This window comes from Achromobacter sp. MUI-25009338 (assembly GCF_057359325.1).
This window is the reverse complement of sequence record NZ_CM170627.1, coordinates 1-110,975: the sequence shown is the minus strand read 5'-3', so window position 1 is coordinate 110,975 and position 110,975 is coordinate 1. Positions and strand designations below refer to the sequence as shown.

The following is a 110,975-nucleotide window of genomic DNA, read 5'->3' as shown; positions in this document are numbered from 1 at the left end:
TCACGCACGACCAGACCGAGGCCATGAGCATGGCCGACCAGGTGGTGCTGCTGCGCGGCGGCCAGATCGAACAGCACGACACGCCCGACGGCCTGTACGCGCGCCCGGCCAGCGAATTCGCCGCGCGCTTCATCGGCACGCCGCCCATGAACCTGATCGGCCTGGCCGGCGGCAACGGCGCCACCGTCATCGCCGGCGCCGACGGCCCGGCCATCGCCAGCGCGCCGGCCGGCGCGGTCAAGCTGGGCGTGCGGCCCGAACACATCCGGATCGACGACGGCGGCATCCCCGCCACCGTCGAAAGCGTGGAGTACTTCGGCGCGGACTCCATCGTGGTGTGCCGCGTCGGCGACACCAGCGGCGTGGCCGTGCGCGTCAGCGGGCATCTGCGCGCGCGCGCCGGCGAAGCCCTGCGCCTGTCCTGGCCGCAGGCGCAGCAGCACTTCTTTGCCGCCGATTCGGCGGTCATCAACACCGTCGGGCACTAGATCAAGCCCGCACACAGCACAGGAAAGGAAAACCAACATGCGACGCACCGTACTGAAGACCCTGGCCGCCAGCCTGGCCGCCGCCTGCCTTTCGCTGCCTGCGCAGGCGCAGAACAAGCCCGTCGAGGTCGAGTTCTATTACCCGGTCGCCGTGGGCGGCCCCATCACCAAGATCGTCGACGACATGGTGGCGGACTTCCAGAAGGAAAATCCCAACATCCGGATCAAGCCGATCTACGCCGGCTCGTACCAGGACTCGATCGCCAAGGCGCTGACCGCGCTCAAGGGCGGCACCCCGCCGCAGCTGGCGGTGCTGCTGTCGACCGACATGTTCACGCTGATCGACGAGGACGCCATCGTCCCGATCGACAGCCTGGCCAAGAGCGAGGCCGACAAGAAGTGGCTGGGCGGCTTCTATGACGCCTTCATGCAGAACAGCCGCACCGGCGGCCACACCTGGGGCGTGCCCTTCCAGCGCTCGACCATCGTCATGTACTACAACAAGGACCTGTTCAAGGCCGCCGGGCTGGACCCCGAACGCGCGCCGGCCACCTGGGCCGAACTGGTCGAGTACGGCAAGAAGCTGACCAAGCAGGACGCCGCCGGCAACACCACGCAGTGGGGCATCGAGATCCCCTCGGGCGGCGCGTTCGCCTACTGGCTGTTCCAGGCGCTGACCACGCCGAACGACGCGATCCTGATGAACGAGGCCGGCAACGAGGTCTACCTGGACAAGCCGGCGGTGGTCGAGGCCGCGCAGTTCTGGCACGACCTGTCGGCCAAGCACAAGATCATGCCGGCCGGCACCATCGACTGGGGCACCACGCCCAAGGACTTCCTCGAAAAGAAGGCCGCCATCGTCTGGACCACCACCGGCAACCTGACCAACATCCGCAAGAACGCCGACTTCCCGTTCGGCGTCGCCATGATGCCCAAGCAGAAGCGCGGCGGCAGCCCGACCGGCGGCGGCAACTTCTACATCTTCAAGAGCGGCACGCCGGAGCAGCAGCAGGCCGCGCTCAAGTTCGCGCAGTGGGTCACCACGCCCGAACGCGCCGCCGACTGGAGCATCGCGACCGGCTACGTCGCGGTGACCCCGGCCGCCTGGGAAACCGAGAAGATGAAGAAGTACGCGCAGGAAGTGCCGGCCGCCACGGTCGCGCGCGACCAGCTGGAAGTCAGCGTGGCCGAGTTCTCCACGCATGAAAACCAGCGCGTCACCAAGACGCTCAACGATGCGCTGCAGGCCGCGCTGACGGGCTCCAAGACGCCCCAGCAGGCGCTGACCGACGCCCAGCGCGAGGCCGACCGCATACTGCGTTCCTACAAGTAAACCGACAAGCACGATGAGCCGCTCTTTGAATGCGCTTTATGGCTGGCTGCTTCTGCTGCCAGCCATCGTGCTGCTCGCCGCGTTCACGCACTACCCGGCGCTGGCGACGCTATGGCACAGCTTTTTCTCCACCCCCAAGGGCGCGCGTCCGGCGCGCTACGTGGGGCTGGAGAACTACGCGCTCATGCGCGACGATCCGGTGTTCTGGCAGTCCCTGTGGAACAACCTGTGGTTCGCGCTGGGCACCATTCCCACCTCCATCGGCATCGCGCTGATCATGGCGCTCTGGGTCAACCGCAACCTGCGCGGGCGCGGGTTCCTGCGCATGGCCTACTTCACGCCCACGGTGCTGCCGATGGTGGCGGTGGCCAATATCTGGCTGTTCTTCTACACCCCGCAGTACGGCCTGATCGCGCAGGTGATGCAGCTTTTCGGCACGCCCGGGCCGAACTGGCTGGGCTCGCGCGAAACCGCGCTGCCGGCGCTGATGCTGGTGACCGTGTGGAAGGAAGCGGGCTTTTTCATGATCTTCTACCTGGCCGCCTTGCAGACCGTCTCGCCGTCGCTGCGCGAAGCCGCCATGCTCGAAGGCGCCTCGCGCTGGCAGTACTTCCGCCGCATCCTCTGGCCGCTCTTGATGCCGACCACGCTGTTCGTGCTCATCAACGCGCTGATCAATGCCTTCCGGCTGGTGGACCACGTCGTGGTCATGACGCGCGGCGGGCCGGACAACGCCAGCACGCTGCTGCTGTACTACATCTACCAGGTGGGTTTCAGTTTCTGGGACACGGCTTACGCCGCCACGCTGACCGTCGTGTTGCTGGTGGTGCTGGCGCTGACCGCGCTGGTCAAGTTCCGCTGGCTGGACCGCAGGACGCACTATCAATGAAAGACAAGCTCGATACCCTGGGCGCCTGGGCGCTCGGCCTGCTGTGGATCCTGCCCCTGGCGTACGCCATGTGGGCGGCGTTCCACCCGCCCGCCTACGCCACCCGCTTCGACCTGTTCGCGCCGCTGACGCTGGACAACTTCGTGCGGGCCTGGCATGCCGCGCCGTTCCCGCGCTACTTCCTCAACACCTTCCTGCTCGTCACGATGGTGCTGGCCGCGCAGCTGGTGCTGTCCACCCTGGCGGGCTATGCGTTCGCGCGCCTGGAATTCCGCGGCCGCGACTTCGTCTTCATGCTGGTGCTGCTGCAGCTGATGATCATGCCCGACGTGCTGCTGGTGGAGAACTACCGCTCCATGAGCCAGCTCGGCATCCGCGACACGGTGTTCGCCATCGGCCTGCCGTACTTCGCCTCGGCCTTCGGCATCTTCCTGTTGCGCCAGACCTTCAAGACCGTGCCGCGCGAACTCGAAGAGGCCGCCCGCATGGAGGGCGCCAACGCGCTGCAGATCCTGTGGAAGGTGTACGTGCCGCTGGCCAAGCCGATCTACGTGGCCTACGGGCTGGTGTCGGTCAGCCACCACTGGAACAACTTCCTGTGGCCGCTGATCATCACCAACTCGGTGGAGTCGCGCCCGCTGACGGTGGGGCTGCAGGTGTTCTCGTCCACCGATCAGGGCATCGACTGGTCGGTCATCACCGCCGCCACGCTGATGTCGGCCGCGCCGCTGCTGATCGCGTTCCTGCTGTTCCAGCGCCAGTTCGTGCAGTCGTTCATGCGGGCGGGGATCAGGTAGCGGAGGCCGATGGGTGCAGCGCGACAACTGTCGGGACAAGGGCCCCGGCGCAGAACGCGCGAAACCCATCGGGGCGAACCCCTTTTAATACCCCACCGTCAGCCCCGGCAGGTCCACCGTGATGCGCGGCCGTTCCAGCGCCAGCGCCAGGTTCTCGGCGAATTCGCGGGCTTCTTTTTCGTCGGTGGACAGGGTGTCGTAGCCGAGCGCGTCCGCCACGCCCAGCACCTTGTCCAGCAGCAGCACCTTGCCGCTGGGACGCAGGGGCTCGCAGCCCAGCGTTTCCCAGGCGCCGTCGAACCAGTCTCGGGCCTGGTTCTGGCGCTCGGGAGACGGTTCGACGTCGGCCGCGAGGTCCACGGAACGGCGGGGATCGAAAACGATGGTGATGTCGCTGCGCATGGGGGTTCCTTCAAAAGGCGTCAGCCCAGAAGCGTAGGGAAAAAAGCGCCGCCAGATTGTCGGTCCGGCGACATTGGCCCGCGGGTTACCAGCCGCGCGACACTTCCCAGGTGACTTCCGCGCCGGCCGCCAGCGACTGGCGCATCATGTCCAGCAGCGGGAAGGCGCGCTCCTTCATGCCCACCATGCGGGCCATCGGGGACACCGGCGGCTTGTCTTCGTCCTCGTCCTCGGCGCCTTCGTGGGCGCGCTGGTAGTCCTCGATCGCGCGCTCGATGCCGTCGATGGCGGGCTGCAGCTGTTCCACGGTGAAAACGCCGCGCTCCGGAATCTTGTCTCCGAAGGACTTGCCGGCGGCGTGCAGCAGCGCGCCGGCATGGTCGGTCAGCATCAGGACCTCGGCCACGACCTTGGAGTGAAAGGTGATCAACATATTCCGGTCTCCACAATGATTACTTACATACACTACCGCAACGCCCGGGGGATGCCAACTAGGGTCCCGCCCCGCGGATACGCCCGCGGGCCATCCGTCCCCCGCAGACCCCGCGCGCGCCGGGCCGCCCGCCAAATCAAGCTATGATTCAGGGGATTCCCGTGACAGGAGGGCCTGCGCCGCCCCGAAACCGGGCATGCGCGCGGCCGCCGGCCCACCGGCAGGCAGAGCGCCCCATCCTGTCCGCTCCGCCCCGCGCGGGCGCGTCCGTCACCAACTCAGAACTCTCCAGACGCCCATGCTCCTCGAGCAACAGAAACAGCTTATCTCCCTGATCCAGGCCGCCGTCGCGCAAAGCCTGCCCGACGCCGCCGCCGATGCGGCCCGGGCCAACGTGCTGCTGGAGCGCCCCAAGGTCGCCGCCCACGGCGACGTCGCCACCAACGTGGCCATGCAGCTGGCCAAGCCGGCCCGCCGCAACCCGCGCGAACTGGCCCAGGCCATCGTGGACGCGCTGATGGCGCAGCCCGGCGCGGCCGGCCTGGTCGAAAGCGCCGAGGTCGCCGGCCCCGGCTTCATCAACCTGCGCGTCACCGCCGCGGCCCGCCAGGCCGTCATCGCCGCCGTGGCCGAACAGGGCGCCGACTTCGGCCGCGCGCCCCGCAGCGGCGAGAAGATCCTGGTCGAATTCGTGTCGGCCAACCCCACCGGCCCGCTGCACGTGGGCCATGCCCGCCAGGCCGCGCTGGGCGACGCCATCTGCCGCCTGTACGACGCCAGCGGCTGGGACGTGACCCGCGAGTTCTACTACAACGACGCCGGCAACCAGATCAACAACCTGGCCATCAGCGTGCAGGCGCGCGCCCGCGGCCTGAGCACCGATTCCCCCGAATGGCCGGCCGACGGCTACAAGGGCGACTACATCGCCGACATCGCGCGCGACTTCCAGGCCCGCGCCACCGTGCACTCCGACGGCGTGGACGTCACCGCCTCGGGCGACGTCGACAACCTGGACGATATCCGCGTCTTCGCCGTGGCCTACCTGCGCCGCGAGCAGGACCTGGACCTGCAGGCCTTCGGCCTGGCGTTCGACAATTACTACCTGGAAAGCTCGCTCTACACCTCCGGGCGGGTCGAGGCCACCGTGCAGGCGCTGATCGCCGGCGGCCACACCTACGAAGAAGGCGGCGCGCTGTGGCTGCGCACCACCGAGCTGGGCACGGGCGACGACAAAGACCGCGTCATGCGCAAGAGCGAGGGCGGCTACACCTACTTCGTGCCCGACGTGGCCTACCACAAGGCCAAATGGGAGCGCGGCTTCCACCGCGCCGTGAATATCCAGGGCAGCGACCACCACGGCACCGTGGCGCGCGTGCGCGCCGGCCTGCAGGCGCTGGAAGAGGGCATCCCCAAGGACTACCCGTCCTACGTGCTGCACAAGATGGTCAAGGTGATGCGCGGCGGCGAAGAGGTCAAGATCTCCAAGCGCGCCGGCAGCTACGTGACCATGCGCGACCTGATCGACTGGGTCGGCCGCGACGCGGTGCGCTACTTCCTGATCCAGCGCCGCGCCGATACCGAGTTCGTGTTCGACGTGGACCTGGCGCTGTCCAAGAGCGACGAGAACCCGGTCTACTACATCCAGTACGCGCACGCCCGCATCTGCTCGGTGATCGCCAACGCCGCCATGCCGGCCGCCGACGTGGCCCAGGCCGACGCCGCGCTGCTGACCGCCCCGACCGAATTCGCGCTGATGCAGCGCCTGGCCGAATTCCCCAACGTGATCGCGCTGGCCGCGCAGGAGCTGTCGCCGCACCACATCGCCTTCTGGCTGCGCGACTGCGCCTCGGACTTCCACGCCTGGTACAACGCCGAGCGCGTGCTGGTCGACGACACCGCGCTGAAGCTGGCGCGCCTGCGCCTGGCCTCGACCACGCGCCAGGTGCTGGCCAACGGGCTGGCGCTGTTGGGCGTCTCGGCGCCCGAGCGGATGTAACATCGGTTCATGGCAACCAAGCGCAAAACCTCCCGCCGTTCCTCCGGCGAAAGCGGCAGCACCCTGTACGGGGCGCTGGCCGGCCTGCTCCTCGGCCTGATCGTGGCCGCCGTCGTCGCCTTCTACGTCACCAAGGCGCCCGTGCCCTTCGTGGACCGGGCCAGCCGCCAGGGCGACACCGGCAAGCTGCCCGATCCCCGCCTGGCGCCCGACCCCAACGCCGGCCTGTACGGGCGCGACGGCGGCGCGGGCCCGGCCCCGACCGGCCCGACCGCGACGGCTCCCGCGCCGCTGCCCGGCGCAGGCACCGCCGCCCCCAAGACCGATGAGCCGCCCTCCAAGATGGACGACCTGGGCGCGCTGATCGCCACGCTGCCGTCCACCCGCCAGGCCGCCCCGGCCGCGCCCGCGCCCAGCGCCGCGCCGCCCACGCCGATCTCCAAGGCCCCGGCGCCGGCCGCCAAGCCGGCTCCCGCGGCCACCGGCACTTACTACCTGCAGGCCGGCGCATTCCGCGGCGAAAGCGATGCGGAGTCCCTCAAGGCCCGCATCATCCTGCTGGGCCTGCCGGTCGCGGTGCAGAAGGCCGAGGTCGGCGGCAAGCCCATCAACCGCGTCAGGGTGGGGCCGTTCGCCCGCCTGGACGACATGAACCGCGCCCGCGGCCGGCTGGGCGAGAACAAGATCGAAACCGCGGTGGTGCGCCAGTAAGCGGCCGTCCGCGGAGGCGGACGGAACTTATGCGGCCCCGCCCCTGTCTGTAACTTTTTTGCTCAGGAACCTCTCATCCATGCTGTCCCCCAAGATTATTCGCATCCTGGCCGCGGCCGCGTTGACCGCCACCACGTTCCTCAGCCCGGCGAGCCACGCCCAGGGCACGCAGCAATACGTGCCCATCAATCCGCCGCTGCCGTCGGACACCCCGGGCAAGGTGGAAGTGCTGGAGTTCTTCGCCTACACCTGCCCGCACTGCGCGGCGATCGAACCGCTGGTCGAGGACTGGGCCAAGACCAAGCCCGAGGATGTGGTGCTCAAGCAGGTTCCCATCGCCTTCAACGCCGGCATGAAGCCGCTGCAGCAGCTGTACTACACGCTGCTGGCCCTGGACCGCGCCGACCTGCATCCCAAGGTCTTCACCGCCATCCACGGCGAACACAAGCGCCTGTTCGACAAGAAGGCCATGGGCGAATGGGTCGCCGCGCAAGGTGTGGACCGCGCCAAGTTCGACTCGGTATTCGATTCGTTCAGCGTGCAGACGCAGGTGCAGCGCGCCACCCAGCTGGCCGAGGCCTACCGCATCGAAGGCACGCCGTCCTTCGCCGTCGGCGGCAAGTTCATGACCTCGCCCGTCATGGCCGGCAACAGCTACGAAGGCGCGCTCAAGGAAGTCGACCGCCTGATCCCGATGGCGCGCAACTGACGCGCCCGGACCCGGTCCGCAACGCCCCGAGCCTTCACTGGCCGGGGCGTTTTTTTGTGTCCGGGCCGCCGGCGGCCACGCTACACTTTTCCCACAATAAATCGCCGCGGCGGCGGCATATCAAGGGGAGAAAGACATGAAACAGCAAATCCTGCGCGGCCGTGCAGCCGGCCTGTGCCTGGCGCTGGCCGCGGGCCTGGCGCATGCCAGCGACGCCGACGGCGTGAAGATCGGCGTGCTCACCGACATGGCGGGCGTGACCGCCGACGCCACCGGCAAGGGCTCGGTCGAGGCGGCCCGGCTGGCCATCGAGGAAATCGGCGGCAGCGTGCTGGGCAAGCCCATCTCGCTGGTGTCGGGCGACCACCAGCACCGCCCCGACATCGGCAGCAGCATGGTGCGCAAGTGGTACGACACCGATGGCGTGGACGTGGTGGTGGACGTGCCCAACTCCTCGGTGGCGCTGGCGGTACAGGGCATCGCGCGCGAGAAGAAGAAACTGGTGCTGTTCTCCAGCCCCGGCACCACCGCGCTGTCGCAGGCGCAGTGCTCGCCCTACGGCGTGCAATGGACCTACACCACCTATGCGCTGTCGCGCGGCACGGCCACCGCGGTGGTCAATGAGGGCAACAAGCGCTGGTTCATCCTGGCGTCGGACTACGCCTTCGGCAAGCAGCTGGCGGCGGACACGGAAGCCGTGGTCAAGGCCAACGGCGGCGAGGTGGCCGGCACCGTCTACCACCCGCTGAATGCATCGGATTTCGCCTCCTTCCTGCTGCAGGCGCAGGCCTCCAAGGCGCAGATCATCGCCATCGCCAACGCGGGCGGCGACACCATATCGGCCATCAAGCAGGCGGCGGAATTCGGCATCGGCGGCGCGCAGCAGCTGGCCGCCATGCTGCTGCTGATTACCGACGTCCACAGCCTGGGGCTGCAGGCCGCGCAGAAAACCTACCTGACCGTGCCGTCCTACTGGGACATGAACGACGGCACGCGCGCCTTCGCCAAGAAATTCGAAGCCCGCGTGGGGCGTCCGCCCACCTTCCTGCAGGCCGGCGTCTACGGCTCGGTGCGCCATTACCTGCAGGCCGTGAAGGCCGCCGGCACGGTCGAGGCCGACGCCGTCATGGCGAAGATGAAATCGCTGCCCATCGACGATCCCTTCAGCCTGAACGCGCGCATCCGCGAAGACGGGCTGGTGGTGCGCGACATGATGCTGGCGCAGGTCAAGACGCCGGCGCAGTCCAAGGCGCCGTGGGACTACTACAACATCGTGCGCACCATCCCGGGCGCCACGCTGGCCTGGCCCCTGTCGGACAGCCAGTGCCCGCTGGTCAAGCCATGACACGGACGCTGGCGCTGGCCGATTTCGGCAGCTTCTACGCGGGCGGACGGCAGGTGCGCATCGACGGCCTGCCGCGACGCGACATCGCATTCACGCAAAGCGCCTCGCTGGCCTATGACCCCAATGGCCTCTACCACTTCGAGCAGGCCTACGTGCAGTATTTCATTCCGGCCGCGCTGGCGCATCCGCTGCCCATCGTGATGCTGCACGGCGGCGGCATGACCGGCGCGATGTGGGAGCAGACGCCGGACGGGCGGCCCGGCTGGATGCAGCATTTCCTGCGCCAGGGCCATGCGGTGTATGTGGTGGACAACGTCGAGCGCGGCCGCGCGGGCTGGGCGCCGTTCCAGGAAGTCTGGCCGGAGCCGCCCATCATCCGCAACGCCGAGGAAAGCTGGACGCTGTTTCGCTTCGGCCGCGCCGAGGACTACGCGGCGCGCCGGCCGTTCGCGGGACAGCGCTTTCCGGTGGCGGCGTTCGACGCCTTCATCCGCCACGCGGTGCCGCGCTGGCTGGGCAACAACGATGCGGCGCTGCGGGGATTCTGCGCGGTGCTGGAGCGCGTGGGGCCGTGCCTGGTGATGGCGCACAGCCACGGCGGCGAGGTGGCCTACCGCGCGCTGCATGCGCGCCCGGACCTGGTGCGCGGCGTCATCGGCATCGAGCCCTCGGGCTTCTCGCCGGAGGTGGCGGCCGCGGCCGTGGCGGACAAGCCCTTTCTGTTCGTCTATGGCGACTACCTGGACGCGACGCCGCTGTGGGAAAAGCTGTGCGCCGCCGGCCAGGCCTATGCCGGCGAACTGGCGCGGCAGGGCGCGCGCGTGCAGACCTGGCGCCTGGCCGACATGGGCGTGGCCGGCAATTCGCACATGCCCATGATGGACGACAACAGCGACGATATCGCCGCGCGCATCGGCGCCTGGATACGCGGCGCGGCCGCCTGAGCGCGCCGCGCCGCCTTACTCGCGCACGGCGGCGGCCTTTTCCAGCGCCTGGGTCAGGTCGGCGATGATGTCCTCGGGCGATTCCAGGCCGATGTGCAGGCGCACCAGCGCGTTGTCGCCGTCGCCCCAGTAGCGGTGCTTGGCCAGGTCCTTGCCCGACACCAGCTGCACCAGGCTTTCGTAGCCGCCCCAGGAAAAGCCGATGCCGAAGAGCGTCAGCGAATCGACGAACACGCGCGCCGCCGCCGGCGACAGGCGCAGCTCGACCGACAGCATGCCGTTGGAGCCGGTGCAGTCGCGCTGCCACAGCGCATGGCCCGGGTCCTGCGGCCAGGCCGGATGGAACAGGCGCACGGTCTCGGGGCGGCTTTTGAAGAACTCGCACACCTGCAGCGCGTGGCGCGCGTGCTGGGCCATGCGGATAGGCATGGTGCGCACGCCGCGCAGCGCCAGCCAGGCGTCGTCGGCGCTGATGGAATAGCCCATCGCGTACTGCGTGCGGTTGAGCTTGCGGGCGATCTGTTCGTCGTTGGTGACCACCGCGCCCAGCATCAGGTCGGAGTGCCCGCCCACGTACTTGGTGCCGGCGATGACCGAGACCTGCGCCCCCAGGGTCAGCGGACGGTAGATATAGCCCGAGCCCCAGGTGTTGTCGGTGGCCAGCACCAGGCCGTGGCGCTGCGCCACGGCGGCCAGCGCGCCCATGTCCAGCATCTCGAACAGCAGCGAGCCCGGCGACTCCACGTACAGCAGGCGGGTGTTGGGACGGACCAGTTCGTCCAGGTCTTCGCCGGCCGCGAAATAGGTGATGTCGATGTTCATGCGCTTGAGCACGGCATCGTCCAGTTCGCGCATCGGCCCGTACACGCAGTCCGAGATCAGGGCGTGGTCGCCGGCCGAGCACAGCGCCAGCATCACCAGCGTCATGGCCGACAGGCCCGAGGGCGCCAGGTAGCAGTGCGTGCCGCCTTCGAGCTGGGTGAAGACCTGTTCAAGCGCGGCGTGCGTGTCCATGCCCATGCGGCCGTAGGTGGCCGCGCGGCCGCCGGCGGCCTTGCTGCGCTGCGCCTGCTCCAGCGCCGCCATGTTCGCGAAGCGCACCGTGCTGGCCCGCATCGGCGGCAGCGGCACCGGCGCGTTGCCGGTTTCGGGGTTGAACGGGGCGGTGCCCGCATGCTGCAAGAGCGTATCGATGTGTTTGGTAGGCATGTTCGTAAGAACGGCTGGCGGGTGGACGGAGGAAAACGGATAGGGTGAACCTTATCAGGCGGCGCGCGGCCTGTCCCGGATCAGCCGACCCAGGTGACGGTTTCGGACTGCGGCGCGCGGCGGGTGCGGTAGCTGTTGGCGGGATGCGCGGTATCGGCGTAGCCGAACGAAATGCCGCACACCACGCGGCGGTCGGCGGGCAGGCCCAGCACCTCGCGCAGCACTTCCGGATACATGGCCAGCGAGGCCTGCGGCACGGTCGCCACGCCGTTGGCCTGGGCCGCCAGCAGGAAATTGGCCACATACCCGCCGCAGTCCATCGCGCCGTACTCGCCCAGCGCCTCGTCGGTGGTGACGATGGCCACGTGCGGCGCGTCGAACAGCTGGAAATTGCGCATTTCCTGGCGGCGGTAGGCCTCGCGGTCGCCGCGCGCCACGCCGACGGCCTCGTAGAGCTGGAAGCCGGCCTCGCGCCGCCGCGCCAGATAGGCGCCCTGGTACTCGCGCGGGAACGGAAAGTCCGGCGTGAAGCCGGCCTGCTGCGCGCGGCGCTGCAAGGCCTGGCGCAGGCGCTCGGTGCCCGCGCCCTCAGTGACCGCCACCTGCCAGGGCTGGCAGTTGCACCACGAAGCCGTGCGCTGCGCCAGCGCCAGGATGCGTTCGATGGTGGCGCGCTCCACCGCTTCGGGCAGGAACGCGCGGCAGCTGTGGCGGGCGTGCAGCCAGGCTTCGAGCGCGGCGTCGGGGCGCAGATCTTGGGCGTCTTGCGGGCGGGACGTGGCGGCGGCGGGCATGGGTCGGGGTCTCCTGGTTCGGGTCTGGTGGTTCGTCTTTGCCTTTATCATGCCATTTCCGGCCCGCCCCGTAGCGGCCCCTCGCTTGCGGACATCTCCATGCTGCCCCTAGACACCCTGATCGCATTCTTCGGCATCGCCGTCCTGCTGGCCCTGACCCCGGGGCCGGACAACCTGTTCGTGCTGATGCAATCGGCCATCTGGGGCCGCAAGGCGGGCATGCTGGTGGTGTTCGGGCTGTGCACCGGGCTGCTGGTCCATACGGCCGCCGTGGCCGTGGGGCTGGCCGCCGTGTTCGCGGCCTCGCCGGTGGCCTTCACCGTGCTCAAGCTGGCCGGCGCCGCCTACCTGGCCTATCTGGCGTGGCAGATCCTGCGCGCGCCGGTCGGCGGCGAGACGGGCGCCGCCCCGGCGCCCATGAAGCCGGGCGCGCTGTACCGCCGCGGCATCGTGATGAACCTGACCAACCCCAAGGTGCTGCTGTTCTTCTTCGCGTTCCTGCCGCAGTTCACCTCGCCGGCGCAGGGACCGGTGGGCGCGCAGACCATGCAGCTGGGCGCCGTGTTCATGCTGTCCACGCTGCTGGTGTTCGGCGCGATCGCGTTTTTCTCGGGCGCGTTCGGCGAACTGCTGCAGCGCTCGGTCCGCGCCAAGCGCTGGCTCAACCGCATCGCCGCGCTGGTGTTCGTGGGCCTGGCGCTGCGGCTGGCGACGGCGTCGCGCTGAGGCGCGCGACGCCTGCGCTCAGGCGGCCGAAAAGCGGACGATGCCGTCGGTTCCCAGTTCGCGCTTGAGCCTGCCCTCGAAGTACAGCGCATGCAGGTGCGCCAGCGCCTCGCCCATGGCGAAGGTCAGCTGGTGCAGGTCGAGCTTGCGCTTGAACAGCACGGGCACGATGTCCGAGGTGGACTGGGGCTGGCCGGCACAGGCCTCCAGCACTTCCGCCAGGCGGTCGCGATGGTGCTCGTGCTGCTGGGCGATGCGTTCGTGCAGGCCCTTGAAAGGGCGGCCGTGCGCCGGCAGCACCAGCGTGTCGCGCGGCAGGTCGGCGTAGCGGTCCAGCGAGCGCAGGTACAGCGGCAGCGGGTTGGCGTCGGGCTCGTAGTCGAACACGCTGACGTTGGTGGAAATGCGCGGCAGCACCATGTCGCCGGAAATCAGCACCGCCAGGTCCGGCGAGAACAGCGAGGCGTGTTCCGGCGCATGGCCGTAGCCGACGATCACGCGCCAGTCGCGCCCGCCAATGCGGACCTGGTCGCCGTGCATGAGGCGGGTGTAGCGCGCGGGCACCGATGGCACCAGGTTGGGGTAGTAATTGGCGCGCTGGCGGATCTGTTCCTGCGCGCCGGGATCGGTCAGTCCGTGGCGCGCGAAGTGATCGACCGCCGCCTGGCCGCCGGGGCCGGCGCCGGCGTCCGTGCGGCGCGAGGACCACAGCGAGGCCACCATGAAGTCGGTCATGGTCATCCACAGGCGCGCGTTCCAGCGCTCGCACAGCCAGTCGGCCAGGCCGACGTGGTCGGGGTGCATGTGGGTGACCAGCACCCGCAGCACGGGCAGGCCGTCGAGTTCGTTCTCGAAGACCTGCTCCCACAGGGTCTTGACCTCGTCGCGCGCGATGCCGCAATCGACGATGGTCCAGCCCTCGCGGCCGTCGATGTTGTCGCGCAACAGCCAGAGATTGATATGATCCAGCGCGAACGGCAAAGGCATGCGGATCCACTTGACGCCATCGGCCACCACATGCGCGCGGCCCGCTTCCGGCTGGAAGTCGGCCCAGGGGTACTGCAGTTTCTGCTCGTTGGGGTTCATCGCCTCTCTCGCTCCACGCTTGACGTTCGGGTCAAGTCATCATAATTTACGTTTACGTAAACTGCCACAGCTCGCATGTCCTCGTCAACCTGGACCATCTCCGAACTCGCACGCGAATTCGACGTCACGCCCCGCACGATCCGCTTCTATGAAGACCAGGGGATCGTCAGCCCGGCGCGCGAGGGGCGCAACCGCATCTTCGGCCCGCGCGACCGCACGCGGCTGAAGCTGGCCCTGCGCGGCAAGCGGCTGGGCCTGCAGCTGTCCGAGATCCTGACCCTGATCGACATGTACGACGGGCCCGGCGACACCGAGGTCCAGCTGCGCCAGTACCTCAGCGTACTCCAACAGCATCGCGCCACGCTGGAGCAGCAGCGCCGCGACATCGAGGACACCCTGCGGGAAATCGCGCAGCAGGAGCGGCAATGCCGCGAGCTGCTGGCGCAGAAACCCTGAGACGCCGCGGCCGCGCGATCACTGCGCCTTGATGCCGCCTGCCTCGATGACGCGGGCGTTGTTGGCGTATTCCTCCTGCACCTGTTTGGCGAAGGCCGCGCCGGCGGCGGTGCCCGGCTGCAGGTAGGACTTGGCCAGCAGGTCCTTGAATTCCGCGCTGGCCACGGCCCTGGCCAGCGCCGCCTGCAGCGGCTGCGCCACGGCGGGCGGCAGGTTCGCCGGGGCGAACACGCCGAAGTTGGAGTAGTACTGCGCCTGCGGCAGCTTGAGCTCGGCCATGGTCGGCACCTCGGGCCAGGCCGCCAGGCGCTGCGGCGCCATCACGGCCAGCGGCTTGAGCGCGCCGCTGGCGACGTGCGGCAGCACCACGTCGCTATTGACCACCAGCAGCTCCACCACGCCGCCCAGGCCGTCGGTCAGCGCCTGGCTGTTGCCGCGGTAGGGCACGTGCAGCATTCTGGCGCCGGTCCCGGCCGTGACCGCCGCCATGCCGATGTGGGCCACGGTGCCCTGGCCCGGCGTGCCGTAGCGCACGCCATCGGGGTGCGCCTTGGCGTATTCGACCAGGCCGGCGAAGTCCCGCACCGGCAGCGCCTTGGTCGCGACGATGGCCACGGGCGCGACCGCCACGCTGGCCAGCGGCGTCAGGTCCTTCATCGGGTCGTAGTTGGTCTTGGACAGGTGCGGATAGATGGTCAGCGGGCTGGTGGAGGCCAGCAGCAGCGTGGCGCCGTCGGGCTGCGCGCGCGCCACGAAGTCGGTGCCCAGCGACGCGCCGGCGCCCGGCTTGTTCTCGACGATGACGGTGGCGTTGGCCTCTTTGCGCAGCACTTCGCCCAGGCGGCGCCCGATCGCGTCGGCGCTGCCGCCGGCGGTGTAGGGCACCACCAGCGTCACCGGCCTGGCCGGCCAGTCCTGCGCCAGCGCGCCGCCGGCCATGATCGCCAGGGCCGCCCCCGCGGCCCCGATCAGCAGAGTCTTCTTTTTCATATCGTCCTGTCGTGGATGTTGCGTGGAAGGGATGCGCTCAGGCCAGGTAGCGCTGGGCCAGGCGGATCCAGTAGGAGGCGCCGGCCGGAATCAGGGCGTCGTTGAAGTCGTAGCTGGCGTTGTGCAGCATGCACGGGCCCAGGCCGTGGCCGGCCATGCGGTGCTCGCCGTCGCCGTTGCCCAGGAACACGTAGCAGCCGGGTTTCTCCTGCAGCAGGAAGGCGAAGTCCTCCGACGCCATGGCCGGCTCGATCACGCGCGCATGGTCCTCGCCCGCGACCTCGCGCATGACTTCCATGCAGAACTCAGTCTCGGCCGCCGTGTTGACCAGGGCCGGGTAGCGGCGCTCGAAGAACACCTCGGCCTCGCAGCCGTGGGCCGCCGCGATGCTGCCCGCGATCTCGTTCATGCGCCGCTCGATCAGGTCGACCACGCCGGTGCTGTAGGCGCGCACCGAGCCGCCCAGCCAGGCCGAATCCGGAATCACGTTGATGACGCTGCCGCCGGCCTGCACCTGCGTGATCGACAGCACCGCGGCGTCCAGCGGCCGCTTGCTGCGCGTCAGGATGGTCTGCAGCGACTGGCCGATGGCGAACAGCGCCGGCACCGGATCGCTGCAGTCCTGCGGCGCGGCGGCGTGGCCGCCCTTGCCGCGCACCGTGATCCTGAAGCCGTTGGCGGCCGCCATCATGGGGCCGGCGCAGACGCCGAAGGTGCCCGCCGGCAGGCCCGGCCAGTTGTGCATGCCGAACACCGCCTCGCAGGGGAAGCGCTCGAACAGGCCGTCCTGGATCATGGCGCGCCCGCCCGCGCCGCCTTCCTCGGCCGGCTGGAAGCACAGGTACACCGTGCCGTCGAAACCGCCTGCCGTCTGCAGGTGGCGCGCCGCGGCCAGCAGCATGGCGGTGTGGCCATCGTGGCCGCAGCCGTGCATCTTGCCGTCATGGCGCGAGCGGTGCTCGAACTGGTTTTCTTCCTGCATGGGCAGCGCGTCCATGTCGGCGCGCAGCATGATGGCGCGCGCCGACGCGCCGCGCCGGATCACGCCGACCACGCCGGTCTTGGCGATGCCGGTATGCACCTCGATGCCCCAGCCGCGCAGCGTGTCCGCCACCACCTGGGCCGTGCGGTGCTCTTCGTAACAGAGCTCCGGATGGGCATGCAGATCGCGCCGCAGCGCCACGATTTCGTCCAGATGGGATAGTTCCAGCACAGCAACTCCGTCACAGTCATTTAGGTTTGAAAGACCTCTGGAATGGTACAGAGGGGCGCCCGCCGGCAAGAATCCGTTTCCCTAGGGATAACCCGTATCCAATTTACGTTTACGTAAACGTAATATTTGCACTGCATCATTGCCTGGCGACGGCCGATCGGCGCATGATGAGCCTCTCGGACAATTCGGCGGCGCCACCGGAGCGCCCATATAAAAGTAAGCACCTACTATCACGGAGAACGCGATGAATCTTCCCGGCCTGAACTTCGACCTGGGCGAAGATCTGGACATGCTGCGCGACGCGGTGCGCACTTTCGCGCAGGCCGAGATCGCGCCGCGCGCTGCAGAAATCGACCGCAACGACCAGTTCCCCATGGACCTCTGGCGCAAGTTCGGCGATCTCGGCGTGCTGGGCATGACGGCCGACGAGGAATACGGCGGCGCCAACCTGGGCTACCTGGCCCACATGGTCGTGATGGAGGAGATTTCCCGCGCCAGCGCCTCGGTCGGCCTGTCCTACGGCGCGCACTCCAACCTGTGCGTCAACCAGATCAACCGCAACGGCACGCCGGCCCAGAAGGCCAAGTACCTGCCCAAGCTGATCTCCGGCGAACACGTGGGCGCGCTGGCCATGAGCGAGCCGGGCGCCGGCTCCGACGTGGTCAGCATGAAACTGCGCGCCGACAAGAAGGGCGACCGCTACGTGCTCAACGGCAGCAAGATGTGGATCACCAACGGCCCCGACGCCGACACCCTGGTGGTCTACGCCAAGACCGATCCCGAGGCGCACCAGCGCGGCATCACCGCCTTCCTGGTGGAAAAGGGTTTCAAGGGCTTTTCCGTGGCGCAGAAGCTGGACAAGCTGGGCATGCGCGGCAGCCACACCGGCGAACTGGTGTTCCAGGACTGCGAAATCCCCGAGGAAAACGTGCTGGGCCAGGTCAACGGCGGCGTCAAGGTGCTGATGAGCGGCCTGGACTACGAGCGCGCCGTCCTGTCCGGCGGCCCGCTGGGCATCATGCAGGCCGTGATGGACGTGGTCGTGCCCTACATCCACGACCGCAAGCAGTTCGGCCAGGCCATCGGCGAATTCCAGCTGATCCAGGGCAAGGTCGCCGATCTCTACACCACGCTGCAGGCCAGCCGCGCCTTCTGCTACCAGGTCGGCAAGAACCTGGACAAGCTGGGTTCGGAACACGTGCGCCAGGTGCGCAAGGACTGCGCCGCGCTGATCCTGTACACGGCCGAGAAAGCCACCTGGATGGCCGGCGAAGGCGTGCAGATCCTGGGCGGCAACGGCTACATCAATGAGTATCCGGTGGGACGCCTGTGGCGCGACGCCAAGCTGTACGAGATCGGCGCGGGCACCAGCGAGATCCGCCGCATGCTGATCGGCCGCGAGCTGTTCAACGAAACCGCCTGAGCGCCCCGCCATGATCCGCATGTCCGACGTCCAGCACATCGAGCAGGCTCCCGCGCCGGGGCCCTCGCCGCTGGAGGTCGCGCAGCTGATCCTGGCGGGCTTCGACCGCCATTACGCGCTGTTCCGCTACAGCGCCCAGCGCGCCAAGGCGCTGTTCGAATCCGGCGACTGGCACGGCATCCAGCACCTGTCGCGCGAGCGCATCGAGTACTACGACATGCGGGTGCGCGAATGCGCCGCGCAGCTCGAAGGCGCGCTGCGCGGCCGTCCGGGCGGCACCCATGCGTCCAATGGCGCCAATGGCGCCAACGGGGCGGACGCTCCCGCGCCGCTGGCGCCGGCGCAGACCGCGTTCTGGCAGCAGGTCAAGCACGAATACGTGAGCCTGCTGGGCGACCACCGCCAGCCCGAATGCGCCGAGACCTTCTTCAATTCGGTCTCGTGCCGCATCCTGCACCGCGACTATTTCCACAACGATTTCCTGTTCGTGCGCCCGGCCGTGGCCACCGACTACCTGGACAGCCGCAAGCCTTCGTACCGGGTGTACTACCCCGTGGCCGAAGGCCTGCAGGCCAGCCTGATCCGCATGGTGGCGGACTTCGGGCTGGCGCTGCCCTTCGAAGACCTGCCGCGCGACACGCGCCTGCTGGCGCGCGCGGCCGTCAGGCAGCTGCGCGCCCAGCTGCCGCGCCACGTGGGCCGGCGCATCGCCAGCGACTGCCAGGTCCATGCGCTGGGTTCGCTGTTCTTCCGCAACAAGGGCGCCTATATCGTCGGACGCCTGATCAACCAGTCCACGGTCTATCCGTTCGCCGTGGCGCTGATGCGCAATCCCGCCGGCCAGGTCCGGCTCGATGCGCTGCTGCTGGGCGCCGACGATCTCAGCACGCTATTCAGCTTCACCCGCGCCTACTTCCTGGTCGACATGGAAACGCCGGCCGCGGTGGTGGATTTCCTGTCCAGCCTGCTGCCGCGCAAGCCCAAGGCCGAGCTCTACACCATGATCGGCCTGCAGAAGCAGGGCAAGACGCTGTTCTACCGCGATTTCCTGCACCACCTGGCCCACTCGCACGATGCGTTCGACATCGCGCCCGGCATCAAGGGCATGGTGATGTGCGTGTTCACGCTGCCGTCCTATCCCTACGTGTTCAAGCTCATCAAGGACCGCATCGACAAGGACGGCATGGACCACGCCACCGTGCGGCGCAAGTACCAGATGGTCAAGCTGCACGACCGCGTGGGCCGCATGGCCGACACCTGGGAGTATTCGCAGGTGGCGCTGCCGCGCAGCCGCTTCGCCCCGGCGCTGCTGGAGGAACTGCGCCGGCTGGTTCCCAGCCTGATCGAGGAATCGGGCGACACCGTGGTCATCCGCCACGTCTACATCGAACGGCGGATGACGCCGCTGAATCTGTACCTGCAGCAGGCCGGCGACGCGCTGCTGGAACCGGCGGTGCGCGAGTACGGCGACGCGATCCGGCAGCTGGCCGCGGCCAACATCTTCCCCGGCGACATGCTGTACAAGAACTTCGGCGTCACGCGCCTGGGCCGCGTGGTCTTCTATGACTACGACGAAATCCAGCGCATGACCGAAATGAATTTCCGACGCATCCCGCCCGCGCCCAACGAAGAGGCGGAAATGGCGTCGGAACCCTGGTACGCCATCGGCCCGAACGACGTTTTTCCGGAAGAATTCGGACGCTTCCTGCTGGGCGATGCGCGCGTGCGCGGCGCGTTCATGCGTCACCATGCCGACCTGCTGGAACCGGAATGGTGGCAGGCCTGCCGGGCCCATGTCGCGCAGGGCCGGATTGAAGAATTTTTCCCTTACGATACGGACAGACGCCTGCGTCCCGCCCGCCCTCAGGGCGCCGACGCGGCCTCGTAACCCGAGCTGTCCCGACCCTCACAGGAGCTAGTCATGTCAGATCCCATCGTCATCGTTTCCGTCGCCCGCACCCCCATGGGCGGCATGCTGGGCGCCTTGTCCGGCCTGGCCGCGCACGAGCTGGGTTCGGTCGCCATCAAGGCCGCCGTCGAACGCGCGGGCATCAAGCCCGAACAGGTCGAAGAAGTCATCATGGGCAACGTGCTGCAGGCCGGCCAGGGCCAGGCGCCGGCGCGCCAGGCCGCGCTGGGCGCGGGCCTGCCCCTGGGCGTGTCTTGCACCACCATCCACAAGGTGTGCGGTTCGGGCCTGAAGGCCGCCATGTTCGGCCACGACCTGCTGGCCGCGGGCACCGCCAACGTGGTCGTCGCCGGCGGCCAGGAAAGCATGAGCAACGCGCCGTACCTGCTGCTCAAGGGCCGCCAGGGCTATCGCTACGGCCACAGCACCGTCTACGACCACATGGCCCTGGACGGCCTGGAAGACGCCTATGACAAGGGCAAGGCCATGGGCGTGTTCGCCGAAGACTGCGCGGCCAAGTATTCCTTCACCCGCGAGCAGCAGGACGCCTTCTCGCTGGAATCGCTGCGCCGCGCCCGCGCCGCGTCCGAGGACGGCAGCTTCAAGTGGGAAATCGCCCCCGTCACCGTCGCCGGCCGCAAGGGCGACACCGTCATCGACACCGACGAGGCGCCCGCCACGGCCATGCCGGAGAAAATCCCCACGCTCAAGCCCGCCTTCAAGAAGGACGGCACCGTCACCGCCGCCAACTCGTCCTCGATCTCCGACGGCGCGGCCGCCATGGTGCTGATGCGCGCCTCCACCGCCGAGAAGCTCGGCGTCAAGCCGCTGGCCCGCATCGTGGCCCACAGCCAGCACTCGCAGGAACCCAACTGGTTCACCACCGCCCCGGTCGGCGCGCTGAAGAACCTGTTCGCCAAGACCGGCTGGAAGGCCGAGGACGTGGACCTGTACGAGATCAACGAAGCCTTCGCCGTGGTGACCATGGCCGCCATGGCCGACTTCAAGCTGCCGCATGAAAAGGTCAACGTCCACGGCGGCGCGACCGCCCTGGGCCACCCCATCGGCGCCTCGGGCGCGCGCCTGATGGCCACGCTGATCGGCGCGCTGCGCAAGACCGGCGGCAAGCGCGGCGTGGCCACGCTGTGCATCGGCGGCGGCGAAGCCGTGGCCATGGCCATCGAGATGGTCTGAAGCACCGCTACGGTCCGGAGCGCGCCGCGCTTCGGACCGTACCCCTCATCCGCCAAACCAACCGGGTAGCCCCCCTCATGCCCATCATCGAATCCCGCATCAATACGCGGTCGCAGGAATACACCGATAATGCGCGCGCCATGCAGGCGCAGCTGGACGACCTGAACCAGAAACTCGCGCAGACCGCGCTGGGCGGCAGCGAAGCCGCGCGCGCCAAGCACGTGGCGCGCGGCAAGCTGTTGCCGCGCGAGCGCGTCGAGCACCTGATCGATCCGGGCGCTCCGTTCCTGGAACTGTCGCCGATGGCGGCCCACGGCATGTATGGCGGCGACGCGCCGGGCGCCGGCGTCATCACCGGCATCGGCCGCGTGGCGGGCACGGAATGCGTGATCGTGTGCAACGACGCCACGGTCAAGGGCGGCACCTACTACCCCATGACGGTCAAGAAGCACCTGCGGGCGCAGGAAATCGCCGCGCAGAACCACCTGCCCTGCGTCTACCTGGTGGATTCGGGCGGCGCCAACCTGCCGCAGCAGGACGAGGTCTTCCCCGACCGCGAGCACTTCGGCCGCATCTTCTACAACCAGGCGCAGATGTCCTCGCAAGGCATCGCGCAGATCGCCGTGGTGATGGGCTCGTGCACCGCCGGCGGCGCCTACGTGCCCGCCATGAGCGACGAGTCCATCATCGTCAAGAACCAGGGCACCATCTTCCTGGGCGGCCCGCCGCTGGTGAAGGCCGCCACCGGCGAGGAAGTCAGCGCCGAGGATCTGGGCGGCGGCGACGTGCATACGCGCCTGTCCGGCGTGGCCGACCACCTGGCCGCCAACGACATGCACGCGCTGCAGCTGGCGCGCAACGCCGTGGCGCGCCTGAACCGCAAGAAACCCCAGCCGCTGGCCACCGCGCCGGTGCGCGAGCCGCGCTACGACCCGAGCGAGCTCAACGGCATCATTCCGGCCGACACGCGCAAGCCCTACGACGTGCGCGAAGTCATCGCGCGTATCGTCGACGGCTCCGAATTCGACGAATTCAAGGCGCGCTTCGGCCCCACGCTGGTCACCGGCTTCGCCCACATCCACGGCATGCCGGTGGGCATCGTCGCCAACAACGGCATCCTGTTCTCGGAGTCCGCGCAGAAGGGCGCGCACTTCATCGAGCTGTGCGCGCAGCGCAAGATTCCGCTGGTGTTCCTGCAGAACATCACCGGCTTCATGGTGGGCCGCAAGTATGAGAACGAAGGCATCGCCCGCCACGGCGCCAAGATGGTGACCGCGGTGGCCACCGCCGCCGTGCCCAAGTTCACCGTGCTGATCGGCGGCTCTTTCGGCGCCGGCAACTACGGCATGTGCGGCCGCGCCTATTCGCCGCGCATGCTGTTCATGTGGCCCAACGCCCGCATCTCCGTCATGGGCGGCGAGCAGGCCGCCAGCGTGCTGGCCACGGTCAAGCGCGACGGCATCGAAGCCCGCGGCGGGCAATGGTCCGCCGAGGAAGAGGCCGCCTTCAAGGCCCCCATCCGCGAGCAATACGAGCATGAAGGGCATCCGTACTACGCCACCGCGCGCCTGTGGGACGACGGCATCATCGCGCCCGCCGACACCCGCCGCGTGCTGGGCCTGGCCTTGTCGGCGGCGCTGAACGCGCCCATCGAAGACACCCGGTTCGGCGTATTCCGCATGTAGGTCGGCGCTGCCGCACTCCAAGAACACTTCAGCCCGGATCACATCCATGTTCGATACTCTGCTGATTGCCAACCGCGGCGAAATCGCCTGCCGCGTGGCCGCCACCGCCCGCCGCATGGGCATCCGCACGGTCGCCGTTTATTCCGACGCCGACGCCAACGCGCGCCACGTCGCCGCCTGCGACCGGGCCGTGCATATCGGCGGCGCCGAGCCGCGCGCCAGCTACCTGCGCGCCGACGCCATCCTGCAGGCCGCGCGCGACACCGGCGCCCAGGCCATCCACCCCGGCTACGGCTTTCTCTCCGAAAACGAAGACTTCGCGCAGGCCGCCACCGCGGCCGGCATCGCCTTCGTCGGCCCGCCCGCCTCCGCCATCGCCGCCATGGGCAGCAAATCGGCCGCCAAGGCCCTGATGGAAAAGGCCGGCGTGCCGCTGGTGCCGGGCTACCACGGCGAGAACCAGGACCCGCAGTTCCTCAAGACGCAGGCCGACGCCATCGGCTATCCGGTGCTGATCAAGGCCAGCGCCGGCGGCGGCGGCAAGGGCATGCGCGTGGTCGAATCCTCCGGCGCCTTCCTCGACGCGCTCGCCTCGTGCCAGCGCGAAGCCGCCTCCAGCTTCGGCGACGACCGCGTGCTGATCGAGCGCTACCTGCAAAAGCCGCGCCACATCGAAATCCAGGTCTTCGCCGACACGCACGGCAACTGCGTCTACCTGTTCGAGCGCGACTGTTCCGTGCAGCGTCGCCACCAGAAAGTCATCGAGGAAGCCCCGGCGCCCGGCATGACCGAAGAACGCCGCCGCGCCATGGGCGACGCCGCCGTGGCCGCCGCGCGCGCCGTGGGCTACGTCGGCGCCGGCACGGTGGAATTCATCGCCGAACCGGACGGCCGCTTCTACTTCATGGAAATGAACACGCGCCTGCAGGTCGAGCACCCGGTCACCGAAATGATCACGGGCCACGACCTGGTGGAGTGGCAGCTGCGCGTGGCCGCCGGCCAGCCGCTGCCGGCGCGCCAGGAAGACCTGCGCATCGACGGCCACGCCATCGAGGCCCGCATCTACGCCGAGAACCCCGAGAAGGGCTTCCTGCCTTCCATCGGCACGCTGGCCTACCTGGGCCTGCCCGCCCACACCGCGTTCGCCAACGGCGACATCCGCGTCGACGGCGGCGTGCGCATGGGCGACACGATCACGCCTTACTACGACCCGATGATCGCCAAGCTCATCGTGCACGGCGCCGACCGCGACCAGGCCCGCGCCCGCATGCTGCAGGCCCTGGCGCAGACCCAGGCCGTGGGCGTGCAGACCAACGTGGCGTTCCTGTCGCGGCTGATGCAGGACAGCGCCTTCGCCGCCGCCGATCTGGACACCGGCCTCATCGAACGCCAGCGCGCCACGCTGCTGCCCGAACCGCAACCGGCCGGCCCGGCCGTGCTGGCCCTGGCCAGCGCCGCGCTGCTGGTGCGCCAGGGACTGGGCGCGCCGGCCAGGACCGCCACCGATCCCTGGGACGCGCGCGACGGCTGGCGACTGGGCGGGCGCTACCACCGCGAGCTGCAATGGGTGGACAACGGCGAAACGCGCAAGGCGCTCATCGCGCGCGACGGCGCGGCCTGGACGCTGGACTGCGGCGACGGCCCGCAGGCCTTCCAGTGGCGCGCCCACGCCAGCGCCAATCCCAACCTGGCCTATGGCCTGCGCATCACGCTGGGCGGCCATGAAAGCGCCGGCACCGTGGTGCTGCACGCCGACCGCGCCCACGTCTTCACCGACGCCGGCTCGCACGCGCTGGAACGCTACGATCCGCTGGCGCATTCGCAGGATACCCAGGGCGAACACGGCGGCGGCCTGACCGCGCCCATGCCGGGCAAGATCATCTCGATCTCGGTGCAGGCCGGCGACACCGTCGAAAAGGGCCAGCCCCTGCTGGTCATGGAAGCCATGAAGATGGAACACACCATCTCCGCCCCGGCCAATGGCAAGGTCGCGGAAGTGTTCTACGCGGTCGGCGACCAGGTGGCCGAAGGCGCGGAACTGGTGGCGATCGGGGAATAGTCCGGCGCCATCGCGGGAAATGGATCGGGGCGGCCCACGGGCCGCCCCGATCCGTTTACGCAACGGATGACGCCTCTGCTATTAGTTTCCCGTCAGCGACTTGTCCCTAGAATGCCTGTTTCCCCGTGCGCCCCGTCCGCTTCCCGATGCCCGCTCCCGACGCCCCCAGCCCCTTGTCCCGCCCCGCGTTCCTGCATTTCCTGTGCGCCCGCGTGGGCGCCTCGCTGGCCTTCCAGATCGTGTCCGTGGCGGTGGGCTGGCAGGTCTATGAACTGTCCGGCAGCGCGCTGGACCTGGGGCTGATCGGGCTGGCGCAGTTCCTGCCCATGGCCGCGCTGACGCTGGTGGTCGGCCACGTGGCCGACCGCTACGACCGGCGTAAGATCGTGGCGATCTGCATGGCGGTCGAGGCGCTGGCCACGCTGACCCTGGCCGCGGCCGCGCTGCACGGCCTGGGCGGGCGGCCGCTGATCTACGCGACCCTCATCGTCATGAGCTCGGCGCGCGCCTTCGAGGCGCCCACGCTCACCACGCTGATTCCCGCCATCGTGCCGCGCCAGTGGCTGCCGCGCGCCACCGCGCTGTCGTCCTCGGGCGGACAGATCGCGCAGATCGCCGGGCCGGCGCTGGGCGGCGTGGGCTACGGCCTGGGCGCGGGCTGGATCTATTGCGTGGCCGCCGCGCTGTACCTGGCGGCCTTCGCCTCCATCGCCAGCATGGCCGTGGACCGCGCGCCGCCGCGCAAGGAGCCGACCACCTGGCGCACCCTGTTCGCCGGCATCACCTTCATCTTCCAGCGCCGGCTGCTGCTGGGCACCTTGTCGCTGGACCTCTTCGCCGTGCTGCTGGGCGGGGCCACCGCGCTGCTTCCCATCTTCGCCAAGGACATCCTGCAGGCCGGTCCCTGGGCGCTGGGCGCGCTGCGCGCCGCGCCGGCCTGCGGCGCCATGCTCATGTCCCTGGCGCTGGCGCGGCTGAGCCTGGGCGAGCACGTGGGCCGCCTCCTGTTCGGCGCGCTCATCCTGTTCGGCCTGGCCACCACCGTCTTCGGGCTATCCACTTCGATCCCGCTGTCGGTGGGCGCGCTGGCGGTGCTGGGCGCGGCCGACGCCATCAGCGTGGTGGTGCGCTCCTCGCTGGTGCAGCTCAACACGCCCGACCACATGCTGGGCCGGGTCAGCGCGGTGAACACGCTGTTCGTCAGCGCCTCCAACCAGCTCGGCGAATTCGAGTCCGGCATGCTGGCCGCACTGGTCGGCGCCGTGCCGGCCGTGGTGATCGGCGGCGTCGGCACCGTGGCGGTGGCGGGGCTGTGGATGTGGTGGTTCCCGGAACTGCGCAAGCTGCGCTCACTGGCGCCGGCATGACGCCGCCGCCGGTTCAATCGCCGCCCGCCTGCGCCGGCGCCGCGGCGGGCGCGGGGGCCTGCGCGGTCAGGCGCGCGAACAGCGCGAAGCTGAGCGCCACCGCCGCCAGGTTGTAGAGCGTGGCCCAGGCCAGCGCATGGCCGTAGCGCTGCGCGCGCGCCGCCTCCGACAGGTCGGCCGCCCCCAGCGCGGCGTACAGCAGCACGCCGACCACCGCCACGCCCACGGTGGTACCGGTCAGCTGCATGGTCGACGAAATGCCCGAGCCCATGCCCGCGTCTTCCGTGCGCACCGTGCCCAGCACGGCGTTGAGCGCCAGCGGGATCACGATGCCCTGGCCGGCGCCGTTCAACACCAGCGCCGCCACGATCAGCCTCATGTTGGCCACGTCCAGGATCGCACCGGCCGCCGAAAGCGCGATGCCGGCGCCGAACACCAGCACGCCCAGCAACAGCGCGCGGCGGCCCAGCCAGCGCGCAAGCCGCGGGCCGCTGACCGAGGCAGCGAAGAACGCCATCGCCGACGGCGTGAACACCGCGCCCGCGGCCAGCGGGCTCAGTTCCAGCCCGAACTGCAGCAGCATGGTCAGCGACAGGAAGAACGAACTGATGGCGGAAAAGAACAGGAACACGGCGCTCACGCCGGCCACGAAGCGGCGGTTGGCGAACAGGGCCATCTCGATCAGCGGCACGCCGCCGCGGCCGGACAAGGCCAGCTCATGGCGCACGAAAACCGCCAGCACCGGCGCCGCGGCCGCCGGACCGGCGTAGGACCACCACGGCCAGCCGTGCTCGTGGCCCAGCATGATGGGCACCAGCAGCAGGAACAGGCCCAGCGCCGCCAGCAGCGCGCCGGCCACGTCCAGCCGGTTCGAGACGGGCGCGCGCGTCTCGCGGATGCAGAGGCGGGCGGCCAGCATCGCGGCCAGCCCGATGGGCAGATTAATGAGGAAGATGGTGCGCCAGCCCAGGCCGGCATAGTCCTGCTCGATCAGGAAGCCCCCCGCCAGTTGCGAGATGGTCGCCGCCACGCCCTGCACCGCGCCCATCGCGCCGAAGGCCCGTGCGCGGCTGGCGCCGTCGAACATGACGCGGATGGAAGCCAGCACCTGCGGCATCAGCAGGGCGGCCGCGGCGCCCTGGACCACGCGCGCGCCAATTAGAATCCCGGGACCGGGGGCCAGTCCGCAGATCAGCGACGAGGCCGTGAACAGGCCCATCCCCCACAGGAAAATGCGGCGCCGGCCGTACAGGTCGCCCAGCCGCGCGCCGATCACCAGCAGCACGGCCAGCGCGGCGTCGTACGCGACGATGACCAGATGCACCTGCGAGAAACTCGCGCCCAGCCGCGTCTGCAGGCTGGGCAGCGATACATTGACGATGAAGAGGTCGAGAATGATGAGGAAATTCGCCGAAAGCAGGGCGGCCAGGGCGAACCAGCGGTTCGCGCCGGGTGTCGGAGTATCGGTCATGTCGTTGGCCCGAAAAGGATGAAGTATTAATATACGTACGACCGTATATTAAATTGAAGCATCGCATGGTGACAAGCGAGGACGGACTCATGGTTGAAACGGATCGCCGCCGCATCCGGGGCGAAAAAGCGCGCGCCGGCGTGCTGGCCCATTCGGCGCGCATCGCCTCGGTCGAAGGGCTGGAAGGCCTGACTTTCGGCCGCCTGGCCACGGAGGCCGGCGTGGCCAAGGGCAACATCCAGGTGCTGTTCGGCGACAAGGAAGCGCTGCAGCTCGCCACGCTGGAAAGCGCGGTGGACCTGTACCGCGACGCCGTGGTGGCGCCGGCCATGGCGCTGGCCAGTCCCGGCGAACGGCTGCGCGCGCTGGTCACGGGCTGGTTCCAGTTCGTGCAGGACCGCAGCCTGCCCGGCGGCTGCTTTCTTACCGCGGCCAGCAGCGAATACCGCGGCCGGCCCGGCGCGATCCGCGACCGCGTGCGCCAGCACCGGGACGAGGCGCGGCAGCGCTTCGAGACCCTGGCGCGCGAAGCCGTCGCCGCGCAAGAACTGCCGGCCGCCACCGACCCCGCCAGGCTGGCGTTCGACCTGCTGGCCTACCAGGCCATCGCCAACGTCGCCGCGGCCATGGGCGACGACGCCCAGTTCGCGATGGCGCGCGCGCGTTCGCTGGAAAGCATCGCCGCCGCATGACGGCGGGCGCGGCAAGCGCCCGCCATCCGCCGCCCCGCATCGCGCAAAGTTGATACAATAGGAATCATTATCATTCCATTCAACTCATGGCGATGCGCCCGGACCGCCGGCCGCACGGCGGACGGGGACTCAGGGGCATCATGGGGGAGCGTTTCTTCGGCGTCATCGCCGAGGCGTACAAGGCCTGGAACGCGGAGCTGGTCGGTTTCCTGAACCGCCAGCTCAAGCGCTCGCCCGAAGCCGCCCAGGACCTGGCGCAGGAAACCTTCGCCAAATGGCTGGCCGCCGGCAACGGCGCCGAACCGCCGGCCCAGCCCCGCGCCTACCTGTACAAAATCGCCCGCAACCTGCTGCGCGACCACTGGCGCCGCGAGAACGTGCGCGGCGCGCACCTGGCGGCCAGCCTGGACGATCGCGAGTTCGAGCCCGGCGCGGACAGCCTCGCCGCCGATCCCGCCAGCCAACCCGAGGCGCGCGCCGACGTGAACCAGCGCCTGCGCCGCCTGCAGGCCGCCATCGACGCCATGCCCGCGCGCCAGCGCGAGGCCTTCCTGCTTTATCGGTATGATGAATTGCGTTGCGAGGAGATCGCCCGCCGCATGGGCATTTCGGTGCGGGCGGTGGAAAAGCACCTGCAACTGGCGTTGGCGCACTGCAAGCGCCACGTCCACGGCGAAGCATCATGATCCGGTCCCGTTCCCTATCCGCTGTCGAAGAGGCCGCGAGCGCATGGTTCATGCGCCGCCGCGAACGCGCGTCCGATCCGCAGGCCGAACAGTCGTTTCAGGCCTGGCTGGCCGAATCGCCGCAACACCGCCGCGAATACGACCGCCTGGCGCAGGTCTGGGAAGACATGGCGGCCTTGCCGCGCCCGGCCGCCGCGCGGGCCGGCATGTCGCGGCCGGCCCGCCGGCCCACGCTGCTGCGCTGGAGCGGGGCGCTGGCCGCCCTGCTGCTGGCGGCGGGCCTGGCCTACCAGTACCTGCCCGTGAACTATGAATCGGTGGCCAATGCGTCCACCCGGACCCGCAGCCTGGTGCTGGCCGACGGCACCCGCGTCCATACCAACGTGGGCACCCGCGTCAGCGTGCGCTACACGCTGGCGCAGCGCCGCATCGACATCGAGGCCGGCGAGGTCTACATCGACGCCGCGCCCGACCGCCGCCCGCTGGTGGTCCAGGCGGGCGGCGCCGAACTGCGCGACATCGGCACCGAATTCAACGTGCTGCTGCTGCCCGACATGCTGCAGGTGGGCGTGCGCAGCGGCCAGGTAATGCTGGCCGCCGAGGGCGCGGACGAGCACAGGCGGCACACGCTGCGGGCCGGCGACAGCGTGCTGCTGGCGCGCGCCGACGGCCGGCTGCTGGACCGCCAGCGCGTGGCCGCCGGCGAAATCGGCGCCTGGCAGAACGGCGTGGCGGTGGTGCATGACGCGACCCTGCAGCAGCTGGCCGGCTACCTGGCGCTGTACCGCGGCGCCCCGGTGCGCTTCGCCGACGAGCGCGCGCGCGGCCTGCGCCTGTCCGGCACGCTGGACCTGCGCCAGCCCGACGCCTTGCTGGACACGCTGCCCGGCCTGTTGCCCGTCACGCTCGACCGCCGGCCCGACGGCTCGGCGGTCATCGCCAGCCGCTGAAACCCGCGTCCGGATAATTGAGAATTATTTTTCTTCCGGCAGGTACGGGTTTCGACGGCTGGCGCGTCTTCCCCGGTGTAGATCCGCTACTGGATCGGCTTTTTTGACTTGGGGAAAGTCCATGGCGCAACGCCATCTCCGCCGGCTCGCCGCCGGCCGTTACGCGCTGCTGTGCGCGCTGTCCATGCATGCCGCGCTGGCGGTCCAGGCCTTCGCGCCGTCCGTCGCCCACGCGCAGAGCGCGCCGACGCACGCTTTCGACCTGCCCGCCGGCAGCCTGGCCGACGCGCTGGTGGCGCTGGGCCGCCAGGCGCAGGTGCAGGTGCTGTTCAGTCCCGACGCCGTCGCCGGCCTGCAGGCGCCCGCCGTCTCGGGCAACCTGAGCGCGCAGGCCGCGCTGAACCGCCTGCTGATGCGCAGCGGCCTGGTCGCCGTACCCACGGCCACGGGCTTCGTGGTGCGCACGCCGGCCGGGTCCCCGGACGCCGACGCCGCCACCATGGCGCCCGTCACCGTCACCGGCCACGATCCCGCCACCACCGAAGGCACGGGCTCCTACACGACGCCCGCCGTCGCCCTGGGCAAGAACGAACAAAGCCTGCGCCAGATCCCGCAATCGGTCTCCGTCGTCACGCGCCAGCTGCTGGACGACCAGAACCTGGTGAACCTGGACGACGCCATGCGCACGGTCACCGGCATCACCGTCGAGGCCGGCAGCATCGGCGGCAACCACGGCAATTTCTACTCGCGCGGCTACGCGCTCGACACCATCCAGGTCGACGGCGTCAACACCCCGGCGAGCACCGGCAACGACCTGAGCTCGGGCTTCGGCCTGGCCATCTACGACCACATCGAAGTGCTGCGCGGCCCGTCCGGCCTGTTCCAGGGCGCGGGCGACCCCGGCGGCACCGTCAACCTGGTGCGCAAGCGCGCGCAAAAGGAATTCGCCTTCGGCGGCCAGCTCATGACCGGCTCGTGGGACCGCTATTACGCCGAAGCCGACCTCACCGGCCCGCTCGACAGCGACGGCCGGCTGCGCGGCCGCGTGGTCGCCTCCTATGACGACCGGCGCTCCTTCGTCGACGGCGTCTACACCGAAAAGCCCCTGTTCTACGGCACGCTGAGCTTCGACCTCACGCCCGACACCGTGCTCAGCGCCGGCGCCACCTACCAGCAATACAAGGGCCGCCCGTTCTTCGGCCTGCCCGGCTACACCGACGGCAGCCTGCTCGACGTGCGCCGCTCGACCAACCTGGACCCCAGCTGGAACCACATCACCGAAGAAATCACCGAATACTTCGCCGACGTGGAACACCGCCTGTCCAATGGCGGACGCATCAAGGTCAGCGGCGTCTACCGCGAACAGGACGAACCCAGCCGCGAATTCGGCTGGTCCGACTGCGCGGTCGATCCGGTCACCGGCGACACCTGCCTGGTTTCGTGGAAGTACCGCAGCCACTGGAAGACCTACGGCCTGGACGCCTTCGTGGCCACGCCGTTCCAGGCCTTCGGCCGCGAACACGAACTGATCGTGGGCGCCGACTACCGCAACATCCACAAGAACTTCCGCTATGGCGGCGGCGACAACGCCGACATCAATCTCTACCACCCCGACAACGACATCCCCAAGCCGGACTACCAGTTCACCAACGGCAACGACGGCAAGACCGAGCAGTACGGCCTGTATGCGCGCACCAACCTGCGCGTGGCCGACGCTGCCACCCTCATCGCCGGCGGGCGCCTGACCTGGTGGCAGAACCGCACCCAGAACCGCAACGCCTACTTCAACCAGTTCACCAACACCAAGAGCGACATCGACGGCAAATTCACGCCCTACCTGGGGCTGGTCGTCGACCTCAACGAGCAGGTGTCGGCGTACGCCAGCTACACCAGCATCTTCACACCGCAGACCGTCACCGACGTCAACGGCCAGCTGCTGGACCCGCGCACCGGCAAACAGGTCGAGATCGGCCTCAAGGGCGAATTTCTGGACAAGCGCCTGAACGCGCATGCGGCGCTGTTTCGCATGGAAGACGAAAACCGCGCCATGACCGACCCCGACAACCCGCTGTTCTCGATGGCGGCCGGCAAAATGCGCAGCCAGGGCTTCGAAGCCGAAATCAGCGGCAGCCCCGCGCCGGGCTGGGACATCACCGCCGGCTACGCCTACACCGCCACCAAGACCTTGAAGGGCACCGAGGAACAGAAGTCGCAGCAATACGCCTTCATCACGCCGCGCCACACCTTCAACCTGTGGACCAAGTACACCTTCGCCACCGGCGCGCTCGAAGGCCTGTCGCTGGGCGCGGGCCTGCGCAGCGTCAGCAGCATGTACCGCATGAACGGCCCGGTGAAGTTCGAGCAGCGCCCGTACACCACCGTGTCCGCGCAAGCCGGCTACCGCTTCAACAAGCACCTCGACGCCACGCTGACCGTGAACAACCTGTTCGACAAGGTCTATTACCAGCGCGTGTGGGCGGCGTATGGGTCGAACTACTATGGCGAGCCGCGCAGCGTGATGCTGAATCTGCGGGCCAGGTATTGAGCCGTTGCGAGACAGGCCCTGCGCAGCATTTCGCCCATGCCGGACGCTAATCCGTCGTCACAACGCGGATCACGTTCGGCGCGGTCTTGGATTGCGGTTCGAAATACAGCGTGGGCGCCCGATAAACCAGATCGCGCAACGCCTCATCAAGCTTCGGCATACCAAAACTTTTCGCATCCGGCGCCTGGCGGAAATCCTCCAGGCTGGCTGGCAAGCGCGTCAAGACGATCGAGTCGACTGAGCACATGGGGCCATAGGACGTGTCCTCGCACGAGTCCGGCGTCATCTCCGGCTGATCCGCCGGCAACACGAAACCATCCGTCAGGACCGCCTCTCCCGCTTTGAGCGTGATGGACGCGACCGCCGAAAAAATCAGCTCCACGTCCACGGCTTCCGCCGGCGTCGCCTCGGCCTTGCCCTGCTTGAACGCGCGCGCGACGCCGAGCCGCCAGCGAAACTCCCGCGCCTCCTCATCGCAGCCGCCGCCATTCTTCAACATCACATCGCAGCCCTTGCCCAGGCCATCGTCGGCTTCTTGATCGGATAGCGGCGTGGTCAGCTTGAACTCGCGATCCATCGTGTGGTTCAGCGTCGCGATGCCAATTTTCTTCAGTCTGTCCTGGTAATCCCAGCTCGGCCCGGTTTCGGGCAGTTTCGTACGCGGTTGATGATAAGTAATCCGGTTGAGCCGGTACTCGCCGGGCAATACCGGTATCACCTGATAAAGCAGCCCGCCGCGCACCGTCTGGAATACCGGCCCGGTGTCGGTCAGCTCAGGCTTGTGCTCCCCCTGCCCGGCCGTGATCGCCAGGCCCTTCTCCGACTTGTGTCTCCAATGCACAAAGGTGCTGCGCTGACGCACGTAGCGGTCGCGCGTCGCCTGGTCGTTGAAGTCGCGGCGGGGCGCGGCGTCCAGATTGATGGTCGGGATCACCAGCAGCGCCGCCCCGTGCTCGCGCGTGGAACCGAATATGTCATCGGCGCGTGCGCGTTGACGTTCTACCGCAGCGTCATAGCGGGCTGCGAAGTCTTGATCGACGGAAGATTGCGCGAACGTCAGGGCCGGAGCGAAGAGAATGGCCAGGAGAATGCGGGCAAGCGCGGGCAACGACGGCATTGTGCTTTGGTTCTCGTGTTGGAAATGAAGCGGTGTGACGAAGACTGGGTTATGGCGCATTGCCTCGGCAAGAGAGGCGGGGTCATGATATCGCGTGGGGCGGCTCCCAGCGATTGGCGATGTTGCCGCGCAGCTAAACTGATCCGTGCCCACAAGCGGCCACAAGGGAGAAAATAGATGGAAACGCCCGTCACCGAGCTATTCACGCGATACGAGCGCTTTTTCAACCAATCCCTGCACGGAAATGCGGACATGGCGGAGATTGTGTCGCTGTATGCCTCGGCTTTCATCGCCGCTTCTCCTGCCGGGGTCATGGCCGGGCAGAACGACGACCGGCTCAAGGAAGTCATGGCGCAAGGGTATGCGTACTATCGAACCATAGGGACCAAAGGAATGCGCGTCCGCAATGTCCGAATCTCCCCGATAGACGAGCTGCATTGCGTGGCCCACGTCGCCTGGACGGCGACCTACGGCCGCAAGGGCCAGGCGGACACGACCATCGATTTCGATGTCCATTATCTGGTCCAGGTACTGGGCGGCGAAGCGAAGGTTTTCGGCTGGATCTCGGGCGATGAGCAGGCCGTGCTCAGGCAGCACGGCATCATCTGAAATAGTGCGCGGGCCTGGCGTTAAAACAGCCAATAATTCACTTTCGCAACCTTTTATTTCACCTCGCCACCTCCAGACAGCTATCTAAACAACTGCAAAGCGCCACAAAATCCGCAACAGTTATGCGCTAGGATGGTTTCGTGTTCCTCTCAAAGGAAACCCATCATGGCTACCAGCTCGCAAACGCCGCAAGCCTTCACGTCGGTCCGTCCCAACGTCATGGAGGTCGAATACGGCGCATTTCGGGGTTATGTGGACGTCATCGACCATGCTCGGCAGATACCCATGTGCAAGACGCACTTCTGCGGCACGGTCTGGCCATCGCGCGACATGGCCGAACATCAGGCGATGGAACTGGCGCGCAGCCTTCGCGCCGCGGCCGGCGCATCCCGGGCAATGCTGCTCACCGCCAGCCTGAGCGACGCCGCGGCGGGGCGCAAGCCGCTGGAGTTCGTGCCCGTCAGCCTGGTCAAACAGCAACCCACCGTTCCGGTCGTCAAGCGCCATCTGCGGCTGGTCGCCTGAGAACTATCCGAGCGGTTCCGCCGAGTCGACGTACACCAGGCCGGCCTCGCGCAGTTTGTCGCGCATGCCGTAGATGTCCAGTCCCAGTTCGCCGGCCGCCAGGCGCGCCCGCGTGAGGTTTTCCTTATGCAGGCGCGCCTCGCTCGCTTCGGCCACATCGGCGGCGCGCTCGCGTTCTACCACGACCACGCCGTCCTCGTCGGCCACGACGACGTCACCCGGACGCACCAGCGCGCCCGCGCACACCACCGGTATGTTGACGCTGCCTGGCGTGGCCTTGACCGTTCCCTTGGCGCAGATCGCGCGCGCCCAGACCGGGAAACGCATGGCCTCGAGCGCAAGCACGTCGCGGCAGCCCGCGTCGATGACCAGGCCGCGAACGCCGCGCGCGGCAAACGAGGTCGCGAGCAGTTCGCCGAACATGCCGTCATGGTTGTCGGTGGTGCAGGCCACGACCAGCACGTCGCCGGGCTGGCATAGCTCGGCCGCGACGTGCAGCATCCAGTTGTCCCCCGGCTGCGCCAGCACGGTGACCGCGCTGCCGGCGACGGCCGCGCCGCGCCAGACCGGACGCAGGCTGGGGCGCAGCAGGCCGCTGCGGCCCTGGGCCTCATGGACGGTGGCGACGCCCGCCGCCTGCAGGCGCGCGATGATCGAGGCGTCCGCGCGGGCGATGTTCCGGACGGCGATTGCCTGCGTGCTCATGCGAACGCTCCCGTGACCTGCGGGAAGATGCGCTGGTACCCCTCGGCATGCGTGATCTTCAGATCGGAATTGCGCGAGGCCTGCACGCCGCGCTGCAGCGCCACGCGGGTGTAGTACTCCCACAGGTGTTCCTGCGCCGCCATGGTTTCGAAGGCGCGGCGCTTGACGTCCCAGACTTCGGAGATGTCCAGCAGGACTTCCGGCTTCCATTCGCACTGTTCGGGCTGGTGCGGTTCGAACAGGAACACCGGCGGCGCGCCCAGCACGGGCTGGTCCGGCCGATGCCCGTGCGCCTGGGCGATGATGCGCGCCTCCTGCGCCACGTGGGTCGCCAGCGGATGGTCGAAGTTGTACGGGTCCTTGAGCGAATGCGTGAGCACGAAGGCCGGCCGCAATTCGCGATAGATGTCGGCCAACTGGAACAGGGCGTCGTCGCTCACCCGCAGCGGATAGTCGCCGCAATCCAGAAAGCGCACCGAGGCGCCGAGTATGCCGGCCGCGCGCGTGGCCTCGTCGCGGCGCGCCGCCTTGACGCGGTCCAGGGTCATGCCCGGCTCGCGCCAGAGTTTGGCGGATTCGCCGCGTTCGCCGAAAGACAGGCACACGACCGTCATGTTCCAGCCGCGCCGCGCATAGAGCGCGATGGCGCCGCCGGCGCGCCAGACGAAGTCGGCCGAATGGGCGCTGACGACCAGGCCGTGTTGCGTTGTGCTGCTCATGCTTTCATCCCAGGAAAAAGTAAACCGGCCTTGCCGCCGGGGTCCCGCCCATGCGGGCTCAATCCGCGCTGATGCCCGCCGCGCGGATCACCTTGCCCCACTTCACCGTTTCTTCGGCAACGAAGCGGCCGAAATCCTCGGCGCTGCCCGGCGTGATCTCGGCGCCCATCTCGCCCATGCGTTGCTTGATGGCGGGATCGGCCAGCGCGGCCTGCAGGGCCTGGTTCAAGCGCTGCACCACGGCCGGCGGCATGCCCACGGGGCCGACCAGTCCCCACCACACCGTGGCGTCGGCGCCCGGCAGCCCTTGGGCAGCCGCGGTCGGCACGTCGGGCAACAGTTTGGACGGATGCGGATTGAGCACGGCGAGCGCGCGCAACTTGTCGGACTTGATGTGCGAGACAACTTCGAGCGGATTGATCGACATGAACGACAGCCGTCCGCCGAGCAGATCCGTGACGGCGGGCGAGCCGCCCTTGTACGGAATGTGCAGCGCCTTGAAGCCGCCCTCGGCCTTCAGCAGTTCACTGCCCAGGTGGCCCGAACTCCCGTTCCCGGCCGAGCCATAGCTGAGCCTGTCGGGCTGCGCGCGGCCTTCGGCCACCAGATCCTTCAGGCTTTTGGCGGACGCGTCGCTGCGCACCACCACGACCAGCGGCGCGTAGCCGATGGCGCCGATCGGCGCGAAATCCTTGGCGGGATCGAAACTCAGCTTCGGGAACAGGGCGGCGTTGCTGGCCAGCGTGTTCGAGGCGGTCAGCAGGGTGTAGCCGTCGGGAGCAGAGCGCGCGACGTGCTCCATGCCGATATTGGTGGCCGCTCCCGGGCGGTTGTCGACGATGACCGGCTGCTTCAGTTCATCGGACATCTTTTGCGTGATCAACCGGGTCACGATGTCCACGCCGCCGCCGGCGGCATACGGCACCACGATGCGCACCGGCTTGTCCGGAAAGCCGTCGGCCGCGCGGACGCCGAAAGGCGCCACCATCGCGGCGGCCAGCCCCAGGACGGCGCCGAGCCGGCCCAGTTGTCGGGAATAGACCTGCATTGCTGTCTCCTGTGTCGTTGTTCTAGTGTCGACATGGTGCGCGGGTCAGACTAATATCGTCCAATACTTTTGCGATAGCCGATTTATTTGGTTTTCAAATAACCGTGGATTTCCGCCAACTGCGTTACTTCGTTGCCGTCGCCGAGGAACTGAGCTTCAGCGCCGCCGCCCGGCGCCTGCACGTCAGCCAGCCGCCGCTGAGTCTGCAGATCAAGGCCCTGGAGACGGAGCTTGGCGCGGTGCTGCTGGATCGCAACAAGCGCAACGTCGCACTGACCGAGGCGGGCGCCCTGTTTCTCGACCAGGCGCGGCGGGCCCTCGGCAATCTGGACCGGGCCGCCGAAGTCGTGCGCCTGGCGTCCAAGGGCGAAGCGGGCGAGATCCGGATCGCGTTCACGGCCTCGGTGCCCATGGCCGAGGCGTTCCCCCGCGTGGTGCGCTCGTTCCGCGACAATCATCCCGCGGCGCGCGCAGACCTGATTCACATGTCCACCGGACAGCAATTGCAGGCGCTGGCCGACAAGAGCGTCGACGTCGGCTTCCTGCGCCCGTCGCTGCTGTTCTGCCCGCCTCCCAATATCCAGACCCTGAATCTGTGGACCGACCGCCTGGTCGCGGTGCTGCCGGCCTGGCATGCGCTGGCGGCGCGGCCGGACCCCTTGCCGATGGCGGCGCTGGCCGACGAGGCCTTCATCCTGTTTCCCCGGGGGCTGGGCTGCGGCCTGTTCGAGCACGTGACGGTGCTGGCCAGCCGAGCGGGCTTCGCGCCGCGTCTGATGCAGGAAGCGCGCGAAGGCGCGACCATCGTCGGGCTGGTGGCGGCGGGCATGGGAATCTCCGTGCTGCCGGACACCTACGCGCGCACCGGCATTCCGGGCGTGGTGTACCGCGAGCTGGATACGCCCGACGCGACCAGCAGCCTGCTTCTGGCGTACCGACGCGATGACGCGTCGCCCCTGCTGCGGCGCTTCGTCGACGAGGTCAGGCCCACCGCCGGCGCCGCCGTATGAAGCTGCCGCTATCCTGACCGGCGCGCCGCGGCGGCGCCGTGCCTCATTCGTACGACTTCGCCAGCGCCAGCAACTCGGGCGTGCCGATGGTCTCGTTCAGGCCGTCGAAGTCCATCATGCGATCGCGCCATGGCGCGGTGCTGCCGTGCTCGCGCAAGCTGCCGTAGTAGCCCTTCAGCATGTGCGCGACCGCGCGCGAGGCGCCGCCAGGGAAGATCACGATGCGAAAACCGCGCCTGGCCAGCGCCTGGGCGCTTTCCACGGGCGTCTGGCCGCCCTCGACCATGTTCGCCAGCAGCGGCACGCGGTGCGCGAAACGCGCGCACGCGGCGTCGAGCTGCGCTTCGGTGCGCAGGGCCTCCACGAAGATGGCGTCGACCCCGCATTCGAGATAGCGTTCGGCGCGTTCGAGCGCGGCGTCCAGCCCTTCGACGGCGAGCGCGTCGGTGCGGGCGAGGATCAGCGTGCGGTCGCGGGCGTCCATGGCGGCGCGCAGCTTGCCGCACATCTCGGCCACGGGCACCACGCTCTTGCCGGCGAGGTGGCCGCAGCGCTTCGGAAAACTCTGGTCCTCGATCTGGATCATGGCCGCGCCGGCCCGTTCGAAGCCGCGCACCGTGCGCTGCACGTTGAGCGCGTTGCCGAAACCGGTATCGCCGTCCACGATCACCGGCGTGTCCACGCGTTCGGTAATGCGGGCAAGCGTGTCGGCCACCTCGGTATAGGTGGTGAGTCCGACGTCGGATCGTCCCAGCCGCGCATAGGCGATGGACGCGCCCGACAGGTAAAGCGCCTCGAAGCCGGCCTGCTCCGCGATCAGCGCCGTAAGCGCATCGTAGATTCCCGGCGCCAGCACGGCATGTCCGGCGTCGAGCCGGGACTTCAACACGGATACGGTCATCATGCCCTCAGGGGATGGCGCGCCAGGCTGCCATCGGCGAGCCGGCGCTTCAGTAGATTCATCAAGCCGCCGGCGCGCACCATGTCGAGCAGAAAGCCCGGCACTTCGGCGCACGGCAGCGCATCGCCGTTGGCGCGCAGCACGTGCCGGCCCGGCAGATCGAGCGTGACGGACTCGCCTTCTTGCAATTCGGCGGCGCGCTCGCAGGTCACGAGCATCAGGCCCACGTTGAACGCATTGCGGAAATACAGGCCATTGAAGTTCGGCGCGATCACCGCGGCCACGCCCAGATGCACGAGCGCGGCCGCCGCCTGCTCGCGCGAGGAGCCGATGCCGAAATGGCTGCCGGCCACCAGCACGTCGCCCGGCCTGACGCTCGATGCGAACTCGGGCCGCACGCCCTGCAGGCAGTGGCGCGCGATCTCCTCGATGCCGAATTTCATGTAGGCGCCGGGCGCGAGCTGGTCGGTGTCGACGTCGTCGCCCACGCGCCAGACGCGATGACGGGTAGCGGGCGTCGTCATGCCAGCACCTCCCTGGGATCGATGATGCGGCCGGCAAGCGCGGCGGCCGCCACGGAATAGGGCGAAGCGAGAAACACCCGGGCGGTTTCGGCGCCCATGCGCCCCTTGAAATTGCGCGCCGTGGTCGAGATGACGTTGACGCCTTCGGGTATCGACCCGCCATAGCCGGAGCAGGCGCCGCAGGAATTCGGCAGCACTTGCGCCCCCGCGTCCCGCAGCGCGTCCATGACGCCTTCTTCCTGCGCGCGCTGCTGGTCGCGCGCGCTGGCGGGCGCCACCATCAGCGTCACGCCGGCGGCCAGGCGGCGGCCGCGCAGCACCTCGGCGGCGGCGCGCAGGTCCTCGAGCTTGGCGCCGGTACAGGCGCCGATATAGGCCGCCTGTATCGGCGTGGGGGGATAATCGCCCGCCGGCGCGGCGTTGGCGGGGCTGTGCGGCGCCGCCACCTGCGGCGCCAGCGCATCGGCGTCGAACCGGTGCGTTTCCACTTCCGCGCCGGCGTCGGTGCGCCAGCGCGCCAAGTCGATGTCGTGCGCGCGCGGCACGCCGGCGGCGTGCAGATAATCCAGCGTGACCCGGTCGGGCGCGATCAGCCCCACCTGCGAGCCCAGCTCGGCCGACATGTTCGACAGCGTCATGCGCTCCTGCATCGACAGCGCGCGCACGGCCTCGCCGCAGAACTCGACCGCCTGGTAGCGTCCGCCGTTCATGCCGAAACGGCCGATCATGGCAAGCGCCATGTCCTTGGCCGTGACGCCCCTGGCGAGCCGCCCGTCCCATTGCATGGCGATCGTCTGCGGCACCTGCACCCAGATCTCGCCGCTGGCCACCACGCCCAGCATCTCGGTGCTGCCCACGCCGAACATGTATGCGCCGAACGCGCCGCCGGTGGGCGAGTGCGAGTCGCCTCCCACACAGAACATGCCGGGGCGGATGTGGCCGTGCTCGGGCACCACCACGTGGCAGATGCCGATGGAATCGTAGACGTGCGGCAGCGCCTGTTCGCGCGCCCAGTCGCGCGCGATGCGCACGATGCGGCGCGACTCGTCGTCCGACTCCGGCACGTAGTGATCCATCACCAGCACCACCTTGTCGCGGTCCCACAGCCCCGTGCCCAGCGATTCGAGCATGGGTTTGAGGCGGCGCGGACCGCTGGAATCATGGAACATCGCCAGGTCGACCCGGCAGGTGACGATTTCGCCCACCGCGACCGTGTCGCGGCCGCTGGCTGCCGCCAGCAGCTTCTGGGCCAGGGTTTGCTCAGGCATGATGGCTTCCTGGTGTCTGCGTCAGATCCGCGCCGTCCGCGCCCCGGCCTTGGACGCGCGCGGCCGCGCCGGCAGCGGCGCGGGGCCGGGCGCACCCACGCCGGCCGGCAGCCAGTTCGGCTCGCCCTTGGTCTCGTGCGCCTGCATGTCCATGCGGTATTCGTAGCGATCCGGGCGGTAGCGCGCCAGCAGCCATTCCACCGGCCGGCCGGCGTCGTCGCGCACCAGCCGGCGCAGCGTCAGCAGCGCCGAACCCACCGGCACTTCCAGCGCCGCGGCGATCTGCGGATTCGCCAGTTCGGCCGAAATGGATTGCTGCGCCCGCGCCACGCGCACGCCCAGCTCCCGGAATATCGCCAGCAGCGGCCGGCTGTTCAGATCGGCCTTGCGGATGCGCGCGCCGATGTCGCCGGGCACATAGCTCTCCAGATGCGAGAACGGCGCGTCCTCGTAGCTGCGCACGCGCACCGCGTGCTGCACGGCAGCGCCGGACGGGAGTTCCATGGCCGCCGCCACCGCCGCCGGCGCGGGCATGACGGCAAGCGACACGACCCGCACCTGTGTCTGCATGCCCATGTTCGACAAATGCCGCATCAGCGCTTCCATGCCCGCCCCGGCCTGCGGCGCGTCCACCCAGCCCTTGCTGTCGGCGGCGAAAGTGCCGCGGCCCTGGCGGCGCTCGATCAGTCCGTCGGCCTCCAGCGCCTCCAGCGAGCGCCGGATCGTCAGGCGCGAGACCCCGTATTCCTCGGCCAGGGCATTCTCGCCCGGCATCGGCGCGCCTCCCGCAAAACCGCCGCCCGCCAATCGTTGCTTGAGCAACAGATAGACCTGGTGATACAGAGGAAGCGGATTCTTGGACACGGACATGCTCCGGAAAAGGCGGACCAGGCGACGCTCAGTCGATGGTGGCGCCGGTGAATTTGACGATTTCAGCGTAACGCGCGATGTCCTCGCGCACGAAGGCGTCGAGCTCCTCGGGCGTGCTGCTCACGGCCGTGGCGGCTTCGCCCTCCAGCAGGCGCCGGAACTCCGGCGTATCCACTGCCTTGCGCGCGGCGGCGTTCAGCGACTTTACAACTTCGGGCGACAGCCCGGCCGGGCCGAACATCGCAAACCACGCATTGGATTCGAAGCCCTTGATCGTGTCGCCGATGGGCGGCACGTCGGGGAACTGCGGCAGCGGCTTGGGGCTGGTCACGCCCAGCGCCTTGAGCGCGCCGGACTTCATGTGCGGCAACGCGTTCAGCGAACTCGCGACCATCATGTCCACCTGGCCGCCGAGCAGGTCCGTGATGGCCGGCGCGGTGCCCTTGTACGGCACGTTCAGGATGTCCAGGCCCGACATCATCTTCATGCGTTCGCCGGCCATGTGCAGCGACGAACCGAGCGCGCCGATCGCCATCGTGTATTTGCCGGGATGCGCCTTCACTTCCTTGACGAACGCGGGCATGTCGTTGGCGGGAAAGTCCTTGCGCGTCACCAGCACGCTGGGCACGTTGGCCAGCATGCTGATGGCCTTGAAATCCTTGACCGGATCGAACGGCAGATTGCGATACAGGGAGGCGTTGATCGAGAAACTCGTGAACGTGACAAGCAGCGTGCTGCCGTCGGCCTTGGACTTGGCCACGTAGTCGGCCGCGATGTTGCCGCCGGCGCCGGGACGATTCTCGACCAGCACCGTCCGCTTCAGCTCCTGCGCCATGCGCTGCCCGATGTTGCGCGCGACGGTATCGGTCGTCCCGCCGGGCGGCGCGCCGACGATCAGGCGGATCGGGGCTTCCTGCGACATGGCGGGGAACGCGAAAACAGCTGCGAGCACGCAGCCGGATATGAAGCGGCGCATGGGTTGTCTCCTGGTATATTGTATTGATGTTAATACAAGTATACGTGGCTGGTTTTGCGGAGGCAAGCAAGCGTCATCCGTTCCCGCCTCGAAACCTTGTCATTCCTGATCACCACGGCGAAAATTCCCGCGCACGGACGATGCTCGATCCGGTCGCCGGGGGAATCGCAAGTGAAGGATGCTGGCCAGTACACGACGCACGCGGTGACCGTGCTGCAAACCAGTCCGCCATCGGACTGGCCTTATCGCTGCGCGATGAGCCTGCTTCGGCATCCCGTCGACGATGCGATTTCGGAACATCTGGCGTATATGGGCGAGTCTTCGGGCGCGGACCGGGCATGGATGATCGAATACCGTCCCGACCTGCTGCGGCTGCGCAATACGCATGAATGGTGCCGATGCCGGACGCAGCCGTATGTGGCCGAGCTGCAGGACGTGCCGACCACGCTGATCGCGTGGCTGCATCGGTTCATGGTGCAAGGCCAGGCCGTGGCCATCCATGACGTAAACGATATGCCGCGCACGGCGCGGACCATCCAGCTGGAATTCCAGCGCCAGGGGAACAAGAGCGTGCTCAGCGTGCCGGTTTTCCACGACGGGAAACTCCACGGGATCATCGGTTTCGATACGACGGTCAGGCACCGGACCTGGTCCGCGGCGGAAATCGGGGCGACGTTCCAGTGCGCCAACCTGATCGGACAAGCCAGATACTCGAACGCGCGCGCTTCCAAAGGGGCGGCGTTGCACGAGGGCGCCGCGCCGGTGGTGTATCTGCGCATGCGCGGCGTGGTGCGGGGCGTGCGGCCCGACGCGATCGTGGGAGTGCGGTCCGCGGGAAACTACAGCGAGATCTGGCTGGAGGACGGGTCGATGGTGCTCGATTCACGGGCGCTGGGCGTATGGTCCAGCCTGTTGCCGCAACAGCGGTTTTTCCGGGTCCACCGTACCGCCATTGCGAATGCGTTGCACGTCATGGACGTGGATCGCCGCAGCGTGGACAAGTGGCTGATCCGGATGCGCGCCGTGGGCGGCGCATGGCCGGTGTCGCGCGCCTACCGCAAGCAGCTGCGTGAGCGCATGGGGATCTGAACGCGGCGATTCGTGTCCGCACGTCTGCGTGTCCATGCGGTTCGTCATGCCGGCATGTTGGTTCGTCCTTGCGCCGGTGGTGGCTCGACGGATTCTTGGGATGATTTCTCAAGCGACGGCGCGTTCGCACGGTCAGGACGCGCGGCGTTTCCCGCATCGCCCATCCAGCGGAATCCCGATCCCGAGGACATCACCATGAACGGAAAAGCACTCATCGCCGCCGCATGCATGCTTGCGCTGGGCGGCGCCACGGCCGCATGGTCGCAGACGGTGGCCATCGACCGAGCGTCCAGCCCGCCGGCGGACGCCGTCGCCATCCCGGACGGCAGCAGGGAGCGCGCCGTCCGGGAGCTGCCGAAGATCGTTCAGGACATCATGACGCGCAGCCGCGTGCCGGGCATGGCGGTGGCCGTGGTGATCGACGGCGAGACGGTGTTCGCGCAAGGCTACGGCACGCGCGAGTCGGGCAGGAACGCGCCCGTGGACGCGCAGACGGTGTTCCAGATCGCCTCGATCTCGAAGTCCTTGTCGGCGACGGTGGCGGCGATCGAAGTCTCCAGGGGCACGGTCGCGTGGGACGATCCGGTCCTGCGGCATCTGCCGGACTTCCGCCTGAGCGACGCCTATGTGTCCGAGCACGCCACGATAGGCGATTTCTATGCGCACCGCTCCGGGCTGCCCGGCACGGCAGGCGACGACCTGGAAGACCTGGGATTCAAACGCAGCGAGGTCCTGGCCCGGCTGCGCCTGTTGCCGCTGGACGCCTTCCGTGCGTCCTATCACTACGCCAACTTCAGCACCACGATAGGCGCGCAGGCGGTGGCCAGGGCGGCGGGCCGCCCATGGGAAGCGCTGGCCGAGGACACGCTGTTCAAGCCCTTGGGCATGCATGCCACCAGCTACCGCTATGGCGATTTCCAAGCACGCGCCAATCGCGCCGTGCTGCACGCCTACCAGAAAGGCGTCTTCGTTCCAGCGGGCCAGCGCGACGCCGACCAGCAGGCGCCCGCCGGCGGCGTATCGTCCACGGTCGTCGATCTGGCGCAGTGGCTGAAACTGCTGCTGGCCGATGGCGTTTATCAGGGCAAGCCGATGATCGCCGCGGGCGCGCTGCTTCCCGCGCTGTCCGCCCAGGCAGTGAGCGCGCCCGCCCACGACCTGGATGCGCGATCGGGCTTTTATGGCTATGGCTTCAACGTCAATACCGAGCCGGGCGGGCGTCCTTCCATGGGGCATTCGGGCGCATTCCTGATGGGCACGGGAACCTCGTTCAGAATCGTGCCCTCGGCCGGGATCGGCATCGTGGTGTTGACCAATGGCGCGCCGGTGGGCGCGGCCGAGTCCGTCGCCGCCACATTCATCGATACAGCCTTGTACGGCCGGTCCACGCGCGACTGGTACGCGGCCTATCATGGCGCCATGCTCGGTTTTTTCGAGCCGCAGGCCGACCTGTCGAGGCAGGCCAGGCCCGTGCCGCCTGCGCCGCCCCAGCCGCTGCGCCAGTACACGGGCCGCTACGACAACGCCTACTACGGCCCCGCCGAGGTCCAGGAGGCCGATGGCGCCCTGACCCTGACGCTGGGACCAAAGGGCATGCGTTTCCCGCTGCGGCACTGGAACGGCGACACTTTCGCCTTCGCCCCCGCCGGCGAGGCCGAGCTGGTCGACTCGCTGGCGTCCATCGAGTTCAAGCCCGTTGCCGGCCAGGCCCCAGGCTTTCAGATCAAGTTCTACGACGACAACGGCTTCGGGCGCTGGACCCGCAAGTAGCCGGCCACGCCGTCCTGTCACCGCCATGCAACGCCCTGGTGCGCTAATACCGGCGCCACCTCCGCCAACCCGGCGCCGCGCGCCGGCGCCGCCTTACCCTGGGCATTGCTCGACATGGACCGTAGAAAATTCCTTAAATGGGGCAGCTTCCTGACCGTCTCCGCCGCCACCGCCGGCCTGGCCGGCTGCAACAGCGATGACGATGACGGCGACGACAGCAACGTAGACAACGGCAACGGCGGCGGCGGCGAGCCGCCGGCGCGGCGCTTCCAGTACCCGCAAGGCGTCGCCTCGGGCGATCCGCGGCCCGACAGCATCGTCCTGTGGACCCGCGTGATCGGCGATGACGGCGCGGCCGTCGCCGTGCGCGTGCAGCTGGCCCGCGACGAGACCTTCACCCAGCTGCTGGTCGATGCCGCCGTCAGCGCCGAGCCCGACTGGGACCACACCGTGCGCCACAAGGTCACGGGCCTGGACGCCGGCAGCAACTACTACTACCGCTTCGTGGCGGGCGCCAGCACCAGCCCCGTCGGCCGCACGCGCACCGCGCCGGCGGAAAACGCCGCGGTGGCTCAACTGAAGTTCGCCTTCATTTCGTGTCAGGACTGGAGCGTGAACCATTGGGCCGCCTTCGACGAGCTGGCCGCGCAAGACCTGGACTTCGTGGTGCACCTGGGCGACTACGTCTACGAAACCGTGAAGGCGGGCTTCCAGGCCGGCGGCGTGGAAAGCGCGCATGCGCCGCTGTCGCTGCCCGACGGCAAGGCGCGGGCCGATGGCGCGGTCTACGCGACGACGCTGGCCGACTATCGCAGCCTGTACCGCAGCTACCGTTCGGACCCGCGCCTGCAGGCCCTGCACGCGCGCTTTCCGGTCATCGCCATCTGGGACGATCACGAATTCTCGGATGACTGCTGGCAGGACCGCCAGACCTACGAAACCGTGGACGACGAAACGCCCGGCACCGCGCGCCGCCGCGGCGCCAGCCAGGCCTGGTTCGAGTTCATGCCGGCCGACGTGTCGCTGGACCCGGCCAATCCGTCGTTCCAGAACATCCAGATCTATCGCGCATTCCGCTTCGGCAGCCTGGCCACGCTGCTGATGACGGACGAACGCCTGTACCGCGCCGACCACGTGATCCCCGAGCAGCAGGCAGGCAGCGAGATCGGCAGCCGCTACTTCGTGCCCAAGCGCCTGCTGTCGCAGGTCGAGGCGATGAAGCTGGCGAGCGCCGGCGGCCAGCTGACGCCGGTGTCCATCCTGGGCGACACGCAGCGCAACTGGTGGAAGGCGCAGCTGGCCGCCAGCACCACGTCCTGGAATCTGTGGGGCAACGAAGTTTCGCTGCTGCGCATGCAGTTCAACGGCGCGCAGGCCGTGGCCGGCCTGCTGGCGCAGGGCCTGGCGGCGGCGCAACCGGCACTGGCGCCGCTGGCGCCGTTCATGGCGGCCGCGCTGGCGCAGGATTTGAAGGATGCCGACCACGCCAGCGGCAGCCCCGTCACCGCGTATCCCGCCTTGTCCGCGCTGCTGGACGCGCAGGCGGGCATCCCGCCCGCGGCCTTCGCCGCGCAGATCAAGCCCCTGCTGGACGCGCAGCTGCCGCCTTCGCTGCTGCTCGACGAATACCTGCTGAACGCGGACCAGTGGGATGGCTACAACGCCGAGCGCAAGGACCTGATGGCCTTCGTGCGCGACAAGGGCGTGCGCAACCTAGTGGCGCTGACGGGCGACATCCACGCCTTCTTCGCCGGCCCCGTCATGGACGACTACGACGCCGCGACGCCCAGGCCCGTGATGGTGGACCTGGTGACGGCCGGCATCTCCAGCAATTCCTTCTTCAGCTATTTCAAGAACGTGGTCGACACCGATCCCGCCTTCGCGCCGGCCAGGCCGCTGATCTACGGCGAGGCGGCGGGCGAAATCAGAAACACGTTCAACGACACCTTGAAGCAGTTCAACGCCGACTGGCTGCGCTACATCGACACCGACGCGCAAGGGTTCGCGGTGGTGACGCTGACCGAGACGGAACTGCGCTGCGTGTTCCACAAGCTCAAGCCGCTGGACGGCACGCAGGCGCCGGCCTTGCCCGCCGTCGCGTCGCAGACGGTGCTGACGGTGGCGTCGGGGACGACGGCTGTGACGGTGGCGGCGTAGGTTGGGGTTTATTCGAATCAGCTCAATTCCGCTCATTGCATGAGCCGATTGCCGCTAAATTGAGTCGATTCGATCCCCCTGGCTCACATCATGACCATCCGCGAAAATATTCTTCGAACCTCCAAGGAATACCGACGCGCATTCGTCGACGACTACGTACCGAACCGGAGTTCCCTGTTGCCGACATCGCTGGCCCAGGCCTTGGCCGACGAAGGGGGCATGCAAGGCCAGTTTCCGGCCGGCACTTACGCGCGCCGTGTCCTGGAGCCATTGTTGCTGGACCTGTCCTGGTCATCCTCGCGCCTGGAAGGCAACCGCTACTCCTTGTTGGCCACGCAGGAACTCTTCAGGCTCGGCGCGGCGGGAGCGGACCTGGACGCGGTAATGCTGCTCAACCACAAGGCCGCCATCGAGTTCATGATCGATGCTGTGCCCGCGCATGGCTTGACGTCGGCCGTGATCAGCAACCTGCATGCGATTCTGATGCAGGACCTGCTGGCCGACGCCCAGGGCCTGGGCCGTATCCGGCAGGCCGTGGTCAATATCGGGGGAAGCACCTACATGCCGGTGCAGGCGCCGTCGCTGCTACAGGAGATGTTCGACCACATCCTGGAGAAGGCGCGGCTTACCAAGAACCCGGTGGAAGCCGCTTTCTTCCTGTGGGTGAACCTGGCCTATCTGCAGCCTTTCGAAGATGGCAACAAACGCACCAGCCGTTTGTCGTCGAACATCCCGCTGATGCTTTACAACAACGCGCCGCTGTCCTTTCTTGACGTGGAGCCCCACGACTACGCCCACGCCATGATGGGCGTTTACGAACACTGCGACGTAACGCTGGCGGTGGAACTGTTCACCTGGGCTTATCGCCGCTCGATCCGCAAGTACGCAATACTGCTCGATGCGGCGGGCGTGCCCGATCCCGTGCGGCTGCGATTCCGGGAAAAGTTGAACGACGTGATCGGCCAGGTGGTGCGCGAACGGTGGACGGCGGATGCCGCGGTGGCCGCGCTGGCGCTGCCTGAAGAGGAGGTCCGGCTATTGCGCCCGATGCTGGCCCGGGAGCTGCGCATACTGGATCTGCACAACTGCGCGCGTTATCGGCTGCCGATGGCGCAGGTGCAGCGATGGATCGACGCGGGACGGCCGCAATAACGCCCATCGCGCAAAGCACGAGGGCCGCGATGATCGCGGCCCTTGCTGTTTACTGCCTGCAGGTTTGAATCACGCCTTGCGCACCTGCGCAATCAAGCCATCCAGCTGCTTGAGCATGGTGTCGATTTCTTCGGCCGTGACGTTCAGCGCGGGCATGAAGCGCAGCAGGTTGCCGCGCGGGGCGTTCAGCAGCAGGCCGTTGGGCGCCAGGTTGCGGGCGGCTTCGACGATGGCGGGGCCGTCGTCGCGGTCCATGACCAGGGCGCGCAAGAGGCCCAGGCCGCGCTCGCCCTTCATGCCGTACTTGGCCGACAGGGCCAGCAGGCCTTCGGACAGCTGCTTGGCGCGGGCATTGACGGATTCCATGAAGCCCGGGGCGGCCAGCGCGTCGAACACGGCCACGCCGACGGCGGCCATGAGGGGGTTGCCGTTGTAGGTGCCGCCCTGGTCGCCGTGGGCGAAGACGCAGACTTCCTGGCGCGCCAGCAGCGCGGCCAGCGGCACGCCGCCGCCGATGCCCTTGGCCAGCGTCATGATGTCGGGCACCACGTCGGATTGCTGGTAGGCGAACATCGTGCCGGTGCGGCCCATGCCGGTCTGGACTTCGTCGACGATGAAGAGCAGCTTGTGCTCGTCGGCGAGCTTGCGCAGGCCCTGCATGAATTCCTTGGTGGCCGGGATGACGCCGGCTTCGCCCTGGACCGGTTCGAGCATGATGGCGACGGTCTGGTCGTCGATCAGCTTGCGCACGGATTCCAGGTCGTTGATTTCGGCCTTGGGGAAGCCTTCGACCTGCGGGGCGAACATCTTGTCCCAGCCCGGCTTGCCCGACGCGGACATGGTCGCCAGCGTGCGGCCGTGGAAGCCGTGATTCATGGTGATGATCTTGTACGCGCCGTTCTTGTTGACCTGGCCCCACTTGCGCGCGAGCTTGATGGCGCCTTCATTGGCCTCGCCGCCGCTGTTGGCGAAGAACACGCGGTCGAACACCGAGGCGCCGGTCAGGCGCTGGGCCAGGGCGATGGACGGCTCGTTGTAGAAGGCCGGCGAGGGGTTCATCAGCAGCTTGGACTGGTCCAGCAGGGCCTTCTGCATTTCCGGGGCGCAGTGGCCCAGGGTGTTGACGGCCCAGCCCTGGACGAAGTCCAGGTATCGCTTGCCCGCGTGATCCTCCAGCCAGGACCCCTGGCCTCGCACGAACACGAGGTCCGGGCGGGCGGTGATCTCCATGAGGGTGTTGACGTTGAACTGGCTGAATTCCATGGCGGTTCCTGCGGAATGAGAGAACAGGGGTGGGGAAACAAGGGAAATGTAGCACCGGCGGGGGAATGCTATCGTGACGAACCCCTGCCGATCCGCCCCAGGGCCGCCTCAAGAGGGCCGCCAGCGCGGGCGCTCTATTTTATGCAACAGGCGCAGACCCCGCGCGCAGCCCTTTGTCGCTTTTTACTGACCAATCATGAAACGTACTCTTTCCAGTCTCGCGGCCTGTCTGATGCTGGCGGCGGCCGGCGCCCCGGCGCAGGCGCAGTATCCCGAACGCCCCATCCGCCTGATCGTGCCGTTCCCGCCGGGCCAGGCCACCGACATCTTCGCGCGCGCGCTGGCCGAAAAGCTGGGCGCGGCGGTCAAGCAGCCCATCGTGGTCGAGAACCGCGCCGGCGCCGGCAGCAATATCGGCATGGAGCAGGCGGCGCGCGCCGCGGCCGACGGCTACACGCTGGTGATCGCGGGCAGCGCCGCGGCCGTGAACCAGACGCTGTACAAGACCATCAACTACAGCCTGACCAAGGATTTCGCGCCGGTGTCGGGCGTGTTTTCGGTGCCGCTGATGTTCCTGGCCACGCCGGCCTCGGGCATCACCTCGCTCAAGCAGCTGGTCGAGCAGGCGCGCGCCAATCCGGGCGAGCTGGCCTACGCCAGCGCCGGCATCGGCGGCACGCAGCATCTGTCGGCCGAGATGTTCAAGGCGGCCGCCGATGTGGACATCCGCCACATTCCGTACAAGGGCAGCGGCCCGGCGCAGGCGGATTTCCTGGGCCATCAGGTGCCGCTGATGGTGGATTCCGTGACCGCCGGCCTGCCGCACGTGCAGAGCAAGAAAGCGGTGGCGCTGGCGGTGACCACCGCCAAGCGGCTGCCGCAGCTGCCCGACGTGCCGACGGTGGCGGAATCGGGTTATCCGGGCTTCGAAGCCATCGGCTGGGCCGCGGTGCTGGCGCCGCGCGACACGCCGCCGGCGGTGACGGGCTATCTGAGCCAGCAGATCGGCCAGGTGCTGAAGGCGCCGGAGATGCAGAAATTCTTCCGCGACCGCGGCGCCGAACCCATGCCGATGACGCCGCAGGACACCGGCGCGTTCATCGCCGGCGAAGTGCAGAAGTGGGGCAAGGCCGTCAAGCAGTCGGGCGCCCAGGTGGACTGAGCGCCCGCTGTGGGCCCGGCGGTCTGCGCCGGGCCGTCCTGCCTCAAAGCGGCTGGGTCACCACGGGCTTGGCCGGATCGCCGGGCTGTCCGGGGTCGCCGGGACGGCCGGGTACGGTGTCATCCTGTCCGGGCCGCGGCGTGGGGCGCTGACCCGGCGCCTGCTTGTCCGGCGCGTCGCCGGGCCGCTGGCCGGGAGGCTGGGTGGGATCGGACGGGTCATTGGGTTGCTGATGTGCTTGCATGGCTTTTCTCCTGAAAGGTTCAAGGCTGGCTGCACCGGGGGCAGCGCCGCAACGCGGGCCGCCCGTGCAAGTCCACGATAGGCGCGGCCATCCAGCCTGCACAGATCACGGTGAACGAATTCATCTAGTGTTTTTTCCCTAGCGCGCCGCAACGCGCCTGGGGGCCGCTCGGCAGGTGCAAAAACACTAGTCAACCTGGTGCGCTCACGTCTTACGCATGCGCCGCGCGATTCCTATAGTGGGTCCGTCCGCAGCCGAAGCCGGCCTCGCGCGGCTCCCGGGCCTGCGGTTCATGCAACCTGAAAAGGAGAGACGACATGGACAACGACCGCATCAAGGGCGCCGCCAAGGAAGTCAAGGGCGCCATCAAGGAAACCGCCGGCAAGGTGACCGGCAACCGCCAGACCGAAGCCGAGGGCAAGGCGGAGAAGACCGTCGGCAAGGTGCAGCGCAACGTGGGCGAGGCCAAGGATCAGGCACGCGACTTGCTGGACAAGAAATAGTCGCGGCCGTGTGCCGAAAGGAGAAAAACATGACGCATCGAATCTGGCTTGCGCTGGTGCTGGCAGCCGCCGCCGTCACGGCGGGCTGCAACACGATGGAAGGCGCCGGCAAGGATATTGAACGCGGCGGGGAAAAGATCCAGCAGAAGGCCCAATAGGGCCACGGACATCCCCGCATCAGGGCCGGCGCGTCGATGACGCGCCGGCTTTTTGGCGTGCCGCGCCCGGTCAGCGCGAGAATCCGCGCGCCGCGATTTCCCAGATGTCCTGCACCACACCGTCCTTCACCACCACCAGGCCGTCGTGCAGGTTGAAAGTGGGATCGACGTGCGAAGGCACCAGGCGCAGCACCGCGCCCAGCGCCGGCGCCTGCGCGCCCGGCGCCACGCGCACCACGCCGTGTTCGTCGTTGATGGCGGCGTAGCTCAGCCCCGGTTCGCCGTACAGCGCCGGCGGGCCGCATTCGGCGGTGGTGGACTTCAGGCCGGCGTCCAGGATGACGCGGTCGGGAGCCGGCGCGCTCATGACGGTGGACAGCACGAACAGACTGTTCTGGAAGGTGAGCGGACCGTTCCATTCGTTGGCGCCGTAGTCGCCGTCCATGAAGGCGTAGGAGCCGGCCTGCAGCTCGGTGTAGACGCCGCTGGCCGCGTCGAATTCCGCGCTGCCGGTGCCGCCGCCCGTGATAGTGTCGCAGGCGATGCCGCTTTCGCGCAGCAGCTGCGCGTACGAGGCGGCGATGCCCGCGGCCTGGCGGCAGACCGCGGCGCGCTCGTCGCGCGTGCGCAGATGCTGCACCGAGCCGTGGTAGGCCTGCAGCCCGGCGAAATTCAGGCCCGGCAGGGCGCGCGCCTGCTGCGCCAGCGCCAGCACCGCGGCATCGTCGGACGCGCCGCAGCGGCCCTGGCCCACGTCCACCTCCACCAGCACGTCGATTTCGGCGCCGGCCTGCGTCATGGCGGCCGACAGCTGCGCCAGGTTTTCCGCGTTGTCCACGCACACGCTGATCTTGGCGGCGCGCGCCAGCTGGCCCAGCAGCGCCAGCTTGGCCGGCCCGACCACCTCGTTGCTGATATGGATGTCGCGGATGCCGGCGGCCACGAAAGGCAGGGCTTCGCTGACTTTCTGGCAACAGATGCCGCGCGCGCCCAGGGCCAGCTGGCGCAGCGCGATCTCAGGGCATTTGTGCGCCTTGGCGTGCGGCCGCAGGGCCACCTGGTGGCGGTCGGCCCAGGCCTGCATGGCGCGCAGGTTGGCTTCGAAGGGCGCCAGGTCCAGCACCAGGCTGGGCGTATCGATACGGGCCAGGGGATCGCCCGGCTGGGCCGCGGGCGGCAGCGCTATGCCGCGTATGACTTCCAGGGACATCGGTGAACGCTCCGTTATCTGCACCCGCGTCGCAGGCAACCTCACACCATAACCAAATATGGGCCGGTCATAACCAAAATGCCATGCGACCCCCTGGTAAACGATAGCTCCGTAAGCATTGGCTACAAGGTGTCGGCATGACAGAATTTCATCATAAAGAACGCCCCCAGGGGAGGGCGCGTTTTTTGCCGCCGGGCGCAAGATCCGGCGGCACGAAACGACGATATTCAATCATCGCGAAATCACGGAGAAGCCCGCATGAAACTGAAGCACTGGATCACCACCCTGACCCTGGCCGTCGCCGCGGTCGGCGCCGTCGGCAGCGCGCAAGCGCAGCAATTCTTCCGCATCGGCACCGGCGGCACGGCCGGCACCTACTACCCGATCGGCGGCATCATCGCCAACGCGGTGTCGCAGCCCGGCAAGCTGATCGCCACGGCGGTCGCGTCCAACGGGTCGGTGGCCAACATCAACGGCATCCTGGGCGGTTCGTTCGAGGCCGGCTTCACGCAATCCGACGTGGCCTACTGGGCCTATAGCGGCACCGGCACGTTCGAAGGCAAGCCCAAGGCGCAGGATCTGCGCCTGATCGCCACGCTGTACCCGGAAAGCATCCACCTGGTCGCGCGCAAGGGCGCCGGCATCAAGAGCGTGGCCGACCTGAAGGGCAAGCGCGTCTCCATGGACGAGCCGGGCTCGGGCACGCTGGTCGACGTGCGCCTGATCCTGGGCGCCTACGGCATGACCGACAAGGACATCAAGGCCGAATACCTCAAGCCGAACCAGGCGGGCGACAAGCTCAAGGACGGCGGCCTGGACGCCTTCTTCTTCGTGGGCGGCGCCCCGGCCGGCGCCATCGCGGAACTGGCTTCCAGCGGCGCCGGCATCGAGATCGTGCCGCTGGTCGGCCCGGAAATCGACGCGCTGCGCGCCAAGCAGCAGTTCTTCACGCCCGACACCATCGCCGCCAACACCTACCAGAACGTGGGCGAGGTCAAGACCATCTCGGTCAACGCGCAGATGGTCTCCTCGGCCAAGCTGTCCGAGCAGGTGGTCTATGACGTCACCAAGGCGCTGTACAGCGACGCCACCCGCAAGACGCTGGACAACGGCCACGCCAAGGGCAAGCTGATCACGCGCGAAAACGCGGTCAAGGGCGCGGGCATTCCGTTCCACCCGGGCGCCGAGAAGTTCTACAAGGAAATCGGGCTGTTGAAGTGACCCCCCCCGGAGCGCCTGCGGCGCTTCCCCCCCAGGGGGGCGCCGCTGTGGACCGGCGGAGCCGGATCCACGCGGCCCCGATTGTGGGGCAGTAGTTTTATGCGGAGCGGGTGCTGCTTGGCGGCGCACGGTCGGGAAAGTATGTATTACCTGCGCGGGGCCGCCACGAGCGGCCCTGTTTGCTGAATCACCCTGAGAATCACGGCGATGGAAATAGACCACGAAAAAACCCAGCAGCTGGCGGAGAAGTACGACTCGGAAATCCGCTTCCGGCCGCTGGACAAGGCGGCCACATGGATCGTGTCCGGCCTGCTGGTTGCACTCTCGATCTTTCATTACTACACGGCCGGCTTCGGCCTGCTGCGCGAGGCCACGCACCGCGGCGTGCACCTGGCGTTCGTGCTGAGCCTCATCTTCCTGGTGTTCGGCTTTTCGAAGGCGCACTACACGCGCGAGCCGAAGTCCACCTGGTACGCGCCCGGCGGCATTCCGCTGTATGACTGGATCATCGCGATCGCGCTGGCCCTGTCGGTGCTGTATATCCCCTACATTTTCGAGGACCTGGCGTTCCGCGTCGGCAATCCGCTGCCGATCGACGTGTTCATGGGGTCCATCCTGCTGATCGGCCTGCTGGAGGCCACGCGCCGCGCCATGGGCTGGCCGCTGCCCATCATCGCGCTGGTGTTCATGGCCTACGCCATGTTCGGCCCGTATTTCCCCGGGCTGCTGCAGCACGCCGGCAATACCTGGTCCCAGGTCGTCAACCACATGTACCTGACCAGCCAGGGCGTGTACGGCGTGGCCGTGGGCGTGGTGGCCACCTATGTGTTCCACTTCGTGCTGTTCGGGGTGCTGGCCACCCGCATCGGCCTGGGCCAGCTGTTCCTGGACGTGGCCTCCACCGTCGCCGGCCGCTACGCCGGCGGGCCGGCCAAGGTGTCGGTGTTCGGCTCGGCCATGTTCGGCATGCTGTCGGGCTCCTCGGTGGCCAACGCGGTGACGGTGGGCTCGCTCACCATTCCCGCCATGATCCGCATCGGCTATCCGCGGCACTTCGCCGCGGGCGTCGAAGCCGCCAGCAGCACCGGCGGCCAGATCACGCCGCCCATCATGGGCGCGGCCGCGTTCCTGATGATCGAGTTCCTGGGCATTCCGTACCAGCAGATCGCGATCGCGGGGATTTTCCCGGCGTTCCTGTATTTCTTCGGCATGTTCATGCAGGTGCACTTCGAGGCCAAGCGCGAAGGGCTGCGCGGGCTGACCAACGAAGAAATGCCCAAGCTCAAGCAGTCGTTCAAGATGCGCTGGCCGACCCTGATTCCGCTGGCGCTGCTGATCGGCGTGCTGGCCAGCGGCCGCACGCCCTACCTGGCGGCATTCGCCGGGATCACGGGCTGCATCGTGGTGGGCCTGCTCAATCCGTTCCAGCGGCTGCGCCTGCGCGATCTGTACGAAGCCTTCGAAACCGGCGCCAAGTACGCGCTGGCGGTGGGCGCGGCGGCGGGCACGGTGGGCATCGTGATCGGCGTGGTCACGCTGACCGGCGTGGGCTTCAAGATCTCGTACATCGTGATCTCGGCGGCGCAGGCCATCGCCGGCGGCGCGGCCACGGTGATTCCGGAGGCCATCGCCAACACCCAGACGCTGACCCTGATCGCGGCGCTGGTCATGACCGGCATCGTCTGCATCCTGATGGGCTGCGGCATTCCGACCACGGCCAACTACCTGATCATGGTGGCGGTGGCCGCCCCCACGCTGGTGCAGCTGGGCGTGCAGCCGATCGCGGCGCACTTCTTCGTGTTCTATTTCGGCATCCTGGCCGACATCACGCCGCCGGTGGCGCTGGCCGCCTACGCGGCCGCGGGCATGGCGGGCAGCGACCCGTTCAAGACCGGCAACACGGCGTTCCGGCTGGGCATCACCAAGCTCATCGTGCCCTTCGTGTTCGTGTTCTCGCCGTCGCTGCTGATTTCGGTGCAGGGCTTCACCTGGTATGACTTCGCCGTGACGCTGGTCGGCTGCATGATCGGCCTGGTGCTGCTGTCGGCCGCGTTCTCGCGCTACATGCTGGTCGGCATGAAGAGCTGGGAGCGCTGGCTGTGCGTCGTGGGCGCCCTGCTGACGATCCTGCCGGGCCTGACCAGCGGCCTGATCGGGCTGGCGGTGTGCATTCCGGTGTTCATGCGCCAGCTGGCGCAGCTCAAGCTGGAGAACGCCCCCAGGACCACCTGAGGCGAAAAAGGGACGGAATAAAGGGGCGGCCTTTTCGGGGTCCGCCCCTTTTCGTCGAATCATGCAGTTTGGCAGTATTTGGCCGAAAAACGCCGCTTTTTGGGCCCGGGGTGACGGCATACAACACTCGCCATCGGGTTGGTTGCCCGGCCCTACAAATCGGCGTACAGTAAAATTCATGTTTGCTGGTCTGCCGATATGCGGGCCGACTGTGCAAACAGGCACAAGACTGCGCCATATGTTCGATATCCTGGTTTATCTGTACGAGAATTACTACACGCCGCAAGCCTGTCCTGCGGCTGACGTGCTGGCCAAGCGGCTTGCCGCCGCGGGGTTCGAGCACGAAGACATCGACGATGCGCTCGGATGGCTCTACGGCCTCGCCGAGACCACCGAACGGTGCGTCGATCTCGCCCAGGCGCCCACCACCGGCACCCGCATCTACACCGATAACGAGTATCAGCAGCTCGGCACCGAGTCCATCGGCTTTATCGCCTTCCTGGAATCGGCCGGCGTGCTGCCCGCGCCCCTGCGCGAAATCGTGATCGACCGCGGGCTGGCCGCGCCCGAATCCCCCGTGCCGCTGTCGAAGATCAAGATCATCGCCCTCATGGTCCTCTGGAGCCAGGAGGCCGAGATCGACAATCTGGTCCTGGAAGAGCTCCTCGACGACGACGGCGCGCGCCGCCTGCATTGAACGCGGCGCGCCGCCGCGGCACCTCCTTGTCTCCATCGTCCCGCGCGCACCGACGCGCGGGCTTCGTCCTGTGAACTACGTAGGCCGTTTCGCCCCCAGCCCCAGCGGCCCGCTGCACGCGGGCTCGCTCGTGGCCGCCCTGGCCAGCTGGCTGGACGCGCGCGCCCATGAAGGCCGCTGGCTGCTGCGCATCGAGGACGTGGACACGCCGCGCACCGTGCCCGGCGCGGCCGAGCGCATCATGGCGCAGCTGCAGGCGCTGGGCCTGGCCTGGGACGGCGACATCGTGTGGCAGTCGCAGCGCGGCGCGGCCTACCAGGCGGCTTTCGGCGCGCTGGCCGCGCGCGGCCTGATCTACGGCTGCGGCTGCACCCGCCGCGAAATCGCCGACTCGGCCCTGCGCGGCCAGACCCAGCCGGGCGCCGACGGCGAAAGGCCTTACCCCGGCACCTGCCGCAACGGCCTGCCGCCGGGCCGCCAGGCGCGCGCATGGCGCCTGCGGGTGCCGCCGGGCGTGGAACATTTCGAGGACCGCTGGCTGGGACCGCAGGAACAGGACGTGGCCCGCGCCGTGGGCGACATGGCGCTGCGCCGCGCCGACGGCCTGTGGGCCTATCAGCTGGCCGTGGTGGTCGACGATGCGGCGCAGGGCGTCACGGACGTGGTGCGCGGCGCCGACTTGCTGGGTTCCACGGCGCGCCAGCGCGTGCTGGGCCGCCTGCTGGGCCTGCCGGCGCTGCGCTATCTGCATGTGCCGCTGATCCTGGACCCCGCCAGCGGACTGAAGCTGTCCAAGCAGAATGGCGCCCCGCCCATCGATACCGACGCGCCGCTGGCGGCGCTGCGGGCCGCCTGGTCGGCGCTGGGCTTCGCCGATTTCCCGGCGCAGGACCGCGACGCATTCCTGCGCGAGGCCGCCGCGCGCTGGGCGCGGCGCTTTCCCTGAATATCCTAGAGCGGCTGCAGGTCCTCGCCCAGCATCCGCACCAATAGCGCCTCGCCGTTGTCGGCCACGCGCAGTTCGCCGTAGCGGGCGACCTCGTAGCGCTTGGCCTGGCCTTCGGGGAAGAAATAGGCGTTGGTCACGATGCGCACGCCGTTGTTGCGCACCCGGTAGCGCAGCGGCACCTCGGCGTCGGTATGCGGATGCACCTCGGGCTGGATGCGCAGCGGCTGCGACACGCCGCGCTCGTCGCGCGCCAACATCACGTAGCCGTCGGGCTCGTAGCCCAGCAGCGAATCGGGTTCGGGCCGGTTCTCGCCGCCCAGGCGCAGCCGCGTGACCTCGCGGCTGGCGGCGAAATTCAGCGCCATGTAGTCGCCCTGCATCAGCGAGCGCGGGTCCACCGGCGCCAGTTCCAGGATGACCACCTTGCCGGAAGCCAGCAGTTTTTCGCGCTGCCAGATGCCGCCGTTGGCCACCGCCAGCACCAGCGCCAGGCCGCCCAGGATGCCCAGCGTGCGCCAGCGCAGCGCGCCCGACACCGGCGGCAGCGGCCCGCGCGCGGACGGCGCCTGAGTGCGCATCAGGCGCGGCACCAGCCACACCAGGGCCCGCAGCATGAACAGCAGCACCGCCGCGCCGCCCAGCCACAGCGCCTTCTGCAGCAGCGGCACGTCGAGCTGGTAGTAATAGACGCCCAGATAGGCCAGCAGGCTGAGCACGCCGAAGATGGCCAGGCGCGGCTGGTTCAGGCCGAAGCCCAGCAGCAGCCAGGCCAGCGCGAAGCCCACGCCCGGGCTGGGCAGCCAGAACAGCGCCAGCACCAGCAGGGCCAGCGGCACGCCCCAGGTCACGCCCGCGGTCAGCACGCGGCGCCGCGGCCACAGCACCGCCAGGGCCGCCGCCGCCGGCAGCAGCGCGCCGGCCGTCACCAGCACCGCCGTGCGCGGATTGAGCTGCCACATCGCCGGCAGTTGCAGGGCCGATATGCCGCTGGCCAGCCACACCATGCCCTGAACCGACAGCAGGAAGGCCCAGGCCAGCGGCTGCAGCGCGTGGGCGCGCCGCCCGCCCAGGCGCCGGCCCAGGCTGAACAGCACCGCCGTGGCCCAGGCGCCGGTCACCGCGATGGGCAGCCACACGAAGGTGGCCTGCGCCACGTCGAAATCCAGCCAGGCCTCCAGCAGGTCTTCGCGCATCAGCTCCGGCACCAGGCCGCGCCAGATCAGCCCGGCCGAGGCCAGCGCGATCAGCAGGCCGCTCAGGAACCGCAGGATGGCGTCCGGCCCCAGCGCGTAGACGGCCGTGGCCATCAGCAGCACGAACAGGCAGGCGTTGGTGAACGAGGTGGAGCTGGACAGGCCGTAGATGATCAGGATCTGGCCGGTGAAGGCCATGGCCGTGCCGCATTGGCGCCAGAAGGGGCCGGCGTCGCTGCGCAGCACCGCCACGCCGGCGGCGCACAGCACCAGGCCGGTCACCAGCGCGCCTTCCTCGGTGGTGACTACGCCGGAGAAGGCCACGAACACCAGCAGCAGCAGCGTGCCCAGCCAGGCGCTCAGGCCCAGCAGGCATTGCACGTACCAGGGCGGATCGGCCTGGGCCGCGGCCGGCGCCAGCTGCGCCACCGGCGCGCCCGCGTCGGCCGGATCGACCGCATTGCCGGCCGAGGCGGCCGACGGCTCGGCGTCGGCCGCGGCGACCGGCGCGGCGGGTTCGGCGCCCAGCCGGCGCAGCCAGCGGGCAGCCCAGACGGCTTCGGCCATCAGCAGCGCGGCCAGCGGCAATGCGGCCCAGACGCCGGGTTCCAGGCGCAGCAGCCATTCGCCCACCACGCGCAGCGACACGCAGATCACGCCCGCGGCCAGCATGGCCAGTATGACCAGGTCGCGCCGGCCGCGCTGATAATAAAGGCCCAGGCCCAGCGTGACGGCCAGCCAGGCCACGCCGTTGGCGGTGCCCAGCCCGCGCAGGATGTAGTCGCCGAACATCAGCGACACCACCAGCGCGCTGATGGTCAGCGCGGCCAGGATGCGCGGCCCGAACAGCGTGCTGGCGCGCCAGCGGCGCGCGGCCATCTCCCAGGCGAACAGCAGCACCAGGTTCAGGCCCGCGATGATGAGGCTGGCGGCGCCGGGGCCGCCGAACACCATCCACCACTCGAAGGCGCGCTCGCCCAGCCATAGCGCGGTGGCAATGTTCAGCACCAGCACCCATAGCAGCCAGACCGCCTGGCTGGCCGCCGCCAGCGCCCACGGCAGCAGCAGCGCCGCCCACCAGGCGAACAGTTCCCAGGTGTCGGCCCCGGTCTGGTAAGTTTGACCCAGCAGGGCGAGCAGGGCGCCCAGCAGAATGCCGGCCAGCGCCAGCAGCGCGCCGGGTATGCTGCGGCGCACGCCGGGGCTGGCGCGCAGGCGCAGCCCGGCCCAAGCGGCGGCCAGCGCGCAGGCCGCCAGCAGCGCCTGCACGCCGGCGAAGCGCTGTATTTTGGTCATGTCCTGCCAGTTGGCGGCGACCCAGCAAACCGCGGCGCTGCCCAGCAGTAAAACGCCCAGCCAGAGGGTGCTGCGCGCCAGAAATTGGCGCCATGCGTGTAGTTCGGATCCCGCTTGTCTTTCAGTGCCGACTTGCATCTGGCGAATCTCCGATCTTATTATCCGCGCTACTAAGGCGGGACTGCCGCCACTGGATACACATGAATAAAACGCTGATTATTGCCGAGAAGCCCTCGGTAGCCCTCGATATATCACGCGCCTTGGGAGGCTTTGCGCGCGAGGGCGACTATTTTGAAAGCGAACGTTACGTCCTCGCTTCGAGCATAGGCCATTTGCTCAGCTTGGTCGCGCCCAACGATCCGGTCAAGGGGAAGTGGAGCTTCACGCACCTGCCCGTGATCCCGCCTGAATTCGAACTGGGGCCCACCGACAAGAAATCAGCGGAACGCCTGAAACTGCTGGTCCGCCTGGCCAAGCGCAAGGACGTGGACGCCATCATCAACGCCTGTGACGCCGGGCGCGAGGGCGAGCTGATCTTCCGCTACATCATTCAGTACGCGGGCGTGAAAAAGCCGATCCAGCGCCTCTGGCTGCAGTCGATGACCCAGGCCGCCATCCGCGAAGCCTTCGCCAACCTGCGCGACGACGTGCAGCTCAAGCCGCTGGAAGCGGCCGCCCGCTCGCGCGCCGAGGCCGACTGGCTGGTCGGCATCAACGGCACGCGCGCCATGACCGCCTTCAACAGCAAGGACGGCGGCTTCTTCAAGACGCCGGTCGGGCGGGTCCAGACGCCCACGCTGGCCATCGTGGCCGAGCGCGAGGAACGCATCCGCCGCTTCGTGCCGCGCGACTACTGGGAAGTGCGCGCGCAGTTCGTGGCGGCCGCCGGCCTGTACGAAGGCCGCTGGATCGACCCCGACTTCAAGAAAGACGAGCGCGACCCGGAAAAGCGCGAATCGCGCCTGTGGTCGCAGGCCGCCGCGCAAAGCGTGGTGGCCGCCTGCCGCGACCAGCCCGGCAGCGTCACCGAGGAATCCAAGCCGTCGACCCAGATGTCGCCGGCCCTGTACGACCTGACGTCGCTGCAGCGCGAGGCCAACGGCCGCTTCGGCTTTTCGGCCAAGACCACGCTGGCGCTGGCCCAGACCCTGTACGAACGCCACAAGGCCCTGACCTACCCGCGTACCGATTCGCGCTACCTGCCCGAGGACTACATCGGCACGGTGCAGGAAACCATGCGCGCGCTGGCCAAGGGCGGCTCCAACGCGGTCGGCAGCCTGTCGCGCCACGCCGAGACGGTGGTCGGCCAGCAATGGGTCAAGCCGAACCGCCGCATCTTCGACAACAAGAAGGTGTCGGACCACTTCGCCATCATTCCCACGCTGCAGATCCCGCACGACCTCAGCGAGGCCGAGGGCAAGCTGTACGACCTGGTGCTCAAGCGCTTCCTGGCGGTGTTCTTCCCCGCCGCGGAATACCGCGTCACCACGCGCATGACCGAAGTGCAGGGGCACCGCTTCCGCACCGACGGCAAGGTGCTGGTCAACCCGGGCTGGCTGACCGTCTACGGCAAGGAAGCGCAGGGCGAGGACGCCAACCTGGTGCCGGTGGCCGACGGCGAAACCGTGCGCACCGAGGACGTGGAAGCCGTGGGCCTGTCGACCAAGCCGCCGGCGCGCTTCAACGAAGCCACGCTGCTGTCGGCCATGGAAGGCGCCGGCAAGCTGGTCGATGACGAAGAACTGCGCGAAGCCATGTCCGAGCGCGGCCTGGGCACGCCGGCCACGCGCGCGGCCATCATCGAAGGCCTGCTCAACGAAGCCTACCTGCGCCGCGAGGGCCGCGACCTGGTGCCCACCGCCAAGGCGCGCCAGCTGATGACGCTGCTCTCGGGCCTGGACGTCTCCGAACTCACCTCGCCCGAACTGACCGGCGAATGGGAGCACAAGCTCAAGCAGATCGAGCAGGGCGGCCTGGACCGCGCCGCCTTCATGCGCGAGATCGCCCAGATGACGCAGGTCATCGTCAAGCGCGCCAAGGAATACGAGCGCGACACGGTGCCCGGCGACTACGCCACGCTGCAGACGCCCTGCCCCAAGTGCGGCGGCGTCGTGAAGGAAAACTACCGCCGCTACGCCTGCACCAACTGCGACTTCTCCATCGGCAAGCATCCCGGCGGGCGCACCTTCGAGCTGCCGGAAGTCGAAGAGCTGCTGGCCAAGCGCGAGATCGGGCCGCTGCAGGGCTTCATCAGCAAGATGGGCCGGCCGTTCGCCGCCATCCTGCGCATCAGCGACGAGTACAAGCTGGAATTCGACTTCGGCCAGAACGACGAGGACGACAACGAAGCGGTGGACTTCTCCGGCCACACGCCGGTGGGTGCCTGCCCCAAGTGCCATGCGCGCGTGTTCGAGCACGGCATGAGCTACGTCTGCGAGAAATCCGTCGGCCCCGCCAAGACCTGCGATTTCCGGTCCGGCAAGGTCATCCTGCAGCAGGAAATATCGCGCGCGCAGATGGAGAAGCTGCTGACCGACGGCCGCACCGACCTGCTCGACGGCTTCGTCTCCAGCCGCACCAACCGCAAGTTCAAGGCGTTCCTGGTGCGCCAGCCGGACGGCAAGATCGGCTTCGAGTTCGAGCCGCGTCCCGAGAAGCCCGGCCGCGCCCCGGCCAAGACGGCCAGCAAGACGGCCGCCAAGACCGCGGCCAAGAAAGCCCCCGCCAAGAAGGCCGCGGTGAAGAAGACGGCGACCAAGACCGCCGCCAAAACCGCCACCAAGACCGCGGCCAAGAAGGCCGCGAAAAAGACGGCCGCCTGATGGACGTCCCGCGCCGGCGCGCAGGCGCGCCGGCGTATCGTATGACCTGGCCTAGACGCCGGCGGCCATTGCGGCCGCCGGCGTTTTGCCTATCAGCGGAGCAGGACCGATGACGACACTACCGTATCTGCGCAACTTCGATCTCACGGGCCAGGTGGCCCTGGTGACCGGCTCGGCCCGCGGGCTGGGCTTCTGTATCGCGCGGGCGCTGGCCGGCTGCGGCGCGCGCGTGCTGATCAACGGCCGCAACGCGCAGGCCGCCGCAGCCGCCGCGGGCGAACTGGCCGCCGCCGGCCTGGACGCGCATGCGCTGCCGTTCGACGTGAGCGACGATGACGCCATGGCGCGGGCCTTCGAACGCATCGACCGCGAACATGGCCGGCTGGACATCCTGGTGAACAACGTCGGGGCGCGCAACCGCAAGACGCTGGCCGACACCAGCGTGGCCGAGATCCGCGCGCTGATCGACACCGACCTGGTGGCCGGCATCCTGCTGGCCAAGCTCGCCGCCGAACGCATGGCGCGCCAGGGCAGCGGACGCCTGATCGCCATCACCTCCGTGGTGGGCGAGCTGGCCCGCTCGGGCGATGCCGTCTATCCGGCGGCCAAGCAGGGCCTGACCGGCATGGTGCGCGCGCTGGCGGCCGAATTCGGCGGGCGCGGCATCACCAGCAACGCGATCGCGCCAGGCACCTTCGCCACCGAGACCAATGCGGAAATGATCGCCGACCCCGACGTCGGCCCGCGCGTCGCCGCGCGCAATCCGACGGGCCGCTGGGGCGAACCGGAAGAGATCGCCGGCGCGGCCGTGTTCCTGGCCTCGCCGGCGGCGTCATACGTCAACGGCCACGTGCTGGTGGTGGACGGGGGCTTGTCGATCCAGTTCTGACGGGACGGCCGGGCCGGTTACGACTCGTCCTGGTACCACACGCCTTCGGCCAGCATCATGCGCTGATGGCCGTGGCCGGCCGGCATCATCGGGAAGCAGTTCTCCTGCGCCGCGACCGCCACGTCCAGGAAGTACGGGCCGTCGTGCGCCAGGCATTCGGCCAGCGCCGCGTCCAGCTGCGCCGGATCGTCGACGCGGGCCGCGCCCCAGCCGAAGGCGCGCGCCAGGGCCACGAAATCGGGCAGCGACGCGTTGTAGCTGTGGCTGTAGCGCCCGCCGTGGATCAGCTCCTGCCACTGGCGCACCATGCCCATGTAGCCGTTGTTGCACAGCACGACCTTGACCGGCGTCCGGTGCTGCATGGCGGTGGACAGCTCCTGGATGTTCATCAGCACCGAAGCGTCGCCGCTGACGCAGACCACCGTCTTGTCGGGATGGCCGACCTGCGCGCCGATCGCGGCGGGCACGCCGTAGCCCATGGTGCCGGCCCCGCCCGAGGTCAGCCAGCGGTTGGGCGCGTCGAAGCGCAGGTATTGCGCCGCCCACATCTGGTGCTGGCCCACGTCGGTGGAGACGATGGCGTCGCGGCCGGCCAGCGCCGCGTTCAGGCGCGACATCAGGTGCTGCGGCAGGATGGCGTCGGCGGCCGGCGTATAGCCCAGGCAGTCCTGGGCGCGCCAGCCCGCGATGCGGTCCCACCAGGGCGCCAGCCGCGCGGCCGGCAGCGGCGCATCGCCCAGCTCGGCGCGCAGCGCGCTCACCAGCGGCAGGCAGTCGCCCACCAGCGCGACGTCCACGCGCACCACCTTGTTGATCGAGGCGGGATCGATGTCGATATGGATCTTGCGGGCGTAGGGGCAGAATTCCGACAGCTTGCCGGTGATGCGGTCATCGAAGCGCGCGCCGATACAGACCACCAGGTCGGCGTGGTGCATGGCCAGGTTGGCCTCGACCGTGCCGTGCATGCCCAGCATGCCCACGAATTGCGGGCTGGACGCGGGGAAGGCGCCCAGGCCCATCAGCGTCAGCGTGCAGGGCGCGCCGGTATGGCGCACCAGGTCGGCGAAGGCGGCGCAGGCTTCGGGGCCGGCGTTCACCAGTCCGCCGCCGCCGTAGAAGATGGGCCGCCTGGCCTGAGCGATGAGCGCGGCGGCGCGGCGCACGGCCGATTGCGGCAGTTTGGGCGCGAGCTTGCCGGCCTGGCGCCGCGCGCGCAGCGCGGCCAGCTTCTGCTGCGTGGGCGCGGCCGGGATGCCGTCGTCGGCGTCGCGCGGCACGGCCAGCTGCACGTCCTTGGGGAAGTCCACCAGCACCGGGCCGGGACGGCCCTGGCGCGTCAGCTCGAAGGCGCGCCCCACCACGCCGGCGACGTCGTCCACCGCGCGGATCTGGGTGTTCCACTTGGTCACCGAGCGCGAGATGCCGATGGCGTCGCACTCCTGGAAGGCGTCGGTGCCGATGGCGGCCGTGGCCACCTGGCCGCTGATGCACAGTACCGGGATCGAGTCGCACATGGCGTCCAGCAGCCCCGAGGTGGTGTTGGCCATGCCCGGGCCCGAAGTGACGAAGACCACGCCGGTGCGGCCGGTGCTGCGGGCGTAGCCCTCGGCGGCGTGCACGGCCGCCTGCTCGTGGCGCACCAGCACGTGCTTGAGGCGCGGCTCGGCGTAGAGCGCGTCGTACAGGGGCAGCACGGCGCCCCCGGGATAGCCGAACACCGTATCCACGCCGTGGGCGATCAGGGTATCGAGCAGAATTTTCGCCCCGTTGTCAGCGGGGCGATCAGAGGCGGCAAGCGCGGCGGCGGCGGTGGGGTGCAGGCGATCGTTCATGCTATCTATCTTATTCGTAGATCCGAAGAATATTTATCTTCTTTTCCACCAATAACCGGTAGACGCAGTAAATTTATCTTTGATTTGGAGGAATCAAAGAAAATGAACCTGGACAAGTTTGACCTCGCCATTCTCAAGGTGCTGCAGGAGAATGCGCGCGCCAGCCTGAACGACATCGGCGCGGCCGTGGGGCTGTCGTCCACGCCCTGCTGGAACCGCATCAAGCGCATGGAAAGCGCCGGCGTGATCCGCGGCTACACCGTCGACATCGACCCGGCCAGCCTGGGCTTCATGGACACGGTGATCGTCCACGTCACGCTGGAGAGCCACAGCGAGGAGACCCTGTACGAGTTCGGCCGGGCGCTGGCGCAGATCCCCGAGGTGCTGGAGGCCTTTCTGGTCTCGGGCGACTACGACTACTACATCCGCATCGCCGTGCGCGACACGCGCGACTACGAGCGCCTGCTGCGCGAACAGCTCTACCGGATTCCGGGCATCCGGCACAGCAAATCGTGTTTCGTGCTGCGCCGCCTCAAGGAGACCCAGCTGCCGCTGACCGGGCTGGCGAACTGAACCGGGGCCTAGTGCAGCACGAAGTCCACCGGCCGCGGCGCCTCGGGCAGGGGCCGCACGCCCAGGCCTTCGAGCAGGTCGATCTCTATCGTGCGCGCCAGCGCCGACAGCGGCAGGTCGTTCTCGTCCTTGCCGAAGGGGTCTTCCAGTTCGTCGCCCAGCGCGTCCAGGCCGAAGAAGGTGTAGGCGACGATGGAGACCGCCACCGGCGTCAGGAATTCCAGCGCGCCCACCAGCCCGAACGGCAGCAGCAGGCAGAACAGCCAGGCGGTCCGGTGCAGCAGCAACGAATAGGCGTAGGGCGAGGGCGTGAACTTGATGCGCTCGCAGGACGCCTGGATCGCGGCGCAGGCGGCCACGCGCCCGGTCAGCCCCTGGTACACGATGTCGCTCAGCTCGCCGCGCCGCAGGCAGCCGGCCAGGTCGCGGTTGATGGCCAGCAGCAGCGCGTCCGGCACGTTGCGGCACGCCGCCAGGGCCTCGGCCTCGTCCTGCGGCACCCAGGGGCGAGCGGCGGCGGCCATGTCCTCCTCGCGCAGGCGCGCGGCCAGCGCATAGCCGAAGCCGACGACCCGCCGCACGATGCGCTCCTGCACCGGATTGGCGGTGCTGGCCGCCAGCAGCACCGCGCTTTCGCGCGCCAGGCTGCGCGCCTGCACGATCAGCTCGCCCCACTGCTTGCGGGCTTCCCACCAGCGGTCGTAGCAGACGTTGTTGCGAAAGCCCATGAAGACGGACAGGGCCAGGCCGAACAGCGAAAACGGCACCGCCGACAGATGCGCCGGCGAAAACCAGCGCTGGTGGTACATCCACACCACCAGGCACGAAAGCAGCGTGATGACCAGGATGCGGCTGAAGATGCGCGGAACGATGGAGCCGCGCAGGACGAAGAACAGGGCCAGCGCGGAAGGACGCGGACGAACGATCATGATGGTGCGTGTTCGGTCGGAAAGGGAGCGGCGCCCACTATACGCCCGTCCTCGCGGCGCATGGGCGTCTATATAATCCTGTTTCGTCTCACCGCCACTTCCGCCGCTCCATGACCACCGAAGACACCCCGATCAAGCCCTGGCATGTCGTGCGCCGCTCCAAGCTGCACGGCAACGGCGTCTTCGCCGCGCGCAAGATCCCCGCGGGCACGCGCATCATCGAGTACGGCGGCAAGCGCATCAGCGCCAAAGAGGCGGACCGCCGCCATCCGACCAATCCGGACGATCCCTTCCACACGTTTTTCTTCGCGCTCAGTTCCGGCCGCGTGATCGACGGCGGCGACGAAGGCAACGACGCCCGCTGGATCAACCATTCCTGCGAGCCCAACTGCGAAGCCCAGGAAGGCAAGCACGGCAAGCGCGTCTATATCGTGGCGCTGCGCGACATCCCGCGCGGCACCGAACTGTCCTACGACTACGGCCTGGTGCTCGACGGCCGCATCACCAAGAAGCTCAAGGAAGGCTACCGCTGCCTTTGCGGCACGCCGCCGTGCCGCGGCACGATGCTGGCCCTGCCCGAGAAAAAGAAGAAGAAAGCCGCCAAGCCGCAGGCCGACGCCGCCGCAACCTGAACACCGATCCGTCCCCCCTCATGACGCCCGGCCCCGGACAGGCGTACAATCGGCCAGGTCGTTAACACGACATGCAGTACGTCTTCAGGGCGGGGTGAAATTCCCCACCGGCGGTATGCCATGCAATGTGGCGAGCCCGCGAGCGCCCGGCGTCCGACACGGACGGCGGGGTCAGCAGATCTGGTGAGATGCCAGGGCCGACGGTCACAGTCCGGATGAGAGAAGATGTGCCGGCACAACTCCGCCCATCCCGGCGCGCCCGCGCCCGGACGACGGTATTGCGTCCGGCTGTCTAGAGCAGCCCTGGAACGTTTTTCGCCCCTTTTCAACTTGCGAGAGCGTTTCCAATGTCCAACGTCATTCCTGCCCAGCAGTCCCCCCTCCCCAGCCTGGCTTCGCAGCCTTTCGCCGCCCGCCTGCAGCGCGCCCTGCATCATCTGCGCCTGGGCCGTCCGGTCATTCTCATGGACGACTTCGACCGCGAGAACGAGGCCGACCTGATCGTCGCCGCCGACAAGCTCACCGTGCCGGTCATGGCCCAGCTGATCCGCGACGGCAGCGGCATCGTGTGCCTGTGCCTGCCCGGCGAAACCCTGGACCGACTGGGCCTGCCGCCCATGGTCCAGCGCAACCAGAGCCGCTACGCCACCGCCTTCACCGTGTCGATCGAGGCGCGCGAAGGCGTCTCCACCGGCGTGTCGGCCGTGGACCGCGTCACCACCATCCGCGCGGCCATCTCGCCGGCGGCGCAAAGCGAGGACATCGTCAGCCCGGGCCACGTGTTTCCGCTGCGCGCCCAGCCGGGCGGCGTGCTGACCCGCCGCGGCCACACCGAAGGCTCGGTGGACCTGGCGGTGCTGGCGGGCCTGCGCCCGGCCGGCGTGCTGTGCGAGCTGATGAACGCCGACGGCACCATGATGCGCGGCGCGGCGCTGGAACGCTATGCCGCCCAGCACGGCCTGGTCGCGCTGACCATCGCCGAACTGGCCGACCACCTGCAGCAGCAGCGCGACGGCCAGGCGCAAGCCATCGACGACGAAGTGCTGGAGATGGCCGCCACGGTCTGATCCCCGAGGGAGGCGGGTACACGGCGGGCGGGCCGGCGATGGCATAATCCGCCCATGCGGGCGGCGCCATCGAGTCGCCCGCCGGAAATTCCATGAGCGATTGCTCATGTTTGATACTCGCCTTTCTCCGCACCCATGACCGCCATCCCACAGCCCCGGAAATCGCCGCGCCAGCTCCGGTCGCAGCACACCGTGGACACGATTCTGCAAGCGACGGCTCGCGTTCTGGCCACGCATGGCTATGCCGGCACCAACACCAACCTGATCGCCCAGACCGCCGGCGTCAGCGTCGGCTCGCTGTACCAGTACTTTCCCAACAAGAACGCGCTGATCGCGGCGCTGCACGACCGCCACGACAACCAGATGCTGGACGTGATCGACCGGGTCCTGGACAGCAATCCCGCCGCCACGCTGCGCGAGCGCGTCGCGGCCATCGTGCAGGCGATGCTGCACGCGCACCTGCTCGAACCGGCGCTGCACCGCGTGCTGGAAAGGGAATTCCCGCTGTTCGACCAGCCGCACGAACACAGCCGCGCCGACCAGGACATCCATCGCCGCATGCGCCATCTGCTGGAATTCCATCGCAGCGAAATCGCGCAGCAGGACCGCGACCTGGCCACCTACGTGGTGCTGCGCATCATGGAATCGCTGGTGCACGCAGCCGCGCTGGAACCGCCGGCCGGCTTCTCGCCGCAGCAGCTGGAACAGGCGGTGGTCGATGCGGTGATGGGCTACCTGGGCACGCCTGCGCGCGCGCCGCGCAAGACGGCGGCCGCCAGGAAAACCGCGCGCCGCTAGGCGGCCGCGGCCATGCGCGCCAGGCAGTCGGCGGCGTCGCCATGGACGATGCGGGCGCTGCAGGCCAGCATCAGGTTCAGGGTCAGGCCGAAGTCCTCGACCGTATAGCCCTGCGCGTCGACCATGCGCGAGGCGCCGTCGTCGGCCGCCGCGCCGACGGCCACCTGCTCGATCAGCGATCCGGCCTGCCCGGTATAGCCCCATACCGGCTTGCCGAGGGCGATGGCGTAGCCGACCTCGAAGGCCGTGCCGGAATCGGGCTCGGCGCCGCGAAACGGATTCAGGTTCGCCATCACCATGTCGGCGCGGCGGATCAGCGCCACGTTTTCACGGTAGATCCATTGCGCCAGCGCCTGGCCGGAAAGGTCCGCGGGCGCCTGGTTGTCCAACGGGAACAGCCCCTCGAAGCCGTGGGCCGCGCACAGCGCCTTCAGACGCTCGCCGTGCGCCCGGGCGTCGGGCAGGAAGACGTCGAAACCGGCGAGATAGATGCTGCGCGCCGTCATTTCAGAACATGCCGTTCTTGTTGGCCGGATTCTCGGGGATCTCCTGGCTCACGTCCCAGTGCTCGACGATCTTGCCGTTTTCCACGCGGAAAATATCCACCACGGCCTGGCCGCGGTCTTCGGGAGAATCGCGCCACCAGTTGTGGATCATCACCAGGTCGCCCTCGGCGATGACGCGCTTGATCTCGACCACGGATTGCGGGTGCTGCTCGAAATAGGCCGGGAAGAAATCCACCACGGGCTCGACGCCGTCGCGCATGTACGGGTTGTGCTGGCGGTAGCTGGGGCCGATGTACTGGCGCACGGCCTCGTCGAAATTGCGGTCCTGGAACATCATGCGGAAAAATCCCACCACGATGTCCTTGTTGGACTGCGGGCCGGCCGCGCCCGCCGGCGCCCCCGCCAGGACGGCGGCGGCCAGCACGCAAAAGACCAACGATTTCAACTTCATACGCATACGGGGCAACCCAGGTCGTGACGCCGGCAGGCGCGGTTCGCCAGTTTACAAACAAAACTGCGAATACCGGCGCCTTGCCCCCATCGGCCGCGAAGGCCGCCGGCTCAGTAACCGACGGTGTAGCGGCGGCGCGAATGCTTGGGCGTCTCCAGCTCGTCGACCAGCGCGATGGCGTAGTCTTCCATCGAGATCCAGCTCTTGCCCTCTTCGTCAGCCAGCAGCGCGTCGTCGCCCAGCCGGAACTTGCCGGTGCGCTCGCCCGGCTCGAACAGGGCCGACGGCGACAGGAAGGTCCAGTTCAGCACTTTTTCCTGGCGCAGCACGTCCAGGAACACCACGCCGGCGCGCGCTTCGGGCCGGTAGGCGTCCGGGAATTCGGGCGTGTCGATCAGCATCTTGCCGGGCGCGACCTGCAGGCTGCCCGCGCCGCCCACCACCAGCAGTCGCGGCACGCCGGCGTCCTTCACCGCGTGCAGCAGCGGCTTGGCGTCCGAGGACACGAAGCGCGAGGCGCTGATCACGGCGTCGTGGCCGGCCAGGATGGAGGTCAGCGCCTCCGGATCGGTGGCGTCGCCCTGCTTGATGGTCAGGCCGGGCTGGGGGTTCACGTCGGACAGGTTGCGGGCGATGCCCGTGACCTGATGGCCGCGCTTGAGCAATTCATCGGCCACGCGCGAACCCACGCGGCCGGTAATTCCGATCAATGCGACTTTCATGGTCTTGCTCCTTGGTAGGGGAGCCGGTCGGCGCCGCCCCATGCGGCGCTGCGCGTCCGGCTCAGGCAAAGCCATACTATTCGTTCGGATTCCGTCGAAAAACCCCGAAAGGGAAAAGAGTTTTTTGCAGAATATGCACCAATTGCGCGCGGATCGCGCCGGCGCCACGCCTGCCAGTGTGCGCCGCGCGGCCCCGCTTGAACAGGGGCCGCCGGCGGCGCGGCCGGTCAGCCGGCGGCGCGCTGCGCCTGGTAGACCTGCAGGTGGGTGTAGGCGGCGCGCAGGTAGGTCGCGTCCACGCCCAGCGTGCGGGCGCGGCGCACCATGTCGCCCACGATGTGGTCGGCCTCGACCGGCAGGCCCTGGCGCAGGTCGCGGAACATCGAGGCCGTCATGGCCTGGGCCGGGTCGGTCAGGATCTTGCGCGCCGAGGCGTCGGCCTCGGGTCGCACGGCGTGGCCGGAAGCGGCGGCCACGGCCTGCGACTCCTGCAGCAGCGTGGTCAGGATGTCGACGCCGTCGTCGGTGGAGGCGATCTGCCCGACCGAGCCGCGCATCATGCAGGTGGCGGCCGCCAGCGTGGTCAGGAACACGTATTTTTCCCAGATGTCCTGGTAGATCGCGGTGCTCAGGCGGCTGGTGTATTCGCCGCCGGCCAACGCCTGCTCCAGCGCCTCGCAGCGCGCGCTGCGGGCCGGACCGGCGCGTTCGCCGAAGACGATGGCGGCATGCTTGCCCAGGTGCACCACCTCGCCTTCCGGGCCCAGCGTGGCGTTGATCTGGCACAGCCCGCCCAGCACGCGGTGCGGTTCGAACGCCTGGTCCAGCACCTCGTACTGCAGCACGCCGTTCATGATGGGCAGCACCGCCGTGTCCGGCCCGACCGCCGGGCGGATGGCCTCGATGGCGCTGGCCAGGTCATAGGCCTTGCAGCTCAGCACCACCACGTCATAGGCGCCTTCGAGGGTGTCGCGGGTCGCCAGCTTGGGATGCAGCGTGGCGTCGCCCAGCGGGCTCTGGATGCGCAGGCCTTGTTCGCGCAGCCTGGCCGCGCGCGGCTCGCGCACCAGGAACGTCACGTCCGCGCCCGCCTGGGCCGCGCGCCCTCCGAAATACCCGCCGGTGCCGCCGGCGCCCAAGAACAACAAGCGCATATCCGTCTCCTGTCAGTGAGCCCGCCTGCGCGGCGGGCCGATGGCGGAATTATGCGCCTTGCGGCGGCGCGGGACGGTGGCGCTCGGCCCAGGCCTCGTAGCCGCCGCGCAAAGCCCAGGTCTTGGGATAGCCGGCCGCGCGCAGCCGCGAGGCCAGCAGCGCGGCCGAGACTTCGTTGGGGCAGGCGCAATAGACCACGATGTCGGAATCCAGCGCCTCGGCGGAAAGCTGCGGCAGCGGCGCCTTCAGGTCCACGGCGATCGCGCCCGGGATGCGCTGGTCTTCGGGCAACGACTCGGAGCGCACGTCGATCAGCATCGTGCTGCGGCCGGCCTCCAGCCGCTGCACCAGTTCGTCCACCGAAAGGCGCGGAATCACGCGCAGGCTGCGCAGCAGGATCTTGCGCCGCAGAAAGCGCGCCAGGATGTACAGCGCCAGCACCGCCGCCAGCACGCCCAGGCCCATCGCGCCATAGGTGCCGAGGATTTCCAGCACGTCGTTGACGATGCCGTGGAACAGGCCGCCCAGCAGCAGGGCCGAGCCGACCCAGATCAGCGAGCCCGCCAGGTCGTAGGCCAGGAAGCGCCGGTAGTCCGTGCCCGTCAGGCCGGCCATGACCGTCGACAGCGCCCCCGCGCCCGGCAGGAACTTGCACACCAGCAGCGCGCGCACGCCGATGCGCAGGTACAGGCGCTGGGTCTGGCGGATGCAGGAGTCCTGCGACAGCGACATCTTGCAGATCACGCCCAGCAGGCGCGAGCCGTAGCGCCGGCCGGCCAGATACCAGAGACTGTCGGCCAGCAGGCAGGCGAAGGTGGCGGCCAGCCAGGGCACGGCCCAGCCGCCCGCCCCGCCCAGGGCCCCGGCGGCGATCAGCATGGGATAGGCGGGCACCGGCAGGCCGGCCTGCTCGACCAGCACGTTGGCGAACACCAGCCAGCCGCCGTACTGTTCGAGCAATAGTTGGATATCTTGCATGGGGTGGTTCCTGCTTGCCGCGCTACGCGCGGCTCATTGCCCCGATTTTAGGCGCGCGGGCCGGTCCGCGACTGCCCCCCGGCGGCGCAACGGCCTGTCCCAGACAGATGCCGTCCACCCCGTGGGACAACGCGCACCACGCCGGTGCCGCCTATCCCCGCCAGGGTGCCTATAATCCTGCCCGGCCATCAGGTTTCCCCGACTTGCCGCGGGGACGCCGCATGGCATACAACTTGCTTCGCCCGGACTGGCCGCGCAATGACGCGCCGGCCCGCGCTCCCACCCCATGACCGATCCCACGCCCTCGATTCCGACCGCTCGCACCGGCATGCCCGCCGGCGGCCGCCGTTTCGCGCGCGATCGCGTCTGGCCTTCTCCCCGCCTAGGAGTTTCCTGCATGAAAGCCCTGTTTTCCCTGTCCGGCGGCGTCGCCCGCCGCGGCCTGCTCAAGCTGGCCGCCGCCGCCGCCGGCGCGCTGCTGCTGGGCGGCGCCGCCCAAGCCCAGGCGCCCGCCAAGACCAAGGTCGCCGCCATCTACACGGTGCCGGTCGAGCAGCAATGGGTTTCGCGCATCCACAAGGCGCTGACGGCCGCCCGCGACCGCGGCGAGATCGACTACACCTTCTCGGAAAACGTCACCAACGCCGACTACGAACGCGTGATGCGCCAGTACGCCGAGCAGGGCAACCAGCTGGTGGTGGGCGAGGCCTTCGCGGTCGAGGCCGCCGCCCGCAAGGTGGCCAAGGACTATCCGCAGACCGCCTTCCTGATGGGCTCCTCGGGCAAGCCGCAGCAGCCCAACTTCTCGGTCTTCGACAACTACATCCAGGAACCCGCCTACCTGACCGGCATGATCGCCGCCGGCATGAGCAAGACCGGCAAGATCGGCCTGGTGGGCGGCTATCCCATCCCCGAGGTCAACCGCCTGATGCAGGCCTTCATCGAGGGCGCCAAGGAAGTGAATCCGCAGGCCGAGTTCACCGTGACCTTCATCGGCTCCTGGTTCGATCCTCCGAAGGCCAAGGAAGCCGCCTTCGCCATGATCGACAAGGGCACGGACGTGCTGTATGCCGAGCGCTTCGGCGTGTCCGACGCCGCCAAGGAACGCGGCAAGCTGGCCATCGGCAACGTGATCGACACGCAGCCGCAATACCCCGAGACCGTGGTGGCCTCGGCCCTGTGGAGCATGGAGCCCACCATCGACGCCGCGCTCAAGCAGGTCAAGGCCGGCGCCTTCAAGGCCGAGGACTACGGCCAGTATTCGCTGATGAAGCACAAGGGTTCGTCGCTGGCGCCGCTGGGCACCTTCGAAAGCAAGATCCCGGCCGAGCTGATCGCGCGCGTGCAGGCCAGGCAGCAGGCCATCCTGGACGGCAGCTTCAGCGTCAAGGTCAACGACAAAGAACCCAAGTCCTCGGCACGATGAAACCTGCGCCTCTCGCCCTGCGCCTGACGGGGATCACCAAACGCTTCGGCAGCCTGACGGCCAACGACGACGTATCGCTCACGCTGGCCCAGGGCGAAGTGCTGGCCCTGCTGGGCGAGAACGGCGCCGGCAAGTCGACGCTGGTGTCCATTCTGTTCGGCCATTACGTCGCCGACGCCGGCAGCATCGAAGTCTTCGGCCAGCCGCTGCCGGCCGGCCGCCCCGACGCCGCGCTCGCGGCCGGCGTGGGCATGGTGCACCAGCACTTCACGCTGGCCGACAACCTGACCGTGCTGGACAACATCATGGTCGGCACCGAGTCGCTGTGGAAGCTGGCCTCCGGCCGCGGCAAGGCGCGCAAGCGCCTGCTGGAGCTGGGCCGGCGCTTCGGCCTGGGCGTGGACCCCGATGCGCGCGTCGGCGCGCTGTCGGTGGGCGAGAAGCAGCGGGTCGAGATCCTCAAGGCGCTGTACCGCGGCGCGCGCGTGCTGATCCTGGACGAACCCACGGCCGTGCTCACGCCGCAGGAGGTGCAGGACCTGTTCGCCACCCTGCGCGGCTTCGTCGACGAAGGCCTGGCGGTGATCTTCATCTCGCACAAGCTGGAAGAGGTCATGGCGGTGTCGCGCCGCGTGGCCGTGCTGCGCCAGGGCAGGCTGGTGGCCGAACGCGATACCGCCGGCACCAGCCCCGCCGAGCTGGCCGAGCTGATGGTGGGCCGCAAGGTCGTCATGCCACACGCCGAGGCCGTGGCGCCCGCCGAGCAGGCCGCCCCCGTCGTCACGCTGTCGCAGGTCAGCGTGCGCGACGGCCGCGACGGCGCGCTGCGCCTGGACAGCCTGGACCTGGTGGTGCACCGGCACGAGATCGTGGCCATCGCCGGCGTGGCCGGCAACGGCCAGCAGGCGCTGGTGTCGGTGCTGACCGGGCTGCGCCAGCCTTCCGATGGCGCGATACGCCTGGGCCCCGAACATGCCGCCGCGCCCACCACGCCGGCCGGCTGGACCGCCGCGCGCGTCGGCCGCATCCCGGAAGACCGCCACGGCGAGGGCATGATAGGCGACAGCCCCTTGTGGGAAAACGCCATCGTCGAAGACCTGAAGGACAGGCGCTTCGCGCGCTACGGCCTGATCCGCGCGCGCGCGGGCAAGGCCTATGCCGCCTCGCTGGCCCGGCAGTTCGACGTGCGCGCGGCCTCGCTGGACGTGCGCACGCGCAGCCTGTCCGGCGGCAATATGCAGAAGCTGATCCTGGGCCGCACCCTGGCGCGCGAGCCGCGCTTCATCGTCGCCGACCAGCCCACCTGGGGCCTGGACATCGGCGCCGTGGCCTATGTGCGCGAGCAGCTGCTGGCGGCCCGCAAGCGCGGCGCGGGCGTGCTGCTGGTGTCCGAGGACCTGGAAGAGATCTTCGCGCTGGCCGACCGCATCGCGGTGCTGTGCGGCGGCAAGCTGGTCGCCGTCAAGCCGGTGGCCGAATGGACGCCCGCCACGGTGGGCCTGGCCATGACGGGCACCCGCGCCTGACGGCGCCGGCGTCCTTACTACTGAGCATCTTTCGCATGAAACTGATCCTGGAACGCCGCCCCGAGCCCAGCCGCCTTGCGCTGGCGCTGGCCCCCGTCGCGGCCATCCTCTTTACGCTGGCCGTCTGTACGGTGCTGGTGGCCTGGGCCGGCGCGCCCGTGGGCCGCACCTACGCGCTGCTGTTCGACGGCGCCTTCGGCTCGCGCTTCGCGCTGTCGGAAACGCTCACGCGCGCCACGCCGCTGATGCTGACCGGCCTGGCCTGCGCCGTGGCCTTTCGCGCCCGCTTCTACAACATCGGCGCCGAAGGCCAGCTGTACCTGGGCGCGCTGGCCGCGGTCGCCGTCGGCGGGCTGCATGACGGCACCGGCTTCGACCTGCCGGCGCCCGTGCTGTTCGGCGGCATGATGCTGGCCGCCGCGCTGGCCGGCGCCTTGCTGCTGCTGATACCGGCGCTGCTCAAGACCCGGCTGGGCGTCGACGAAGTGGTCACGACCTTGCTGGGCAATTTCATCGTGCTGCTGTTCGTGTCCATGATGCTGGACGGCCCCATGAAAGACCCCATGGCCATGGGCTGGCCGCAATCCGTGGCGCTCAACGGCGATCTGGAGCTGGGCAAGCTGATCGAGCGCACGCGCGCCCACACCGGCCTGCTGTGGGCCGCCGGGCTGGCGCTCGGGCTGTGGCTCCTGAACCGCTACACCGTGTTCGGCTTCCAGATGCGCGCGGTGGGCGCCAACGCCCACGCCTCGCGCTTTCTGGGCCTGCCGGTCAACCGCGTCATGCTCGGCACCGCCATGCTGTCCGGCGCGCTGGCCGGCCTGGCTGGCGCCATCGAGGTGGCGGGCCGCACCGGCTACGTCACGCTGGACATGTCGCCGGGCTACGGCTACACCGGCGTGGTGGTCGCCATGCTGGCGGGGCTGCACCCGCTGGGCGTGATCCTGGCCAGTCTGTTCGTGGCCGGCATGCTGGTGGGCGCCGACAGCATGAGCCGCGCCATCGCCGTGCCCAACTACATCGCCGACGTCATCGTCGCCACGTCGCTGCTGGCCATGCTGGTCGCGACCCTGTTCGCGCAGTACCGCCTGCGCCGCAACCCCGCCTGAGAAACGCATCATGGAATGGATGGATCTGATGAGTTCCGCGGCCTTCTGGGTCGCCGTGCTGCGCCTGGCCACGCCGCTGATACTGGGCACGCTGGGCGTGCTGCTGTGCGAACGCGCCGGCGTGCTGAACCTGGGCATCGAAGGCATCATGGTGGCCGGGGCCTTCACCGGCTGGCTGGCCGTGTACCTGGGCGCGCCGCTCTACGTGGGGGTGCTGGCCGCGGGGCTGGCCGGCGCCGCGTTCGGCCTGCTGCACGCGGTGCTGACCGTGCCGCTGGGGCTGTCGCAGCACGTCTCGGGCCTGGGCGTGACGCTGCTGGCCACCAGCCTCAGCTACTTCGCCTACCGCGTCACCTTTCCCAGCGTGAACACGCCGCCCACCATCACCCCGTTCGCGGAAATGAAGTTCCTCGACGGCATCCCGCTGATCGGGCCGGTGCTGGCAGGGCAGACGCCCATGACGCTGATCGCGCTGGCCGCCGTGCCGCTGCTGGCCTGGGTGCTGAACCGCAGCCCGGTCGGCCTGGCGATCCGCATGGTGGGCGAGAACCCGGCCGCCGCCGAAGGCCAGGGCCTGTCGGTGACGCGCCTGCGCATGGGCGCCATCGTGGCCGGCTCCGCGCTGATGGGCGTGGCCGGCAGCTTCCTGACGCTGGCCGCCTTCAACGCCTTCTTCTTCAACATGGTCAACGGCCGCGGCTGGGTCTGCGTGGCGCTGGTGGTGTTCGCCTCGTGGCGTCCCGCCAAGGCGCTGCTGGGCGCGCTGATCTTCGCCTTCTTCGACGCGCTGCAGCTGCGCATGCAGCAGGGCGGCGCGGCCTTGCCCGGCCTGCCGGAACTGCCGTATCAGGTCTACCTGATGCTGCCCTATATTCTTTCCATACTCGCCTTGGTGGTGATGGCGCGCCGCGCCGCCTACCCGCAAGCGCTGATGAAGCCCTATCGAAAAGGCGAAAGATAAGCCCCCGAGCGCTACGCGCTTCCCCCGGGGGCAGCGCCACGGCGACCGACTGAAATCTTCAGCAAGGAACCTCATGCTCGACCTGATCATCAAGAACTGCACGCTGCCCGACGGCCGCCGGGACATCGACATCGGCATCGCCGATGGCCGCATCGCGGCGCTGGAACCGGCGCTGAAGGCCGCAGCGGCCCGCACGGTGGACGCCGCGGGGCAGCTGGTGACGTCGCCCTTCGTGGACGCGCACTTCCATATGGACTCCACGCTGTCCTTCGGCCTGCCGCGCGTGAACCAGTCGGGCACGCTGCTCGAAGGCATCGCGCTGTGGGGCGAGCTCAAGCCGCTGCTGACGCAGGAAGCGCTGGTGGAGCGCGCGCTGGCGTACTGCGATTGGGCCGTGGCCCGCGGCCTGCTGGCCATCCGTTCGCACGTGGACGTGTGCGACCCGCGCCTGCTGGCCGTCGAGGCGCTGCTGCACGTGCGCGAACGGGTCAAGCCCTACCTGGACCTGCAGCTGGTGGCGTTCCCGCAGGACGGCGTGCTGCGCGCCCCCGGCGCGCTCGACAACCTGAAGCGGGCGCTGGACATGGGCGTGGACGTGGTGGGCGGCATTCCCCATTTCGAACGCACCATGCAGGACGGCGCCGAATCGGTGCGCATTCTGTGCGAACTGGCCGCCGAACGCGGCCTGCGCGTGGACATGCATTGCGACGAAAGCGACGACCCCCTGTCGCGCCACATCGAAACCCTGGCCTATCACACGCAGCGCCTCGGCCTGCAAGGCCGCGTCACGGGTTCGCATCTGACGTCCATGCATTCCATGGACAACTATTACGTCTCCAAGCTGATCCCGCTGATGCGCGAAGCCGGCGTGGCGGCGATCGCCAATCCGCTGATCAACATCACGCTGCAGGGCCGCCACGACACCTATCCGAAGCGCCGCGGCATGACCCGCGTGCCGGAACTGCTGGCCGCCGGCGTGCCGGTGGCCTTCGGCCACGACTGCGTGATGGACCCCTGGTACAGCCTGGGTTCGGGCGACATGCTGGAGGTCGCCCACATGGGCCTGCACGTGGCCCAGATGACGGGCCAGGACGCGATGCGCGCCTGTTTCCAGGCCGTGACGAGCACGCCCGCCGCCATCCTGGGGCTGGACGACACCGGGCTGGCGGTCGGCAAGCGCGCCGACCTGGTGCTGCTGCAGGCGCGCGATCCCGTCGAAGCGCTGCGCCTGCGCGCCACCCGCCTGATGGTGATGCGCGCCGGCGAGGTCGTCGCGACCACGCCGCCGGCCACCGCCACGCTCAACCTGCCCGGCCGCCCCGCCCAGGTCAGCTTTCAGACACCGGACCGCTGACGAAGCCCGGACGCCGCGCCGCCGTCACGATGATCTCCACCAGCAGCTCCGGCGCGGCCAGCTTGGCCTCGCAGGTGGCGCGGGCCGGCATCGCCTGCGACGGCGCCCATTCGGCCCACACCGCGTTCATGCCGGCGAAATCGCGGTCGATGTCCTTCAGCCAGATCTGCACGGACAGCAGGCGCGACTTGTCCGTGCCGGCCTGCGCCAGATAGCCGTCTATCTTGGCCAGCACGTCGCGCGTCTGCTCGGCGATGCCGCCGGCAGCCGACGAGGTCACGCCCGCCAGGTACACCGTCTCGCCGTGGATCACGATGCGGCTCAGGCGCTGGTTGGAATCCTTGCGCACGATATCGGTCATTCTGCTTGCTCCTTTGCGGATGAATGGTCCCCCGATGCGGGGTTGGTAAAGCGTTCGATACTGAACGGCGCGATCGGCATGTCGGTCGCGCCGGTGGTGATCAGGTCGGCCATGATACGGCCCACGATGGGCCCCAGCTCAAAGCCGTGGGCCGAAAAGCCGAAGGCGTGGAAAGCAGTCTCGTGGCGGCTGCTGCGGCCGATCACGGGGATCTCGTCGGGCATGGCGGCCTCGATGCCGGCCCAGCCGCGGTTCACGACCGCGTCGCGCATGTGCGGGAACAGGTCGCAGACCGTGCGCGCGCCCTCGGCCAGCGAGCGGAAATCCAGTTCGGTCCATTCCGCGTCGCGGTCCACCCAGGCGCGCCGCCCGCCGCCGATCAGCACCGTGCCATTGGCGCGCTGCTTGAACGACAAGGCGCGGCCCGTGCCCAGCACCACGGGGTCCAGGAAATGGTCCATGCGCAGCGTCACCAGCATCATGGGGCTGATCGCGGTCAGCGGCACCGGTTCTCCCCATTGCTCGGCGATGCGGTCGGCCCAGGCGCCGGCGCAGTTCAGCACCTGCGGCGCGGTGTAGACGCCGGCATCCGTGTCCACGCGCCACTGGCCGGCCTCGCGCGTCACCCGGCGCACGCACACGCCCTCCAGGTAGCGCGCCCCCAGGCTGGCCGCCTTCATACGGAAGGCCAGCGTGGTGCGGTACGGATCGGCGGCGGCGTCCTCGCGCGCGATCAGCCCGCCCTGCACCGTGGGCGCCAGCGCCGGAATCAGCTCGCGCAGGGCTTCGGGACTTATCCACTGTTCGTGGGTATAGCCGTGCCCGGTCATGGTCTGCAGCCGGGCGCGCAGCAACGCGGCATCCTCGGCGTTCTCGGCCACGCGCACCTGGCCGTGCTGCTCGAAGCCGCAATCGTCGTCCACCAGTTCGCCGATGCGATACCAGAGCTCGCGCGAGGCCAGCGCCAGCGGCACCTCGGCCAGATGGCGCGACAAGGTGCGCACGCCGCCGGCGTTCACGCCCGAGGCATGCCGGCCCGCATAGTTCTTTTCGATCACCAGGGCCCGCACGCCCGCGCGCGCCAGATGCAGCGCCGCCGAGCTGCCGTGCAGCCCGCCGCCGATGATGATGACTTCCGCAGACGGCGTGGCGCCGGTCATGTCCGTTTCCTATTCAAGTGCGCGCAGCGGTTTACTTTTTTAAACGGACGACGGCCTGCCGGGATTCGTCCGTCTGCGGCAGCGACGCCAGTTCTCCCAGCGTCAGCGGCTTGGTCGGGAAGCGCAGCCGGTAATAGCCCACTTCCGGCGTCGGCACGCCGCGCTCCTCGGCGATGATCTCGGACACCGTCAGGCCGCAGAAGCGGCCCTGGCACGGCCCCATGCCGCAGCGCAGAAAGGCCTTCATCTGGTTCGGTCCGGAACATCCCAGCTTGACGGTCTCGCGCACCTGGGCGGCGGTGACTTCCTCGCAGCGACACACGATGGTGTCGCCGGTGGGCCGCCGGAAGGCCTCGGGCGCCTTGTACAGCGCGTCGAAGAACTCGCGGCCGCGGACCGCGCGGGCCAGGGCCGCGCGTGGCGCCGCGGCTTCGCCGTCGCGCCGGACGGCGTCGATGCGGCCCAGCAGGTGGGCGGCCTGCAAGGCCGCCAGCCGGCCGCGGTGTTCGGCCGCCAGCGCGCCCGCGATACCCGCGCCGTCGCCGGCCATGCCGATGCCGTCCACCGAGGTCAGGCCCCATTCGTCGACCTTGGGCTCCCAGCAGTCCAGCGCCTCGTTCCAGCGATGCTCCGCGCCCACGGCGCGCGACAGGTTCACGTTGGGCACCACGCCCTGGTGCAGCATCAGCTGCTCGGCGGGCAAGGTCTTGGTGACGCCGCCGGCCGTATAGCGCACGCTTTGCAGCTTGCCCTCGCCCAGCGCCTCCAGCGCCGTCACGCCGCGGACGATGGGCACCGCCGCCTTGACCGCGCGCAGCAGCTTCAGGCCCTTGCCCAGGTAGGGCGAACGCAGAAAGCCCCAGACTTTCGGCAGCGCCGGGCCCATGCGTCCCGGCGGCGTGGTCTCCAGCAGCGCGTCGATCTTCACGCCCGCGTTCAGGTACTGCCAGGCCACCAGGTACAGCAGCGGGCCGCAGCCGGCCAGCACCGTGCGGTCGGCCGGCACCACGCCCGCGGACTTCAGCAGGATCTGCGCCGCGCCGGCGGTGATCACGCCCGGCAGCGTCCAGCCCGGAATGGGGAAAGGGCGCTCCTGCGCGCCGGTGGCCAGCAGCAGCCGGCGCGCGTGCACGATGCGCGCCTCGCCCGCCACCGAATACGCCACCTCGAAACCTTTCTCGGGCTGCGGCGCGGTGTGCTCGGCCACGGCCCACACGGTGGCGCCCGGCACGTAGCGCGCGCCCGACTGCTGGAACGGCGCCACCAGCGAGGCGCCATGCCAGTAGTCCTCGCCCAGGATGCCGCGGTCGGTCACCGGAGTGGTGGTGATGGCGCGGTAGATCTGCCCGCCCGGCGCCGGCTGTTCGTCCAGCAGCACCGTGTCCACGCCCAGCTTCGCGGCCAGCGTGGCCGCCGCCAGTCCGGCCGGCCCCGCGCCCACCACCAGCAAATCGCATTGCGTCGTATCGATCATGCCTGCACCTTGCGCGCGCCCAGCTGGCGCTCGATTTTCATGCCTTCGCGCACGGCCGTCATGCAGCCCTGCTGGTTGGCCTGGCCGTCGATGGTGACCAGGCAGTCGTAGCACACGCCCATCATGCAATAGGGACCGCGCGGCACTTCGTTGACGGCCGTGTCGCGACAGGCCTGCACGCCGCCGGCGAACAACGCCGCGGCGACGCTGTCGCCCTGGCGGCAGCGCAGCTCGGCGCCGTTGACCGTTACACGCACCGGCGCGTCCTGCGCCTGGCGCTGCGCCTCGTCAAGCCTCTTGAACATGGAACCTCCGGGTCGAGAACGGCGCCATGTCGTCGGCCAGCGAGCCGGCGGCGATCATGGGCGCCAGATTGAGCGCGTGCGCGGCCGCCAGCGTCACGCCGCTGTGGCAGGTGGCGACGAACGCCCCCGGGCACGTTTCGGATTGCTGATAGATCGGGAAACCGTCCTTGGACATCACGCGCAGCGCCGCCCAGCTGCGCACCACGCGCACGTCGCGCAGCGCCGGCAGGGTGCGCACGGCGCGGTCGGCCAGCGTGCCCAGGATGGGCAGGCCCACCTGGTTGTCGGCGTAACCCGCCTCTTCCTGCGAATCGCCGATCAGCCAGGTGCCTTCGTCGGTCTGGCGCAGAGTGGACAGCGGCGTCTCCAGCATGCGGCGCGTGCGCTCCAGCACCACGATCTGGCCGCGCTGCGGGCGCACCGGCACGTCCAGGCCCAGTTGCGCGCCCAGCGCCTTGTTGGACAGGCCCGAGGCCAGCACCAGCTTGCGCGCGCGCACGGCGCCGGCCGGCGTGTCGATCTCGAACACGCCGTCGCGCTGGCGGATGCGCTGCGCCGGACGGCGCGGCAGGTAATCCACAACCCGCTGTGCAAAACTCATGTGCAGCGCGCGCAGCAGCTTGAGCGGGTTGGCGATGCCGTCGACCGGCGTCCAGGTCGCGCCGCGCACTTCCGGGCCGATGCCCGGCACCAGGTCCGCGAGCTCGGCGCGGTCCAGCAGCTTCCAGTCGTAGCTCGCCATGCCGGGCTGCGCCAGCAGGGTCTGCATGAACTTGACGCGGGCCTCCAGCTCCTCTTCGCTCAACAGCGCATGCAGGCCGCCGCGCTGCTCCAGGTGCACGTCCACGCCGGTTTCCTCCAGCAGCTGCGCCGCCAGCCGCGGCCAGCCCGTGGCCGAGGTCATGGTCCACACGCCGTAGCGCGGCAGGCCCATGCCCTTGCTCTGCACCCAGACCAGCCCGAAGTTGCCGCGCGAGGCCCGGTAGGCGACGTCGCCCTCGTCCAGCACGGCCACGTGGTCCAGTTCGCGCCGCAGGCCGTACGCGATGGCCGAACCGACCAGTCCTCCGCCTATCACCGCCGCGTCGTAGATCCCGCGATGCGCGGGCGCACGCGGCGCCAGTTCCGTTTCTTCCGTCATTAGCGTCCCTTTCCTACAAACAGCTTCTCCAGGCCCACCGCGCGGTCCAGGATGAATATGGCGATGATGGTCACGTAGATCAGCACGGCCGACACCGCGGTCACCAGCGGGTCGATCGTGTCTTCGATGTGCAGGAAGATGCGCACGGGCAGCGTGGTGGTCGACGGCGAGGCGATGAAGATGGACATCGTCAGTTCGTCGAAGCTGGTGATGAAGGCGATCACCCAGCCGCTGACCACGCCCGGCAGCAGCAGCGGCAGCACCACCCGCCGGAACGCCGTCCAGTTGGACGCGCCCAGCGATTGCGCCGCGCGCTCCAGCGCCGGGTCTATGCCGGTGGCCGAGGCCAGCACCAGGCGCAGCGCATAAGGCATGATCAGGATCACGTGCGCCACCACCAGGCCGAAATACGTGCCCGCCAGGTCCACCGTGGTGAAGAACTTCAGGAAGGCCAGGCCCAGCACCACGTGCGGAATCATCAGCGGCGACAGGAAAAACGCCACCAGCGCTTCGCGTCCGCGAAAGCGGTTGCGCGCCAGCGCCAGCGCGCTGGGCACGGCCAGCACGATGGCCAGGCTGGCCGACAGCGCGCCCAGGCCCAGGCTGAACCAGAAGGCGTCGACGAAGCGCGGGTTGTCCAGGATGGCGCGGAACCAGCGCAGCGACAGCCCGCCCGAAGGCAGGGAGATGAAGCCTTCGGACGTGAACGCCACCGCGCACACCATGACGATGGGCGCCAGGATGAAAAGAATGAAGAGCGTATGGAACAGCAGGCCGATGGGACCGTTCTTGAATGGCATCTCAGCCTCCCGCCTGGTTGAAGACCGCGCCGTACTTGCGCTCGATGATGCGGTTGGCCGACAGCAGCACCACCACGGTGGCCAGCAGCAGCACCACCGCCAGCGCCGCGCCCAGCGGCCAGTTCAAGGTGTTCAGGAACTCGTCGTAGGCGGCCGTGGCCACGTTCTTCAGGCGCCGTCCGCCGATGATGGCCGGCGTGGCGAAGGAGCTGGCCGCCATCGCGAACACCATGATCGCGCCCGACAAAATGCCCGGCATGACCTGCGGAATCACCACGCGCCAGATCACGGTGAACTGCGTCGCGCCCAGCGACAGCGCCGCGGCTTCGGTCGACGGCTTGATCCGCTGCAGCGAGGCCCACACCGAGATCACCATGAAGGGCACTAGCACGTGGGTGAGCGCGATGGCCACGCCCAGGTTGCTGTACATCAGGTCTATCGGCGTGGAGATCAGCCCTATGCCCATCAGCGCCTGGTTGATCAGGCCGGTGGAGCCGAACAGCAGCGCCCAGCCCAGCGTGCGCACCACCACCGATATCAGCAGCGGCCCCAGCACCACCATCAGGAACAGGCCCTTCCACGGATTGGCCATGCGCGACAGCACGTAGGCCTCGGCCGTGCCCAGCACCAGACAGGCCAGCGTGACCGCGGCGGCCACGCCGAAGGTGCGGGCGTAGATCTCGTAGTAATAGCCGTCGGAAAATATCTCGGCGTAGTTCTTCCAGGTGAACGCGGCCTGCATGCCGCCGTAGAACTGGAAGTCGAAGAAGCTGATCAGGATCACCAGCGCCATCGGCACCACCAGAAAGGTGGCGTACAGCGCAAGCGCCGGCGTGCTCAGCAGCCAGGGATTGGCGCGCGCGCTCATGATGGCCGGCCTTGCGGCGCCGCGTCCACCGCGCACATGTCCTGCGCGCGCCAGCGCAGGTGCACGGCCTCGCCTTCGGCCGGCACCGGCACGCCGTCGTTCTGGCGTATCACCAGCACGTCGCCCACCGAGGTCTCGACCTGGCACAGCCAGTGGTTGCCCTGGAATACGCGGGCCTTCATGCGCCCGGGCAGCGCACAGGCGGCAGGCTCGGAAAACAGGATTTTCTCGGGGCGCACGATCACGGCGCCGCGCGGCACCGGCGCGCCTTCCATGCTCAGGTGCGCCTCGCCGATGCGCGCGCGCGTCTCGCCGCCATAGTCTTCGGCCTGCGGCGTGAACACGTTCGCCTTGCCCAGGAAGCCGCCCACGAACTGGCTGGCCGGGCCTTCGTACGCCTGGAACGGCTCGGCCACCTGTTCCACGCGCCCCTGGTTCATCACCACGACCCGGTCCGACAGCGCCAGCGCCTCGGACTGGTCGTGCGTCACCAGGATGGTGGTGGTGCCCACCGTGCGCTGGATGCTGCGCAGTTCAAGCTGCATTTCCTCGCGCAGCTTGGCGTCCAGGTTGGACAGCGGCTCGTCGAGCAGCAGCACGCTGGGCCGGATGACCAGCGCGCGCGCCAGCGCCACGCGCTGCTGCTGCCCGCCCGACATGCGCGCCGGATGGCGGTCGGCCAGGTGCGACAGGCCCACCAGCTTGAGCGCTTCGGCCACGCGCGCCTCGCGCTCGTCCTTGCGGACCCGCTGCATCTCCAGTCCGAAAGACACGTTCTCGGCCGCCGTCATGTGCGGAAACAGGGCGTAGTTCTGGAACACCATGCCCAGCCCGCGCTTGTTGGCCGGCACCTTGCTGACGTCCCTGCCGTCAAGCACGATGCTGCCGCCGGTGGGCTCGACGAAGCCCGCGATCATCTGCAGCGTGGTGGTCTTGCCGCAGCCGGACGGCCCCAGCAGCGATATGAACTCGCCGCGGTTCACGGACAGGCTCAGGTCCTGCACCGCCACCGTGTCGCCATAGCGCTTGCTCAGGCCGTTCAAAACGAGATAAGTCATGGATGCTCCCGTGGGCTGCGCGGTCTCAGCGCTCGATTTCCCGCGTCCAGCGCTTGTTCCAGTCGTCGCGGTTCTGGTTGACGGTGTCCCAGTCGATCACGATCAGGTCGTCGGCGCGCTTGCCGATGGGCAGCGGCACGCGGGGATCGTCGGTGACCTTGGCCTTCTTGTTGACCGGGCCGTAGCCGTAGGCCGAGGCCAGCTTCTCCTGCACCTCGGGCGAGACCAGGTATTGCACGAAGGTCTGGGCCAGCGGATTGGCGTCGGGCTTGGCCACCGGGCAGACGGACGACAGCAGCGCGTAGGCGCCTTCCTTGGGATACACGAAGCCCACCGGGAAGCCGGTATCGACGAACGCCTTGACGCGGCCGCTGCCCCAGACCGAGATCACCGCCTGGCCGCTGGAAAACAGTTCCGTCATCTTGCCGGGCGAGGGCTCATAGACCAGCACGTTGGGGCCGACCTCGTTCTTGAAGGTGGCGAAGCCCGGATCGATTTTCTTCTCGCCGCCGCCGCCTTCGCGCGCGTACTCCACCAGCGCGTGCAGGCCGTAGGTGTTGTTCAGCGGCGGGATCACCAGCTGCTTTTTGTACTTGGGGTCCTTCAGGTCCTTCCAGGACTCGGGCGGCGCCCATTTCTTTTCCTCGAAGGCCTTCTTGTTGTACATGATGCCGGTGGCCACGATGCCGATGGCCACCGCCTTGTCGTCCTTGTAGCGGGCCGTGCCGTACAGGTCGTCGGCGGGCAGGCCCTTGATGGGCGCGCAGAAGCCCAGCGCGATGGCCTGGTACATGGGGCCGTCGTCGATGATGGCCACGTCGACCTGCTGGTTGCTCTTCTGCGCCTGCAGGCGCGCCACCGTGTTGGTGGAGTTGCCGGCCACGTAGTTCAGCTCGACGCCGTGCTGCTTGGCGAAAGGCGGGAAGATCTCCTTGCGCATGATGTCTTCGAACGAGCCGCCATATCCGGCCACCACCAGTTTCTGCGCCTGCGCGTTGGCGCCGAGTCCGGCGGCCATCGCCGCCGCCGCGAGCACTGCAAGTACCTTGCCCATGAAAACCCCCGAATATTTGGAAGAAAACTGCAAGAACCGCCGAATGCCGGCCGGAGCGGCGTACAATTTGTCCGGACATGAACATCCGGACAAATGATGGATCTCGCAAGACGCCATTGTCAATGGGTTATTGTCCGTATAAACCCCATATAACGATTGCAGGAGCCTTCCCATGACCCGATCCTCCGAGCGCGCGGCCGGCCCCGGCGGGGCGCGGCAAGCACACGGCAAACCGGAATCTCCGGCGCCGGGCGGCGAGTCCGACGGCCCCCGCTACAAGAGCATTTTCCGCACGCTCTCGCACGACATCCGCACCGGCCGCTACCCCGTCATGACGCTGCTGCCCACCGAACACGAGCTGTGCGAAATGTTCGACGCCAGCCGCCATACCGTGCGCGAAGCCGTGCGCATGCTGACCGTGGCCGGCATGGTGTCGCGCCGCCCCGGCGTGGGCACGCGGGTCGAGACCGCGCGCGCCAGCACCCGTTTCACGCAGCGCATTTCGCAGTTTCCCGACCTGCTGCAGTACGCGCGCAACGCCGCGCTGCTGGTGCGCGACGTGCGCACCGTCAAGCTCGGCAAGCGGCTGGCCGAAACGCTGGGCTGCGAAGCCGGCTTGTCCTGGCTGCATATCAACTCCATCAAGACCCTGGACGACCAGGACACGCCCGCGGCCTGCACGCTGATCTATGCCGACCCGGCCCATTCGGACGTCCAGGTCGAGGTCAAGTCGCGCATCTCGCTGCTGCGCCTGATCGAAGACCACTTCGGCGAGCGCATCACCGAAGTCAACCAGGAGTTCTCGGCCACCCCCATCGGCGCGCCGATGGCGCGGCAGCTGCGGGTCGAACCGAAAACGGCGGGCTTCGTCATCACGCGCCGCTACTATGGCGAGGGCGGCGTGCTGCTGCTGGCCACCATCACCACCTTCCCCCACGACAGGATGAAATACTCCATGACGCTCAACGTGGCGTGAACGCCGCGCGCTCGCCGTAGGCGGCGCGCGCGGCCTGCGCGCTGACCTTGCCGTCGGCCAGGTCCCGCTCGATGCGCGCCAGCGGCCGCTCCGAAGGCGGGCCGTAGCCGCCGCCGCCGGGGGTTTCGATACGCACGCTTTCGCCCGGCGCCAGCGCGATGTTGGCGGTCTTGGAAAACAGCACTTCTTCCTGCGGCGTGCCGAAATTGCGGATCAGGCGCGCACGGCGTCCGTCGCCGCCGCCGTCCACGCCGGCCGCCACGCCCACGGTGTGGCTGTCCGAGCGCGCCGAGAACACGATGCCCGGGCCGGCCGCGCGGATCTGCTTGGCGATGGCCAGGCCGCCGCGGGTGCGGCCCGCGCCGCCCGAGTCCGGGATCAGCGCGTACTCGTCCATCAGCAGCGGATACTCGTTTTCCAGGGCTTCCACCGGCAGGTTGGAGGTATTGGTCATGTGCACGTGCACCGCGTCCATGCCGTCGGCGTCCAGGCGCGCGCCGGCGCCGCCGCCCAGCGTTTCCAGGTACACGAAATGCCCGGCGCGCTCGCGCCAGCGGCCCGAGAACACGATCGCCGGGCAGCAGTCGTTGCTGGACGCCATGATCTTGTCCGGCGGCAGCAGGCCGCGGAACGCGCCGAAGATCGCGCCCGCCACTTTCTGCGCCGTGATGGAGCGCGCGCCCACGGCGGCCGGATGCTCGGGGTTGGTGATGGTGCCCACCGGGGCGGACAGCGTGATCGGATCGAACAGGCCGGCGTTGGGCGCCAGCTCGGGGTCCAGCAGCGCCTTGACGGCGTAGTACACGCAGGCGCGCAGGGCGTTGAACGGCAGGTTCATCGCGCCGCGCGCCTGCCCGCCGGAGCCCTCGAAATCGAAATGCAGGTTGTCCGGGCCGACGGTCAGCGTCACCTGGATGGGCACGGGATCGCCGCCCATGCCATCGTCGTCCAGGTCGCTGCGGAAGGTGTAGCTGCCCTGGCGCAGTTCGGCGATGCGGTTGAGCAGCCTGCGCCGCGTATAGGCGATCACGTCGTCCACCGAACGCAGCACCGCGTCCAGCCCCATCTGCCGGATCAGGCCCTGCACGGCGGCCGCGCCGCGCCGGTTGGTGGCCATCTGCACCCGCAGGTCCAGCACCCGTTCCTCGGGGTCGCGGGTGTTGGCGCAGATCAGGCGCAGCATGTCCTCGTCGGTTTCGCCATGCCTGGCGATGCGGCAGGCGGGAATGCGTATGCCTTCCTCGAAGATGGATTTCAGGCCGCCCGCGATCGATCCCGGCACCGCGCCGCCCACGTCGGAATGGTGCGCGATATTGGCCGCGAAGAAGCGCAGCGCGCCGTCCCAGAACACCGGGGTGACGACGTTGATGTCCGGCAGGTGGCTGCCGTCGGCCAGATAGGGATCGTTGCAGATGAAGACGTCGCCCTCGCGGATCCGGTCCAGCGGATAGCTGCGCAGAATCGCGCCCATCGCGCCGTCCAGCGAGCCCAGGTGCAGCGGAATCTGCGTGCCCTGCGCCACCAGGCGGCCGCGCGCGTCGAACAGCGCCACGGAGCAGTCCTTGCGCTCCTTGATGTTGGTCGAGAACGAGGCGCGCACCAGCGTGTTGTTCATGTCCTCGGTGATGGACAGCAGGCGGTTGCAGAACACCTCCATGCCGATGGGGTCCGCCAGCACGGCGGCGCCGGCCTTATCGGTCTTGCTCATGCGTGCCTCCTTGCAGGCGGATGATCAGGTTGCCGTATTCGTCCACGCTGGCCTGGTGGCCCACGCCGACCACGGTGGTGGAGCTCATTTCCTCGAGCAGCGCGGGGCCGGTGAAGCGTGCGCCGGTGGGCACGCGGTCGCGGTCGTACACCGGCGTGTCCACCCAGCCGTGGCCGGCGCCGAAATAGGCCTGGCGCCGGCCCAGCAGGGCGTCGTCGAGCGCGCCGCCCACGTGGCGCGGCGCCAGCGGCGCCTTGACCACCTGGCCCACGGCCTGCATGCGGCAATTGATGATCTGCACCTTGCGGTCGTCCACCGTGTAGCCGTATTCGCGCTCGTGCGCCTCGGCGAAGCGGCGCGCGAACTCGGCATAGCCGCCGGGACCGGTATCGTCCAGGCCGACCTGCACCTCGAAGTTCTGGCCCTCGTAGCGCGCGTCGATGGCGCTGTGGCAGGCGCGCAAGGCCGGGTCCACGCGCTCTTCGGCCAGCCAGTCCCGGGCCTGCGCGCGCAGCTCCCCGAAGATGGCCGAGATCGCGCTCCAGTTGTCGGGGCTGGCCAGCGAGATTTCGCTGCGCACGAAGTCGAAGGAGATGTCGCTGAGCAGAATGCCGCGCGCGCACATGGTGCCGGGCTCCTGCGGCACGATCACCGTCGGAATGCCGCATTCCTCGGCCACCTCGGCCGCATGCAAGGGACCCGCGCCGCCGTAGGCGTACAGGGCGAAACGCGACAGGTCGTAGCCGCGCTCGGTCGACACCGCGCGGATGGCCCGGCTCATGTTGGCCGCCGCGATGCGCAGAATGCCTTCGGCCGCCGCCTCCATGCCCAGCCCCAGCGGCTCGGCCACGCGCTGCTCGATCACCTGGCGGGCGGCCTGCGCGTGCACCGGCATGCGGCCGTTCAGCAGCGCCACCGGATTCAGGCGCTGCAGCGCGATCTCGGCGTCGGTAATGGTCGGCTCCTGGCCGCCGCGGCCGTAGCCCACCGGCCCCGGCACAGCGCCGGCGCTGTGCGGGCCGACCTTCAGCGCGCCCGCGTCGTCCAGCCAGGCGATGCTGCCGCCGCCGGCGCCGATCACGTGGATGTCGACCATGGGCGTCTTGACCGGATAGCCGGCCACCTGGCGGTGCGAAGTGAACAGCGGACGGCCATCGCATACCAGCGACACGTCGGTGCTGGTGCCGCCCACGTCGAAAGTCACCAGGTCCGGGCTGCCGATGGCGCGGCCCACCGCCGCCGCGCCCACCACGCCCGCGGCCGGGCCGGACAGGCAGGTGCGCACCGGATACTGGCGCACCGTGGCGATGGACATCAGGCCGCCGTTGGAGTGGATGGTGTGCGGTTCGTGGCGGATGTCCAGCTCGCGCACCCGCTGCAGGAAGCGTTCCAGGTAGCGCGCCATCTTCGGCCCCACCGCGGCGTTCAGCACGGTGGTCGACAGGCGCTCGTACTCGCGGAATTCGGGCAGCACGTCGGAAGACAGGCTGATGTAGGCCTGCGGCATGACCTCGGCCACGATCTGCGCGGCGCGGCGCTCGTGCGCGGGATTGCGGTAGGCGTGCAGGAAGCAGATGGTCACCGCCTCGATGCCGGCCTGCGCGTAGCGCTCGGCGGCCGCGCGCACCGCGGCTTCGTCCAGCGGCGTCAGCACCTCGCCCGCCGCATTGACGCGCTCGGCGACTTCGATGCGGAATTCGCGCGGCACCGCCACCGGCGGCTTGCCCACGCTGTAGTCGTACAGGTGCGGGCGCGTCTGGCGGCCGATCTCCAGCACGTCGCGAAAGCCCTGCGTGGTGATCAGCCCGACTCGCGCGCCCTTGCGTTCGATGATGAGGTTGGTGGCCACGGTCGTGCCGTGGCCCACGTGCGACACCTGCGCCGGCGAGACGCCGCGCTGCTCCAGCATCTGGCCGATGCCGGCGGCGATGGCCTCGGAGGGATCGTGCGGCGTGGAAGGCACCTTGTGGAAGTGCACCGTGCCGGCGTCCTCGTCGATCATCGTGAAGTCGGTGAACGTGCCTCCGACGTCTATCCCTATGCGATACATGTTCTCTTCCAGATTGAGTCTTGCGGGCCGGGACCCGGCGAAACGCGGGGGTTAGGAATCAGTCCAGGCGGATGCCGGCCTGCTTCACCACCTTGCACCACTTGCTGATTTCGTCCTTGATCATGGCGCCGAACGCCGGCCCGGCCACGTCGGACAGCTGCGCGCCCTGCTGTTCCAGATAGGCTTTCATCGCCGGCGCATGCAGGGTCTGCACCAGGCCGTCGGTGAGTTTCTGCCGCAACGGTTCCGGCATGTTGGCCGGCGCCAGCATGCCGAACCACACCATGGCCTCGTAGCCGGGATAGCCGGATTCCGCGACCGTCGGCACGTCGGGCAGCATGGGCGAGCGCTGCGGCGAGGTCACCGCCAGCGCCTTGATCTTGCCGTCCTTGATGTACGGGTAGGACGTCATCACCACGTCCATCATCATGTTGACCTGTCCGCCGACCAGGTCGATCAGCGCCGGCCCGGACCCGCGGTAGGGCACGTGCACGATGGACACGCCGGCGGTGGTCTTGAACAGCTCGGCGGCCAGGTGGTTGGACGTGCCCTGGCCGTTGGAGGCGAAGGAATACTTCTCGGGCGCCTGCTTCAGCAGCGCCACGAACTCCTTCAGGTTGCCGGCCGGCACCGACTGGTTCACCGACATCACGTTGGGAATCGTGGCCACCACGGCCAGCGGCGTGAAGTCCTTGACGGCGTCGTAGGGCAGCTTGGAATAGACGCAGGGCGCGCTGCCGTGCGTGCTGACCGATCCCATCAGGATGGTGTAGCCGTCGGCCGGCTGGCGCGCCACGTATTCCGTGCCCACGGTGCCGCCGGCGCCCGGCCGGTTCTCGACGATGACGTTGGCGGACAGGCGCTGGCCCAGCCCTTCGGCGATCTTGCGCGCGATCAGGTCGGTGGAGCCGCCCGCGGCGAACGGCACCACGATGCGGATCACCTTGTCCGGCCAGGCGGCGCTGGCCGAACCGGCCGCCGCGGCCAGCACGGCGCCCGCGGCAATGCGACAGCAATTGCGTAACAGCCCTTTCTTCATGGCTAGGTTTCCCCTTGTTGATAGAACTTCCTGGTGGCCGGTTCATGCGCGTCCGGCGCGTACTCGTTCGCTGCAACAACGGGGTCATGCTAGGCCCGCCGATTCGATGACAGCAGTCCTGCAGGTTTATATTTGTATAAACGCCATTTATGAGGCCGCAGCGTGAAGAATCCGGACCTGAACCTGCTTTTGCATTTCGATGCGCTGATGGCCTGCCGCAACGTGTCGCGCGCGGCCGAGCAGCTCGACATCAGCCAGCCGGCCATGAGCGCGGCCCTGAACCGGCTGCGCCAACTGTTCGGCGACCCCCTGCTGGTGCGCGAAGGCGGTGCCTGGCAGCCCACGCCGCGGGCGCATGAACTGCACCAGAACTTCAAGCCGCTGCTGGAAGGCTGGCATCGCGCCACGCGCACGCGCGAGGCGTTCGACCCCGCGCACTCGTCGCGCACGCTGTCGTTCTACGCCACCGATTACGTGCAGTACACCTTGCTGCCCAAGTTGATACCCCGGCTGGCGGTGGACGCGCCGCACTTCCAGCTGCAGATCGTGCCGGCCCGGCCGCAGCACGGCCTGAGCATGCTGGACACCAACCACGTGGAACTGATCGCGGGCTACTTCCCCGATCCGGCGCCCGACCTGCGCACGCGCTTCCTGTACCAGGAGCCGGCGGTGTGCATCGTGCGCGAAGGCCATCCCTGCCTGCGCAAGCGCTGGAACCTGGACGCCTACCTGAGCTACGGGCATCTGGACCTGGCCGCGCACACGCGCTATTTCAGCACCGCGATCGACCGCATCCTGATGGGGCACAACCGCAGCCGCAAGATCGTGGCGACCCTGTCGAGCTACCTGGTGTGCCCGTTCATCGTCGAGGGCTCCGACCTGATCGCGACCATGCCGGTCAGCATCGCGCGCGCCATGTCCGGCAGCGCGCGCATCGTGACGCAGAAGGTCCCGCTGACGCTGCCGCCCATCGCGGTATCGCTCTACTGGCACGAGCGCTACCAGGACGATCCCGCGCACGCCTGGCTGCGCCAGTACCTTGCAGGCGTGCTCGGCTGAAGCGGCCCGCCGCCTACTTCAACGGCAGGTGGATGCGGGTCAGCAGCTGCGACGGCGGCGTGCTGCGCGGATCGTTCATGTACTGCTCGAACATGGGGAAGTCGGCCGGCACCATGCCGCTGCCCGGCAGCCATTGCGAGAACAGCCAGTTATAGGCCTTGTCCATCTCGTTGTAGGGGCCGGTGTGCGCCAGCACCGCGCAGCGGCCCGCCGGGATCTCGAAGCGCTCGAAACCCTCGCCCGGCGCGACGTCGGCCGCGATGGGCACGCCGGCCAGCGAACGCAGCTCGCGCGCCGGCACCTGTTCGGGGTCGTCGAAATACACGCCGTAGCCGCAGGCGTCGCGCGCGGCCAGGCCGCGGCTGGCGGCCAGCATGAAGGCGCGGTCGAACACGGGGCCGATGTCCTGGTAGCTGCCGCGGTGCGGCAGGGCCGCCAGAATCACGCCGGGAAAGTTCTCGATGGTGATGGGATACATGCCTAGCTCCTGAGGGTCGAAGGGACGGGAGCGGGCGGCGCGATAGCGTCCCGGCGCCATGCCGAAGACCGCGCCGAAGGCCCGGTTGAACGCGGCGTCCGACTCGTAGCCGGCGCGCTGCGCCACCTCGCGCAAGGAAACCTGGGACCCCGCCAGCGCGGCCGCCGCGCGGTGCATGCGGATGCGCTGCACCGTGGCGTTCACCGTTTCCCCCATCATCGCGCGATAGACGCGATGGAAGTGGTACGGCGACAGGCAGGCCAGGTCGGCCAGCCGGTGCAGGTCCGGATCGGCGTCGGGATGGCTTGCCAGCCAGCGCAGGACCGGGTCCAGGCGCCGGGCGTAGTGGGTTAGGGTTCCAGGCTTCATGCGAGCTCCTTGGAGTGCAATGTAGTGGGGCGGCGTTTGCAGATCTTGCGAAAAAAAAGCCGGACGCACAGGCGTCCGGCATGTTCTCGTTCCTGCGGCGGACAGCTCAGGTCGGATAGGTGCCCGGCAGCAGGATGCTGCGGTCGCCCGGCACGATGGCGCGGCGGCCGCAGAGCGCCATGGTGGTGTCCATTTCCTTGTACAGGATCTCCAGCGCGCGGGTCACGCCCGCCTGGCCGTAGGCGCCCAGGCCGTACAGGAAGGCGCGGCCGATCATGGCGCCGCGCGCGCCCAGCGCCACCGCCTTGAGGATGTCCTGGCCCGAACGGATGCCGCCGTCCATCCACACCTCGATCTTCGAGCCTACGGCATCGGCGATCGAGGGCAGGGCGGCGATGGACGACATGGCGCCGTCGAGCTGGCGTCCGCCATGGTTGCTGACGATCAGCGCGTCGGCGCCGCTGTTGGCGGCCAGCTGCGCGTCCTCGACGTCCAGGATGCCCTTGATGATGAGCTTGCCGCCCCAGCGCTGCTTGATCCATTCGACGTCGTCCCAGCTCAGGCGCGGGTCGAACTGTTCGGCCGTCCACGACGACAGCGAGGACAGGTCGCTCACGCCCTTGGCGTGGCCGACGATGTTGCCGAAGGTGCGGCGCTTGGTGCCCAGCATGCCCAGGCACCAGCGCGGCTTGGTCGCCAGGTTGATGAGGTTGCGCAGGGTGGGCTTGGGCGGCGTGGACAGGCCGTTCTTGATGTCCTTGTGGCGCTGGCCCAGGATCTGCAGGTCCAGCGTCAGCACCAGCGCCGAGCAGCCGGCCGCCTTGGCCCGGTCGATCAGGTTGCCGACGAATTCGCGGTCGCGCATCACGTAGAGCTGGAACCAGAACGGCTTGCCGGTGGCCGCCGCCACGTCTTCCAGCGAGCAGATGCTCATGGTCGAGAGCGTGAAAGGCACGCCGAAATCCGCCGCCGCCTTGGCCGCCAGGATCTCCCCGTCGGCGTGCTGCATGCCGGTCAGGCCGGTGGGCGCGATGGCCAGCGGCATGATCGCGTCCTGGCCCGCCAGCGTGGTGCGCAGCGACCGGCCTTCCATGTTCACCGCCACGCGCTGGCGCAGCTTGATCTTCTGGAAGTCGCTTTCGTTGGCGCGGTAAGTGCCTTCGGTCCAGGCGCCGGAATCCGCGTAGTCGTAAAACATGCGCGGCACGCGTTTCTGCGCGACGACGCGCAGATCTTCGATGCAGGTGATCGTAGAAAGGTTAGCGGTCATGGGTGTCTATGGAGTGATGAGGGGCGCGGGCCGGACTCGTTATTGATTTTCTGGTCCCCGGGACCAGCGGCTGCTGGCGCCCCGGGCGGTCCCGCGGGGCTCACGAACCCCGCGGCGCTGCCCAGTATACGCGCCGGGGCCGGCAAGCGTCGCTTGCCGGCCCCGGTCGCCCCCCAAAATCGCAAGGGCCTGCGCGGCCCCTGCGTCCCCTATCGCGGCCAGACCTTGGAGACCGCGCGTATCGTGGCCCAGGCCACCCAGCGCGGGCTGGTCAGGCGCGCCGCCGGCAGGCGGCGCATCACGTCCACGGCCAGCCCGCCGCGCTTGTGCCATTGCTTCTTGCGCGTCTGGCTGTCGGTCCAGCGGCCCTCCAGCCACGGAAACTCGCGGCGGCCCGGCTTGTAGACCGGCGGCGTGTTGTAGATCAGGATGTAAGCCAGGCGCGGCGCGGACGAAGTGTTGGGCCCCGTGAAATGCAGGGTGCGGGCGTCGTGCACGGTGATCCCGCCCGGCTCCAGCGGCTCCGGCACGGCCAGCTCGCGCGCGAAATCGCCGCAGCACTCCAGCGGATGCAGGCTCTTGTCGCCGCCCGGCGAACGGTGCTCCAGCACCTCCCATTTGTTCGAGCCGGGAATGAACTGCATGCAGCCGTTCTCGACCGTGGCCGGTTGCAGCGCCAGCCAGATGCTGAGCTCGTTGTAGACGAAATCCGGCGAACGGAAGGCCTCGTCCTGGTGCCAGGGCGTCTCGGGACCGTCGGGGCCGGGCTTGAGCAGGGCGTGCTCGCCGTAGAGCGCGGCGTCCTCGCCCAGCAGCTGGCGGGCCAGTTCCAGCGTGCGCTCGTGGTAGACGGTCTTGAGCAGGCCCGGGGCATAATGGCGCGGATCGTGCAGACTGGGAAACTTGGCGGGCTTGGACGGATCGTCGCGGCTCACGAAGTCGTATTGCGCACCCTCGTTGTAGCCGGTCTTGTTGGCGAACAGATCCATCAGGGTACGGCGGATGTAGCCCACTTCATCCTGCGGGCACATGTCCTTCAGGGCCAGATACCCTTGTTCCCTGTAGCGCGCTGTCTCTACTTCCGACAACAAACTGGTCTCTTCCATAATGGCTTCTCCAAGCTCTGGTAGCGGGTGTTCCCGTTGGCACGTTTTGACATGAGCTCTAACGTATCGCTTCGAAGGCCATCGGGCCTATAGACCATCCGCTGTAGCCAATACCGCCTACGGCGGCGCATCATCCGAAGGAAACCGCATGCAAGACCCTCATTCCCCCCCTCACATCGAAACCGTGCACGTCACGATCAGCGGCACCGTGCAGGGCGTGGGCTACCGCCACGCCACGGTGCGCCGCGCCCATCTGCTGGGCGCGACCGGCTGGGTCCAGAACCTGCCGGACGGCACGGTGGAGGCCGTGGTGCAAGGCACGCCCGACCAGGTCGACCACATGCTGGAATGGCTGCGGCGCGGCCCGCCCGGCGCCGCCGTGAAGGAACTGACCACGCGCCAGGAGTACACCGACAAGCGTTACATCCGCTTTGAACAGCTGTAGAACCGCCCATGGCGCGCACCGGCAGGCAGTAATCCGATAGGGGGAGAAACGGCGGACGATTGCGCCGTAAGGCTCAGCGGGTACGCAACCAGCGCCCGCCCAATTGGTTGAGCACCAGTCCGGCCAGCACGCAGGCCGCGCCCAGCCATTGCAGCGGCAGCAGGCTTTCGTCGAAGGCCATCGAGGCCGCCCAAAGCCCCACCACCGGCACCAGCAGCGAGAACGGCGCGACCTTGGCCGCGGCATGGCGCGTCAGCAGCTGCGTCCACAGGGTATAGGCCAGCAAGGTCGCCAGCCCCGCCAGGTACAGCACTGACAGCGCCTCGCTCCAGCCCATGCCGGCCACCATGGCCAGCGCCGGTTCCCAGCCGTCGATCAGCACGGCCAGCAGCAGGAAAGGCAGCACCGGCGCGGCGCTGCTCCAGGCGATGAAGGCGAACGGGTCGTAGCCGGGCGAGCGGCGGCTGGCCAGGCGCACAATGATGTTGGACACGGCCCACATGAACGCGGCGCCCAGCGTCAGCACGAAGCCCGTCATGGTCATCTGGCCCGGCCCCGCGCCCCGGCCGCCGGCGATGATGGCCAGCCCGGCCGCGGCCACGCACAAGCCCAGCCAATGGTGGCGCTGCGCGCGTTCATGCAGCAACGGCGCGGCCAGCAGCAAGGTGAAAAACGCCTGGGTCTGGATGACCAGCGAGGCCATGCCGGCGGGCATGCCGGACTGCAGCGCGGTAAAGAGCAGGCCGAACTGGCCCAGGCCCTGCACCAGCCCGTAGGCCGCGACCCAGCGCCAGGGCAGGCGCGGCGGGCGCACGAACAGAATCAGCGGAAACGCCGCCAGGGCGAAGCGCAGCGCGCCCAGCATCATGGGCGACAGGCCCTTCATGCCGACCTTCATGACGACGAAGTTCGAGCCCCATATGAGCACGACCGCCAAGGCACAGAGATAGTCTTTCCGGGAAAGGTGGGTCGTGGACATGCGGCATTATCGCACCGGCGCGCGCCGCAGAACGGAGCAGATCGGCGCGTTATCGGCGGTGCGCTTTCAGCACGGCCGCAAAGGCCCCGACCGCCGCGTCGATGTCGGCGTCGCCGATGTGGCGGTGGGTCACGCAGCGCAGCCGCGTGCGGCCCCAGGGGCGCACCAGCAGACCGGCCGCCGCCAGCGCGGCGGTCCATTGCGCGTTGTCCATGCCGCTGGCGGCGGTCTCGACCTGCACGATGTTGGTCTGCGGCACGCTGGCCGACAGCGCCGGCGCCAGCCGGTTGACCCCGTCGCTCAGCCGGCGCGCGCGCGCGTGGTCCTCGGCCAGGCGACCGCCCATCGTGCGCACCGCCTCCAGACCGGCGGCCGCCATGATGCCGGCCTGGCGCTGGGTGCCGCCCAGCATGCGCCGCAAGCCGCGCGCGCGTTCCATGACGGGCCGCGCGCCGGCCAGCACCGCGCCCACCGGCGCGCTCAGGCCCTTGGACAGGCACAGCGACACCGTGTCCGCATGGCGCGCGATCTCGCCGGGGTCCACGCCCAGCGCCGCGGCGGCGTTGAACAGGCGCGCGCCGTCCAGGTGCACGGCGGCGCCGGCCGCCTGTGCCATGCCGTGCACGGCCTGCATATGGTCCAGCGGCAGCACCGCGCCGCCGGCGTTGTTGTGCGAGGTCTCCATCGCCACCAGCGCCGTCTTCAAGCGGTGTCCGCCGCCCTGCAGCGCCTCTTGCAGCGCGCCCAGGTCCATCGCGCCGCCGGCGCCGGCCACGCCCAGGTAGAAAAGCCCCGTGAACGTGGCGGCGCCGCGCTCCGAGGTATACATGTGGGCCGTGGCCTCCAGCGCCACCTGTTCGTTGCGCTGGGCCTGCGCCAGCACCGCCAGCAGGTTCGCCATGGTGCAGCTGGGCACGAACAGCCCGGCCTGCTTGCCCAGGCGTTGCGCCACGTGCGCCTCCAGCTCGCGCACGCTGGGATCGCCGTCCAGTCCGTCGTCGCCGACCGGCGCGCTGCGCATGCGTTCGTACATGGCCTCGGTGGGACGGGTGACGGTGTCGCTGCGCAAGTCGACGGCAGGGGCGGAATCGGGCGAAGTCATGATGCTCAGTGCTGCAGGATTTTGGAAAGAAACTGGCGAGTGCGCGGGTTGCGCTGCTCGACATTGCCGAAGAACTGCTCCTTGTCGCAGTCCTCCACGATGCGGCCGCAGTCCATGAAGATGACGCGGTCGGCGACGCGGCGCGCGAATCCCATTTCATGGGTCACCACCATCATCGTCATGCCGTCGGCGGCCAGGTCGGTCATCACGTCCAGCACCTCGTTGACCATCTCCGGGTCCAGCGCCGAGGTCGGTTCGTCGAACAGCATCACGGCCGGGTCCATGGACAGCGCGCGCGCGATCGCCACGCGCTGCTGCTGGCCGCCCGACAGTTCGCCGGGATGCTTGTCCTGGTGGGCCGACAGGCCCACGCGCTCCAGCAGCGCCAGCGCGCGCCGGCGCGCCTCTTCCTTGCCGCGCTTGAGCACCTTGACCTGGCCCAGGCACAGGTTCTCGGTCACCGACAGATGCGGGAACAGCTCGAAATGCTGGAACACCATGCCGGCCACCGCGCGCAGCCTGGGCAGGTCGGTGCGCGGATCGCCCACCGAGATCCCGTTGACCACCACCTCGCCCTGCTGGAAGGGCTCGAGCGCGTTGACGGTCTTGAGCAGCGTGGATTTGCCGGAGCCGGACGGCCCGCAGACCACCACGACCTCGCCGCGGCCCACCGTGGTGGAGCAGCCGTCCAGCACCTGGAAGTCGCCGTACCACTTGCTGACCTGCTTGATCTCTATCATCGTCGGACCTGTGGATAAAGAGGAAAGACCGCGGCCGGCTAGCGCAGCACGCGCGTGCGCCGTTCCAGCCGCTTGACCAGACGGGACGCCGTGAAGCAGATGATGAAATACACCACCGCCACGAACAGATACAGCTCCACCAGGCGGCCGTCGCGCTGGCCGATCTTGGTGGCCGCGCCCAGGAAGTCGGTCAGCGACAGCACATACACCAGCGAGGTGTCCTGGAACAGGATGATGACGCGCGTCAGCAGCGCCGGCAGCATGTTGCGCAGCGCCTGCGGCAGCACCACGTAGCGCATGCCCTGCCACGGCGTGAGCCCCAGCGCCAGGCTGGCCGACACCTGCCCGCGCGCGATCGACTGGATGCCGGCGCGCATGATTTCGCAGAAGTACGCCGCCTCGAACAGGGTAAACGTGATCACCGCCGAATTGAACGCGCCGACCCGCAACGGCGTGGACGATCCCACCGCCCAGGCGGCCATGTACGGCATCAGGAAGTAGAACCAGAAGATCACCAGCAGCAGCGGGACCGAGCGCATCACGTTCACGTAGATGCCGGCAGGCACCGACAGTATCCGCAAGCGCGACAGCCGCATCATGGCCAGCACCGTGCCCAGCGCCAGCCCCATCACCGCCGCCAGCGCGGTCAGCGTCAGCGTAAAGACCATGCCGGTGCGGAACAGGTACGGCAGCGCGTTGCCGATGACGCCGAAGTCGAACTGGCCCATGGCGCTAGCGTCCCTTGCCCGCGGCGCCGATCAGGCCGGGCACCGCCGTGCGGCGTTCCAGCCAGCGCATGCCCAGGACCACGATGCCGTTGATGAGCAGGTAGATGACCGTGGCCGCGGAAAAGGCTTCGAAGATATGGAAGCTGAACTCCGCCATCGTGCGCGCCTGGCCGGTCAGCTCCAGCAGGCCGATGGTCAGCGCCACCGACGAATACTTGATGATGCCCATGAACTCGGACGTCAGCGGCGGCAGCACGATGCGAAACGCCTCGGGCAGGATCACGTAGCGGTAGGCCTGCGCCTCGGTCAGGCCCAGCGCGGTGGCCGCCTGCAGCTGGCCGCGCGGCAGCGACTGGATGCCCGCGCGCAGCTGCTCGGCCACGCGCGCCGCGCCATAGCAGGCCAGGCACAGCGTGGCCGGCACGAACTGGCCCCAGGGTTGCGGCATGCGCTTCATCGCCAGGCCCCAGTCCAGCGGCAGCAGCTCGGGCAGCACGAAGTACCACAGGAACATCTGCACCAGCAGCGGCACGTTGCGAAACAGCTCCACGTAGGCCGCGCCCAGCGCGTTCATCGGGCGCGACCGCTGGGTCCGCATCACCCCCAGGCAAGAGCCCAGCAGCAATGCGAACACCCAGGCGATCAGGGCCAGCGCCAGCGTCCAGCCCACGCCCATCAGTAGCGTCTCCAGGAAGGTATGCACGCCGTCAGGCGCCGTATCCAGGAAGACGTCCCAGCTCCAGTCGTATTTCATGCCCGCGGCCCGAGGGCTTTACTCGTAGGCCTTGGGATCGCCCGAATCGGTGGGATTGGCCAGCGCGCGCTTGAGCGCGTCGCTCATCGGGTACTTCAGGTTGATCTGCCTGGGCGGGATGGGCGAATTGAAGTACTTGTCGTAGAGCGCGGCGACCTTGCCGGACTTGATCAGGTCGCGCACGGCGTCGTCCACCACGTGCTTGAAGGCCGGATCGTCCTTGGGCTGCATGATGCCGTAGGGCGCCAGCTCCAGGCCCTTGGTGCCGATGACGAAGGCGTCGGGATTCTTCGAGGAGGCCACCGCGCCATAGGCGATGCCGTCGTCGTTGGCAGAGCCGGCGGCGCGGCCCGATTCCACCATCAGTATGGTTTCGGCCGTGTCCTTGGTGGGCGTCATGGTGATGCCCAGTTCGTGCTTGGCGTTGAGCTGCGAGATCAGCTTGAAGGTCTGGCCGCCCGCCTGCGCGGCGATGGATTTGCCGCGGAAGGACGCCAGGTTATTGGGATCGACGCCGCCGTCCTTGCGCGCCACCAGCACCACCTGCGCCACGAAGGTCGTGGGCGCGAACGACACCAGCTTGTGGCGCGCGAGGTTGTTGGTGGTGTTGCCGCATTCCAGGTCTATGGTGCCGTTGGCCAGCAGCGGGATGCGCGTGGCCGAGGTGGTCGGGTTGTAGCGCACCTCCAGCTTGGGCAGCTTGAGCGCGGCCTTGATGTACTGCGCGACTTCCTGGCAGATCTCCACCGTGTAGCCGATCGGCTTCTGGTCGCCGTCGAGATAGGCGAACGGCACCGAGGTCTCGGGATGGCCCAGCGTGATGACGCCGCTTTCGCGGATCTTGTCCAGGCGGCTGGCGCCTTCGGCGTGCACGGTTGCGGCGCTGCCCAGCAGGACCGCGGCGGCGGAGATTGCGGCGAATGCTTTCATCGGCTTCCTTTGGCGCCGGATGCGCGGCGCATATTGGCGAAAAGTATCAACTAGCGGTATGGTTTTATCCAGTTCCAATCGAGTATTCCTCCATACGGATTTGATATGGCCATTCCACGCATGAGCCTGCGGCACATCGAGGCGTTCCGGGCCGTCATGATGACCGGTTCGATGACCGCCGCGGCGCGGCGCGTGCATACCTCGCAGCCGCACGTTAGCCGCTTAATCGCGCAATTGGAAGCCATTACCCAGTTTCCCTTGTTCGACCGCAACGGCAGCCGCCTGACCCCCACGCAGGACGGCTCGCGCTTCTTCCAGGAAGTCGAGAAAACCTTCATCGGCCTGGCCGGCCTGGAGTCGGCGGCGGCCAGCATCCGCTCGTTCAGCGCCAGCCGCCTGAGCGTGGCCGCCATGCCGCGGCTGGCCGGCGGCCTGCTGGCGCGCATCGTCGCCGGCTTCAAGACCGAGTACCCCGACGTCATGGTGTCGATCCATTCCGGCAACGCCAGCACGGTGCACAACTGGATCAGTTCCGGCTTTTGCGACACCGGCCTGGCGATGCTGTCGGGCGACTCGCCCGGCATCCAGGTCGAGCCGGTGCTGACGATGAGCTGCGTGGCCGTGGTGCCCAAGGGCCACCGCCTGGCCAGGCTGAAGAAACTCAAACCCGCCGACTTCGCCGGCGAGCCGTTCGTGGCCTTCACCAGCGGCACGCCGCTGCGCGCCATGATCGACGAGGTCTTCAAGGCCGCCCGCATCGAACGCCAGACCGTGGCCGAGGCCGGCCTGGGTTCGTCCATCTGCGCCCTGGTCGGCGCAGGCCTGGGCGTGGCCCTCATCAACCCGCTGGCCGCGCGCGAAGAACTGGCGACCGCCAACGTCGAGGTGCGCCCGTTCAGCCCCGCCGTGCCGGTCACGGTCGCGCTGCTCTACCCGCCGTACCACACCCGCACGCGGCTGGTCAGCGTGTTCTCGCGCTATGCGCGCGAGGTGATGCAGCAGGAGATGGGGGATTTGAAGGCGCGGGCGGGGCGGTAAAGGCGGCGGCAAAGAAAAAGGCCAGCCCTTTCGGGACTGGCCTTACATGGCTTGGCGTTCGCGATCAGGCGTCGATATTCGCCGCCGACAGCGCATGCGTTTCGATGAAGTTCCGGCGCGGTTCCACATCGTCGCCCATCAGCGTGGTGAAGACTTCGTCGGCCGCGATGGCGTCCTCGATCTGCACGCGCAGCAGGCGGCGCACCTTCGGGTCCATGGTGGTTTCCCACAGCTGGTCCGGGTTCATTTCGCCCAGGCCCTTGTAGCGCTGCTTGGAGATGCCGCGTTCGGCTTCGCTGCGCAGCCACTGCATGGCTTCGCGGAAGTCGGACACGGGCTGTTCCTTGCGCTTGTCGCCTTCGCCGCGGGCGACCAGCGAGCGCGGGCCGACCTTGCCGGAGAAGCTCTTGGCGGCCTTGGACAGGATGGCGTAGTCCGTGCCGTTGACGAAGTCGGCGTCGATGATGCTGACGCGCACGTTGCCGTGATGCATACGCTGCACCGACAGGCGGTGGCGTTCGGTCGCCTCGTCGAACTGGGGCACGACTTCGACGCCGTTGCCGCTGACCGGATCGCGCATGGCTTCGGTCAGGCGGCGGGCGGATTCGGCGGTGGACTCGGCCGTCTCCAGGTTGATTTCCACGCCTTCGGCCATGGCCGACAGCGCGGCCGTGTCGAACACGCGCGACAGGCGCGCGATCACGCCGTCGGCGGCGACGTACTGGCGCGCCAGTTCATTCAGCTCTTCGCCGCGGATGATCTCGCCGCCCGAGATGATCTCGGCGTCCTTCAGGGCCAGCGACAGCATGAACTGCGCTTCTTCCTGGTCGTCCTTCAGATAGCGCTCTTCGCGGCCGACCTTGACCTTGTACAGCGGCGGCTGGGCGATGTAGACGTAGCCGCGCTGCACCAGCTCGGGCATCTGGCGGTACAGCAGCGTCAGAAGCAGGGTGCGGATGTGCGCGCCGTCGACGTCCGCGTCGGTCATGATGATGAGGCGGTGGTAGCGCAGCTTGTCGATGTTGAAGTCCGGGCCGATGCTGGTGCCCAGCGCGGTGATTAGGGTGGCGATCTGCTCGCTGGCGATGAGGCGGTCGAAGCGGGCCTTTTCCACGTTCAGCACCTTGCCGCGCAGCGGCAGGATGGCCTGGAACTTGCGGTCGCGGCCCTGCTTGGCCGAGCCGCCTGCGGAGTCGCCCTCGACGATGTACAGCTCGCACAGCGCGGGATCTTTTTCCTGGCAGTCGGCCAGCTTGCCGGGCAGGCCGGCGCCTTCCAGCACGCTCTTCCTGCGGGTCATTTCGCGCGCCTTGCGCGCGGCTTCGCGGGCGCGGGCGGCCTCGACGATCTTGGCGCACAGCGCCTTGGCGTCGTTGGGATGCTCCAGCAGCCAGGTTTCCAGCGTGCGGGCCACGGCTTCTTCGACGGCCGGACGCACTTCGCTGGACACCAGCTTGTCCTTGGTCTGGCTGCTGAACTTGGGCTCGGGCACCTTCACCGACAGCACGCAGGCCAGGCCTTCGCGCATGTCGTCGCCGGAGGTCTCGACCTTGGCCTTCTTGGCCAGTTCGTTGTCGGTGATGTACTTGTTGATGATGCGGGTCATCGCCGCGCGCAGCCCGGTCAGGTGCGAGCCGCCGTCGCGCTGCGGGATGTTGTTGGTGAAGCACAGCACGCTTTCGCTGTAGCTGTCGTTCCACTGCATCGCCACTTCCACGCCGACCGCCACGCCGCCCGCCGAGGACTCGGTGGAAACCGAGAACACGTTCGGGTGCAGCACGGTCTTGCTGCGGTTGATGTATTCGACGAAGCCCTTCACGCCGCCCGAGAACGCGAAGTTCTCTTCCTTGCCCTGGCGCTGGTCGATCAGGCGGATCTTCACGCCATTGTTCAGGAACGACAGCTCGCGCAGGCGCTTGGAGAGGATCTCGTAGTGATACTCGATGTTGGTGAAGATGATGGGGTCGGCCAGGAAGCGCACTTCGGTGCCGCGCTTGTCGGTCGTGCCCGTCACCGCCAGCGGCGCGACGCGCTCGCCCTGGCGGAATTCCATCTGGTGCACCTGGCCGTCGCGGCGGATGGTCAGGCGCAGCCATTCGGACAGCGCGTTGACGCAGGACACGCCCACGCCGTGCAGGCCGCCCGAGACCTTGTACGAGTTCTGGTCGAACTTGCCGCCGGCGTGCAGCTCGGTCATGACGATTTCCGCCGCGCTGCGGTGGAATTCGTCGTCCTTGTGGATGGCCGTCGGGATGCCGCGGCCGTTGTCGGTCACGGAGATGGAGTTGTCGGTGTGGATCGTGACGACGATGTCGTCGCAATAGCCGGCCAGGGCTTCGTCGATGGCGTTGTCGACGACTTCGAACACCATGTGGTGCAAGCCGGTGCCGTCGGACGTGTCGCCGATGTACATGCCGGGGCGCTTGCGCACGGCCTCCAGCCCTTTGAGCATCTTGATCGAGTCAGCGCCGTAGCCGCTGTTCTCGGGAGTGGTGTTCTGCTGATCTGACATGTGTGTATCGATAACGCTTTAAAGAACGGCCTGGCGGCCGGACCGCCCGCGGGCCATCCGGCCCGCAGCGGCACAAACCCACGATAGGGCGCGGATCAAATCCGCATGGGCATGACGACGTACTTGAACTGGTCGTCTTCGGGCAGGGTGATGAGCGCCGACGCGTTGGCGTCGGGCATGACCGACCACTGGACGCTGTCGACCTTGACGTTCGACAGCACGTCGAGCAGGTAGCCGACGTTGAAACCCACGTCCAGCGCTTCATGGCCGTAGTCGATGTCGATCTCTTCCTGCGCCTCTTCCTGCTCGGCGTTGGACGAGGAGATCTTCATCTGGTTCTGCGCCAGTTGCAGGCGCACGCCCTTGAACTTGTCGGTGGTCAGGATGGCGGCGCGCTGCAGGCTGCCCTGGAGCGCTTCACGGCCGACCAGGAAGTGGCGCGTGTAGTTGGTGGGGATCACGCGCGTGAAGTCGGGGAACTTGCCTTCGACCAGCTTGGACACCAGCTCCACGTCGCCGAAGCGGAAGCGGATCTGGCCCGGCGCCACGTCGATGGAGACGGGCTCGTCGGAGTCTTCCAGCAGGCGCTGCATTTCCAGCACGGTCTTGCGCGGCACGATCACTTCGTGGCGCTCGCTGATGCCGTCGGCTTCGGTGGAGCAGTGCGCCAGGCGGTGGCCGTCGGTGGCGACGGCGCGCACGCGGCCCGGCTCGAACACCAGCAGCATGCCGTTCAGGTAGTAGCGGATGTCCTGCTGCGCCATGGCGAAGTGCACCATGTTGAACAGGTGGCGCAGCGTGCGCTGCGGCATGGTCAGCGACACGTCCCACTGCTCGGGCTGGGCCACGGTGGGGAATTCGCTGGCGGCCAGCGTCTGCAGCGCGAAGCGGCTCTTGGCCGACTGCACCGACAGCTTGTTGCTGGCCAGCGCCAGGCGCACGTCGCCCGTGTCCGGCAGCGCCTTGAGGATGTCCAGCAGCTTGCGCGCCGCGACCGTGGTGGACTCGTTTTCCTGGCCCACGCCGAAATCGGCGTGCGTGGTGATCTGTACTTCCAGGTCGGTCGCAATGAAGGCGACCTTGTTGCCTTCCTTGCGCATCAGGATGTTCGCCAGAATGGGCAGGGTATGGCGTCTTTCGACGATGCCCGCCACAGTCGACAGCGGTTTCAGCAATGCATCGCGTGTGGTTTGTACGAGTTGCATGTTCATCCTTTTAGAGTTTGTTCCAACACGTGCAGGGTATGGTTGAGCTCCGCCTGCTTGGCGCGGGCGTCGGAAATCTTGCGCACCGCGTGCAGTACGGTGGTGTGATCACGGCCACCGAACAGATCGCCGATTTCCGGCAGGCTTTTCTGGGTCAGCTCCTTGGCCAGGTACATGGCGACCTGGCGCGGCAAGGCGATATTGGCGGGCCGGCGTTTCGAATACATGTCGGCCACTTTGATCTTGTAGAAGTCCGCCACCGTCTTCTGGATGTTTTCCACGGTGATCTGGCCGTTGGACACCGACAGCAGGTCTTTCAGCGCCTCTTTGCAGACGTCCACGGTCAGGACGTCGCGGCCGTGGAAGCGCGCGTAGGCCAGGACCTTGCGCAGCGCGCCTTCCAGTTCGCGCACGTTGCTGCGCAGATGCTTGGCGATGAAGAAGGCCACTTCCTCGGGCATGGGCACGCCTTCGGATTCGGCCTTGCGCAGCAGGATCGCCACGCGCATCTCCAGTTCCGGCGGCTCGATGGCCACCGTCAGGCCCGAGTCGAAGCGCGAGATCAGGCGGCTGTCGATGCCCGACAGTTCCTTCGGATACGTATCGCTGGTGATGATGATCTGCTTGCGCTGGGCCACCATGGCCTCGAACGCGTAGAAGAACTCTTCCTGCGTGCGGTTCTTGCCGGAGAAGAACTGGATATCGTCGATCAGCAGCAGGTCCAGCGAATGGTAGTAGCGCTTGAAGTCGTCGAACGCCTTGCGCTGGTAGGCCTTGACCACGTCGGACACGTACTGGTCGGCATGCACGTAGCGCACGCGCACGCCGGTGCCCGCCGCCACCATCGCGTTGCCGATGGCGTGGATCAGGTGGGTCTTGCCCAGGCCCACGCCGCCGTACAGGAACAGCGGGTTGTACGAGGTGCCCGGATTCTCGGCGACCTGCAGCGCGGCGGCGCGCGCCAGCTGGTTCGCCTTGCCGGTCACGAAGTTCTCGAAGGTCAGGTCGGTGTTCAGGCGTGAGCGCTCGTACACGATGTTGGCGGCGTCGGCGTTGACCGCCTGGGCCGCCGCCGTGGTGGCGGGCGCGGGAGCCGGCGCGGGCGCCGCGGCCGGCGCGCTCACTGGGGGCGCGCCGCCCAGCGGGGCCGCGCCGGACGGGTGCGTCGGCGCCGGCTGCGCGGCCCGCACGGGCGCGACCGGCATGCGCGGCGCGGCGCCCTGGGTCGGCAGCTCGAACAGAACCTGCACCGGCCGCTCGAACCACTCCGCGGCCAACGCTTCGATCTGGTGGGAAAAGTTCTTCCGCACCCAATCCAGCTTGAAGCGGTTGGGCGCGGCCACGCGCAGCACCGCCTGCGTCTCGTCATACGCAAGCGGGACCAGCGGTCGTATCCACGCGCTGATTTGTTGGGGGGGAAGTTCCTGCTCAAGACGACTGACGCAGGTCTGCCAGAATTCTTTCAT

Annotated in this window: 102 protein-coding genes and 1 riboswitch (1 of these 103 running past the window's edge); of the genes, 50 read left to right on the top strand and 52 right to left on the bottom strand. The window is 68.5% G+C overall.

Features of this window, described 5'->3' with window-relative positions:
• The 4 genes in view from AC1IQ6_RS00510 to AC1IQ6_RS00495 are tightly spaced (at most 37 nt apart) and all read left to right on the top strand, a layout consistent with a single transcriptional unit that may run on beyond the window.
• A protein-coding gene (locus AC1IQ6_RS00510; protein ID WP_102772974.1) for an ABC transporter ATP-binding protein crosses the window boundary here: on the top strand, positions 1-488 show its 3' end. The gene continues 568 nt to the left of window position 1, outside the view; only the last 488 of its 1,056 coding nucleotides appear in the window; its start codon lies off the left edge, out of view; its stop codon occupies positions 486-488.
• A 37-nt stretch (positions 489-525) separates the two neighbouring features.
• Entirely contained in the window at positions 526-1,821 is a 1,296-nt protein-coding gene (locus AC1IQ6_RS00505) for an ABC transporter substrate-binding protein (protein ID WP_102772973.1), read from the top strand.
• A gap of 13 nt (positions 1,822-1,834) precedes the next feature.
• A complete protein-coding gene (locus tag AC1IQ6_RS00500; protein ID WP_102772972.1) occupies positions 1,835-2,710 on the top strand; it encodes a carbohydrate ABC transporter permease in 876 nt (291 codons plus the stop codon).
• Complete coding sequence (locus AC1IQ6_RS00495) at positions 2,707-3,507, top strand: carbohydrate ABC transporter permease (protein WP_102772971.1); 801 nt, start codon at positions 2,707-2,709, stop codon at positions 3,505-3,507. The genes AC1IQ6_RS00500 and AC1IQ6_RS00495 overlap by 4 nt, the downstream gene beginning before the upstream one ends.
• A gap of 84 nt (positions 3,508-3,591) precedes the next feature.
• On the opposite strand, the gene AC1IQ6_RS00490 is transcribed toward AC1IQ6_RS00495, so the two are convergent.
• A complete protein-coding gene (locus AC1IQ6_RS00490; protein ID WP_102772970.1) occupies positions 3,592-3,909 on the bottom strand; it encodes a hypothetical protein in 318 nt (105 codons plus the stop codon).
• An 85-nt stretch (positions 3,910-3,994) separates the two neighbouring features.
• Entirely contained in the window at positions 3,995-4,342 is a 348-nt protein-coding gene (locus tag AC1IQ6_RS00485; protein ID WP_102772969.1) for a DUF1840 domain-containing protein, read from the bottom strand.
• 298 nt (positions 4,343-4,640) lie between these two features.
• On the opposite strand from AC1IQ6_RS00485, the gene argS reads away from it, so the two are divergent.
• The 5 genes from argS to AC1IQ6_RS00460 all read left to right on the top strand — a co-directional run bounded on the left by argS (position 4,641) and on the right by AC1IQ6_RS00460 (position 10,047).
• Positions 4,641-6,338 (top strand): arginine--tRNA ligase, encoded by a 1,698-nt coding sequence (gene argS / locus AC1IQ6_RS00480; protein ID WP_209165486.1) that lies wholly within the window; start codon positions 4,641-4,643, stop codon positions 6,336-6,338.
• 9 nt (positions 6,339-6,347) lie between these two features.
• Positions 6,348-7,049, top strand: coding sequence for an SPOR domain-containing protein (locus AC1IQ6_RS00475; protein ID WP_102772967.1), 702 nt, complete (start codon positions 6,348-6,350; stop codon positions 7,047-7,049).
• Between the two features lie 79 nt (positions 7,050-7,128).
• On the top strand, positions 7,129-7,758 hold the full coding sequence (locus tag AC1IQ6_RS00470) for a thiol:disulfide interchange protein DsbA/DsbL (RefSeq protein ID WP_102772966.1): 630 nt from the start codon (positions 7,129-7,131) through the stop codon (positions 7,756-7,758).
• A gap of 136 nt (positions 7,759-7,894) precedes the next feature.
• Positions 7,895-9,103, top strand: a complete 1,209-nt coding sequence (locus AC1IQ6_RS00465; protein WP_111826224.1) for an ABC transporter substrate-binding protein — start codon at positions 7,895-7,897, stop codon at positions 9,101-9,103.
• Positions 9,100-10,047 carry an alpha/beta hydrolase gene (locus AC1IQ6_RS00460; protein ID WP_209166050.1) on the top strand — a complete coding sequence of 316 codons (948 nt, stop codon included), beginning with the start codon at positions 9,100-9,102 and terminating at the stop codon, positions 10,045-10,047. Before AC1IQ6_RS00465 ends, AC1IQ6_RS00460 begins: the two co-directional genes overlap by 4 nt.
• A 15-nt stretch (positions 10,048-10,062) precedes the next feature.
• Here AC1IQ6_RS00460 and metC read toward each other — a convergent pair whose 3' ends face one another.
• Positions 10,063-11,256 carry a cystathionine beta-lyase gene (metC, locus tag AC1IQ6_RS00455; protein WP_102772963.1) on the bottom strand — a complete coding sequence of 398 codons (1,194 nt, stop codon included), beginning with the start codon at positions 11,254-11,256 and terminating at the stop codon, positions 10,063-10,065.
• An 80-nt stretch (positions 11,257-11,336) separates the two neighbouring features.
• Positions 11,337-12,050, bottom strand: a complete 714-nt coding sequence (locus tag AC1IQ6_RS00450; protein ID WP_485865638.1) for a nitroreductase — start codon at positions 12,048-12,050, stop codon at positions 11,337-11,339.
• Between the two features lie 99 nt (positions 12,051-12,149).
• On the opposite strand from AC1IQ6_RS00450, the gene AC1IQ6_RS00445 reads away from it, so the two are divergent.
• Positions 12,150-12,776 carry a LysE family translocator gene (locus tag AC1IQ6_RS00445; RefSeq protein ID WP_209166043.1) on the top strand — a complete coding sequence of 209 codons (627 nt, stop codon included), beginning with the start codon at positions 12,150-12,152 and terminating at the stop codon, positions 12,774-12,776.
• A gap of 18 nt (positions 12,777-12,794) precedes the next feature.
• Here AC1IQ6_RS00445 and AC1IQ6_RS00440 read toward each other — a convergent pair whose 3' ends face one another.
• Positions 12,795-13,862 carry an MBL fold metallo-hydrolase gene (locus tag AC1IQ6_RS00440; protein ID WP_485865637.1) on the bottom strand — a complete coding sequence of 356 codons (1,068 nt, stop codon included), beginning with the start codon at positions 13,860-13,862 and terminating at the stop codon, positions 12,795-12,797.
• A 75-nt stretch (positions 13,863-13,937) separates the two neighbouring features.
• Here AC1IQ6_RS00440 and AC1IQ6_RS00435 point away from each other — a divergent pair, with 75 nt between their 5' ends.
• Complete coding sequence (locus AC1IQ6_RS00435) at positions 13,938-14,318, top strand: MerR family transcriptional regulator (RefSeq protein ID WP_102772960.1); 381 nt, start codon at positions 13,938-13,940, stop codon at positions 14,316-14,318.
• Between the two features lie 18 nt (positions 14,319-14,336).
• Here AC1IQ6_RS00435 and AC1IQ6_RS00430 read toward each other — a convergent pair whose 3' ends face one another.
• A complete protein-coding gene (locus tag AC1IQ6_RS00430; RefSeq protein WP_485865636.1) occupies positions 14,337-15,308 on the bottom strand; it encodes a Bug family tripartite tricarboxylate transporter substrate binding protein in 972 nt (323 codons plus the stop codon).
• A 37-nt stretch (positions 15,309-15,345) separates the two neighbouring features.
• A complete protein-coding gene (locus AC1IQ6_RS00425; RefSeq protein ID WP_111826229.1) occupies positions 15,346-16,521 on the bottom strand; it encodes a M20 aminoacylase family protein in 1,176 nt (391 codons plus the stop codon).
• 244 nt (positions 16,522-16,765) lie between these two features.
• Here AC1IQ6_RS00425 and AC1IQ6_RS00420 point away from each other — a divergent pair, with 244 nt between their 5' ends.
• The 6 genes from AC1IQ6_RS00420 (at position 16,766) to AC1IQ6_RS00395 (ending at position 26,158) form a co-directional block, all read left to right on the top strand.
• Positions 16,766-17,944 (top strand): isovaleryl-CoA dehydrogenase, encoded by a 1,179-nt coding sequence (locus AC1IQ6_RS00420; protein ID WP_102772958.1) that lies wholly within the window; start codon positions 16,766-16,768, stop codon positions 17,942-17,944.
• A 10-nt stretch (positions 17,945-17,954) separates the two neighbouring features.
• Entirely contained in the window at positions 17,955-19,832 is a 1,878-nt protein-coding gene (aceK, locus tag AC1IQ6_RS00415) for a bifunctional isocitrate dehydrogenase kinase/phosphatase (RefSeq protein ID WP_485865635.1), read from the top strand.
• Positions 19,833-19,865: 33 nt separating this feature from the next.
• On the top strand, positions 19,866-21,047 hold the full coding sequence (locus tag AC1IQ6_RS00410) for an acetyl-CoA C-acetyltransferase (RefSeq protein WP_485865634.1): 1,182 nt from the start codon (positions 19,866-19,868) through the stop codon (positions 21,045-21,047).
• A gap of 77 nt (positions 21,048-21,124) precedes the next feature.
• Positions 21,125-22,732, top strand: coding sequence for a carboxyl transferase domain-containing protein (locus tag AC1IQ6_RS00405; RefSeq protein WP_111826231.1), 1,608 nt, complete (start codon positions 21,125-21,127; stop codon positions 22,730-22,732).
• A gap of 46 nt (positions 22,733-22,778) precedes the next feature.
• A complete protein-coding gene (locus AC1IQ6_RS00400; protein WP_485865633.1) occupies positions 22,779-24,791 on the top strand; it encodes an acetyl/propionyl/methylcrotonyl-CoA carboxylase subunit alpha in 2,013 nt (670 codons plus the stop codon).
• A 146-nt stretch (positions 24,792-24,937) separates the two neighbouring features.
• Positions 24,938-26,158, top strand: a complete 1,221-nt coding sequence (locus AC1IQ6_RS00395; RefSeq protein WP_485865632.1) for an MFS transporter — start codon at positions 24,938-24,940, stop codon at positions 26,156-26,158.
• Positions 26,159-26,171: 13 nt separating this feature from the next.
• On the opposite strand, the gene AC1IQ6_RS00390 is transcribed toward AC1IQ6_RS00395, so the two are convergent.
• Complete coding sequence (locus AC1IQ6_RS00390; protein WP_485865631.1) at positions 26,172-27,629, bottom strand: MFS transporter; 1,458 nt, start codon at positions 27,627-27,629, stop codon at positions 26,172-26,174.
• Between the two features lie 89 nt (positions 27,630-27,718).
• Here AC1IQ6_RS00390 and AC1IQ6_RS00385 point away from each other — a divergent pair, with 89 nt between their 5' ends.
• The 4 genes from AC1IQ6_RS00385 (at position 27,719) to AC1IQ6_RS00370 (ending at position 32,502) form a co-directional block, all read left to right on the top strand.
• On the top strand, positions 27,719-28,321 hold the full coding sequence (locus AC1IQ6_RS00385) for a TetR/AcrR family transcriptional regulator (protein WP_102773511.1): 603 nt from the start codon (positions 27,719-27,721) through the stop codon (positions 28,319-28,321).
• 140 nt (positions 28,322-28,461) lie between these two features.
• Positions 28,462-29,007, top strand: a complete 546-nt coding sequence (locus AC1IQ6_RS00380; RefSeq protein ID WP_485865630.1) for an RNA polymerase sigma factor — start codon at positions 28,462-28,464, stop codon at positions 29,005-29,007.
• A complete protein-coding gene (locus AC1IQ6_RS00375) occupies positions 29,004-29,957 on the top strand; it encodes a FecR family protein (RefSeq protein WP_485865629.1) in 954 nt (317 codons plus the stop codon). Before AC1IQ6_RS00380 ends, AC1IQ6_RS00375 begins: the two co-directional genes overlap by 4 nt.
• Positions 29,958-30,078: 121 nt before the next feature.
• Complete coding sequence (locus AC1IQ6_RS00370) at positions 30,079-32,502, top strand: TonB-dependent siderophore receptor (protein WP_485865628.1); 2,424 nt, start codon at positions 30,079-30,081, stop codon at positions 32,500-32,502.
• Between the two features lie 46 nt (positions 32,503-32,548).
• Here AC1IQ6_RS00370 and AC1IQ6_RS00365 read toward each other — a convergent pair whose 3' ends face one another.
• Positions 32,549-33,619 carry a hypothetical protein gene (locus AC1IQ6_RS00365; RefSeq protein ID WP_111826241.1) on the bottom strand — a complete coding sequence of 357 codons (1,071 nt, stop codon included), beginning with the start codon at positions 33,617-33,619 and terminating at the stop codon, positions 32,549-32,551.
• Positions 33,620-33,796: 177 nt separating this feature from the next.
• Here AC1IQ6_RS00365 and AC1IQ6_RS00360 point away from each other — a divergent pair, with 177 nt between their 5' ends.
• Positions 33,797-34,228 carry a DUF6841 family protein gene (locus AC1IQ6_RS00360; RefSeq protein ID WP_111826242.1) on the top strand — a complete coding sequence of 144 codons (432 nt, stop codon included), beginning with the start codon at positions 33,797-33,799 and terminating at the stop codon, positions 34,226-34,228.
• A 165-nt stretch (positions 34,229-34,393) separates the two neighbouring features.
• Complete coding sequence (locus AC1IQ6_RS00355) at positions 34,394-34,753, top strand: hypothetical protein (protein ID WP_102772945.1); 360 nt, start codon at positions 34,394-34,396, stop codon at positions 34,751-34,753.
• 3 nt (positions 34,754-34,756) lie between these two features.
• Here the strand turns inward: AC1IQ6_RS00355 and AC1IQ6_RS00350 are convergent, their stop codons facing one another.
• From AC1IQ6_RS00350 to AC1IQ6_RS00340, 3 genes are read right to left on the bottom strand one after another with little or no spacing between them, the layout of a single operon-like run.
• Positions 34,757-35,458, bottom strand: coding sequence for a 4-carboxy-4-hydroxy-2-oxoadipate aldolase/oxaloacetate decarboxylase (locus AC1IQ6_RS00350; protein ID WP_485865627.1), 702 nt, complete (start codon positions 35,456-35,458; stop codon positions 34,757-34,759).
• Complete coding sequence (locus tag AC1IQ6_RS00345) at positions 35,455-36,177, bottom strand: PIG-L deacetylase family protein (RefSeq protein WP_102772943.1); 723 nt, start codon at positions 36,175-36,177, stop codon at positions 35,455-35,457. Before AC1IQ6_RS00345 ends, AC1IQ6_RS00350 begins: the two co-directional genes overlap by 4 nt.
• A 58-nt stretch (positions 36,178-36,235) precedes the next feature.
• Entirely contained in the window at positions 36,236-37,225 is a 990-nt protein-coding gene (locus tag AC1IQ6_RS00340; RefSeq protein ID WP_485865626.1) for a Bug family tripartite tricarboxylate transporter substrate binding protein, read from the bottom strand.
• 104 nt (positions 37,226-37,329) lie between these two features.
• On the opposite strand from AC1IQ6_RS00340, the gene AC1IQ6_RS00335 reads away from it, so the two are divergent.
• Positions 37,330-38,235 carry a LysR substrate-binding domain-containing protein gene (locus tag AC1IQ6_RS00335; protein WP_111826245.1) on the top strand — a complete coding sequence of 302 codons (906 nt, stop codon included), beginning with the start codon at positions 37,330-37,332 and terminating at the stop codon, positions 38,233-38,235.
• A 43-nt stretch (positions 38,236-38,278) separates the two neighbouring features.
• Here AC1IQ6_RS00335 and AC1IQ6_RS00330 read toward each other — a convergent pair whose 3' ends face one another.
• From AC1IQ6_RS00330 to AC1IQ6_RS00310, 5 genes are read right to left on the bottom strand one after another with little or no spacing between them, the layout of a single operon-like run.
• Entirely contained in the window at positions 38,279-39,136 is an 858-nt protein-coding gene (locus AC1IQ6_RS00330) for an isocitrate lyase/PEP mutase family protein (RefSeq protein ID WP_102772940.1), read from the bottom strand.
• A complete protein-coding gene (locus AC1IQ6_RS00325; RefSeq protein WP_485865625.1) occupies positions 39,136-39,660 on the bottom strand; it encodes a LeuD/DmdB family oxidoreductase small subunit in 525 nt (174 codons plus the stop codon). Before AC1IQ6_RS00325 ends, AC1IQ6_RS00330 begins: the two co-directional genes overlap by 1 nt.
• The gene (locus tag AC1IQ6_RS00320) at positions 39,657-40,928 is read right to left on the bottom strand and encodes a 3-isopropylmalate dehydratase large subunit (RefSeq protein ID WP_485865624.1); all 1,272 of its coding nucleotides are present in this window, start codon (positions 40,926-40,928) and stop codon (positions 39,657-39,659) included. Before AC1IQ6_RS00320 ends, AC1IQ6_RS00325 begins: the two co-directional genes overlap by 4 nt.
• A gap of 21 nt (positions 40,929-40,949) precedes the next feature.
• Positions 40,950-41,792 carry a GntR family transcriptional regulator gene (locus tag AC1IQ6_RS00315; protein ID WP_102773508.1) on the bottom strand — a complete coding sequence of 281 codons (843 nt, stop codon included), beginning with the start codon at positions 41,790-41,792 and terminating at the stop codon, positions 40,950-40,952.
• Between the two features lie 34 nt (positions 41,793-41,826).
• Complete coding sequence (locus AC1IQ6_RS00310) at positions 41,827-42,774, bottom strand: Bug family tripartite tricarboxylate transporter substrate binding protein (RefSeq protein ID WP_102772937.1); 948 nt, start codon at positions 42,772-42,774, stop codon at positions 41,827-41,829.
• Between the two features lie 96 nt (positions 42,775-42,870).
• Between AC1IQ6_RS00310 and AC1IQ6_RS00305 the strand changes: the two genes are divergently transcribed.
• The 4 genes from AC1IQ6_RS00305 to AC1IQ6_RS00290 all read left to right on the top strand — a co-directional run bounded on the left by AC1IQ6_RS00305 (position 42,871) and on the right by AC1IQ6_RS00290 (position 48,942).
• Positions 42,871-43,863: a GAF domain-containing DNA-binding protein gene (locus AC1IQ6_RS00305; RefSeq protein WP_485865623.1), complete on the top strand. Its 993-nt coding sequence runs from the start codon at positions 42,871-42,873 to the stop codon at positions 43,861-43,863.
• A 195-nt stretch (positions 43,864-44,058) separates the two neighbouring features.
• Complete coding sequence (locus AC1IQ6_RS00300) at positions 44,059-45,633, top strand: serine hydrolase (RefSeq protein WP_485865622.1); 1,575 nt, start codon at positions 44,059-44,061, stop codon at positions 45,631-45,633.
• A 114-nt stretch (positions 45,634-45,747) separates the two neighbouring features.
• The gene (locus tag AC1IQ6_RS00295; protein WP_485865621.1) at positions 45,748-47,790 is read left to right on the top strand and encodes an alkaline phosphatase D family protein; all 2,043 of its coding nucleotides are present in this window, start codon (positions 45,748-45,750) and stop codon (positions 47,788-47,790) included.
• A gap of 90 nt (positions 47,791-47,880) precedes the next feature.
• Positions 47,881-48,942: a Fic family protein gene (locus tag AC1IQ6_RS00290; protein WP_102772934.1), complete on the top strand. Its 1,062-nt coding sequence runs from the start codon at positions 47,881-47,883 to the stop codon at positions 48,940-48,942.
• A 69-nt stretch (positions 48,943-49,011) separates the two neighbouring features.
• Here AC1IQ6_RS00290 and AC1IQ6_RS00285 read toward each other — a convergent pair whose 3' ends face one another.
• Positions 49,012-50,205, bottom strand: coding sequence for an acetylornithine transaminase (locus tag AC1IQ6_RS00285; protein WP_102772933.1), 1,194 nt, complete (start codon positions 50,203-50,205; stop codon positions 49,012-49,014).
• Between the two features lie 196 nt (positions 50,206-50,401).
• Here AC1IQ6_RS00285 and AC1IQ6_RS00280 point away from each other — a divergent pair, with 196 nt between their 5' ends.
• Positions 50,402-51,367 (top strand): Bug family tripartite tricarboxylate transporter substrate binding protein, encoded by a 966-nt coding sequence (locus AC1IQ6_RS00280; protein WP_111826250.1) that lies wholly within the window; start codon positions 50,402-50,404, stop codon positions 51,365-51,367.
• Between the two features lie 43 nt (positions 51,368-51,410).
• Here the strand turns inward: AC1IQ6_RS00280 and AC1IQ6_RS00275 are convergent, their stop codons facing one another.
• The gene (locus AC1IQ6_RS00275; RefSeq protein ID WP_102772931.1) at positions 51,411-51,611 is read right to left on the bottom strand and encodes a hypothetical protein; all 201 of its coding nucleotides are present in this window, start codon (positions 51,609-51,611) and stop codon (positions 51,411-51,413) included.
• Positions 51,612-51,928: 317 nt separating this feature from the next.
• Here AC1IQ6_RS00275 and AC1IQ6_RS00270 point away from each other — a divergent pair, with 317 nt between their 5' ends.
• Positions 51,929-52,114: a CsbD family protein gene (locus AC1IQ6_RS00270; RefSeq protein ID WP_102772930.1), complete on the top strand. Its 186-nt coding sequence runs from the start codon at positions 51,929-51,931 to the stop codon at positions 52,112-52,114.
• A 29-nt stretch (positions 52,115-52,143) separates the two neighbouring features.
• The gene (locus AC1IQ6_RS00265) at positions 52,144-52,272 is read left to right on the top strand and encodes an entericidin A/B family lipoprotein (protein ID WP_102772929.1); all 129 of its coding nucleotides are present in this window, start codon (positions 52,144-52,146) and stop codon (positions 52,270-52,272) included.
• 70 nt (positions 52,273-52,342) lie between these two features.
• On the opposite strand, the gene AC1IQ6_RS00260 is transcribed toward AC1IQ6_RS00265, so the two are convergent.
• On the bottom strand, positions 52,343-53,482 hold the full coding sequence (locus AC1IQ6_RS00260) for a DSD1 family PLP-dependent enzyme (RefSeq protein WP_485865620.1): 1,140 nt from the start codon (positions 53,480-53,482) through the stop codon (positions 52,343-52,345).
• A gap of 258 nt (positions 53,483-53,740) precedes the next feature.
• Here AC1IQ6_RS00260 and AC1IQ6_RS00255 point away from each other — a divergent pair, with 258 nt between their 5' ends.
• From AC1IQ6_RS00255 to gluQRS, 4 genes are all read left to right on the top strand, one after another.
• On the top strand, positions 53,741-54,703 hold the full coding sequence (locus AC1IQ6_RS00255; protein WP_102772927.1) for a TAXI family TRAP transporter solute-binding subunit: 963 nt from the start codon (positions 53,741-53,743) through the stop codon (positions 54,701-54,703).
• Between the two features lie 207 nt (positions 54,704-54,910).
• Positions 54,911-56,935: a TRAP transporter permease gene (locus AC1IQ6_RS00250; RefSeq protein ID WP_102772926.1), complete on the top strand. Its 2,025-nt coding sequence runs from the start codon at positions 54,911-54,913 to the stop codon at positions 56,933-56,935.
• A 238-nt stretch (positions 56,936-57,173) separates the two neighbouring features.
• Positions 57,174-57,632 carry a Smg family protein gene (locus AC1IQ6_RS00245; protein ID WP_102772925.1) on the top strand — a complete coding sequence of 153 codons (459 nt, stop codon included), beginning with the start codon at positions 57,174-57,176 and terminating at the stop codon, positions 57,630-57,632.
• Positions 57,633-57,702: 70 nt separating this feature from the next.
• A complete protein-coding gene (gluQRS, locus tag AC1IQ6_RS00240; protein ID WP_485865619.1) occupies positions 57,703-58,578 on the top strand; it encodes a tRNA glutamyl-Q(34) synthetase GluQRS in 876 nt (291 codons plus the stop codon).
• A 5-nt stretch (positions 58,579-58,583) separates the two neighbouring features.
• Here gluQRS and AC1IQ6_RS00235 read toward each other — a convergent pair whose 3' ends face one another.
• A complete protein-coding gene (locus AC1IQ6_RS00235; protein WP_102772923.1) occupies positions 58,584-61,208 on the bottom strand; it encodes a GDYXXLXY domain-containing protein in 2,625 nt (874 codons plus the stop codon).
• A gap of 62 nt (positions 61,209-61,270) precedes the next feature.
• Here AC1IQ6_RS00235 and AC1IQ6_RS00230 point away from each other — a divergent pair, with 62 nt between their 5' ends.
• Positions 61,271-63,892 carry a DNA topoisomerase III gene (locus tag AC1IQ6_RS00230; RefSeq protein WP_485865618.1) on the top strand — a complete coding sequence of 874 codons (2,622 nt, stop codon included), beginning with the start codon at positions 61,271-61,273 and terminating at the stop codon, positions 63,890-63,892.
• 109 nt (positions 63,893-64,001) lie between these two features.
• The gene (locus tag AC1IQ6_RS00225; protein ID WP_111826255.1) at positions 64,002-64,781 is read left to right on the top strand and encodes an SDR family oxidoreductase; all 780 of its coding nucleotides are present in this window, start codon (positions 64,002-64,004) and stop codon (positions 64,779-64,781) included.
• A 17-nt stretch (positions 64,782-64,798) separates the two neighbouring features.
• Here AC1IQ6_RS00225 and ilvB read toward each other — a convergent pair whose 3' ends face one another.
• A complete protein-coding gene (gene ilvB / locus AC1IQ6_RS00220; RefSeq protein WP_111826256.1) occupies positions 64,799-66,622 on the bottom strand; it encodes a biosynthetic-type acetolactate synthase large subunit in 1,824 nt (607 codons plus the stop codon).
• Between the two features lie 93 nt (positions 66,623-66,715).
• Here ilvB and AC1IQ6_RS00215 point away from each other — a divergent pair, with 93 nt between their 5' ends.
• Entirely contained in the window at positions 66,716-67,186 is a 471-nt protein-coding gene (locus AC1IQ6_RS00215; RefSeq protein WP_102772919.1) for an Lrp/AsnC family transcriptional regulator, read from the top strand.
• Between the two features lie 8 nt (positions 67,187-67,194).
• Here the strand turns inward: AC1IQ6_RS00215 and AC1IQ6_RS00210 are convergent, their stop codons facing one another.
• The gene (locus AC1IQ6_RS00210; RefSeq protein WP_102772918.1) at positions 67,195-68,115 is read right to left on the bottom strand and encodes a bestrophin family protein; all 921 of its coding nucleotides are present in this window, start codon (positions 68,113-68,115) and stop codon (positions 67,195-67,197) included.
• A gap of 110 nt (positions 68,116-68,225) precedes the next feature.
• Between AC1IQ6_RS00210 and AC1IQ6_RS00205 the strand changes: the two genes are divergently transcribed.
• From AC1IQ6_RS00205 to AC1IQ6_RS00195, 3 genes are all read left to right on the top strand, one after another.
• A complete protein-coding gene (locus AC1IQ6_RS00205; protein WP_102772917.1) occupies positions 68,226-68,747 on the top strand; it encodes an SET domain-containing protein in 522 nt (173 codons plus the stop codon).
• A gap of 76 nt (positions 68,748-68,823) precedes the next feature.
• Positions 68,824-68,978: riboswitch (FMN riboswitch) on the top strand.
• A gap of 116 nt (positions 68,979-69,094) precedes the next feature.
• Complete coding sequence (gene ribB / locus AC1IQ6_RS00200; protein WP_102772916.1) at positions 69,095-69,814, top strand: 3,4-dihydroxy-2-butanone-4-phosphate synthase; 720 nt, start codon at positions 69,095-69,097, stop codon at positions 69,812-69,814.
• 135 nt (positions 69,815-69,949) lie between these two features.
• On the top strand, positions 69,950-70,612 hold the full coding sequence (locus tag AC1IQ6_RS00195; RefSeq protein WP_485865617.1) for a TetR/AcrR family transcriptional regulator: 663 nt from the start codon (positions 69,950-69,952) through the stop codon (positions 70,610-70,612).
• On the opposite strand, the gene AC1IQ6_RS00190 is transcribed toward AC1IQ6_RS00195, so the two are convergent.
• The 5 genes from AC1IQ6_RS00190 to AC1IQ6_RS00170 all read right to left on the bottom strand — a co-directional run bounded on the left by AC1IQ6_RS00190 (position 70,609) and on the right by AC1IQ6_RS00170 (position 74,424).
• Complete coding sequence (locus AC1IQ6_RS00190; protein ID WP_485865616.1) at positions 70,609-71,118, bottom strand: nucleoside 2-deoxyribosyltransferase; 510 nt, start codon at positions 71,116-71,118, stop codon at positions 70,609-70,611. The genes AC1IQ6_RS00195 and AC1IQ6_RS00190 overlap by 4 nt on opposite strands.
• 1 nt (position 71,119) lies before the next feature.
• The gene (locus tag AC1IQ6_RS00185; RefSeq protein ID WP_246842479.1) at positions 71,120-71,569 is read right to left on the bottom strand and encodes a nuclear transport factor 2 family protein; all 450 of its coding nucleotides are present in this window, start codon (positions 71,567-71,569) and stop codon (positions 71,120-71,122) included.
• Between the two features lie 110 nt (positions 71,570-71,679).
• On the bottom strand, positions 71,680-72,291 hold the full coding sequence (locus AC1IQ6_RS00180; protein WP_479730729.1) for an NAD(P)-dependent oxidoreductase: 612 nt from the start codon (positions 72,289-72,291) through the stop codon (positions 71,680-71,682).
• Positions 72,292-72,518: 227 nt separating this feature from the next.
• Positions 72,519-73,445, bottom strand: a complete 927-nt coding sequence (panE, locus tag AC1IQ6_RS00175) for a 2-dehydropantoate 2-reductase (RefSeq protein WP_102772911.1) — start codon at positions 73,443-73,445, stop codon at positions 72,519-72,521.
• 49 nt (positions 73,446-73,494) lie between these two features.
• Positions 73,495-74,424, bottom strand: coding sequence for a DedA family protein/thiosulfate sulfurtransferase GlpE (locus tag AC1IQ6_RS00170; protein ID WP_102772910.1), 930 nt, complete (start codon positions 74,422-74,424; stop codon positions 73,495-73,497).
• Positions 74,425-74,821: 397 nt separating this feature from the next.
• Here AC1IQ6_RS00170 and AC1IQ6_RS00165 point away from each other — a divergent pair, with 397 nt between their 5' ends.
• The 5 genes from AC1IQ6_RS00165 to AC1IQ6_RS00145 all read left to right on the top strand — a co-directional run bounded on the left by AC1IQ6_RS00165 (position 74,822) and on the right by AC1IQ6_RS00145 (position 80,800).
• Positions 74,822-75,850 (top strand): BMP family protein, encoded by a 1,029-nt coding sequence (locus AC1IQ6_RS00165; protein ID WP_102772909.1) that lies wholly within the window; start codon positions 74,822-74,824, stop codon positions 75,848-75,850.
• Positions 75,847-77,376 (top strand): ABC transporter ATP-binding protein, encoded by a 1,530-nt coding sequence (locus AC1IQ6_RS00160; RefSeq protein ID WP_111826263.1) that lies wholly within the window; start codon positions 75,847-75,849, stop codon positions 77,374-77,376. Before AC1IQ6_RS00165 ends, AC1IQ6_RS00160 begins: the two co-directional genes overlap by 4 nt.
• 35 nt (positions 77,377-77,411) lie before the next feature.
• A complete protein-coding gene (locus AC1IQ6_RS00155) occupies positions 77,412-78,485 on the top strand; it encodes an ABC transporter permease (protein ID WP_102772907.1) in 1,074 nt (357 codons plus the stop codon).
• A 10-nt stretch (positions 78,486-78,495) separates the two neighbouring features.
• Positions 78,496-79,446, top strand: a complete 951-nt coding sequence (locus AC1IQ6_RS00150) for an ABC transporter permease (protein WP_485865615.1) — start codon at positions 78,496-78,498, stop codon at positions 79,444-79,446.
• A gap of 73 nt (positions 79,447-79,519) precedes the next feature.
• Positions 79,520-80,800, top strand: a complete 1,281-nt coding sequence (locus tag AC1IQ6_RS00145; RefSeq protein ID WP_111826265.1) for an amidohydrolase family protein — start codon at positions 79,520-79,522, stop codon at positions 80,798-80,800.
• Here the strand turns inward: AC1IQ6_RS00145 and AC1IQ6_RS00140 are convergent.
• Genes AC1IQ6_RS00140 through AC1IQ6_RS00100 form a run of 9 tightly spaced genes read right to left on the bottom strand, consistent with a single transcriptional unit; the run spans position 80,775 to position 89,021 of the window.
• Positions 80,775-81,161: a RidA family protein gene (locus AC1IQ6_RS00140; RefSeq protein ID WP_102772904.1), complete on the bottom strand. Its 387-nt coding sequence runs from the start codon at positions 81,159-81,161 to the stop codon at positions 80,775-80,777. The two genes, AC1IQ6_RS00145 and AC1IQ6_RS00140, sit on opposite strands and share 26 nt — an antisense overlap.
• Entirely contained in the window at positions 81,158-82,321 is a 1,164-nt protein-coding gene (locus AC1IQ6_RS00135) for an NAD(P)/FAD-dependent oxidoreductase (RefSeq protein ID WP_111826266.1), read from the bottom strand. The genes AC1IQ6_RS00140 and AC1IQ6_RS00135 overlap by 4 nt, the downstream gene beginning before the upstream one ends.
• Positions 82,322-82,352: 31 nt before the next feature.
• On the bottom strand, positions 82,353-83,795 hold the full coding sequence (locus AC1IQ6_RS00130) for an FAD/NAD(P)-dependent oxidoreductase (protein ID WP_485865614.1): 1,443 nt from the start codon (positions 83,793-83,795) through the stop codon (positions 82,353-82,355).
• The gene (locus tag AC1IQ6_RS00125) at positions 83,792-84,100 is read right to left on the bottom strand and encodes a (2Fe-2S)-binding protein (RefSeq protein WP_102772901.1); all 309 of its coding nucleotides are present in this window, start codon (positions 84,098-84,100) and stop codon (positions 83,792-83,794) included. Before AC1IQ6_RS00125 ends, AC1IQ6_RS00130 begins: the two co-directional genes overlap by 4 nt.
• The gene (locus AC1IQ6_RS00120) at positions 84,084-85,241 is read right to left on the bottom strand and encodes an NAD(P)/FAD-dependent oxidoreductase (protein ID WP_168202201.1); all 1,158 of its coding nucleotides are present in this window, start codon (positions 85,239-85,241) and stop codon (positions 84,084-84,086) included. Before AC1IQ6_RS00120 ends, AC1IQ6_RS00125 begins: the two co-directional genes overlap by 17 nt.
• Positions 85,241-86,041 carry an ABC transporter permease gene (locus tag AC1IQ6_RS00115; protein WP_102772900.1) on the bottom strand — a complete coding sequence of 267 codons (801 nt, stop codon included), beginning with the start codon at positions 86,039-86,041 and terminating at the stop codon, positions 85,241-85,243. The genes AC1IQ6_RS00120 and AC1IQ6_RS00115 overlap by 1 nt, the downstream gene beginning before the upstream one ends.
• A gap of 1 nt (position 86,042) precedes the next feature.
• The gene (locus tag AC1IQ6_RS00110; RefSeq protein WP_485865613.1) at positions 86,043-86,909 is read right to left on the bottom strand and encodes an ABC transporter permease; all 867 of its coding nucleotides are present in this window, start codon (positions 86,907-86,909) and stop codon (positions 86,043-86,045) included.
• Entirely contained in the window at positions 86,906-87,967 is a 1,062-nt protein-coding gene (locus tag AC1IQ6_RS00105; protein WP_102772898.1) for an ABC transporter ATP-binding protein, read from the bottom strand. Before AC1IQ6_RS00105 ends, AC1IQ6_RS00110 begins: the two co-directional genes overlap by 4 nt.
• A 25-nt stretch (positions 87,968-87,992) precedes the next feature.
• Positions 87,993-89,021: an ABC transporter substrate-binding protein gene (locus tag AC1IQ6_RS00100; RefSeq protein ID WP_485865612.1), complete on the bottom strand. Its 1,029-nt coding sequence runs from the start codon at positions 89,019-89,021 to the stop codon at positions 87,993-87,995.
• A gap of 172 nt (positions 89,022-89,193) precedes the next feature.
• Between AC1IQ6_RS00100 and AC1IQ6_RS00095 the strand changes: the two genes are divergently transcribed.
• Positions 89,194-89,997 (top strand): GntR family transcriptional regulator, encoded by an 804-nt coding sequence (locus AC1IQ6_RS00095; protein WP_111826269.1) that lies wholly within the window; start codon positions 89,194-89,196, stop codon positions 89,995-89,997.
• Here the strand turns inward: AC1IQ6_RS00095 and AC1IQ6_RS00090 are convergent.
• The 3 genes from AC1IQ6_RS00090 to AC1IQ6_RS00080 are packed head-to-tail and all read right to left on the bottom strand — an operon-like array spanning position 89,984 to position 94,794.
• Positions 89,984-91,705 carry a hydantoinase B/oxoprolinase family protein gene (locus AC1IQ6_RS00090; protein ID WP_485865611.1) on the bottom strand — a complete coding sequence of 574 codons (1,722 nt, stop codon included), beginning with the start codon at positions 91,703-91,705 and terminating at the stop codon, positions 89,984-89,986. The two genes, AC1IQ6_RS00095 and AC1IQ6_RS00090, sit on opposite strands and share 14 nt — an antisense overlap.
• The gene (locus AC1IQ6_RS00085; protein WP_485865610.1) at positions 91,689-93,755 is read right to left on the bottom strand and encodes a hydantoinase/oxoprolinase family protein; all 2,067 of its coding nucleotides are present in this window, start codon (positions 93,753-93,755) and stop codon (positions 91,689-91,691) included. Before AC1IQ6_RS00085 ends, AC1IQ6_RS00090 begins: the two co-directional genes overlap by 17 nt.
• A 58-nt stretch (positions 93,756-93,813) precedes the next feature.
• Positions 93,814-94,794: a Bug family tripartite tricarboxylate transporter substrate binding protein gene (locus AC1IQ6_RS00080; RefSeq protein WP_485865609.1), complete on the bottom strand. Its 981-nt coding sequence runs from the start codon at positions 94,792-94,794 to the stop codon at positions 93,814-93,816.
• A gap of 162 nt (positions 94,795-94,956) precedes the next feature.
• On the opposite strand from AC1IQ6_RS00080, the gene AC1IQ6_RS00075 reads away from it, so the two are divergent.
• Complete coding sequence (locus AC1IQ6_RS00075; protein WP_246842480.1) at positions 94,957-95,853, top strand: LysR family transcriptional regulator; 897 nt, start codon at positions 94,957-94,959, stop codon at positions 95,851-95,853.
• 13 nt (positions 95,854-95,866) lie between these two features.
• On the opposite strand, the gene AC1IQ6_RS00070 is transcribed toward AC1IQ6_RS00075, so the two are convergent.
• From AC1IQ6_RS00070 to AC1IQ6_RS00060, 3 genes are all read right to left on the bottom strand, one after another.
• Positions 95,867-96,700 carry an AraC family transcriptional regulator gene (locus tag AC1IQ6_RS00070; protein ID WP_102772892.1) on the bottom strand — a complete coding sequence of 278 codons (834 nt, stop codon included), beginning with the start codon at positions 96,698-96,700 and terminating at the stop codon, positions 95,867-95,869.
• Positions 96,701-96,806: 106 nt separating this feature from the next.
• Positions 96,807-97,970: an alpha-hydroxy acid oxidase gene (locus tag AC1IQ6_RS00065; protein ID WP_485865608.1), complete on the bottom strand. Its 1,164-nt coding sequence runs from the start codon at positions 97,968-97,970 to the stop codon at positions 96,807-96,809.
• A gap of 209 nt (positions 97,971-98,179) precedes the next feature.
• A complete protein-coding gene (locus tag AC1IQ6_RS00060; RefSeq protein ID WP_102772890.1) occupies positions 98,180-99,076 on the bottom strand; it encodes a phytanoyl-CoA dioxygenase family protein in 897 nt (298 codons plus the stop codon).
• Positions 99,077-99,224: 148 nt separating this feature from the next.
• Between AC1IQ6_RS00060 and AC1IQ6_RS00055 the strand changes: the two genes are divergently transcribed.
• Positions 99,225-99,521 (top strand): acylphosphatase, encoded by a 297-nt coding sequence (locus tag AC1IQ6_RS00055; protein ID WP_102772889.1) that lies wholly within the window; start codon positions 99,225-99,227, stop codon positions 99,519-99,521.
• 73 nt (positions 99,522-99,594) lie between these two features.
• Here the strand turns inward: AC1IQ6_RS00055 and AC1IQ6_RS00050 are convergent, their stop codons facing one another.
• From AC1IQ6_RS00050 to AC1IQ6_RS00025, 6 genes are read right to left on the bottom strand one after another with little or no spacing between them, the layout of a single operon-like run.
• Positions 99,595-100,500 (bottom strand): EamA family transporter, encoded by a 906-nt coding sequence (locus AC1IQ6_RS00050; RefSeq protein ID WP_102772888.1) that lies wholly within the window; start codon positions 100,498-100,500, stop codon positions 99,595-99,597.
• Positions 100,501-100,549: 49 nt separating this feature from the next.
• A complete protein-coding gene (locus AC1IQ6_RS00045; protein ID WP_111826272.1) occupies positions 100,550-101,602 on the bottom strand; it encodes a threonine aldolase family protein in 1,053 nt (350 codons plus the stop codon).
• 5 nt (positions 101,603-101,607) lie between these two features.
• Complete coding sequence (locus AC1IQ6_RS00040; protein ID WP_102772886.1) at positions 101,608-102,342, bottom strand: amino acid ABC transporter ATP-binding protein; 735 nt, start codon at positions 102,340-102,342, stop codon at positions 101,608-101,610.
• 38 nt (positions 102,343-102,380) lie between these two features.
• A complete protein-coding gene (locus AC1IQ6_RS00035) occupies positions 102,381-103,070 on the bottom strand; it encodes an amino acid ABC transporter permease (RefSeq protein ID WP_102772885.1) in 690 nt (229 codons plus the stop codon).
• Between the two features lie 4 nt (positions 103,071-103,074).
• Positions 103,075-103,824, bottom strand: coding sequence for an amino acid ABC transporter permease (locus AC1IQ6_RS00030; RefSeq protein ID WP_479730718.1), 750 nt, complete (start codon positions 103,822-103,824; stop codon positions 103,075-103,077).
• An 18-nt stretch (positions 103,825-103,842) separates the two neighbouring features.
• Positions 103,843-104,754 (bottom strand): amino acid ABC transporter substrate-binding protein, encoded by a 912-nt coding sequence (locus AC1IQ6_RS00025; protein WP_102772883.1) that lies wholly within the window; start codon positions 104,752-104,754, stop codon positions 103,843-103,845.
• Between the two features lie 105 nt (positions 104,755-104,859).
• On the opposite strand from AC1IQ6_RS00025, the gene AC1IQ6_RS00020 reads away from it, so the two are divergent.
• Positions 104,860-105,792 carry a LysR substrate-binding domain-containing protein gene (locus AC1IQ6_RS00020; RefSeq protein WP_102772882.1) on the top strand — a complete coding sequence of 311 codons (933 nt, stop codon included), beginning with the start codon at positions 104,860-104,862 and terminating at the stop codon, positions 105,790-105,792.
• Positions 105,793-105,856: 64 nt separating this feature from the next.
• Here the strand turns inward: AC1IQ6_RS00020 and gyrB are convergent, their stop codons facing one another.
• The 3 genes from gyrB to dnaA all read right to left on the bottom strand — a co-directional run bounded on the left by gyrB (position 105,857) and on the right by dnaA (position 110,975).
• A complete protein-coding gene (gene gyrB / locus AC1IQ6_RS00015; protein ID WP_102772881.1) occupies positions 105,857-108,304 on the bottom strand; it encodes a DNA topoisomerase (ATP-hydrolyzing) subunit B in 2,448 nt (815 codons plus the stop codon).
• Positions 108,305-108,399: 95 nt separating this feature from the next.
• Complete coding sequence (gene dnaN, locus AC1IQ6_RS00010; RefSeq protein ID WP_168202202.1) at positions 108,400-109,509, bottom strand: DNA polymerase III subunit beta; 1,110 nt, start codon at positions 109,507-109,509, stop codon at positions 108,400-108,402.
• 2 nt (positions 109,510-109,511) lie between these two features.
• Positions 109,512-110,975 carry a chromosomal replication initiator protein DnaA gene (dnaA, locus tag AC1IQ6_RS00005; RefSeq protein ID WP_111826276.1) on the bottom strand — a complete coding sequence of 488 codons (1,464 nt, stop codon included), beginning with the start codon at positions 110,973-110,975 and terminating at the stop codon, positions 109,512-109,514.

Bases quoted from the DNA above. Each gene is read 5' to 3' on its own strand.
- AC1IQ6_RS00505 (WP_102772973.1), top strand. From the start codon at position 526: ATGCGACGCACCGTACTGAAGACCCTGGCCGCCAGCCTGGCCGCCGCC.
- AC1IQ6_RS00500 (WP_102772972.1), top strand. From the start codon at position 1,835: ATGAGCCGCTCTTTGAATGCGCTTTATGGCTGGCTGCTTCTGCTGCCA.
- AC1IQ6_RS00495 (WP_102772971.1), top strand. From the start codon at position 2,707: ATGAAAGACAAGCTCGATACCCTGGGCGCCTGGGCGCTCGGCCTGCTG.
- AC1IQ6_RS00490 (WP_102772970.1), bottom strand. From the start codon at position 3,909: ATGCGCAGCGACATCACCATCGTTTTCGATCCCCGCCGTTCCGTGGAC.
- AC1IQ6_RS00485 (WP_102772969.1), bottom strand. From the start codon at position 4,342: ATGTTGATCACCTTTCACTCCAAGGTCGTGGCCGAGGTCCTGATGCTG.
- argS (WP_209165486.1), top strand. From the start codon at position 4,641: ATGCTCCTCGAGCAACAGAAACAGCTTATCTCCCTGATCCAGGCCGCC.
- AC1IQ6_RS00475 (WP_102772967.1), top strand. From the start codon at position 6,348: ATGGCAACCAAGCGCAAAACCTCCCGCCGTTCCTCCGGCGAAAGCGGC.
- AC1IQ6_RS00470 (WP_102772966.1), top strand. From the start codon at position 7,129: ATGCTGTCCCCCAAGATTATTCGCATCCTGGCCGCGGCCGCGTTGACC.
- AC1IQ6_RS00465 (WP_111826224.1), top strand. From the start codon at position 7,895: ATGAAACAGCAAATCCTGCGCGGCCGTGCAGCCGGCCTGTGCCTGGCG.
- AC1IQ6_RS00460 (WP_209166050.1), top strand. From the start codon at position 9,100: ATGACACGGACGCTGGCGCTGGCCGATTTCGGCAGCTTCTACGCGGGC.
- metC (WP_102772963.1), bottom strand. From the start codon at position 11,256: ATGCCTACCAAACACATCGATACGCTCTTGCAGCATGCGGGCACCGCC.
- AC1IQ6_RS00450 (WP_485865638.1), bottom strand. From the start codon at position 12,050: ATGCCCGCCGCCGCCACGTCCCGCCCGCAAGACGCCCAAGATCTGCGC.
- AC1IQ6_RS00445 (WP_209166043.1), top strand. From the start codon at position 12,150: ATGCTGCCCCTAGACACCCTGATCGCATTCTTCGGCATCGCCGTCCTG.
- AC1IQ6_RS00440 (WP_485865637.1), bottom strand. From the start codon at position 13,862: ATGAACCCCAACGAGCAGAAACTGCAGTACCCCTGGGCCGACTTCCAG.
- AC1IQ6_RS00435 (WP_102772960.1), top strand. From the start codon at position 13,938: ATGTCCTCGTCAACCTGGACCATCTCCGAACTCGCACGCGAATTCGAC.
- AC1IQ6_RS00430 (WP_485865636.1), bottom strand. From the start codon at position 15,308: ATGAAAAAGAAGACTCTGCTGATCGGGGCCGCGGGGGCGGCCCTGGCG.
- AC1IQ6_RS00420 (WP_102772958.1), top strand. From the start codon at position 16,766: ATGAATCTTCCCGGCCTGAACTTCGACCTGGGCGAAGATCTGGACATG.
- aceK (WP_485865635.1), top strand. From the start codon at position 17,955: ATGATCCGCATGTCCGACGTCCAGCACATCGAGCAGGCTCCCGCGCCG.
- AC1IQ6_RS00410 (WP_485865634.1), top strand. From the start codon at position 19,866: ATGTCAGATCCCATCGTCATCGTTTCCGTCGCCCGCACCCCCATGGGC.
- AC1IQ6_RS00405 (WP_111826231.1), top strand. From the start codon at position 21,125: ATGCCCATCATCGAATCCCGCATCAATACGCGGTCGCAGGAATACACC.
- AC1IQ6_RS00400 (WP_485865633.1), top strand. From the start codon at position 22,779: ATGTTCGATACTCTGCTGATTGCCAACCGCGGCGAAATCGCCTGCCGC.
- AC1IQ6_RS00395 (WP_485865632.1), top strand. From the start codon at position 24,938: ATGCCCGCTCCCGACGCCCCCAGCCCCTTGTCCCGCCCCGCGTTCCTG.
- AC1IQ6_RS00390 (WP_485865631.1), bottom strand. From the start codon at position 27,629: ATGACCGATACTCCGACACCCGGCGCGAACCGCTGGTTCGCCCTGGCC.
- AC1IQ6_RS00385 (WP_102773511.1), top strand. From the start codon at position 27,719: ATGGTTGAAACGGATCGCCGCCGCATCCGGGGCGAAAAAGCGCGCGCC.
- AC1IQ6_RS00380 (WP_485865630.1), top strand. From the start codon at position 28,462: ATGGGGGAGCGTTTCTTCGGCGTCATCGCCGAGGCGTACAAGGCCTGG.
- AC1IQ6_RS00375 (WP_485865629.1), top strand. From the start codon at position 29,004: ATGATCCGGTCCCGTTCCCTATCCGCTGTCGAAGAGGCCGCGAGCGCA.
- AC1IQ6_RS00370 (WP_485865628.1), top strand. From the start codon at position 30,079: ATGGCGCAACGCCATCTCCGCCGGCTCGCCGCCGGCCGTTACGCGCTG.
- AC1IQ6_RS00365 (WP_111826241.1), bottom strand. From the start codon at position 33,619: ATGCCGTCGTTGCCCGCGCTTGCCCGCATTCTCCTGGCCATTCTCTTC.
- AC1IQ6_RS00360 (WP_111826242.1), top strand. From the start codon at position 33,797: ATGGAAACGCCCGTCACCGAGCTATTCACGCGATACGAGCGCTTTTTC.
- AC1IQ6_RS00355 (WP_102772945.1), top strand. From the start codon at position 34,394: ATGGCTACCAGCTCGCAAACGCCGCAAGCCTTCACGTCGGTCCGTCCC.
- AC1IQ6_RS00350 (WP_485865627.1), bottom strand. From the start codon at position 35,458: ATGAGCACGCAGGCAATCGCCGTCCGGAACATCGCCCGCGCGGACGCC.
- AC1IQ6_RS00345 (WP_102772943.1), bottom strand. From the start codon at position 36,177: ATGAGCAGCACAACGCAACACGGCCTGGTCGTCAGCGCCCATTCGGCC.
- AC1IQ6_RS00340 (WP_485865626.1), bottom strand. From the start codon at position 37,225: ATGCAGGTCTATTCCCGACAACTGGGCCGGCTCGGCGCCGTCCTGGGG.
- AC1IQ6_RS00330 (WP_102772940.1), bottom strand. From the start codon at position 39,136: ATGACCGTATCCGTGTTGAAGTCCCGGCTCGACGCCGGACATGCCGTG.
- AC1IQ6_RS00325 (WP_485865625.1), bottom strand. From the start codon at position 39,660: ATGACGACGCCCGCTACCCGTCATCGCGTCTGGCGCGTGGGCGACGAC.
- AC1IQ6_RS00320 (WP_485865624.1), bottom strand. From the start codon at position 40,928: ATGCCTGAGCAAACCCTGGCCCAGAAGCTGCTGGCGGCAGCCAGCGGC.
- AC1IQ6_RS00310 (WP_102772937.1), bottom strand. From the start codon at position 42,774: ATGCGCCGCTTCATATCCGGCTGCGTGCTCGCAGCTGTTTTCGCGTTC.
- AC1IQ6_RS00300 (WP_485865622.1), top strand. From the start codon at position 44,059: ATGAACGGAAAAGCACTCATCGCCGCCGCATGCATGCTTGCGCTGGGC.
- AC1IQ6_RS00295 (WP_485865621.1), top strand. From the start codon at position 45,748: ATGGACCGTAGAAAATTCCTTAAATGGGGCAGCTTCCTGACCGTCTCC.
- AC1IQ6_RS00290 (WP_102772934.1), top strand. From the start codon at position 47,881: ATGACCATCCGCGAAAATATTCTTCGAACCTCCAAGGAATACCGACGC.
- AC1IQ6_RS00285 (WP_102772933.1), bottom strand. From the start codon at position 50,205: ATGGAATTCAGCCAGTTCAACGTCAACACCCTCATGGAGATCACCGCC.
- AC1IQ6_RS00280 (WP_111826250.1), top strand. From the start codon at position 50,402: ATGAAACGTACTCTTTCCAGTCTCGCGGCCTGTCTGATGCTGGCGGCG.
- AC1IQ6_RS00275 (WP_102772931.1), bottom strand. From the start codon at position 51,611: ATGCAAGCACATCAGCAACCCAATGACCCGTCCGATCCCACCCAGCCT.
- AC1IQ6_RS00270 (WP_102772930.1), top strand. From the start codon at position 51,929: ATGGACAACGACCGCATCAAGGGCGCCGCCAAGGAAGTCAAGGGCGCC.
- AC1IQ6_RS00265 (WP_102772929.1), top strand. From the start codon at position 52,144: ATGACGCATCGAATCTGGCTTGCGCTGGTGCTGGCAGCCGCCGCCGTC.
- AC1IQ6_RS00260 (WP_485865620.1), bottom strand. From the start codon at position 53,482: ATGTCCCTGGAAGTCATACGCGGCATAGCGCTGCCGCCCGCGGCCCAG.
- AC1IQ6_RS00255 (WP_102772927.1), top strand. From the start codon at position 53,741: ATGAAACTGAAGCACTGGATCACCACCCTGACCCTGGCCGTCGCCGCG.
- AC1IQ6_RS00250 (WP_102772926.1), top strand. From the start codon at position 54,911: ATGGAAATAGACCACGAAAAAACCCAGCAGCTGGCGGAGAAGTACGAC.
- AC1IQ6_RS00245 (WP_102772925.1), top strand. From the start codon at position 57,174: ATGTTCGATATCCTGGTTTATCTGTACGAGAATTACTACACGCCGCAA.
- AC1IQ6_RS00235 (WP_102772923.1), bottom strand. From the start codon at position 61,208: ATGCAAGTCGGCACTGAAAGACAAGCGGGATCCGAACTACACGCATGG.
- AC1IQ6_RS00230 (WP_485865618.1), top strand. From the start codon at position 61,271: ATGAATAAAACGCTGATTATTGCCGAGAAGCCCTCGGTAGCCCTCGAT.
- AC1IQ6_RS00225 (WP_111826255.1), top strand. From the start codon at position 64,002: ATGACGACACTACCGTATCTGCGCAACTTCGATCTCACGGGCCAGGTG.
- AC1IQ6_RS00215 (WP_102772919.1), top strand. From the start codon at position 66,716: ATGAACCTGGACAAGTTTGACCTCGCCATTCTCAAGGTGCTGCAGGAG.
- AC1IQ6_RS00210 (WP_102772918.1), bottom strand. From the start codon at position 68,115: ATGATCGTTCGTCCGCGTCCTTCCGCGCTGGCCCTGTTCTTCGTCCTG.
- AC1IQ6_RS00205 (WP_102772917.1), top strand. From the start codon at position 68,226: ATGACCACCGAAGACACCCCGATCAAGCCCTGGCATGTCGTGCGCCGC.
- ribB (WP_102772916.1), top strand. From the start codon at position 69,095: ATGTCCAACGTCATTCCTGCCCAGCAGTCCCCCCTCCCCAGCCTGGCT.
- AC1IQ6_RS00195 (WP_485865617.1), top strand. From the start codon at position 69,950: ATGACCGCCATCCCACAGCCCCGGAAATCGCCGCGCCAGCTCCGGTCG.
- AC1IQ6_RS00190 (WP_485865616.1), bottom strand. From the start codon at position 71,118: ATGACGGCGCGCAGCATCTATCTCGCCGGTTTCGACGTCTTCCTGCCC.
- AC1IQ6_RS00185 (WP_246842479.1), bottom strand. From the start codon at position 71,569: ATGAAGTTGAAATCGTTGGTCTTTTGCGTGCTGGCCGCCGCCGTCCTG.
- AC1IQ6_RS00180 (WP_479730729.1), bottom strand. From the start codon at position 72,291: ATGAAAGTCGCATTGATCGGAATTACCGGCCGCGTGGGTTCGCGCGTG.
- panE (WP_102772911.1), bottom strand. From the start codon at position 73,445: ATGCGCTTGTTGTTCTTGGGCGCCGGCGGCACCGGCGGGTATTTCGGA.
- AC1IQ6_RS00170 (WP_102772910.1), bottom strand. From the start codon at position 74,424: ATGCAAGATATCCAACTATTGCTCGAACAGTACGGCGGCTGGCTGGTG.
- AC1IQ6_RS00165 (WP_102772909.1), top strand. From the start codon at position 74,822: ATGAAAGCCCTGTTTTCCCTGTCCGGCGGCGTCGCCCGCCGCGGCCTG.
- AC1IQ6_RS00160 (WP_111826263.1), top strand. From the start codon at position 75,847: ATGAAACCTGCGCCTCTCGCCCTGCGCCTGACGGGGATCACCAAACGC.
- AC1IQ6_RS00155 (WP_102772907.1), top strand. From the start codon at position 77,412: ATGAAACTGATCCTGGAACGCCGCCCCGAGCCCAGCCGCCTTGCGCTG.
- AC1IQ6_RS00150 (WP_485865615.1), top strand. From the start codon at position 78,496: ATGGAATGGATGGATCTGATGAGTTCCGCGGCCTTCTGGGTCGCCGTG.
- AC1IQ6_RS00145 (WP_111826265.1), top strand. From the start codon at position 79,520: ATGCTCGACCTGATCATCAAGAACTGCACGCTGCCCGACGGCCGCCGG.
- AC1IQ6_RS00140 (WP_102772904.1), bottom strand. From the start codon at position 81,161: ATGACCGATATCGTGCGCAAGGATTCCAACCAGCGCCTGAGCCGCATC.
- AC1IQ6_RS00135 (WP_111826266.1), bottom strand. From the start codon at position 82,321: ATGACCGGCGCCACGCCGTCTGCGGAAGTCATCATCATCGGCGGCGGG.
- AC1IQ6_RS00130 (WP_485865614.1), bottom strand. From the start codon at position 83,795: ATGATCGATACGACGCAATGCGATTTGCTGGTGGTGGGCGCGGGGCCG.
- AC1IQ6_RS00125 (WP_102772901.1), bottom strand. From the start codon at position 84,100: ATGTTCAAGAGGCTTGACGAGGCGCAGCGCCAGGCGCAGGACGCGCCG.
- AC1IQ6_RS00120 (WP_168202201.1), bottom strand. From the start codon at position 85,241: ATGACGGAAGAAACGGAACTGGCGCCGCGTGCGCCCGCGCATCGCGGG.
- AC1IQ6_RS00115 (WP_102772900.1), bottom strand. From the start codon at position 86,041: ATGCCATTCAAGAACGGTCCCATCGGCCTGCTGTTCCATACGCTCTTC.
- AC1IQ6_RS00110 (WP_485865613.1), bottom strand. From the start codon at position 86,909: ATGAGCGCGCGCGCCAATCCCTGGCTGCTGAGCACGCCGGCGCTTGCG.
- AC1IQ6_RS00105 (WP_102772898.1), bottom strand. From the start codon at position 87,967: ATGACTTATCTCGTTTTGAACGGCCTGAGCAAGCGCTATGGCGACACG.
- AC1IQ6_RS00100 (WP_485865612.1), bottom strand. From the start codon at position 89,021: ATGGGCAAGGTACTTGCAGTGCTCGCGGCGGCGGCGATGGCCGCCGGA.
- AC1IQ6_RS00095 (WP_111826269.1), top strand. From the start codon at position 89,194: ATGACCCGATCCTCCGAGCGCGCGGCCGGCCCCGGCGGGGCGCGGCAA.
- AC1IQ6_RS00090 (WP_485865611.1), bottom strand. From the start codon at position 91,705: ATGAGCAAGACCGATAAGGCCGGCGCCGCCGTGCTGGCGGACCCCATC.
- AC1IQ6_RS00085 (WP_485865610.1), bottom strand. From the start codon at position 93,755: ATGTATCGCATAGGGATAGACGTCGGAGGCACGTTCACCGACTTCACG.
- AC1IQ6_RS00080 (WP_485865609.1), bottom strand. From the start codon at position 94,794: ATGAAGAAAGGGCTGTTACGCAATTGCTGTCGCATTGCCGCGGGCGCC.
- AC1IQ6_RS00070 (WP_102772892.1), bottom strand. From the start codon at position 96,700: ATGAAGCCTGGAACCCTAACCCACTACGCCCGGCGCCTGGACCCGGTC.
- AC1IQ6_RS00065 (WP_485865608.1), bottom strand. From the start codon at position 97,970: ATGACCGCTAACCTTTCTACGATCACCTGCATCGAAGATCTGCGCGTC.
- AC1IQ6_RS00060 (WP_102772890.1), bottom strand. From the start codon at position 99,076: ATGGAAGAGACCAGTTTGTTGTCGGAAGTAGAGACAGCGCGCTACAGG.
- AC1IQ6_RS00055 (WP_102772889.1), top strand. From the start codon at position 99,225: ATGCAAGACCCTCATTCCCCCCCTCACATCGAAACCGTGCACGTCACG.
- AC1IQ6_RS00050 (WP_102772888.1), bottom strand. From the start codon at position 100,500: ATGTCCACGACCCACCTTTCCCGGAAAGACTATCTCTGTGCCTTGGCG.
- AC1IQ6_RS00045 (WP_111826272.1), bottom strand. From the start codon at position 101,602: ATGACTTCGCCCGATTCCGCCCCTGCCGTCGACTTGCGCAGCGACACC.
- AC1IQ6_RS00040 (WP_102772886.1), bottom strand. From the start codon at position 102,342: ATGATAGAGATCAAGCAGGTCAGCAAGTGGTACGGCGACTTCCAGGTG.
- AC1IQ6_RS00035 (WP_102772885.1), bottom strand. From the start codon at position 103,070: ATGGGCCAGTTCGACTTCGGCGTCATCGGCAACGCGCTGCCGTACCTG.
- AC1IQ6_RS00030 (WP_479730718.1), bottom strand. From the start codon at position 103,824: ATGAAATACGACTGGAGCTGGGACGTCTTCCTGGATACGGCGCCTGAC.
- AC1IQ6_RS00025 (WP_102772883.1), bottom strand. From the start codon at position 104,754: ATGAAAGCATTCGCCGCAATCTCCGCCGCCGCGGTCCTGCTGGGCAGC.
- AC1IQ6_RS00020 (WP_102772882.1), top strand. From the start codon at position 104,860: ATGGCCATTCCACGCATGAGCCTGCGGCACATCGAGGCGTTCCGGGCC.
- gyrB (WP_102772881.1), bottom strand. From the start codon at position 108,304: ATGTCAGATCAGCAGAACACCACTCCCGAGAACAGCGGCTACGGCGCT.
- dnaN (WP_168202202.1), bottom strand. From the start codon at position 109,509: ATGCAACTCGTACAAACCACACGCGATGCATTGCTGAAACCGCTGTCG.
- dnaA (WP_111826276.1), bottom strand. From the start codon at position 110,975: ATGAAAGAATTCTGGCAGACCTGCGTCAGTCGTCTTGAGCAGGAACTT.